79 protein-coding genes and 1 riboswitch (1 of these 80 cut by a window edge) are annotated in these 109,431 nt (G+C 71.3%); of the genes, 49 read left to right on the forward strand and 30 right to left on the reverse strand.

The genetic code is table 11. From position 1 onward, the window contains the following. The 20 genes from AB0I10_RS09050 to AB0I10_RS09145 form a co-directional block, all read left to right on the forward strand. Positions 1-581 carry the final stretch of a phage tail sheath C-terminal domain-containing protein gene (locus tag AB0I10_RS09050; protein WP_363151678.1) on the forward strand. 1,267 nt of this gene lie to the left of the window's left edge, so the window shows 581 of its 1,848 coding nt (coding positions 1,268-1,848); the start codon falls outside the window, past its left edge; it ends in the stop codon at positions 579-581. A gap of 83 nt (positions 582-664) precedes the next feature. Continuing rightward, positions 665-1,189, forward strand: a complete 525-nt coding sequence (locus tag AB0I10_RS09055; RefSeq protein WP_363151679.1) for a phage tail protein — start codon at positions 665-667, stop codon at positions 1,187-1,189. A gap of 53 nt (positions 1,190-1,242) precedes the next feature. Beyond that, positions 1,243-1,995, forward strand: coding sequence for a hypothetical protein (locus AB0I10_RS09060; RefSeq protein ID WP_363151680.1), 753 nt, complete (start codon positions 1,243-1,245; stop codon positions 1,993-1,995). Continuing rightward, positions 1,988-2,749 (forward strand): hypothetical protein, encoded by a 762-nt coding sequence (locus tag AB0I10_RS09065; RefSeq protein WP_363151681.1) that lies wholly within the window; start codon positions 1,988-1,990, stop codon positions 2,747-2,749. Before AB0I10_RS09060 ends, AB0I10_RS09065 begins: the two co-directional genes overlap by 8 nt. Before the next feature lie 61 nt (positions 2,750-2,810). Then, the gene (locus AB0I10_RS09070; RefSeq protein ID WP_363151682.1) at positions 2,811-3,959 is read left to right on the forward strand and encodes a DUF4255 domain-containing protein; all 1,149 of its coding nucleotides are present in this window, start codon (positions 2,811-2,813) and stop codon (positions 3,957-3,959) included. 5 nt (positions 3,960-3,964) lie between these two features. Further along, complete coding sequence (locus tag AB0I10_RS09075; RefSeq protein ID WP_363151683.1) at positions 3,965-5,938, forward strand: ATP-binding protein; 1,974 nt, start codon at positions 3,965-3,967, stop codon at positions 5,936-5,938. Then, positions 5,929-6,255: a hypothetical protein gene (locus AB0I10_RS09080; protein ID WP_363151684.1), complete on the forward strand. Its 327-nt coding sequence runs from the start codon at positions 5,929-5,931 to the stop codon at positions 6,253-6,255. Before AB0I10_RS09075 ends, AB0I10_RS09080 begins: the two co-directional genes overlap by 10 nt. Further along, positions 6,252-13,235: a DUF4157 domain-containing protein gene (locus AB0I10_RS09085; protein ID WP_363151685.1), complete on the forward strand. Its 6,984-nt coding sequence runs from the start codon at positions 6,252-6,254 to the stop codon at positions 13,233-13,235. Before AB0I10_RS09080 ends, AB0I10_RS09085 begins: the two co-directional genes overlap by 4 nt. 12 nt (positions 13,236-13,247) lie before the next feature. Continuing rightward, a complete protein-coding gene (locus AB0I10_RS09090; RefSeq protein WP_363151686.1) occupies positions 13,248-13,934 on the forward strand; it encodes a hypothetical protein in 687 nt (228 codons plus the stop codon). A gap of 61 nt (positions 13,935-13,995) precedes the next feature. Then, positions 13,996-14,664 carry a hypothetical protein gene (locus AB0I10_RS09095; RefSeq protein WP_363151687.1) on the forward strand — a complete coding sequence of 223 codons (669 nt, stop codon included), beginning with the start codon at positions 13,996-13,998 and terminating at the stop codon, positions 14,662-14,664. 101 nt (positions 14,665-14,765) lie between these two features. Continuing rightward, positions 14,766-15,047: a hypothetical protein gene (locus AB0I10_RS09100; RefSeq protein ID WP_363151688.1), complete on the forward strand. Its 282-nt coding sequence runs from the start codon at positions 14,766-14,768 to the stop codon at positions 15,045-15,047. Next, a complete protein-coding gene (locus AB0I10_RS09105; RefSeq protein WP_363151689.1) occupies positions 15,040-16,179 on the forward strand; it encodes a hypothetical protein in 1,140 nt (379 codons plus the stop codon). The genes AB0I10_RS09100 and AB0I10_RS09105 overlap by 8 nt, the downstream gene beginning before the upstream one ends. A 47-nt stretch (positions 16,180-16,226) precedes the next feature. Beyond that, on the forward strand, positions 16,227-16,751 hold the full coding sequence (locus tag AB0I10_RS09110) for a phage baseplate assembly protein V (protein WP_363151690.1): 525 nt from the start codon (positions 16,227-16,229) through the stop codon (positions 16,749-16,751). A gap of 14 nt (positions 16,752-16,765) precedes the next feature. Further along, complete coding sequence (locus tag AB0I10_RS09115) at positions 16,766-17,137, forward strand: hypothetical protein (protein WP_363151691.1); 372 nt, start codon at positions 16,766-16,768, stop codon at positions 17,135-17,137. Beyond that, positions 17,134-17,520 carry a GPW/gp25 family protein gene (locus AB0I10_RS09120; protein ID WP_363151692.1) on the forward strand — a complete coding sequence of 129 codons (387 nt, stop codon included), beginning with the start codon at positions 17,134-17,136 and terminating at the stop codon, positions 17,518-17,520. Before AB0I10_RS09115 ends, AB0I10_RS09120 begins: the two co-directional genes overlap by 4 nt. Next, positions 17,517-20,864: a putative baseplate assembly protein gene (locus AB0I10_RS09125; RefSeq protein ID WP_363151693.1), complete on the forward strand. Its 3,348-nt coding sequence runs from the start codon at positions 17,517-17,519 to the stop codon at positions 20,862-20,864. Before AB0I10_RS09120 ends, AB0I10_RS09125 begins: the two co-directional genes overlap by 4 nt. Continuing rightward, positions 20,861-24,763 (forward strand): putative baseplate assembly protein, encoded by a 3,903-nt coding sequence (locus tag AB0I10_RS09130; protein ID WP_363151694.1) that lies wholly within the window; start codon positions 20,861-20,863, stop codon positions 24,761-24,763. The genes AB0I10_RS09125 and AB0I10_RS09130 overlap by 4 nt, the downstream gene beginning before the upstream one ends. Continuing rightward, positions 24,760-26,994, forward strand: coding sequence for a hypothetical protein (locus tag AB0I10_RS09135; RefSeq protein ID WP_363151695.1), 2,235 nt, complete (start codon positions 24,760-24,762; stop codon positions 26,992-26,994). The genes AB0I10_RS09130 and AB0I10_RS09135 overlap by 4 nt, the downstream gene beginning before the upstream one ends. Before the next feature lie 201 nt (positions 26,995-27,195). Next, a complete protein-coding gene (locus AB0I10_RS09140) occupies positions 27,196-28,854 on the forward strand; it encodes a DUF6519 domain-containing protein (RefSeq protein ID WP_363151696.1) in 1,659 nt (552 codons plus the stop codon). Then, positions 28,854-29,822 (forward strand): peptidoglycan-binding protein, encoded by a 969-nt coding sequence (locus AB0I10_RS09145; protein ID WP_363151698.1) that lies wholly within the window; start codon positions 28,854-28,856, stop codon positions 29,820-29,822. Before AB0I10_RS09140 ends, AB0I10_RS09145 begins: the two co-directional genes overlap by 1 nt. 482 nt (positions 29,823-30,304) lie before the next feature. Here the strand turns inward: AB0I10_RS09145 and AB0I10_RS09150 are convergent, their stop codons facing one another. The 5 genes from AB0I10_RS09150 to AB0I10_RS09170 form a co-directional block, all read right to left on the reverse strand. Beyond that, a complete protein-coding gene (locus AB0I10_RS09150) occupies positions 30,305-31,615 on the reverse strand; it encodes a hypothetical protein (protein WP_363151699.1) in 1,311 nt (436 codons plus the stop codon). A gap of 94 nt (positions 31,616-31,709) precedes the next feature. Continuing rightward, positions 31,710-32,561, reverse strand: a complete 852-nt coding sequence (locus AB0I10_RS09155; protein ID WP_363151700.1) for a hypothetical protein — start codon at positions 32,559-32,561, stop codon at positions 31,710-31,712. Between the two features lie 152 nt (positions 32,562-32,713). Further along, positions 32,714-33,904, reverse strand: a complete 1,191-nt coding sequence (locus AB0I10_RS09160) for a VWA domain-containing protein (protein ID WP_363151701.1) — start codon at positions 33,902-33,904, stop codon at positions 32,714-32,716. Then, complete coding sequence (locus AB0I10_RS09165) at positions 33,901-36,615, reverse strand: DUF5682 family protein (protein ID WP_363151702.1); 2,715 nt, start codon at positions 36,613-36,615, stop codon at positions 33,901-33,903. The genes AB0I10_RS09160 and AB0I10_RS09165 overlap by 4 nt, the downstream gene beginning before the upstream one ends. After that, complete coding sequence (locus AB0I10_RS09170; RefSeq protein WP_363151703.1) at positions 36,612-37,745, reverse strand: AAA family ATPase; 1,134 nt, start codon at positions 37,743-37,745, stop codon at positions 36,612-36,614. Before AB0I10_RS09170 ends, AB0I10_RS09165 begins: the two co-directional genes overlap by 4 nt. A gap of 166 nt (positions 37,746-37,911) precedes the next feature. Between AB0I10_RS09170 and AB0I10_RS09175 the strand changes: the two genes are divergently transcribed. Then, on the forward strand, positions 37,912-39,276 hold the full coding sequence (locus tag AB0I10_RS09175) for an SWIM zinc finger family protein (RefSeq protein WP_363151704.1): 1,365 nt from the start codon (positions 37,912-37,914) through the stop codon (positions 39,274-39,276). Between the two features lie 94 nt (positions 39,277-39,370). Then, complete coding sequence (locus AB0I10_RS09180; protein ID WP_363151706.1) at positions 39,371-41,038, forward strand: DUF5691 domain-containing protein; 1,668 nt, start codon at positions 39,371-39,373, stop codon at positions 41,036-41,038. Between the two features lie 152 nt (positions 41,039-41,190). On the opposite strand, the gene AB0I10_RS09185 is transcribed toward AB0I10_RS09180, so the two are convergent. Continuing rightward, positions 41,191-41,649, reverse strand: coding sequence for a cobalamin B12-binding domain-containing protein (locus tag AB0I10_RS09185; RefSeq protein WP_363151707.1), 459 nt, complete (start codon positions 41,647-41,649; stop codon positions 41,191-41,193). Between the two features lie 550 nt (positions 41,650-42,199). Between AB0I10_RS09185 and AB0I10_RS09190 the strand changes: the two genes are divergently transcribed. Next, the gene (locus AB0I10_RS09190; RefSeq protein WP_363151767.1) at positions 42,200-43,018 is read left to right on the forward strand and encodes an alpha/beta fold hydrolase; all 819 of its coding nucleotides are present in this window, start codon (positions 42,200-42,202) and stop codon (positions 43,016-43,018) included. 226 nt (positions 43,019-43,244) lie between these two features. Further along, complete coding sequence (locus AB0I10_RS09195; protein WP_363151708.1) at positions 43,245-44,996, forward strand: peptidoglycan DD-metalloendopeptidase family protein; 1,752 nt, start codon at positions 43,245-43,247, stop codon at positions 44,994-44,996. A 197-nt stretch (positions 44,997-45,193) separates the two neighbouring features. On the opposite strand, the gene pcrA is transcribed toward AB0I10_RS09195, so the two are convergent. Beyond that, on the reverse strand, positions 45,194-47,662 hold the full coding sequence (gene pcrA, locus AB0I10_RS09200) for a DNA helicase PcrA (RefSeq protein WP_363151710.1): 2,469 nt from the start codon (positions 47,660-47,662) through the stop codon (positions 45,194-45,196). Between the two features lie 448 nt (positions 47,663-48,110). After that, positions 48,111-48,296, forward strand: a riboswitch (cyclic di-AMP (ydaO/yuaA leader). 7 nt (positions 48,297-48,303) lie between these two features. Between pcrA and AB0I10_RS09205 the strand changes: the two genes are divergently transcribed. Beyond that, the gene (locus AB0I10_RS09205; RefSeq protein WP_363151711.1) at positions 48,304-49,467 is read left to right on the forward strand and encodes an NlpC/P60 family protein; all 1,164 of its coding nucleotides are present in this window, start codon (positions 48,304-48,306) and stop codon (positions 49,465-49,467) included. 268 nt (positions 49,468-49,735) lie between these two features. Here the strand turns inward: AB0I10_RS09205 and AB0I10_RS09210 are convergent, their stop codons facing one another. Next, positions 49,736-50,089, reverse strand: a complete 354-nt coding sequence (locus AB0I10_RS09210; protein WP_363151712.1) for a hypothetical protein — start codon at positions 50,087-50,089, stop codon at positions 49,736-49,738. Between the two features lie 361 nt (positions 50,090-50,450). On the opposite strand from AB0I10_RS09210, the gene AB0I10_RS09215 reads away from it, so the two are divergent. Continuing rightward, positions 50,451-51,602, forward strand: a complete 1,152-nt coding sequence (locus AB0I10_RS09215; RefSeq protein WP_363151714.1) for an NlpC/P60 family protein — start codon at positions 50,451-50,453, stop codon at positions 51,600-51,602. On the opposite strand, the gene AB0I10_RS09220 is transcribed toward AB0I10_RS09215, so the two are convergent. The 4 genes from AB0I10_RS09220 to AB0I10_RS09235 form a co-directional block, all read right to left on the reverse strand. After that, on the reverse strand, positions 51,586-52,725 hold the full coding sequence (locus AB0I10_RS09220) for an alpha/beta hydrolase-fold protein (RefSeq protein WP_363151715.1): 1,140 nt from the start codon (positions 52,723-52,725) through the stop codon (positions 51,586-51,588). The two genes, AB0I10_RS09215 and AB0I10_RS09220, sit on opposite strands and share 17 nt — an antisense overlap. A 274-nt stretch (positions 52,726-52,999) precedes the next feature. Then, positions 53,000-53,743 (reverse strand): response regulator transcription factor, encoded by a 744-nt coding sequence (locus AB0I10_RS09225; RefSeq protein WP_363151716.1) that lies wholly within the window; start codon positions 53,741-53,743, stop codon positions 53,000-53,002. Positions 53,744-54,006: 263 nt separating this feature from the next. Continuing rightward, complete coding sequence (locus tag AB0I10_RS09230) at positions 54,007-55,311, reverse strand: PspC domain-containing protein (RefSeq protein ID WP_363151717.1); 1,305 nt, start codon at positions 55,309-55,311, stop codon at positions 54,007-54,009. A gap of 404 nt (positions 55,312-55,715) precedes the next feature. Beyond that, positions 55,716-57,392 (reverse strand): serine/threonine-protein kinase, encoded by a 1,677-nt coding sequence (locus AB0I10_RS09235; protein WP_363151718.1) that lies wholly within the window; start codon positions 57,390-57,392, stop codon positions 55,716-55,718. A 251-nt stretch (positions 57,393-57,643) separates the two neighbouring features. Here AB0I10_RS09235 and AB0I10_RS09240 point away from each other — a divergent pair, with 251 nt between their 5' ends. Continuing rightward, a complete protein-coding gene (locus AB0I10_RS09240) occupies positions 57,644-59,074 on the forward strand; it encodes a PspC domain-containing protein (protein WP_363151719.1) in 1,431 nt (476 codons plus the stop codon). Next, positions 59,071-59,277 (forward strand): hypothetical protein, encoded by a 207-nt coding sequence (locus tag AB0I10_RS09245; RefSeq protein ID WP_363151720.1) that lies wholly within the window; start codon positions 59,071-59,073, stop codon positions 59,275-59,277. Before AB0I10_RS09240 ends, AB0I10_RS09245 begins: the two co-directional genes overlap by 4 nt. Positions 59,278-59,334: 57 nt before the next feature. Here the strand turns inward: AB0I10_RS09245 and AB0I10_RS09250 are convergent, their stop codons facing one another. Continuing rightward, positions 59,335-59,874 carry a DoxX family membrane protein gene (locus tag AB0I10_RS09250; protein ID WP_363151721.1) on the reverse strand — a complete coding sequence of 180 codons (540 nt, stop codon included), beginning with the start codon at positions 59,872-59,874 and terminating at the stop codon, positions 59,335-59,337. A 213-nt stretch (positions 59,875-60,087) separates the two neighbouring features. Beyond that, the gene (locus AB0I10_RS09255; RefSeq protein WP_363151768.1) at positions 60,088-61,365 is read right to left on the reverse strand and encodes a hypothetical protein; all 1,278 of its coding nucleotides are present in this window, start codon (positions 61,363-61,365) and stop codon (positions 60,088-60,090) included. A gap of 749 nt (positions 61,366-62,114) precedes the next feature. Between AB0I10_RS09255 and AB0I10_RS09260 the strand changes: the two genes are divergently transcribed. Next, positions 62,115-62,468, forward strand: a complete 354-nt coding sequence (locus AB0I10_RS09260; protein ID WP_363151722.1) for a hypothetical protein — start codon at positions 62,115-62,117, stop codon at positions 62,466-62,468. Between the two features lie 30 nt (positions 62,469-62,498). Then, positions 62,499-63,257 carry a hypothetical protein gene (locus AB0I10_RS09265; RefSeq protein ID WP_363151723.1) on the forward strand — a complete coding sequence of 253 codons (759 nt, stop codon included), beginning with the start codon at positions 62,499-62,501 and terminating at the stop codon, positions 63,255-63,257. 484 nt (positions 63,258-63,741) lie between these two features. Here the strand turns inward: AB0I10_RS09265 and AB0I10_RS09270 are convergent, their stop codons facing one another. Continuing rightward, the gene (locus AB0I10_RS09270; protein ID WP_363151724.1) at positions 63,742-63,972 is read right to left on the reverse strand and encodes a hypothetical protein; all 231 of its coding nucleotides are present in this window, start codon (positions 63,970-63,972) and stop codon (positions 63,742-63,744) included. A gap of 539 nt (positions 63,973-64,511) precedes the next feature. On the opposite strand from AB0I10_RS09270, the gene AB0I10_RS09275 reads away from it, so the two are divergent. Then, on the forward strand, positions 64,512-64,859 hold the full coding sequence (locus tag AB0I10_RS09275) for a hypothetical protein (protein ID WP_363151725.1): 348 nt from the start codon (positions 64,512-64,514) through the stop codon (positions 64,857-64,859). A gap of 536 nt (positions 64,860-65,395) precedes the next feature. Beyond that, positions 65,396-65,860 (forward strand): SRPBCC family protein, encoded by a 465-nt coding sequence (locus tag AB0I10_RS09280; protein WP_363151726.1) that lies wholly within the window; start codon positions 65,396-65,398, stop codon positions 65,858-65,860. A gap of 19 nt (positions 65,861-65,879) precedes the next feature. On the opposite strand, the gene AB0I10_RS09285 is transcribed toward AB0I10_RS09280, so the two are convergent. Together AB0I10_RS09285 and guaA are read right to left on the reverse strand one after the other, a co-directional pair. Next, entirely contained in the window at positions 65,880-66,764 is an 885-nt protein-coding gene (locus tag AB0I10_RS09285; protein ID WP_363151727.1) for a 2-hydroxy-3-oxopropionate reductase, read from the reverse strand. A 248-nt stretch (positions 66,765-67,012) separates the two neighbouring features. Then, complete coding sequence (gene guaA / locus AB0I10_RS09290; RefSeq protein ID WP_363151728.1) at positions 67,013-68,599, reverse strand: glutamine-hydrolyzing GMP synthase; 1,587 nt, start codon at positions 68,597-68,599, stop codon at positions 67,013-67,015. A 253-nt stretch (positions 68,600-68,852) separates the two neighbouring features. Between guaA and AB0I10_RS09295 the strand changes: the two genes are divergently transcribed. Together AB0I10_RS09295 and AB0I10_RS09300 are read left to right on the forward strand one after the other, a co-directional pair. Next, complete coding sequence (locus tag AB0I10_RS09295; RefSeq protein WP_363151729.1) at positions 68,853-69,158, forward strand: chorismate mutase; 306 nt, start codon at positions 68,853-68,855, stop codon at positions 69,156-69,158. A 771-nt stretch (positions 69,159-69,929) separates the two neighbouring features. After that, positions 69,930-70,997: an LAETG motif-containing sortase-dependent surface protein gene (locus AB0I10_RS09300; protein WP_363151730.1), complete on the forward strand. Its 1,068-nt coding sequence runs from the start codon at positions 69,930-69,932 to the stop codon at positions 70,995-70,997. A gap of 60 nt (positions 70,998-71,057) precedes the next feature. Here AB0I10_RS09300 and AB0I10_RS09305 read toward each other — a convergent pair whose 3' ends face one another. The 3 genes from AB0I10_RS09305 to AB0I10_RS09315 all read right to left on the reverse strand — a co-directional run bounded on the left by AB0I10_RS09305 (position 71,058) and on the right by AB0I10_RS09315 (position 76,709). Then, positions 71,058-72,920, reverse strand: a complete 1,863-nt coding sequence (locus AB0I10_RS09305) for a GMC family oxidoreductase (protein WP_363151731.1) — start codon at positions 72,918-72,920, stop codon at positions 71,058-71,060. Between the two features lie 19 nt (positions 72,921-72,939). Beyond that, entirely contained in the window at positions 72,940-74,613 is a 1,674-nt protein-coding gene (locus AB0I10_RS09310; protein ID WP_363151732.1) for a succinic semialdehyde dehydrogenase, read from the reverse strand. A gap of 134 nt (positions 74,614-74,747) precedes the next feature. Further along, positions 74,748-76,709, reverse strand: a complete 1,962-nt coding sequence (locus AB0I10_RS09315) for a serine/threonine-protein kinase (RefSeq protein WP_363151733.1) — start codon at positions 76,707-76,709, stop codon at positions 74,748-74,750. Between the two features lie 152 nt (positions 76,710-76,861). Between AB0I10_RS09315 and AB0I10_RS09320 the strand changes: the two genes are divergently transcribed. The 4 genes from AB0I10_RS09320 to AB0I10_RS09335 all read left to right on the forward strand — a co-directional run bounded on the left by AB0I10_RS09320 (position 76,862) and on the right by AB0I10_RS09335 (position 80,958). Next, positions 76,862-77,332: a hypothetical protein gene (locus AB0I10_RS09320; protein ID WP_363151734.1), complete on the forward strand. Its 471-nt coding sequence runs from the start codon at positions 76,862-76,864 to the stop codon at positions 77,330-77,332. Between the two features lie 240 nt (positions 77,333-77,572). After that, positions 77,573-78,622, forward strand: coding sequence for a hypothetical protein (locus AB0I10_RS09325; RefSeq protein ID WP_363151735.1), 1,050 nt, complete (start codon positions 77,573-77,575; stop codon positions 78,620-78,622). A 462-nt stretch (positions 78,623-79,084) separates the two neighbouring features. Beyond that, on the forward strand, positions 79,085-79,747 hold the full coding sequence (locus AB0I10_RS09330) for a response regulator transcription factor (protein ID WP_363151736.1): 663 nt from the start codon (positions 79,085-79,087) through the stop codon (positions 79,745-79,747). 2 nt (positions 79,748-79,749) lie between these two features. Next, a complete protein-coding gene (locus AB0I10_RS09335) occupies positions 79,750-80,958 on the forward strand; it encodes a histidine kinase (RefSeq protein WP_363151737.1) in 1,209 nt (402 codons plus the stop codon). Between the two features lie 64 nt (positions 80,959-81,022). On the opposite strand, the gene AB0I10_RS09340 is transcribed toward AB0I10_RS09335, so the two are convergent. Further along, positions 81,023-81,397: an STAS domain-containing protein gene (locus tag AB0I10_RS09340; RefSeq protein WP_030067429.1), complete on the reverse strand. Its 375-nt coding sequence runs from the start codon at positions 81,395-81,397 to the stop codon at positions 81,023-81,025. 474 nt (positions 81,398-81,871) lie between these two features. Between AB0I10_RS09340 and AB0I10_RS09345 the strand changes: the two genes are divergently transcribed. After that, the gene (locus AB0I10_RS09345) at positions 81,872-82,462 is read left to right on the forward strand and encodes a sigma-70 family RNA polymerase sigma factor (RefSeq protein WP_363151738.1); all 591 of its coding nucleotides are present in this window, start codon (positions 81,872-81,874) and stop codon (positions 82,460-82,462) included. Further along, the gene (locus tag AB0I10_RS09350) at positions 82,459-83,841 is read left to right on the forward strand and encodes a zf-HC2 domain-containing protein (protein WP_363151739.1); all 1,383 of its coding nucleotides are present in this window, start codon (positions 82,459-82,461) and stop codon (positions 83,839-83,841) included. Before AB0I10_RS09345 ends, AB0I10_RS09350 begins: the two co-directional genes overlap by 4 nt. Positions 83,842-83,886: 45 nt before the next feature. Here AB0I10_RS09350 and purU read toward each other — a convergent pair whose 3' ends face one another. Together purU and AB0I10_RS09360 are read right to left on the reverse strand one after the other, a co-directional pair. Then, positions 83,887-84,816 carry a formyltetrahydrofolate deformylase gene (purU, locus tag AB0I10_RS09355; RefSeq protein ID WP_363151740.1) on the reverse strand — a complete coding sequence of 310 codons (930 nt, stop codon included), beginning with the start codon at positions 84,814-84,816 and terminating at the stop codon, positions 83,887-83,889. Positions 84,817-84,925: 109 nt separating this feature from the next. Next, entirely contained in the window at positions 84,926-85,384 is a 459-nt protein-coding gene (locus AB0I10_RS09360; protein ID WP_363151770.1) for a hypothetical protein, read from the reverse strand. A 171-nt stretch (positions 85,385-85,555) separates the two neighbouring features. Here AB0I10_RS09360 and AB0I10_RS09365 point away from each other — a divergent pair, with 171 nt between their 5' ends. Next, positions 85,556-86,908: an ABC transporter substrate-binding protein gene (locus AB0I10_RS09365; protein ID WP_363151741.1), complete on the forward strand. Its 1,353-nt coding sequence runs from the start codon at positions 85,556-85,558 to the stop codon at positions 86,906-86,908. Between the two features lie 107 nt (positions 86,909-87,015). On the opposite strand, the gene AB0I10_RS09370 is transcribed toward AB0I10_RS09365, so the two are convergent. Both AB0I10_RS09370 and AB0I10_RS09375 read right to left on the reverse strand, forming a co-directional pair. Continuing rightward, a complete protein-coding gene (locus AB0I10_RS09370) occupies positions 87,016-88,776 on the reverse strand; it encodes a hypothetical protein (RefSeq protein WP_363151742.1) in 1,761 nt (586 codons plus the stop codon). A 176-nt stretch (positions 88,777-88,952) separates the two neighbouring features. Further along, positions 88,953-90,347 carry a transcriptional regulator gene (locus tag AB0I10_RS09375; RefSeq protein ID WP_363151744.1) on the reverse strand — a complete coding sequence of 465 codons (1,395 nt, stop codon included), beginning with the start codon at positions 90,345-90,347 and terminating at the stop codon, positions 88,953-88,955. A 483-nt stretch (positions 90,348-90,830) separates the two neighbouring features. On the opposite strand from AB0I10_RS09375, the gene AB0I10_RS09380 reads away from it, so the two are divergent. The 6 genes from AB0I10_RS09380 (at position 90,831) to AB0I10_RS09405 (ending at position 99,239) form a co-directional block, all read left to right on the forward strand. Then, positions 90,831-91,502, forward strand: a complete 672-nt coding sequence (locus tag AB0I10_RS09380) for a bifunctional DNA primase/polymerase (RefSeq protein WP_363151745.1) — start codon at positions 90,831-90,833, stop codon at positions 91,500-91,502. A 114-nt stretch (positions 91,503-91,616) separates the two neighbouring features. Further along, on the forward strand, positions 91,617-92,444 hold the full coding sequence (locus tag AB0I10_RS09385) for an ABC transporter ATP-binding protein (RefSeq protein WP_363151746.1): 828 nt from the start codon (positions 91,617-91,619) through the stop codon (positions 92,442-92,444). Further along, the gene (locus AB0I10_RS09390; protein WP_363151747.1) at positions 92,441-94,072 is read left to right on the forward strand and encodes a transporter; all 1,632 of its coding nucleotides are present in this window, start codon (positions 92,441-92,443) and stop codon (positions 94,070-94,072) included. Before AB0I10_RS09385 ends, AB0I10_RS09390 begins: the two co-directional genes overlap by 4 nt. A 155-nt stretch (positions 94,073-94,227) precedes the next feature. Beyond that, positions 94,228-95,739 (forward strand): DHA2 family efflux MFS transporter permease subunit, encoded by a 1,512-nt coding sequence (locus AB0I10_RS09395; RefSeq protein ID WP_363151748.1) that lies wholly within the window; start codon positions 94,228-94,230, stop codon positions 95,737-95,739. Between the two features lie 151 nt (positions 95,740-95,890). Beyond that, the gene (locus tag AB0I10_RS09400; protein WP_363151749.1) at positions 95,891-97,948 is read left to right on the forward strand and encodes a hypothetical protein; all 2,058 of its coding nucleotides are present in this window, start codon (positions 95,891-95,893) and stop codon (positions 97,946-97,948) included. Beyond that, positions 97,938-99,239, forward strand: coding sequence for a hypothetical protein (locus tag AB0I10_RS09405; RefSeq protein WP_363151750.1), 1,302 nt, complete (start codon positions 97,938-97,940; stop codon positions 99,237-99,239). The genes AB0I10_RS09400 and AB0I10_RS09405 overlap by 11 nt, the downstream gene beginning before the upstream one ends. A gap of 16 nt (positions 99,240-99,255) precedes the next feature. Here AB0I10_RS09405 and AB0I10_RS09410 read toward each other — a convergent pair whose 3' ends face one another. The 3 genes from AB0I10_RS09410 to AB0I10_RS09420 all read right to left on the reverse strand — a co-directional run bounded on the left by AB0I10_RS09410 (position 99,256) and on the right by AB0I10_RS09420 (position 103,997). After that, the gene (locus AB0I10_RS09410; RefSeq protein ID WP_363151751.1) at positions 99,256-101,589 is read right to left on the reverse strand and encodes a serine/threonine-protein kinase; all 2,334 of its coding nucleotides are present in this window, start codon (positions 101,587-101,589) and stop codon (positions 99,256-99,258) included. A gap of 196 nt (positions 101,590-101,785) precedes the next feature. Next, a complete protein-coding gene (locus AB0I10_RS09415; protein WP_363151752.1) occupies positions 101,786-102,652 on the reverse strand; it encodes an alpha/beta hydrolase in 867 nt (288 codons plus the stop codon). A gap of 652 nt (positions 102,653-103,304) precedes the next feature. Beyond that, the gene (locus AB0I10_RS09420; RefSeq protein WP_363151753.1) at positions 103,305-103,997 is read right to left on the reverse strand and encodes a metal-dependent transcriptional regulator; all 693 of its coding nucleotides are present in this window, start codon (positions 103,995-103,997) and stop codon (positions 103,305-103,307) included. A gap of 308 nt (positions 103,998-104,305) precedes the next feature. Here AB0I10_RS09420 and AB0I10_RS09425 point away from each other — a divergent pair, with 308 nt between their 5' ends. After that, positions 104,306-105,100 carry an SIS domain-containing protein gene (locus AB0I10_RS09425; protein ID WP_363151754.1) on the forward strand — a complete coding sequence of 265 codons (795 nt, stop codon included), beginning with the start codon at positions 104,306-104,308 and terminating at the stop codon, positions 105,098-105,100. A gap of 54 nt (positions 105,101-105,154) precedes the next feature. Here the strand turns inward: AB0I10_RS09425 and AB0I10_RS09430 are convergent, their stop codons facing one another. Together AB0I10_RS09430 and pdxH are read right to left on the reverse strand one after the other, a co-directional pair. Then, positions 105,155-106,507: a PAS domain-containing protein gene (locus tag AB0I10_RS09430; protein WP_363151771.1), complete on the reverse strand. Its 1,353-nt coding sequence runs from the start codon at positions 106,505-106,507 to the stop codon at positions 105,155-105,157. A gap of 506 nt (positions 106,508-107,013) precedes the next feature. Next, on the reverse strand, positions 107,014-107,658 hold the full coding sequence (gene pdxH, locus AB0I10_RS09435) for a pyridoxamine 5'-phosphate oxidase (protein WP_363151755.1): 645 nt from the start codon (positions 107,656-107,658) through the stop codon (positions 107,014-107,016). 497 nt (positions 107,659-108,155) lie between these two features. On the opposite strand from pdxH, the gene AB0I10_RS09440 reads away from it, so the two are divergent. After that, positions 108,156-109,259, forward strand: coding sequence for a citrate synthase 2 (locus AB0I10_RS09440; RefSeq protein WP_363151756.1), 1,104 nt, complete (start codon positions 108,156-108,158; stop codon positions 109,257-109,259). The last annotated feature ends 172 nt before the right edge of the window (positions 109,260-109,431 follow it).

Raw genomic sequence — 109,431 nt, forward strand, 5'->3', positions numbered from 1 at the left:
CCTTCCCGCCGTCCGGTGCCGTCGCGGGGGTCATCGCCCGTACGGACAGCGAGCGCGGCGTGTGGAAGGCGCCGGCGGGCACCGAGGCGCGGCTGGCCGGGGTGCACTCCCTCACGGTCAAGCTCACCGACCGCGAGAACGGACTCCTCAACCCGCTGGGCATCAACTCCCTGCGCACCTTCCCGGTGGTCGGCCCGCTGGTCTGGGGCGCGCGCACCCTGGAGGGCGCGGACGCGCTCGACAGCGAGTGGAAGTACGTACCGGTGCGGCGGCTGGCACTCCATGTCGAGGAGAGCCTGCTGCGCGGGCTGCAGTGGGTCGTCTTCGAGCCCAACAACGAACAGCTCTGGCAGCAGATCCGTCTCAACGCCTCCGCCTATCTGCACTCCCTCTTCGAGAAGGGCGCCTTCAAGGGCGGCACGCCGCGCCAGGCGTACTTCGTCAAGTGCGACAAGGACACCACGACCGACGAGGACATCGAGCGCGGCATCGTCAACGTCGTGGTCGGCATCGCGCCGGTCAAGCCGGCGGAGTTCGTGATCGTCAAGATCCAGCAGATGGCCGGCCAGTTCGACGTCTAGGGACGCGAAGAAATTCAACGTCCAGGAGCGCGCAGGAAACGACGTGACCTCGGACGTGAACTCAGAGGACGTGAAGGAATCCGATGGCTGAGTTTCAGATAAATGCCCATCGCTTCGACCCGTACAAGAACTTCAAGTTCCTGGTCCTGTGGGACGGCCGTACGGTCGCGGGCGTCAGCAAGATCAGCCCGCTGAAGCGCACCACCGAGGTCGTCAAGCACCGGCACGGCGGCGACCCCAGCTCTCCCCGCAAGTCCCCGGGCCGCTCCGAGTTCGAGGGGATCACCCTGGAGCGCGGCGTCACCCACGACCCGGAGTTCGACCGCTGGGCCAACAAGGTCTGGCAGGTCGGCGCCGGCCTCGGCTCGGAGGTCTCGCTGGCCGACTTCCGCAAGGACCTCGTCATCCAGGTCCTCAACGAAGCCGGGCAGGTGGCCGTCTCCCACAAGATCTACCGGTCCTGGCCGAGCGAGTACCAGGTCCTGGGCGAGATGGACGCCAACGCCAACGCCGTCGCCATCCAGAGCCTGAAGCTGGAGTGCGAGGGCTGGGAGCGGGACTACGAGGTGCCCGAGCCGGAGGAGCCGTCGTTCACGCATCCGGCCTGAGCCGGCGTCGACGACGAGCCACCCCCGCACCGAAGCACCGGATGAGGTGAGGAATGGCGGTCACCGGGCCCGCTGAACTGCTGGCCACCTGGGAAGCAGGGCTGGCCCAGCAGGGCGGCGGCCGGGCCCTGTTGCTGCACCGGGCGGCCCGCCCCGGAGCCGGCACCGACGCACTGTTGTCGGTGCCGCTCGGGGAGCGGGCGGCCGATCTGTTCGCGCTGCGCCGGGCGCTGTTCGGCGACCGGATGCAGGTCAAGATCGACTGCGCGGACCCGGACTGCGGCGAGGCGATGGAGTTCGAGCTCGACGCGGCGGACATGGGCGCCCGGCCACGGCTGCCCGAGGGCGGTCTGCGGGTGGCGGAGGGCGACTGGGTGGTGCGGTTCCGGCTGCCCGGCCCCGCCGACCTCGCCGCGGTCGCATCCCGGGCCATCGACGCGGAGGACGCCCGGCGGCTGCTGGGCGCCCGCTGTGCGCTCTCGGCTCAGCGGGGCGGCCGGGCAGCGTCCGACGAGGAGCTCGCCCAGCTGCCCGAGCCGGTGCTCAAGCGCTTCGCCGAGGCGGCCGAGGAAGCCGATCCGGCCGCCGAGATGACGCTGAACATCGCCTGCCCGGAGTGCGGCGCGGCCACCCCGGCGGAGCTGGACATCGCCGCGTACCTGTGGACCGAACTCGACGCCTGGGCCCGCGATGTGCTCCTGGACGTCCATCTGCTCGCCTCGGCCTACGGCTGGAGCGAGCCCCAGATCCTGGCGCTGAGCCCGCTGCGGCGCCGCTACTACCTGGAGCTGTGCGCAGATGCCTGACGTGGCTGACTACTTCGACCGGCTGCTGGCGCGCCATGCGCCGGTGCCTGGGGGTGCCTTTCCCCACGCACCCGGCAGCGGCCGTACGGACGGGGCACGGCGCACACTCGTACAGCCCCGTCTGCCGGGCCCGTTCGAGCGCGTCGAAGCGCTGCGCGGCACGCCCGCGGAGGAGGACGCACCGGCGCCGCTGTATCCGCAGGCGCTCCGTACGTCTCCCTCGGAGGGCCAACAGGTCCGGTACGAGCGGGAGATCAGGACCACGGAACAGCAGACCGTCGTACGCACCGAGGCCCAACGGCTCGACTCCTCGCACCTCGTCGAACCGCCGGCCCAGCCCACGGCACCGCTGCTGCGGCCCGCGGCGGCGGTGGAACCCGGGCTGAGTCCCGCCGCGGCCGAAACCGTACGGCCGCAGCGGGTGCGGGCGTCCGGCGAGGACGGCTCGGCACGCCGGGCGGCAGCCGTACCGCCCCCGCCGGGCAGGAACGCCGCGTCCCTCGCTCCGGCCCCGGCGCTGCGGCCGCGTACCGACACGGTGCCGGCGGCCCGCAATGCCGCGCGGGTCACCGCCGCCGGGCGGCGCGGGCAGCGCAGTGTTGAGCGGGTGGTGCACGTGCAGATCGGACGTCTTGAGGTCAGCGCGGCCGGTGCGGGGCGGCCCGCGGCGGGGGCCCGTCCGGCGCGTACGGAGCGCCGGGCGCCGTCGCTGAGTCTCACGGACTATCTGGCGCGCGGGGAGAGGACGAGCTGACGGTGGCGCACAGGACGACGTGGCCGGCGCAGATTTCAGGGACTTCAGGGGGACGGACTTCATGAGCAACGCACTCGCCGTCGCGACGGTCACCCAGGCCCTTGCGCTGCTGATCGAGCACAATCTGCACCCCGAGATCGATATGGCCGTCTCGGTGGAGACCCGTAAGCCGCCGGCCGATCCGCCGACCGACCCGACCATCACGGTCTTCCTCTACCAGGTCACCCACAACCCCTCGATGCGCAACAACGACCTGGTCACCCGTGCCTCCGACGGCACGCTGCTCAAGCGGCCGGCCGCGGCGATCGATCTGCACTACGTGATCAGCGCATACGGCGAGGAGACGGAGCTGGTCGGGCAGCGGCTGATCGGGAGCGTCGTCCGTACGCTGCACGAAATCCCGGTGCTCCCCAAGGAGTTGATCGAGGAGGCCGCGCAACGTCCGTACCTGGAGGGCAGCGATCTCGCCGAGTCGCTCCAGAAGGTCCGCTTCACGCCGACCCAGATGGACGTCGACGAGACCTCCAAGCTCTGGGGCATGCTCCACAACACCCCGTACTCGCTCTCGGTCGTCTACCAGGCGTCGCTCGTACTGCTCGACGGCCACCAGAAGCCGGTCCCGGCGAAGCCGGTGCGCAAGCCGGAGGTCACGGTGCTGCCGTTCGGGGCACCGGGGGCGCCGGTGCCGGCGGGGGGTGCGGGGGCGCCTGGGGCCGCGGAGGTGCCGCCGATACCCGCGGTGCCGCCACGGCCGGTGGGGGTGCCCGAGGCCGGGCGGACTTCTGGGGCGGTTGAGGCATCGCAGTCGGCGGAACCGGCAGGTGCTGGTGCGGACGTTGCGGGGAAGGCGGGGGGCCGGAAGCCGGAAGGCGGGACGGCGGCCGCGGGCGCCAGGACGGAGGGCGCCAAGGGGGACGGGGCCAAGGGTGACAGGGCCAAGAGCGAAGGCGCCGACGCCGCAGGGAGCGAGACCGGGAGCGGGGCACGGTCCGGGCGTACGCGCGGAGCGTCGACGCGGGCGGCGCGCAAGGCCGCGGCCGGTGTCGGGGGCGGCCGGGCCGCCAAGAAGGCGGCGGCCAAACGGGAGACGCCGGTCAAGCGGGAGCCATCCGCCAGGCGGGAATCGCCCTCCACGAACACGGACTCCGGACCCGATGCTGCCTCCGGCCCATCCGCCGGCTCCGACTCCGTTGCCGGCAAGGAGGACTGAGCCGGGTGAACGCCTTCACGGGGGACGAGCGGACGGCGGACGGCCAGGCACTGACGGCCGCGCTGGCGGCCGTCCTCACACGCCTCGACGCCCACGCCGCCCGGGCAACCCGTACGCCTGACCAGACCACCGACGAGTCAGCTGACCAGTCAGCTGACCAGCCCGCCGCCGACGGCTCGCCCCCCACCCTCGAAACCCTCATCTCCTGCTTCGGCCTGAGTGACTTCGAGCGGGACATCGTGCTGCTCACCGCCGCGGCCGAGCTGGACCCCACCACCGCGTCCCGGTGTGCCGCCGCGAGTGGCGACCCGGAGCGGGCGTACCCCAGCTTCTCCCTCGCGCTGGCCGCCCTCGGCGACCCGCACTGGAGCGCGCTCACCCCCGTCGCCCCGCTGCGCCGCTGGCGGCTGATCGACCTGGACGACGAGACCCGCCTCACCACCACCCGTCTCTGGCTGGACGAACGGATCCTGCACTTCCTGGTCGGCTCGCCGTACCTGGACGCCAAGCTGCACGGGCTGCTGCGCCGCACCACCGCCCCCGGCACGCTTCCCCCGGCCTACGACCTGGCCGCCGACCGGGTCGCCGCCGGCTGGGCGGGCTCCGGACCGGACGCGCCGCTCCGCGTCGAGCTGGTCGGCGGCGACCTGCGCAGCCGCGCCGACATCGCCGCCACCGCCGCCCGCCGCTCGGGCCTGGGCCTGTACTCGATGGCCGCCGACGACATACCGACCGACGCCGCCGAGCGGGACCGGCTGGCCCGCCTGTGGCAGCGCGAGGCGATCCTGCTCCCCGCCGCGCTCCTCGTCGAGGTCGGCGAGATGGACCGCGACCAGCGCGCCGCGGCGGACGCCTTCATCACGGGCGCCGCCGTGCCCCTCGTCGTCTCCAGCCCGGACGCGAGGCAGACCGCCCAGCCGCGCGGCGAGCGGGTCACCGTACCGAAACTCTCCGACGAGGAGCAGCTCGGCCTGTGGACGGACGCGTTCGCCGACGTACCCGAGGTGACTGCCCCCCAGCTCCAGTCCCTGGTGGCCCAGTTCCAACTCCCGCCCCACGTCGTACGGGCAGCGGCCGCCACCGTACGCCGCGACCTTCCCACCTCCTCCCCAACCCTGGACGCCGCCGAACTGGCCTGGCAGGCCGGCCTGACCGAGGCCCGGATGGGCCTGGACGAGCTGGGCCGCCGGATCGAACCGCGGGCCGGCTGGCGGGACCTCGTCCTCGCCGACCGGCAGCTGCGCATCCTCCAGGAGATCGTCGCCCACGTACGGCAGCGCAGCACCGTCTACCAGGACTGGGGCTTCGCGAAGGCGCTCCGCAGCGGCCTGGGCGTCACCGCCCTCTTCGCGGGCGGCTCCGGCACCGGCAAAACCCTGGCCGCCGAAGTCATGGCCGAGGAACTGGGCCTCGACCTCTTCATCATCGATCTCTCCCAGGTCGTCAGCAAATACATCGGCGAGACCGAGAAGAACCTGAGCAGGGTCTTCGACGCGGCGGAGCGGGGCGGGGCGCTGCTCCTCTTCGACGAGGCGGACGCGCTCTTCGGCAAGCGCAGCGAGGTCAAGGACAGCCACGACCGCTACGCCAACCTGGAGGTCAGCTACCTCCTGATGCGGATGGAGGCGTACCGGGGCCTGGCCGTCCTGACCACCAACATGAAGAAGGCCCTGGACTCGGCCTTCATGCGCCGTATCCGCTTCGTCGTCGACTTCCCGTTCCCGGGAGAGAAGGAGCGCGCGGAAATCTGGAGCCGCGTCCTCCCCTCCCAGGCTCCCATGAAGGGCATCGATCCGGCCCTTCTCGCCCAACTCACCGTCGCCGGCGGATCGATCCGCAACATCGCCCTCTCCGGGGCCTTCCTCGCCGCCGAGGAGGGCGACCATCTCCAGATGCGCCACATGCTGGCGGCGGCTCGTACCGAATACCTGAAACTGGAACGCTCCTTGACGCCGTCGGAGGTCCAAGGATGGGTCTGAGCGAGAGCAACGGACAGCCGGCCGGGGCCGCGCCCTCGTCTCCTACGGGGTTCCGTATCGACATCGGTGAACTGGTCCTGGACGGTTTCGACGCCCGGGTCGATCCGGACCGCGTATCGGCCGCGTTCCAGACCGAGTTGACCAGGCTCGTCCGCGAGCGCGGGGTACCGCTGGCGGCGGACGGTACGACGGATGTGGCGCTGGACGGGCTGTCCGGCCTCCCGCCCCTCCCCTCCACCACCCACCCCGTACGGCTGGGCGAAGCACTGGCCCGTGCCGTACACGCGGGACTCGCGGGACGGGGTGATGCTCGATGAGTACGGCACAGTCCTCGACGCAGGACACCCAGTCGGCCGCCAAGGACAAGCGCCGCAAGCGCAAGGAACGTTCCGCCAAGTCCCGCGCCCCGGAACCGAAGGACATCGTCAGCGGCGCGGGCCAGCCGCTCGACCTCAGCGTCCGGCGCGAACTCGAAGAACAACTCGGCCACGACTTCAGCCAGGTCCGCCTGCACACCGACCGCGACTCCGGGCAGCTGGCGGAGATGATGGGCGCGGACGCCTTCGCCGTCGGCCAGGACATCTTCTTCCGCGAGGGCACCTACCGGCCGGGGACCGCTGACGGCCAGCGGCTGCTGGCCCACGAGCTGCTCCACACCGTCCAGAACCCGCACGGCCTGGGCGCCCTGCGGGCGGGCCGCGACCTGGGCTCGGTGAGCCTGCCGCAGGAGTCGGCCGAGCGGGAGGCGGAGTCGGCGGCGCAGGCTTCGGTGCTGGGCGCGCTGCGGGATTCCGTACGGGAGGAGCTCGCGGCGGAGGTCGAGCCGGGCCAGGCCACGCCGGGCTGGCTGCGGTACGCCACGGTCCACGCCGACCGCGCCCGTATGGAGAAGGTGGACCCCGCGACGCTGGTGGACCGCCTCGCCAATGGCGTACTCCGCTCGCTGCGCGGCGACCCGCAGGACCTTTCGGGCCGTGTGCGGCTGCAACTGGCGGGGATGGCGCCGCAGGTGCAGGAGAGCGTGCTGGACCGGCTGACGGTGCGGCTGCTCTCGCCCGAGGTCGACCGGCTGCTGGAGTTGGTCGAGGAGGTGGAGGCGGGCCCGCTGCCGCTGTCGGCGGCCACGGCGCCTGAGCCGGTCCCCGACGCGGTCGAGGTCATCGGGCAGGAGCGGACGCAGGAGGCGGCTGCCGCGCGCGACAAGCGCGAGAAGGACGAGAAGGAGCGCGACGGCCGACGGAAGCGGGCGCAGCAGCGCAAGGACGCGGACCCGGCGGGCGACGGCGGCGAGGAGCTGGGCGGTCGGCCGGCGGCCGGGGGCGGCGCGAAGGCCCCTGCGGCGGCCGCGCCGTCGGGCTCCGGGCAGTCGGCCGCGCAGGACGAGGCGGCGGCCGGCGCCCGGCAGAAGGAGCAGGCGGAGGCCAAGGAGCAGGACAAGGGCGCCGCCGGACAGGCCGAACAGAAGGACAAGGAGAGCGCGGCCGACGGCAAGGGGGAGGACTCCCCGGAGCAGTCGGAGGACCAGGCCGCTGAGCAGGAGGGGCAGGGCGCCGACGGGGAGCGTGCGGAGGAAGCCGCCGAGGAGGGCGCCACCGAGCCCGCAGCCGTGGACAAGAGCGCGGCGGAACCCGGCGAGAAGGACCGTAAGGGCGACGACCGGGACGAGCAGCGCCGCGCCGGGGATCCCGAGAACGAAGAGGACGCCGACGACGAGCCGTTGGGACTCGAAGAGGAGTCGGCGGACCTCGACGAGGACGACGAGGAGGGCGCCGACGAGGACGATCTGGACACGGAGGCCGCAGGAGACGACGAGGACGACTCGGATGACGAGGGCGGCCCGTCCGGGGACGACCTCGACAACTCCACCCCGTCGGCCGCGAAGCAGAAGAACGCCAAGGACGGGGGCCGGCAGCACGAGAGCAGCGACGGCGCTCCCGGTGTGATCGACTCCCCCGCCACCGAAGACTCGGCGGCCACGGCGCTGCGGGATGCGGAGGGCGGCACTGGCGGGGGCGCGCGCTCCCCCGAGGAGGAGAACGCGTCGGCGGACCGGCTCGGCCAGGACCTCCAGACCGACAAGTCGATCGAGCAGGAGATCGGCCCCGAGCCGGATGAGAAGGCCGAGGAGACGACCGGCGAGGAGCCCGGCGAGCGGGGCTCCGGCCCGGCGGACCCCGATGACGCCGAAGCGGAACGGGAGCAGGCCGAGGAGCGCAAGGAGGACGCCGCGGCGAAAGGGCGGGACGACGCGGCTCGTACTGCCACCGAGGGCACGGGCGGGCCGGGGTCCGCGGCCGGCGATTCGGCCGCGCCCGGGAAGCTGTCGAAGGCGGATGAGGACGCGCGGAAGCAGTCGACCGGTTCGGCTTCGCAGGCGTCGTCCTCGTCTTCGTCCTCGTCTTCGTCCTCGGAGCCGGGTTCGGATGCGGCCTCGGGTTCCAGGGACGGGAAGAGCACGGAGGGCTCCGGGGACAAGGACACGAAGTCCTCCGGCGGGAGCGGCGAGAAGTCCTCCAGTACGGACGGCGGAAGCGGTACGGGTAACGGAAGCGGTACGGGTAACGGCACCGGATCCGGTGCGGGCACCGGCGCGGCCTCCGGCACGGACAAGGCAGCCGACGGCACCTCCGCCTCGGGCGGGAGCAAGCAGGCCAAGGACGACACCGCGGCCAAGGAGAGCACCGACGCGAAGAGCGGCGCCGACGGCAAGGACGCCGACGCGGCACCGGCCGCCGGTGAGCCCCAGGGCGACGCCCGGAGCAAGGAGGTCACCGAAGGGAAGGGGCCGGCGACCACGCCGGGCTCGGGGACCGACCCGGATGCGGCGTCCGCGCCCGGTCCCGCGGCCGCGCCCAGGCTCTCTTCTGGCAGCGGAACGGCCCCCCACGCGGCCGCCGCGGCGGTCAAGGACAGCGGCGACCGGCCCGAGGCGTCCGCGAAGCCCGCGCCGGGCAAGCCCCCCGCGCGGCCGAAGGCCGGGGCCACGCCCAAGCAGCGGCAGGCGGCCAGGCAGGCGGCACAGCACGTCCGGCGCGGCTCGGGCGGCGGCGGTGGCGGACGTACGGCTCCCGCGCCCGCACGGGGCGGTCGCGGCGGTGGTGGCGGTGCCGCGTCCGCTCCGGCGAAGCCCAAGAAGGAAGCCCCGCCGCCCGACGTCTCCAAGAGCACGCCCGAAGCGGGGCTCGCGACGGTTTCCAGGCTCAAGCCGTACCAGATGCTGGAGACGTTCAAGGGCGTCAACGGGGCCGTGGACAACTCGGTCGGCAAGGAGCGGGCGGCGCTGCGCAAGGCGCCGCCGAAGATGGAGCGCCCGATCGGCTCGCCCCGTACGGTGCCGGGCGGGCCGAAGGCCGCCGCGGCGGGGACGTACACCAAGGCCAAGGTCTCCCGTACCGACGCGCCCAAGGGCAAGACGGAGGAGATCACCGGCGAGCAGCGGCCGGAGGGCGAGACGCCGGGCGCCGATGTGCCGGAGCCGAGCTGGTGGGACATCCTGCTGACCCTCAGCGCGGCGATTCTCAAGAAGATCTTCCCGTTCGACGACCTGATCGACTCGATCATGGGTCTGAAGACCACGGACGAGGGCCTGAAGGGCAACCGGGTGGGCAACGCCCCCGGCCTGCCGCTCCAGGACGACTCCGATCCGCAGCGCACGGAAGAGCAGTCGCAGAAGCTCGACGAGCGGAAGGACGAGCTGCACCGGTCCGGTCGCGAGGACGCGGCCAAGCCCATGGGCGAGGACCAGATCTATCCGGACGCCCCCCACGAGACCCTGACCGCCAAGGTTCCCGGCGGGAAGAAGGGCGGCGCCGGGAAGAAGGGCGGCGGAGGGTCCAAGGGCGGCAAGGGCGGTGTGCCCGTCGAGTCCGCGTCCGCCGTGGCCGAGCACGACCGTGGCCCGCAGATCCAGGCGGGCTTCTCCAAGGGCCGGCAGCAGATGACGAAGGAGCGCCGGGCCAAGGACGACAAGGCGAAGTCCGACAAGCAGAGGCACGACAGGGACCTGAAGCGCGAGGTCGACGCCAGCACGAACAAGCAGGCACGCGAGCGCAAGACGGGCCAGGACGAGGTCGCCGAGTCCCGCGACAAATGGCGCAAGGAGCAGGACGACAAGGTCGCGGAGATCGACGGCAAGAAGAGCAAGAAGCACACAAAGGTCCGCCAGGACATCGACAAGGCGCAGAAGGAGACCGACGACAAGGCGGACAGGCGGACCGAAGAAGACAACAACAAGATCGACAACGAGCACACCAACGCGCACAGCGGCGCGGAGAAGAAGAAGGAGGAGAAGAAGAAGGAGGCCGAGAAGGGGGACGGCGGGTTCCTCGACCAGCTCAAGCAGTGGTGGGAGGGCCTCAAGAAAGACATCAAGAGGCTCTTCGACTTGGCACGCGAGGCCGTCACCAAGCTCATCGACAAGTTCAAAGAAGAAGTCTTCAAGCTCATCGACAAGGCGCGCAACTGGGTCGTCGACCAGATCAACGACTTCGCCGACGCGCTGATCGAGATCGGCGACGACCTGCTCGCCGGATACCCGGCGATGCAGGACAAGTGGCGCAACACCATCAACGCCGGCCGCGACTACGCGGTGAAGAAGGTCAACGAGGCCGCGGACGCGCTCAAGGAGGTCGCGGGCAAGCTCATCGACGGACTGGGCGGAGCGCTCCTCGCCGGCTTGGACGCGATGGAGAGCGGGCTGAACGCGGCGGTCGAAGTCGCGGAGAACGTCACGGTCGCGGCAGTGGAGTTCGGTAAGGGCGTGGTCGAGGGGCTCGGCGAATGGGCCGCCATCTTCAACGACATCGTCTCCGACCCCGGTGGGTGGCTCAGCAAGGCCGGCTCCGCGGCGCGTACCGGCGCCAAGGAGTACCTCTTCGAAGAGGTCACCTCAGCCGTCAAGAAGTGGTTCAACAACAAGGTCCAGGAAATCACCGGGCTTTCGCCGGAGGATTTCCAGGCGCTCATCGACGGCAACGTCACCGCCGAAGAGATGGGCAAGATGGCCTGGGACGCCGCCCTCCCCCAACTTCCGCTCATCATCGGTGAACTGGTCATCGAGAAGGTCGTCGCCAAGCTGATCCCCGGGGCCGGCTGGGTCATGGCGATCATCGACGCCCTCAAGACCGCCTGGGACACGCTCAGCGAGATCCTGGCCGCCTTCGGCCTCTTCATGGACTTCCTGAAGGCGGTCAAGAGCGGAAACGCAGCGCGGCCCTTCGCCAAGGCGGTCGCGGCCGGCGTGGTGGCCCTCCTGGAACTGATCTACCAGGCCCTCATCGACGGCGTCCAGAAATTCATGGGCAAGGTGACCAGCAAGCTCGGCGAGATGCTCAAGAACATCCGCGGCAAGCGGCGGCCGGGCGGGGACGGTGGCCCCGACGAGCCCGGCGCGCCCCGCAAGCCCGGCCACCACGACAAGCCGGGCCAGGCCGACCGCCCCGCGAACGCCAACCGACCCGGCCCGACGGCCGACAAGCCCGGCCCCACCGACAAGCCCAACCAACGACCGGTCCCGCGCAAGCCCTCCCCGGACAAGACCTCCCGCCCGGACGACGGCCCCCGCCCCACCAAACGCCCCTCCCCCGAAAAGAAGCCCCGCCCGGAACACCACTCCAAGCCCAAGTCCAAGAAGAAGCCCGACGAACACGAACGCCGCGAGGACGGCCGCGAGGTCAACGCGGCCCGCCGCCGGGCCCGCGACGCACAGCGCAAACAACACGACGACGACAAGCCCAACCTCACCAAGCGCCGCGGCCCGGCCCGCGACACCCTCCGCAAGAAGGACCGCGCCGACAAGAAGCGCGACGAGGACAAGACCAAGTCCCCGCTCCGCAAGAACAAGAAGCAGGACACCAAGGGCCACAACAAGGACCGCGACCGGGACAAGGACGGCAAGAAGAAGGTCAGCACCAAGAAGCCGCGCCGCAAGCCCGAGTCCCGCACCCGCCGCAAACTCCGCCGCGCCCGCCAAACCATCAAGTCGGCTATGTCCAGGGCCCGCCGCGCCGCCCGCCGCCTCTCCGGCAAAGGCCGCAAGCTGCGCCGCAAACTCAACAACCGCACCCATCGCCTGAGGAACCAGTGGAGGCGGCAGCGGGATCGGATGCGGCGCAATCACCAACGAAAGCGTGACCGCCAGCGGGAGAGAGACCGACAGCAAGAGCCCACTCGCCAGTACGACATGCCAGATGCTCAGTTCCGCACCGAGAGCGGAGAGCCACACAGGCTCATGTACCGCGGGCGCGGAAGGAGCGCTGACCTTGAGGTGCACAGCACGCCCCAAGGCATAAAAGGCTACCTCGACGCTTGGAATGACGAGATTGGCCCGATCCGGAATACCCCGGAGGGAGAAGATCAAGCCGCAGCACACCAAGAGGCAGAAGCCGCACAGGATCGAGTTGAGGACCTGCAGAAAAGGCTACCGCCGCAGGGAACAAGGTACGCGGCACGAAGCGCCAAGAAGGCCTACAACGCCCTCGATGCCCAGCTCGATCTGCTGGCCAGGAAGCTCGCGCTACGGGATGTCGGAGACGATGAGAATACCGCACCGCTGCTACCGATGATCATTCCTGACTTCGTGGACGGAAAGCGCGCAAGTGGGTTCCTGGCCACAGGGATCAATGAAACCGTACCGAAAGGACAAAAGGCCCCGCGGGCGGCGGACGGAAATCCGCTCGGCTGGGAGAAAGATCCAGCGAAAACGCGATGGCCACGCCCTAAAACAAACTCCCCATGGGTACGCATGCACCTCCTCACGGAGGACATGGCCGGCCCTGCCAGGGGGACAAACCTTGTGCCTGCACCAGGGGACGTAAACACCAGATTCTATTATCGAATAGAGAAGGATGCCGCCGACGCGGTAAAGGTGAGCAAATCTGAGCGCATGATCTGGTACAGGGTCGACGTAAACTTCCACTCTGACGACATGACGCACCCACATTACCCCTATCCCAAGTCCATTGGCATGAAATGGGGCGGCTACAAGCTAAGAAATAGGACATGGACCAAGAAGCCGCCGCGCCCAAGCCAGATGTACGAGCGTGACAACATCGAGGTACTGGGGAGCAACCCAACCAAGTTTAACATCAATAGCCGAAGTGCGGAGAAAATCCAGAGCGAATTTCGCGTTGGAAAGAAATTCGCAGAAACCGTCGTTTCGGAGTCGCCGTTCCGCGACTTCAATTCCTTCAAGCTGAGAATGACGGACTACAACTCTCGCAACCCTGGAGCAATTCCCAACTTTGTCCAGGAGCTCCAGAAGGTGGAAGTCGACAAGAACAAGCTTCGCTACAACTAGCAAGGGGGATCCATGGCCAAGCTGAGCGCGTACGAATTGCGCTATCTCGCCATGCTCGATGAGCTCAAGAAGGCACCAGAGGTCACAGTCTACGAGGAAGAGAGGGGCCCACTCGAGACTCTTGTAGGGGACGCCTCGACCGCGTTCAAGAAGATCGCTGAATGGGAAGGGATCTCTCTTGATCCGGCACTCCAGCGCTGCTTCATTCGCTTCGAGGGACTTTCTAGCCACTGGGGCATTGAACTCGCTGGCATGCATTTGAGGGGGGAGTTCTCGATCCGTCATATCGCTGCCGCAATGCTTAGCGTCGGCGTGGACCTTGCCACGGAAGATACCCCGGAGGAGGACCGCCTGGCCTTCTCGGAGCTGCGCGTTTTCGACGAGCATCTGCAAGGGGGCGGCGGCAGTCTGGCAGGCCTGAGAATTCAGCCTGGCATGACGTCACCCGAGGTGTGGTATTACGAGGGGACTCACTCCATCTTCAAGTTGGATTTGGATTACGCCGAGTACCTTGACACACTTCTCGTCACCAAGGGCACCTACGGCTGGCAGTATCTCTTCGCCGCAGACTCCACGCAGGACAACGATTTCCAGGATGCTGCAGAAAACATGCAGAATATGCTGAGCGTATTCCCGAACATCTTCCCCGAGCACGACTATGAGCCTCTTCAAGAGCGACTTACGCAACGGCTCCGATAGGTAGCAGAGATGTCCGCATGGACAATTTGCTCCGAGACGAACCAGGAAGGCGATGGCCCCTGTGACCCGCTACGCCGACATACCCAAGCCCATCCGCTCCGGCATCGTCATCGTCGATCCCGATCTGGGGACGCCTCAGCGCATTATCGTGCTGCAGTTCAACCCTGACACGTTGGAGCGGTCCGTGGCGCCCCAAGCCGCCGGAGGTGAGGGAGACGGCGGCGGAGGTGGGAGTGGTGGCGACAGGAACGAGGCGCTGAGACTCAAAGGGCCGGCCCAGGAGACGTGGAAGTTCACTGCGGAGATCGACGCGACCGACCAGCTCGACGTAGCCGCGCCCGACGGGATTCATCCGCAACTGGCCGTGCTGGAAATGCTGGTGCAGCCGACGACCGCGCAGCTCAGGGCCGCTTCTCACCTCAGCAAAAAGGGCACCATCGAGATCAGCCCCATCGAAATGCCGCTCACGCTCTTTACCTGGGGAAGCAAGCGCGTCATGCCCGTCCGGCTCACCGAGTTGTCAATCAATGAGTCGGCCTTCGATGTCAATCTCAACCCGATCAGAGCCTCGCTCAGTATCGGGATGAAGATTTTGACGGTGAGTGACCTGCCGGCGGGGCATCGGGGGGCGGAGTTGTATCTGGCTCACCTGGCGCAGAAGGAGCAGTTGGCGCGGGCCGCGCGGGGTGGGAGTTTTGCGGCGCTTGGGCTTGGTGGGAGGGGGATCTGAGGGTGATCGAGCCGTATGAGCGGGCTTTGGATGACGTGCCCGGAGCGCATCCGTATTCCAGGAGTAGTCGGTACGCCGAGGTGGAGATCGGTGTGCATCGCATGCCCGATGGTGCCGAGGTGAAGTACGCCAAGCGGCGGTTGCTGCCGCGGCTGGAGGATGCGGCCGAGGAGGCCGTGCCGCACACCGTCAGCAGTGGCGAGCGGGCCGATCAGCTCGGGCAGCGGTACTTCGGGGATTCGGGGCAGTGGTGGCAGATTGCTGATGCCAATCCCACGCTCGATCCGCGGGAGTTGACGGATGAGCCGGGGGAGCAGATCGCCGTGCCGCTTCCGGGTGGGTTCCCGGGTGGGTTGGGCGGGCCGGGTGTGAGGAATGGCTGATGAGCCGGTCGGGCGGGGCCCGATTCATGTGTCGCTGTACATGGGGCCGAAGTCGGCGCGGCCGGTGCCGTCCGAGGTGACCGAGGCGCTGCTGTCGGCTCAGATCACGAGTACGGCGGGTGAGCGGAGCGGGTTTCAGATTGCGTTCGATCTGACCAAGAAGGGCGCGATCATCCAGCGGTTGTTGCCTGAGGGGTTCTTTGATCCCAAGACGCGGGTGATTCTGGCGGTGAGCATCAAAGGGACGCCGTTTGTGCTGCTGGATGGGTTGATTGTGCGGCAGGAGGTGGGGGCCAGTAATCAGCCCGGGCAGACGACGTTGACGGTGACTGGTGAGGACCTGACGCTGTTGATGGATCTGGAGGAGCGGGCCGATCGGTACCCCAACCTCGCGCCCTCACAGCGGATTGAGCGGATTCTTGGGAAGTACGCGGATTACGGGATCGATGCCCGGATCATCCGGGAGCAGATTCCGCAGCCGCCCAGGGAGCAGCTCCGGGTTGATTACCAGGTCGGGACCGATCTGCAGTATGTGAATGAGCTGGCCAGGGCCAATGGGTACACGTTTTACCTGGATCCGGGGCCGGTGCCGGGGAAGTCGACGGCGTTCTGGGGCCCGGAGCAGCGGCTCGGCCAGCGGCAGCACGCCTTGAACGTGAATATGGACGTCAACTCGACTGTGGATCAATTGACTTTCGCCTACGACGGGACCGCGCGGGAGGAACCTCAGGCGCGGGTGCAGGATCCGGTGACGCGGCGGGCGCCGTTGCTCGCGCAGCCGGACATCAGTCCCCTCAGGCCGCCGCTCGGGCGGCGGGCCTCGCCGGCCCTGAAGCGCAAGACGCTGAGCGGGACCGCGAAGCGGGATGAGGCGATTGCGAAGGCGGAGGCTTTGGGTAAGGCGGCGACCTCTGCCGATGCCATTTCGGGGTCGGGTTCGTTGGACGTCAATCGGCACGGATATGTGCTGCGGCCACGGGAGTTGGTCGGCGTGCGGGGTGCTGGGGTGACGTATGACGGCGACTATTACGTGAAGAGCGTGACGACCAATCTTCGGCCGGGCTCGTATCAACAGAACTTCACGCTGTCGAGGGAAGGGCTGATTGCCCGAAGCGGCACCGTACGTCCCTAGAGCAGCAGTCGAGCCGCGGCTCGTATCGGATCCAGGAGACAAGAGAAATGGCTGGCGCACCTAACAACCGCTTTCTCGGCAAGTTCCGTGGCCGAGTGGTGGACAACAACGACCCGATGGGGCGGGGGCGGCTGATCGTCCAGGTTCCGGACGTGCTGGGGGATGAGCCGTCCACATGGGCCCTGCCGTGTTTTCCGTTCACCGGTCCCGAGGCGGGGCAGGTGGTCGTGCCGTCGGTCGGGGCGGGTGTGTGGGTGGAGTTCGAGCAGGGCGAGCCCAGTTATCCGATTTGGGTGGGGTGTTGGTACGGGAGCCGGGAGGAGTTGCCGGAGGATGCGCGGGTGCAGCCGCCGGAGTCCCGGCCCGTCGTTATCCAGACCCCCAAGAAGCACAAGATTGTGATGTCGGATGTGCCCACCAACGGGATTTTGCTGGAAGCGCCGGGCGGCGCATACGTGAAGATCGATGCGACGGGGGTCCATATCAACAATGGGCACGGGGCGTCGATTTCGCTGGTCGGGGATCAAGTCGACATCAATGAGGGCCGGTTGACCGTGCCCAAGAAGCGATAGCGAAAACGGGGGGAGTGAGTGACGTGTTGACCGGGAATCTCGTCCACGGCGGTGCCGTGATCAGCTGCCCGCACGGAGGGCGCGCGTTATCCACCGCGGCCACGAGTAACGGTGTACGGATCGACGGCGCGCCCGTGGCCACCGCCGTGGACGTTTTCACGGTCAGCGGATGTCCGCACGCCGTCGACCACCTGCCGCAGCCGTGCACGAGTATCCGTTGGGCTCCGCATACCGATAACGACGCCGTACGCATCGATGGTGTGCCGGTGCTGCTGGACACGACGGCGGCGATGTGTTTCAGCGCCGGGCTGGTGCCGCAGGGCCCGCCGGTCGTGGCGTACGTCCACCAGGGCCAGCAGGGCCATCAGGGGGTGTCCAGCCGATGAGGGCTGCGAAGAAGGTACGTACCGAGGTCGCGTTTCCGTTCCGGATCGACCGACGGGGGCGGACCGCGCACGCGGATCACGACGACCATGTGCGGGATCTGATCGAGCAGTTGCTGTTCACGAGTCCCGGTGAGCGGGTGATGCGTCCCGAATTCGGGTGCGGGCTGTTGGATCTGGTGTTCACTCCGAACAGTCCGGAGCTGGCGTCCGCCGTGGAGCTTTCGGTGCAGGCGTCGCTGCAGCGCTGGCTGGGGGATCTGATCGAGGTCGAATCGCTGGACGTGGTGAGCGAGGAGAACGTCGTACGCGTGTATCTGCGCTATGTGGTGCGCTCCACCGCGAGCCGGCGCGATGAAGTGTTTGAGGGGCGGGGCGGAATATGAGCGAACGGCACGACACCACAGTTGAGTTGGTATGTCGTACGGATGACCGGCGCGGGCGGATCAGAGCGGCGCAGCTCAATGGGATCGATGCGGTGGAGGTCGCGGATGACGGGGTGACACTGACCGTCACCTTCCTCGGTAAAGCCCCGCACGGCCTCTGCCCGGAGAATGTCCGTATCGACGGCGGGCGACGTATCACGAATATCGAAGCCCTGGAGATATCCGTCGAGCGGGAGGAGGATCCCGAGCTCGACGACCGGTTGCATGTCGTCCTGGACCGCTCCGGAGACACCTCCCGCTATCGGCTCTCCCTCGTCGAGACGGATCCCTACGGGCGGCCCGGCACCCAGCCGTACGAGGGCTTTGACCAGCGTTACTTCAGCCGGGAATTCTCCTTTCGGGCCGATTGCCCGAGCGTCTTCGACTGCGCGGACGAGAACGGGCCAGGCGACACCAACGCGCGGGGCGGCGACTGCCCGGACACCTTCAAGCCCGCCCCCGTCATCGACTACACGGCCCGCGATTACGACACCCTGCGGCAGCTCGTCCTCGACCGGCTGCGGTTGACCACCCCCGACTGGGTCGAACGCAACCCCGCCGATCTGGGCATGACACTGGTCGAGCTGCTCGCGTACACGGCCGACCAGATCAGTTATCAGCAGGATGCGGTCGCGACCGAGGCATATCTCGACACGGCCCGCCGGAGGGTTTCCGTACGGCGGCACGTCCGGCTTATCGACTACCAGATGCATGACGGGTGCAGCGCGCGGGCGTTCGTGTCCCTGGAGACGGTCGAGGAATTCACCCTGCTCCCCGGCGAGTTCCGTTTCGCCGCCATCGATACGAGGACCTACGGCCCGCGCGACCGGCCCGAGATCGGGACCGTCATCGACGACCGGGATCTGGCCCTGCTGGACGAGCGCGGCTCGGTCGAGGTCTTCGAGCCGGTCGCCGACACGCCGCTCACCCTGCGCCCCGAGCACAACGCCATCCGGCTGTGGACCTGGGGCGGGGAGGTCTGCGCCCTGCCGAAGGGGGCGACGAGTGCGACGTTGCGCGACGAGTGGACGGACGAGGCAGGCGAAAGCCGGGCGCTCCAGCTCACCCCCGGCGATCTGCTGCTCTTCGAGGAGGTCAAGGGGCCGCGTACCGGAACCCCCGGCGACCAGGACCCGGCGCACCGCCAGACGGTCCGGCTCGCCTCCGTCACCCCGGCCGTGGACCAGCTCGACGGCCAGCCGGTGCTGGAAATCACCTGGGCGCCGGAGGACGCCCTGTCCTTCCCGCTCTGCCTGTCGACCCGCGGCGGTACGGACTGCGCTCCGGTCGAGGAGGTGAGTGTGGCGCGCGGCAACGTCGTATTGGTGGATCACGGGCGGTCGCTCGCCTTCGGAGCCGCAGCAGAAGGCGTTCCGGAGACGGTCACCGTCCCGGCCGTGCCTGCCGATGGGGGTACCTCCCGCTCGAGCGGAGCCGAGAGTGGGGGAGGCTCCTGTGAGCCGCCGGCCTTCGGCTGTGCCGACCACAAGGACGGCGGGAACGCGACGGCTCGGACCATCAACGCCCTGCTGGAGAAGACCGGTTGCCACACGGCGCTGACCGCCGACGACATCCGTGAGCTGTTCACCGTCGTCGGCGAGGAGGCGACCGTACGGGCCGGGCTCGGTCTTGAGCTGGCCGGGCAGCGACGCGAGAGGGTGGTGCCCGGGACGGTGTACGCGCAGGCGGAGGCGCTGCGCACGCTGCTCGCGCAGTCCGTCTACCCGGGTATCGGGCCCCGTTTCCGCCCGGTGCTGCACCGCTCCCCCGTCGCCCAGACCGTGCCCTTCCCGCAGCCCGCGCAGGTGGCGGCCGGGCAGGCGACGCGGCTGGCCGGCATCCGGGAGCGGGTACGGGCGCGGCTGGTCGAGCTGTGGCGCAGCGCCCGCGACCACGACGGGTTGTCGGAGGACGAGATCGCCGAACTGACGGTGGTCTTCGGGCTCAAGGTCCTAGAGCGGCTGGAGCTGCGCCGCCGCCACGATCATGGCCCGGCACTGCGCGAGCTGCTGCACCGCGGCGACCGGCTGCTGGACGCCAAGCTACGCCGCCTGGAGGTGCTGACCGCACGGGCCCGCGCGGGCGTGGTGCTGGGCGGGCACATCGCCTGGGAGATCGCGCACAGTTGGGGACCGGCGTACGCGGCGGGGCTGCATCCGGACGAGCCGGTGCTGCACGGGCCGGCCGCCACCCTGCTGCCCGATCCGCGCGCCGCGCTCCCCGCCGTACGCCTCATGGACGACGACGGCGAGCAGGTGTGGACCCCGCGTCGTGATCTCCTCGACAGCGGCCCCCGGGACCGGCACTTCGTCGGTGAGCTGGAAGACGACGGACGGATCGCGTTGCGCTTCGGCGACGGACGGTACGGCGCCCGGCCGACGCCCGGTAGCCGGCTCACCCTCCGGTACCGCCTCGGCGGTGGCACGGCGGGCAACGTCGGCGCCGAGGCCATCAACCACCTGGTGCTGAGCCGGGACCCGGAAGTGTCGGAGGCCGGCGACCCGATGCCGGTGGCGGGCGTACGCAACCCGCTGCCCGCGACCGGGGGCGCCGAGCCCGAGCCGATCGAGCAGGTCAGGCAGCTGGCGCCGCTGGACCTCAAGCGGACCCGGCTGCGCGCGGTGACCGCCGCGGACTACGCGGAGCTGGCGTCCGCGCTGCCGGGTGTGCAGCGGGCCGCGGCGGAGATCCGCTGGACCGGCAGCGTCCAGGAGGCGCATGTGGCGATCGACGCGGCGCGGACCGGTGAGCCTCAGCCGCAGCTGCTGGACTCCGTCGCGTACGCGCTGGAGAGCTACCGCCGGATCGGGCACGACCTGGTCGTCGAGGCGGCCCGCACGGTGCCGCTGGACATCATGGTCGAGGTCTGCGCGGCGCCGGGCCATCAACACGGGCAGATCCTGGCCGAGTTGACCCGGGTGCTGGGCAGTCGTCGGCTGTCCGGCGGACGCCTCGGCTTCTTCCATCCTGACGCGCTGACGTTCGGGGAGCCGGTCCGCCTGAGCCGCCTCACCGCGGTGGCCGCGGCCGTTCCGGGCGTGCAGAGCGTACGGGTGACGCGGCTGCAACGGCTGTTCCATCAGGAACACATAGACCACACAGACCACACAGATCGAAGGAATCGCACAGATCGCACAGACAGCACAGACCGCATAGACCGCATAGACCGCATGGACAACAGAGCACTGGAGGACGGTGTGCTGCGGCTCGGCCCGCTGGAGATCGCCGTGTGCGACAACGATCCGGAACGGCCCGAGAACGGCCGGCTGGTCATCGAACTCGGAGCGCTCGGGGGTACACGATGAGCACCTGCGGATGCGGATGCGGCGGCAGCGACGAGCGCCGCACCCCCGACGCCCTCTACAACCCGCCGGGCCGTACCGCCCTCGACTACCGCGTCGGCGCATACGGCACCTTCCTCGCCGGGATGCTCGACCGGCTCGCCTCGCCCGCCTACCCGGCGCTGCGCGGCCTGACCGTACGTACCCCCGACGACCCGGCGATCGGGCTGTTGGACGCCTGGGCCGTGCTGGGTGATGTGCTGACCTTCCACAGCGAGCGGATCGCCGACGAGGGGTATCTGCGGACGGCGAACGAGCACCGTTCGCTCGCCCTGCTCGGGCGGCTGGTCGGGCACCGGCCGCGGCCCGGCGTCGCCGCCGACACCCATCTCGCGTACACCGTGGACCGCGATCCGCGGGTCGAGGACCTGCCGGTGGTGATTCCGCGCGGGGCGCGCAGCCACAGCGTTCCCGCCGCGACCGGCGAGGAGTCGCAGACCTTCGAGACGGACGAGGACCTGACCGCCCGCTGGGCGTGGAACGAGCTGGCGGTACGGCGCCGCCGGCCGGCCCTGCTCACCGAGGACGATCTGAAGAAGCGCCCCGAACTGCTGGTCGCGGGCACCAATACGGCGCTGGCCGTCGGCGACCGGCTGCTCTTCGACTTCGGGGCGAAGCGGGTGCTGCTGCCGGTCGCGAAGGTGCGGCTGGACCGGAATGAGGACGTCACCGGCCTCGGACTGCCGAAGTCGGCGCCGCCGTCGCTGAAGGAGCTGGTGGCGGAGCTGCGTGAGTGGATCACGGAGCCGGAGGAACCCGGCGACCCGGATGATCCGGACTATCCCGGGGACGCCACCCCCCAAACCCCGAACCCCCGCCCCATCAGCAAGTTCATCGCCGATTTCGATGTGCAGGTGCTGGCGCCGCTGCGCAAGGACCTGGGCGGCGTCGCGACGCCGGAGCAGTTTGTGCGGCGGCTGGCGGGGCCGCATGAGCGGCTCGCCGAGGCGCAGGCGCTGGCGGCCCCGTACGAGGAGGTCGCCGCCTGGTTCGAGCAGCTGGAGGCGGTGGTCGGCGAGCTGGCGGAGCGGGCCGGCGAGCTGTCGGGGGAAGAGCCGGCCGCGCGTCCCGGTACACCACAGGCGCCCCCGGCCGCGCCGGGCGAGCCAACCCCTGGGGGGACCCCTGAGGCAACCGGTCCCACCGCCCGAACCCCCGCCGCCCTCCGCGCCTTGGGCGCTCTGCTCCCCGCCCTCCGCACCCGCGTCATCCGTCCCCCGTCCGGCTCCCGCGCCCTCTCCCACGACCCGGGCCGGCTCTTCGGTACCGGCTCGGACCTCGGTGCGCAGCTGCTGACGGCGCTGGACCCGCGGCTGTCCGACGGCCTCTACCCGGCCTGGCGGAAGGCCGCACCGGCACCCACCGCACCCTCCGAAGCGCCCGGCCCGGCCGTCGTCCGCGCCGTCCTGGCCATGCGCGTCACCGCCGCCCCCTTCGGCGCGACCGCGCCTCTCAAGCCCGTGCAGGACGACCGCGGCCGGGTGATCAGGACGGCCGACTGGCCGCTCACCGGCGCCGCGCTGACCAGCATGCGGATCGTGTTCGACACGGCGGGCAAGGTGCCGGTGCGGGCCGAGTTCCAGCACATCGAGACCGGGGGTTCGGACCAGCGCAGCGAGAACCTGCCCGCCGACCTGCCCTTCGACCTCGGCCCCGGCCGGGTCGAACTGCACACCCGTACCGGCCAGGACCACGACCTGAGCTGGCTGGGCCGTCGCCCGGCCGACTCCCAGGAGCCGGGGGTCACCGCCCGGCTCCTGCCCGGCCTGCCGGAGCGCACGCTGTTCGTGTCCCGGCCGGGCGAGGACGGCAAGTTCCATATCGCGGTGGACAACGGCACTCCGCTGTCCTGGGACCTGGGGCCGGGGCAGCACAAGCAGGTCACTCACGGCGAGTACGAGATCACCGTCAAGGTCGCGTCCGGCGGCGAGCCGCCGAGCGTGGAGATCGGCATCGCGACCGTGCCGAAGCCCGCCGACCGGCTGTCCCTGCCACTGGACGGGGTGTACGACGGGATCACGGTCGGCAGCTGGGTCGCCATCGAGCGGCCCCGCAAGGGCAAGGCCCCGGAGAAGGGGAGCGCCCCAGAGAAGGGCAGCGCCCCGGAGAAGGACACGGACCCCGACGGCATCCCCGGCGACCCCAAGCTCGCCTTCGTCACCACCCGCGTCACCGCCGTACGCACCGCCGTCCACACCCACTACGGCATCACCGGCCGCGGCACGGTACTCACCCTCGCCGACCCCTGGCTGGACGAGCACGACGTGGTGCTGTCGGCGATCCGGGACACCACGGTGCACGCCGCGGGCGAGGTGCTGCGGCCGGCGGACGATCCGGTCGGCGAGGACGTGCACGGCAATGAGATCGAACTCGGCGAGCTGTACGACGGGTTGCGGCCGGGCCGGTATCTGGTCGTGTCCGGGGAGCGCACCGATATCCCCGGGTCGGCCGGGGTGCGCGGCACCGAGCTGGCGGTGATCGCGGGCGTCGACCAGGTCCTGGACCCCGACCTGCCGGGCGACCGCGTCCACACCAGGCTCACCCTCACCACCGACCTGACCCATCGCTATCTGCGCGACACGGTCCGCATCCACGGCAACGTCGTGCCCGCCTCGCACGGCGAGAGCCGGGACGAGGCGATCGGCAGCGGCGATGCCGGGCGCGTCAACCAGACGTTCGCGCTCTGGCAGTCGCCGCTGACCTGGCTGCCGGACGACAACCCTCTGGGGGCGACGCCCGAGTTGCAGATACGCGTCGACGGGCTGCTGTGGCACGCGGTCGACAGTCTGGCCGGGCGTGGGCCGGGCGAGCGCGTGTATGTGACCGGCACGGCGGGCGACAACGGCCGTACGACGGTGACCTTCGGCGACGGGGTGCACGGCGCCCGGCTGCCGACCGGGCACGACAACGTACGGGCCCGGTACCGCTTCGGCACCGGCCGGGCCGCGAATGTCGCGGCGAACCGCATCACCCAGGCGATCACCCGGCCGTTGGGCGTCACCGGTGTCAGCAATCCGCAGCCCGCGACCGGCGGCGCGGACGCCGACGGCCCAGGGCTGACCCGGCGCACCGTCCCGCTGTCCGTCTCCGCGCTGGACCGGCTGGTGTCCCTCCCTGACTACGAGGACTTCGCCCGCTCCCGGGCCGGCATCGGCCGGGCCTCGGCCCGCGAACTCTTCGACGGGCGGCGGAAGGTGCTGCATGTGACCGTCGCGGGCGTGGACGACATCCCGATCGCGCCGGACGCGGAGGTGCTGCGGGCACTGCGCTCCTCGCTCGCCGAGTACGGCGACGCCCGGCTGCCGGTGCGGGTGGACGTCCGCGAGCCGGTGCTGCTGCTGTGCGCGGCGAAGGTGAAGGTGGCGCCCGACTATTCGTGGCCGCTGGTCGAGCCGCGGGTGCGGCGGGCGCTGCTGGCCGCACTCGGCTATGACGGGCGGGAGTTGGGGCAGCCGGCGCAGCTGTCGGAGGTGCTGGCCGCCGCGCAGGCGGTGCCCGGCGTCGACTACGTGGACGTGGACGCCTTCACCGGCATCCCGGCGTCCGTCACCCCGGACGAACTCGCCCGACTCGCCGACCGGTTCGCGCTGGCACCCCGCCCGTCGGTGCCGTCCCGGCTCGCCACGTACGACGAGCGGGTCCATGAGGTGACGGCGGCCGGCGGCGAGACCTTGTCCGCCATCGCCGGCCACTACGGCATCCCGCTCGCCGAACTCCTGCGTCTGAACCCGGACATCACCGACACCCGCCCGCTGGCGAGGGGCCGCGCGGTCTGCGTCTTCCGCGGTATCCGGCCGGCCCAGCTCGCCCTGTTCTCACCGCAGGTCGCGGACACGCTGATCCTCACGGAGGTAACCCGATGACGACGACCAGGGAGCCGGACGGGCTCGCGGAGCTGCTGCCGCAGTGGCTCCGGCTGCGGGACTCCGAGGATCCCGCGGGCGGTGAGCCCCTGCGCGCGCTGCTCGCCGTGATCGCCGAGCAGGTCGATCTCGTACGCGACGGGGTGGCGCAGCAGTACGACGACTGGTTCGTGGAGAGTGCCGCCGAGTGGGTGCTGCCGTACATCGGCGATCTGGTCGGCTACCGGCCGCTGCCCGGCTATGAGCGGGTGCTGGCCACCGGGCTGCGGGACGGCGGGCTGCCGGACTCGTCCCGCAGGCGGCTCGCCGAGGCGCTGGCGCCGCGCCGCGATGTGGCGGCCACCGTAGCCAACCGGCGGCGCAAGGGCACCCTCGCGCTCCTGGAGGAGCTGTCGGAGGGGGTGGCGGGCTGGCCGGCGCGGGCGGTGGAGTTCTCCCGGCTGGTCGCGCACCAGCAGCCGGTGAAGCTGTACGGGTCGGGCACGGAGGCCGTCAACGCGCGGCGGGCCGGGCGCGGACGGCTCGTCGACGTCCGGGACGGCGCGGCGCTGGACCTGGCCGGCGGGCCGTTCGGGACGGTGGCCCGGTCGGTGGACGTCCGCCGCCTCAACTCCCGCCACACGCAAGGGGGTTATTCACCGGCCGGGGTCGGACTGTTCGTCTGGCGACTGAAGCCGTACTCGGTGACGCACGCGCCCGCGTACTGCATCGACCGGGCCCGCAACCTCTACACCTTCTCGATCCTGGGCAACGACACGGCGCTGGTGACCCGCCCGGAGCCGGAACCGTCCGCGACGCATATCGCGACCATCGACAATGTGCCGGCCGCCATCCGGCGGCGGCAGCTGCACGACCGGCTCGCCGACTACTACGGGCCCGGCAAGAGCTTCACCATCCGGCGGGACGGCCATGACACCCCGATCCCGCTGTCCGACATCGTCGTCGCCGATCTGAGCGACTGGCGCTACCGGCCCAAGCGCGGGCAGGTCGCCGTCGACCCGGAGCTGGGCCGGATGGCCTTCGGCTCGCGCTCCGCGCCGCGGCAGGGCGTATGGGTGGACTACCACTACGGGTTCGGGGACGACCTGGGCGGCGGTGAATACCTGCGGGAGGACCGCCGGGACCGCGAGAACCATGAGAACCGGTCGGACGCCGCCGTCTACCGGGTCGGCCCCGGCCAGACCTTCCAGCGGATCATGGACGCCTACGGGGAGTGGCGGCACGACCGGCGGGCCGGACGCTGCGGCCCCGACGGCATCATCGAGATCACCCACAGCGGCGCCTACCAGGAGCAGCTGGACTTCGACCTGGACCCCGGCGACCGGCTGGAGCTGCGCGCCGCCGAGGGCACCCGGCCCGTCATCCGGCTGCTGGACTGGTACAGCAACCGGCCCGACGCACTCAACATCCGTGCCAGGGAGGAGGATTGCGCCCCCGGCGAGCGGCCGCGGATCGTACTGGACGGCCTGCTGGTCACCGGGCGCGGCCTGAACGTCACCGGGCCCATGGGCGCGGTGACGCTGCGGCACTGCACGCTGGTACCGGGCTGGTCCCTGGAGCCGGAGTGCGATCCGGCCTCTCCCGAGGAGCCGAGCCTGGTCCTGGACCGGACCACCGCCTGCGTCGAGATCGACCGCTGCATCCTGGGCACCATCGAGGTCATCGGCGACGAAGTGGGCACCGATCCGCTGCCGATCCACCTCCGTGACAGCATCCTGGACGCCACCGGGCACGACCGGGAGGCGCTGTCGGCGCCGGACTGCCGGCATGCGCATGCGGTGCTGCACGCGCACCGCACCACCGTCATCGGCGAGGTGCACACCCACGCCGTGCAGATCGCCGAGAACAGCATCTTCACCGGGCGGCTGCACGTCGCCCGGCGGGGTGTGGGCTGCCTGCGGTTCAGTTACGTCCCGCCCGGCTCGCGCACCCCCCGCCGCTACCGCTGCCAGCCGGACCTGGCGGGCCCCGAGGACACCGCGCGGGTGCGGCCGCTGCTCCGCGGCGAGCGCTACGGGACGCCCTGGTACGGGCAGTTGGCGGCGGGCTGCGGCGGGGGTGCCCCCGGCCCGTCCGGGGCTGGGGAAGAGATCAGGCGCGGCGCGGAGGACGGCGCCGAGATGGGCGCGTACCACGATCTCTACCAGCCGCAGCGCGAGGACAGCCTGCGGGCCCGGCTCGCCGAGTACACCCCGGCGGGCACTGACGCGGGGATCGTGTTCGTCACATGAACTCCCTACCTGTTCGCGGGGTGAACTGCCGGCCCGTTCGTGAAGTGAACCGCGGGCCCGTTCGTGACGTGAACCACCCGCCCGTTCGCAGAGTGAACTGTCCACCCGTTCGCAGAGTGAACTGCCCACCCGCTACCGCCTCTTGCCGCCACCTTCCGACTTCCGACCTTCTGAGCAACCCGTACGAGGGGGACCCCTTCCATGCACGCTGATCTCTCGCGCCTCACCTACCGGCCGGAGCGTCACTACTCTGCGGTGGTCGCCCAGCAGGGCCGCGTCCAACTGGACGCCGACGCCAATGAGCAGACCGCGATCCAGCTGTTCCAGGCCCGTACGCTCACCGCCGACCTGATCGGGCAGCACGGCGGGCCGAGCGGCGCCACCGGCTTCAAGATCGATCTGCGGGGCGGCAGCCGCGAGCTGGACGACCTCGTCATCGGCGGCGGCCGCTACTACGTGGACGGCATCCTGTGCGAGGCGACCCGCCCGCAGCCGGGTGTGCCGGTGCCGGCGGACGGCCACGACGACGCCGATGACGCGGGCGGCACCGGAGACGCCGGCGAACCGGCCAAGCCGCCCGCCACCTGGACGTACTGGGACCAGCCCGACGGCTTCCGCGACCCGGAGCGGCCCGGCGACCGGCTGCCCAGCCAGTTCCCGTACCTGGCGTATCTGAAGGTGTGGGAGCGGATCGTCACCGCGGCCGAGGACCCGGCGCTGCGCGAGGTCGCGCTGGGCTCGGCGCTGCCGGACACCGCGGCCCGCGCCAAGGTGGTGTGGCAGGTGCTGCCGCTGCCCGGCACCGCACTGGGACTGGAGGGCGACAACCCGCCGGTCGACGAGATCCGGAAGGCGTTCGCGGACTGGGCCCGCAAGCAGCGCACCCCCGCCTCCCGTCTCGCGGCACGCAGCGAACGCCCGGACCACGCGGACGACGAGCCGTGCCTGGTCGCCCCGGACGCCCGCTACCGGGGGCCGGAGAACCAGCTCTACCGGGTCGAGGTGCACGACGCCGGCACCGCGAAGGACGCCACGTTCAAATGGTCCAGGGAGAACGGATCCGTCACCTTCCCGGTCGATGAACTCGACGGCACCTGGGTCGAGTTGGCGAACCTCGGCAACGACGACAAGCTGGATCTGAACATCGGCGACTGGGTCGAGTTCGTGGACACCGCCTACGCGAGCCGGGGCGAGGCCGAACCGCTGTTGCGGGTGGAGGAACTCGACCTGCCCGGACGGCGGGTCCGGCTCTCGGACGAACCGGCGCCGCGCGTCGGACGGCGGCCCGAGCTGCATCCGTTCCTGCGCCGCTGGGACCACCACGAGAACAGCGCCCGGCAGTCCCCCAAGCGCGGCGCCAAGGCGGGCCGGCCGCACCACGGTGCGGTACGGGTCGAGGAGGGCGGCTGGCTGCCGCTGGAGGACGGCGTCGAGGTGTACTTCGCGGCCGGCGGCACCTACCGGACCGGCGACTTCTGGCTGATCCCGGCCCGGACGGCCACCGGTGGCGTGGAGTGGCCGACGGACGCGGCACGCCGTCCGCTGCTGCAGTCCCCGGCCGGGATCGAGGCGCACTACGCGCCGCTGGCGTGGGTGCACGGCGAGCATGCCGTACCCGACCTGCGGCTGGCGTTCCGGCCGCTGTCGGCGGGCATCCCGGCGGCGGACGATGCGGCGCTGGCCGCGGAGGCGCAGGCACGGGCGGAGGAGGCGGGCGACGGAGGGGCGGCTGCGGGTGCGGCTGCCGGCACGGCCGAGTCTTCGTCCGCGCCGTCTGCGCCGCTGAGCAGGTCCCAGACGAGCGCCGCGGCCGAGGCGGCGGTCAATGAGGCCGCGGGAGACGAAGGGGGCGTGGGCTGATGGCCACACCACTGACCGCCTCACAGCTGCTCAAAGCGTTACGCGATGAGGGCGTGGTCGTCCACGAGGTCCGCAACTGGCGTAAGCACAACCGCAATTCCAAGGGCCCGTGGGGGCCGGTGAACGGAGTGATGATCCATCACACCGTCACCCAGGGCACCGACAACTCCGTGGACCTGTGCTACGACGGGCACGCCGATCTGCCGGGCCCGCTCTGCCACGGCGTGATCGACAAGAAGGGTGAGGTCCACCTCGTCGGCAACGGCCGCGCCAACCACGCGGGGCTCGGCGACCGCGACGTCCTGCGGGCGGTGGTCAACGAGTCGGAACTGCCGCCCGACAACGCCGCCGACACCGACGGCAACCGGCACTTCTACGGCTTCGAGTGCATCAACCTCGGCAACGGCGGGGACCCGTGGCCGGAGGAGCAGAAGGCCGCGATCGAGAAGGTCTCGGCGGCGATCTGCCGGGCGCACGGCTGGAGCGAGCGCTCGGTCATCGGCCACAAGGAGTGGCAGCCGGGGAAGGTCGATCCGCGGGGCTTCACGATGGGTTCCCTGCGGGACCGGATCAAGCAGCGGCTGGCGAAACCGGCGGAGGGCGCCACGGAGCCGGGCACGGATTCCGGTACGGGCACGGATACGGATACGGGCACGGGCACGGATACGGGCAGTGACACCCGGCCTCCGGTGCCGCCGAAGCCGCAGCACCCGCCGTACGAGCCGTTCCCCGGCGGCGGGTTCTTCCGCCCGGGGGCCCGCAGCGAGGTGATCACGGCAATGGGCAAACGGCTGGTGGCCGAGGGCTGCGGCCACTACAAGGAAGGCCCCAGTCCGGAGTGGACCGAGGCTGATCGCAAGTCGTACGCGGCCTGGCAGCACAAGCTCGGCTTCAAGGGCAAGGACGCGGACGGAATGCCGGGGAAGGTGAGCTGGGAACGGCTGCGGGTACCCAACACGCGGGATTGATGGGCCCGGCAGCGTCATGCCGATCCCGTGCAGCGTCATGTCGATCCGTGCAGCGTCTCGCCGATCCGTGCAGCGTCGTGTCGAACCCGTGCAGCGTCTCGCCGATCCGTGCAGCGTCATGCCGATCCGTGCAGCACCTCGCCGATCCCGTGGCGAACCACGGGAATACCGTCCAGAACCACCGCGTTGTGGCCTCGCAGGGGGCGCTTGCACCCCCTACGGGATGTGTTCGCCCACCCCTAGTTGGGGCCATGCCCTAAGACCGTGAGCCTTGGGACCTTGGGACCTTGGGCGTTTGTGGCGTTCTGGCCCCGGATACGCCAAGGCCGGGCGGCCCTCCCCCACAGAGGACCGCCCGGCTGTTCATGGGGTTTCCGGCGCTGTCCGGCCTGAGCCGGCGTGAACCGGGTTTCCCGGCTCCGGTGTTATCCGATGCCGTCTGCCGCCGCAGACGACGAGCCGGTGGTGTCGGCCGTAGAGCCTCAGACGGCCTGGACCGGGAGGACCGGCAGCGCCGGGATGTTGGCGGCGTTGGTCAGGTCGGCCAGGTCGGCGGGGACGGCCGGGACGGCGACGGCGTCGGTCGGGTTCGCCGGGACGGCGGGGACGGCCGGGGTGGCAGGCACGGCCGGAACAGCGACGGCGTCGGTCGGGTTCGCCGGGACGGCAGGCACGGCCGGGGTGGCAGGCACGGCCGGGACGGCGACGGCGTCGGTCGGGTTCGCCGGGACGGCAGGCACGGCCGGGGTGGCCGGGACGGCGACAACGTCGGTCAGGTCGGCCGGCACCTGCGCCGGCGTCAGGCCCTGCACACCGGCGACAGCGGTGGTGGCGATGCCCTGCGCGTCGGTCGCGACGACGGTGACCAGGCCCTGCGCGAACGGGGTGGCGTCGGTGGTCACGCCCTGCGCAAGCACGGAGGCGTCGGAGGACACACCCTGCACGAACGGGGTGGCCTTGCCGGACACGCTGGTCACGAACACCTGCGCGTGGCCGCCGACCGCGGTCACGAACGGGGTCGCCTGGCCCTTGGCGTCACCGGCGAGCTCGCCGGCACCGCCGACGGTGGTCTGGGCGACCGGCACGATCCTGACGACGATACGGCGGGCGACGGGCGGCAGCACGTCATCGGCGACCTGCTCGACGGTCGGGCGGACGGTGGCCAGCCCGCCCTGCGCGGCGTTGGTCAGCTGCTCGGGACGGACGCCCGCACCGGCGAGCGCGGCGAGCAGGTTGTCGGCCGAGCCGGGGGCCTTGGGCAGCGCGGGGGCCTTCGGCAGCTCCGGAGTCCCGGGCAGGCTCGGGACGCCGGGCAGGTCGGCGGACGGGACGCCCGGGGTGGCGGGCAGCGACGGGGCGGCGGGCAGCTTGCCCTGGGCGAGCTTGCCGGCCTTCTTCGCGGCCTTCTTGGCGGCCTTCTCGGCCTTCTTCGCGTCGGCGGCCTTCGCGGCGTCCGTGACCTTCGTCAGGTCGGCGGACGGGACACCCGGCTTCTGCACACCGTCGAGGGCGCCGGTCACATCGCCCAGCGCGGGCAGCTCACCGGCGGGCAGTTCGGGGGCCGATACGTCGCCGAGACCGGTCGCCTTGTCGGCGGTGTCGCTCACGGTCTTCTTGACGGTGTCGGTCGCGCCACCGGTGGGCAGCTGCTGCGCGGCGTCGGTCACCGAGCCGGTGGCCGGCAGGTCCGGGGTGACGGGCAGCTCGGCGGCACTGGCGGCGACGGAGCCCAGGGCCCACAGACCGGTGGCAGCGGCGGCAACGACGATGGAACGGCGAATGTTCGAGCGCATGGTGGTGAAAGTCCTTCGAATTTGGAGGGTTTGACGGGCAGACCTGTCCCGCCCCCGCGCGGCAGGTCCAGTTACAGACGCGGAGCGGTCTGCCCTAGCCCGGGAATTCGAGGATTTCTTCGGCACGCCGACGCGTCGGAGCGCCATCGGCCGTGCGGACGCCACCGGGCAGCAGCCGGAAGCGTGTGGGGTCCGCCGGAGAGGCGGCGAACTGGTCCCCGCCACGGGGGCCGTGGCCATCACCCGCGGAGTGCGAGGCGGGCGCCACGGGGCCCTGCGGGAACTGGCCGGGAAGGCCGTCGTGCCCCTGGTCCCGCTGCTCGTGCGCGACGGGACGGAACTGCTCGGCCGGCTTCCCCAGACCGTCGGTGAGGCGGGACGACGGGGCGGCGGTGCAGTCGGCCATCGCGGCGGTCCGCGCACCGGCCTGCTGCGCACCGTTCGGCGCGCCACCGTGCTCGGACGTACCGCCGTTGCCGGGCCGTCCCGCGTGCTCGCCGGACGGGAGGCCCACGGGCAGCGTGGCACCGGCCACGTCCCGGATGTCCCGTACGACCCCGGTCACCGGCTCGGTGAGGGGGTCGGTGACCGGCTCAATGCGCTCGGCGGCGGGCCGCAGAGCACCGGAGACCGCGGTGGGCGCGGTCTTCTCCCGCTCGGTGATCTCCGTACGGGCCGCCTCGCGCTGCTGCGCGAACTCGGCCCCGGAGCCGGACAGTCGGTCTGCGGCCCCGTCCCGGGTGGCGGCCCGGGTCGGGGTGGGCGCCTCGGCCGGGTCCGTGTCCGGGGCCGAAGCCCCGGTCACGGCCGTCGCGCCGGTGCGGTCCTCGGCGTGGGCGCCGGTACCGAAGGCGAAGCCGAGGGCGACGAAGCCCACCAGGAAGAGCCCCGCCAGCAGCGCACGCCGCGCGGCCACCGTGCGCGGCAGGCGCACGGCAGCAGGCATGGCGGACACAGCAGACAAGGAGGGGACCTTCCCATACGGACGGGGACACGCGGGCACAGGGCCGCGGTGTCACGCGCGTCACGGGCGATCGAGCGATGCGCTGATCCTTGCACGACAAGCCAGGTGCCGCGCAAGTCCTCCCGGCACTCCTGTCACTGTTGCTCCGCCATGTCCGGTATGGGCAACGACCGTTTCTCGATCGCGGCGGCCATCACGTCCGGGAAGAGGTCCGGAGTGCACGCGAACGCCGGTGCGCCCAGGGCCGCGAGCGCCGCGGCATGGTCGCGGTCGTATGCCGGCGCCCCCTCGTCGGACAGTGCGAGCAACGTCACGAACTGCACCCCGGACGCCTTCATCGCGGCGACCCGCTTGAGCATCTCGTCCCGGATGCCGCCCTCGTACAGATCGCTGATGAGGACGACGACGGTCTCGGCGGGACGGGTGATCTTGGACTGGCAGTAGGCGAGAGCGCGGTTGATGTCCGTGCCGCCGCCGAGCTGAGTGCCGAAGAGGACATCGACCGGGTCGTCGATCTGATCCGTCAGATCGACGACCGAGGTGTCGAAGACGACCAGCCGGGTGTTGATGGCCCGCATCGACGCCAACACCGCGCCGAACACCGAGGCATAGACGACCGAGGCGGCCATCGAACCGGACTGGTCGATGCAGAGCACCACATCCTTCTTCACCGACTGCGCGGCCCGGCCGTAGCCGATCAGCCGCTCGGGGACGACCGTGCGGTACTCCGGCAGGTAGTTCTTGAGGTTCGCCCGGATCGTGCGGTCCCAGTCGATATCTCGGTGGCGCGGCCGGCTGATCCGCGCGGAGCGGTCCAGCGCACCGGTGAGGGTGGCGCGGGTGCGGGTCGCCAGCTTCTTCTCCAGCTGCTCGACGACCTTGCGGACGACGGCCCGCGCGGTCTCCTTGGTCGTCTCCGGCATGACCTTGTTGAGCGAGAGCAGCGTGCCCACCAGATGCACATCCGCCTCGACGGCCTCCAGCATCTCCGGCTCGACCAGCAGCGAGGACAGCCCGAGCCGGTCGATGGCGTCCCGCTGCATCACCTGCACCACGGAGGACGGGAAGTACGTACGGATATCGCCGAGCCAGCGCGCCACCGCGGGCGCCGACGCCCCGAGCCCCGCAGACCGCTTCCCGCCGTCGGCCCCCTTGCCGGCCTTGCTCTGGCCGTAGAGCGAGGTGAGCGCCCCGTCCATCGCGGCATCCTGCCCCCGCAGCTCCTGCCCCGTGCCGTCCGCGCCGCCCCCACCGAGCACCAGCCGCCAGCGCCGCAGCCGCTCGGCCTGCGCGGGGTCGACCGATTCGGCCATCCAGTTGCTCATCTTGCCGCCCCCGTCAGGTTGTTGTGCTGGGTGTGGTCGGTGTGTTGGGCGTGCTGGGTGTGTTGGGCGTATTGGGTGTGCTGGGCGCTCCGGGTGCTGGTGTCGCTCCGGGTCTCCCGTCCGGTGCCGCTCCGGGGCTCGCTTTCGCTGCCTATCCGGCTTTCGCTTCCCCTCTCGCTGCCGCTGCCGCTACCGAAGGGATCATGGCCGGTGCCCAACAGCAGCCGCAGGGTGGGAAGTACGGCTGCGGCGCGGTCACGATCCAGGCCGGGCCCGAAGCCGGGCGCCGCCGCGTCCTCGCCGTCGCCGACCGGGTGGCGGGATGCCACCGCAGGCCCGCGCCGGACCAGCTCGCCGAGCGTGCGCCGCACCCCCGCTTCGTACTCCGAGAAGGCCCGGCGCAGCAGCGGCAGTACGTCCGTGAACGCGGTGGCCGGCACCCTCGTCAGCCAGCCGTCCACCAGCGCCAGCAGCCGTTCGTCGTGGACCAGCAGCATCCCGCCGCCGTCCCCGCCGCCCACGAACCCCTCGATCCAGCCGGCGGCGTCCCCGGGCGGAGTGCCCGGCGAAAGGGCGAGCCCCATCAGCTGCTCCGCTCCCCCATCGCCCAACTGCCCGTCGTCCAGCAGCAGTCGGGCCGCCCGTCCCCGAATCAGCCCCGGTACCGTGTCCCGCCCGGTCACCGACCTCAGCACCCCGGCCCAGCGCGCCCGCAGACCCGCCGCTTCCGACTCGGCGCCGTTCTCGGCGCCCTTCTCGGTGCCGTTCTCGGCGCCCTTCCCGGTGCCGTTCTCGGTCCCGGGCCCGTCCCCGGCCGCGAGCTGGCCCAGGAGGCCGACGGCCTGGTGGGTGGCGTCGAGATGGCCGCGCATCTCCGTGGCGCCGTCGTCGTCCAGGCCGGTGCAGGCCGGCGGTAGTCCGACGAAGACCCGCTCGGCCAGGCCCGTAGCCACCTCGCGGAGCGCCGCGCCGTCCGTGCCGCGCACATCGCCGTACCGCACGGACCGCACAAGGGCGGGCAGCGCCTGCGCGAGATGACCCACATCCGCGTCCAGAGCCGCGCGGTCGGACAGGACGCGCATGACCACCGGCAGGGCATCGGGCAGCTCGGCGAGCAGACAGCGCTCGGCGAGCGCCGTCACCTCCGCGAGCGCCCCCGCACCCGCGGCGTCGGACGCCGCCTTGGCGGTGGCGGCGGAGAGCACCGTCGTACCCCAGATACCGGCCTCCGCGACCCGCACCGACAGCTCGGGCTCCCAGCGCAGGCCCCAGGTCTCCCGGAACGTGCCGGTGCTGCCGCGGGAGCGGGTGGGCTCGCCCCAGGGAATGCCGAGCAGCCGCAGCCGGTGCAGCAGCCGACTGCGCCCGGCGTCCGTCTCCTTGCGCAGATCCAGCTCCACCTCCCGCTCCAGCGCTTCCGGCTTGAGCCGCAGCGCCCGCTGGCTGCGGGCGATATCGCGCTGCAACGGCACCGCGGGGGCATCCTCCGGCACCTCGCCCAGCACCTCCCCGACCACCAGCCGGTCGCGAATCAGCGAGGACGGCGCCTCGGAGCCGTCCCCCATGACGGCCCGGATCGCGTCGTCGGTCTCCGCCAGCCCTGCCAGCGGGCGGCCGCGCGCCGTGGCCAACCCCTCGGCGAGCCGCACGGCTTCGATGACATGCGCCGACGAGACGGCGTAGTCCTCCTCCCGGAGCAGCCCGGCGACCTTGGTCATCCAGCGCTCGATGGGGCGGTCGGGGGCGCTGAAGAGATGGCCGTACCAGCCGGGCGAGGAAACACCAGCTCCGTATCCGCTGCGGCGGGCGAGCCGCCGGTGCGTCCACGGCACCCAGGTCACCGCCGCCTTCACCTTCGGCAGGCCCTTGAGCAGCTGACGGTCGGCGGTCACGGTGCTACGGCGGGCCAGCGCGGGCACATGCCACGCCCCGCACACCACGGCGATACCGTCCCCGAACTCCCGCCGCGCGTCCCGGATACGGAGCCGCATATGGGCCTCGCGCACCGGGTCGCGGTCATGTCCGCCGTCGCCGTACGCCTCGCGCAGCGCACCCATCGCCTCGGCCAGCGCGGCGAACGGCGCCAGCGCGTCGGCACCGGGCCCTCCCTCACGCTCGGCTCCCCTGGAACGGGAGGTACCCCCGTCCCCGCGGAGCTCGACCACGTCCTCCCACCAGCGTTCGGCGTCGTCATAACCGGCGGTCGCGGCCAGCACCCCGATCGGATCGACGCGGACATCGGCCCGGTCACCGCCCGGCCCATCCGCCCCGCCCGGGGCGTCCGCGTCCCCCGCCGTACCGGCTGCTCCCTCCCCTTCCTCTTCCCCTTCCCCCTGGGCCTCCTCCGCCGCTGTCATCGCCAGGGAATGCGCCGCCGGCAGATCGATGAAACGGACCGGGACACCGCGCTCCTGAGCCCAGCGGAGCGCCACCCACTCCGGGGAGAACTCGGCCAGCGGCCAGAACGCCGCGCGTCCCGGATCGTCCAGCACATGGGCGAGCAGGGCGACCGGCGGCCGCATGCTCTCCCGCCCGGCCAGCGGCACCAGCTCATCGGCCTCCGGCGGGCCCTCGATCAGGACCGCACTGGGCGCGCACTGCTCCAGCGCGGCCCGCACCGCCCGCGCCGACCCCGGGCCGTGATGCCGCACCCCGAGCAGCACCGGCTCACCGGCCGGCGACGGGCCCGCCCCCGCAACCGCCCCGCTCATGCGCTCACCTCACGGCAGGCGCGGTAGAAGTCCTTCCAGCCGTCGCGCTCACGCACGACCGTCTCCAGGTACTCCTGCCAAACGACACGGTCCGCGGCCGGATCGCGGACGACCGCGCCCAGGATGCCCGCGGCCACGTCCCCGGAGCGCAGCACACCGTCCCCGAAGTGGGTGGCCAGCGCCAGCCCGTTCGTGACCACCGAGATGGCCTCGGCCGTGGAGAGCGTGCCGGACGGCGACTTGAGCTTGGTCCGGCCGTCGGCCGTCATGCCGCCCCGCAGCTCACGGAAGACCGTGACCACCCGGCGGATCTCGTCCATACCCTCGGGGGCGGCCGGCAGGTCCAGCGAGCGGCCCATCTGCTCGACCCGGCGCGAGACGATGTCGATCTCTTCGTCCGGCGTCGCGGGCAGCGGCAGCACGACGGTGTTGAAGCGGCGGCGCAGCGCGCTGGAGAGTTCGTTGACCCCGCGGTCGCGGTCGTTGGCCGTGGCGATCAGGTTGAATCCGCGGACCGCCTGCACCTCCTGCCCCAACTCCGGGATGGGCAGGGTCTTTTCCGACAGGACGGTGATGAGGGTGTCCTGGACGTCGGCCGGGATACGGGTCAGCTCCTCGACCCGCGCGGTCATGCCCTGCGCCATCGCACGCATCACCGGGCTGGGCACCAGCGCCTCCCGGCTGGGGCCGTTCGCGAGCAGCTGGGCGTAGTTCCAGCCGTAGCGGATCGCCTCTTCGGGCGTGCCCGCGGTGCCCTGCACAAGCAGCGTGGAGTCGCCGCTGACCGCCGCCGCGAGATGCTCGGACACCCATGTCTTGGCGGTGCCGGGCACGCCGAGCAGCAGCAGCGCGCGGTCCGTCGCAAGGGTCGTCACGGCGACCTCGACGATCCGCCGCGGGCCGACGTATTTGGGTGTGATGACGGTGCCGTCCGCGAGCGTGCCGCCGAGCAGATACGTCGCCACCGCCCACGGCGAGAGGCGCCAGCGCTCCGGCCGCGGTCGGTCGTCCGCCGCGGCGAGGGCCTTCAGCTCGTCCGCGAAGGTGTCCTCCGCATGCGGCCGCAGCGCCTCGCCGGCCTCGCCCTCCCGCGCCTCGCCGTCCGTCGTCTTGATGCTGTTCTCCGACATGACTCCCCCTCGTCGCAAGGTGTGCGGCCGGCACTCGCGATCCCGCCGGCCGCTTGCGGAATCAAGCCTGCACCACCCCACTGACAATCGCCGGAAAAGTGCCTGTGACCTGCTGTTTCATCGCGACATTCGGGCGTTGTCAGTGGCAGGTCGTAGCGTCGTTGACATGAATCCGCAGGGGGAACGCTGGACGACGGATCAGGTGCTCGCGCTGGCACCTGACGAGGCATCACGCAAGGCGGGCGACAAGCTCGCGGCGCCCGGACCATGGTCGGAGACGGGCGCGGACGACGGCGCGGTGTGGGGGCAGTGCAAGGGCAGCGGCAAGAAGCCGTATCAAGCGGTCATCGACATCAAAGGACCTGCCTTCAAATGCAGTTGTCCCAGCCGCAAGTTCCCGTGCAAGCACGCGTTGGGACTGCTGCTGCTCTGGGCCGGTGACGCGGGGGCGGTAGCGGCCGGGGAGCCGCCGCAGTGGGCGGGCGAGTGGCTGGCCGGCCGCCGCGAGCGCGCGGGGCGGTCCGCGCGTACGCCTTCGGGAAGCGGAGCTCCGTCGCGTACGCCGGCCGACCCGGAAGCCGCCAGACGACGGGCGGAGCGGCGAATGCAGAGAATCGCCTCCGGCGCCACGGAGCTGGAGCAGCGTCTTGAGGACCTGCTGCACTCCGGCCTGGCATCGGCCGACAGCGCCGGCGGGGGCTCCTGGGACGAAACCGCCGCGCGAATGGTCGACGCGCAGGCCCCCGGACTCGCCTCACGGGTACGGGAGTTGGGCACGGTCGTGGCCTCCGGACCGGACTGGCCCGCCCGACTGCTGGAGGAATGCGCGCTGCTCCATCTCCTCGACCAGGGCTTCCTCGGGCTCGATCGGCTCCCCGCCCCGCTCGCGGCGACGGTCCGCTCCCGCATCGGACTGACAACTGAGGCCGCGGAACTGTTGACCGGCCCCAATGCGGCGACGGTCCGGGACCGCTGGCTGGTGCTCGCCCAACAGGACAGCGACGACGGCAAGTTGACCACCCGCAGAATCTTCCTGCGCGGCGAGCGGACCGGCCGGATGGCGCTGCATCTCTCCTTCGGCGGCTCCCCTGTCCGCCCTCTGGACCTGGCCCTGCCACCCGGCCTGATCCTCGACGCGGACCTCGCCTACTACCCGGGCGCCCGCCCGCTGCGCGCGACCCTGGGCGAACGGCACGCACCCGCCGCTCCGGGCCCGGTCCCACCGGGCATCGGCATCGACGCGGCCCTGGCCGCCTACGGCGACGCGCTCCGCGACGATCCCTGGCTGGATTCCTGGCCGGTGGTGCTCGCCGACGTCACACCGATACCGGGCCGCGACGGCGAGGGCTGGCAACTGGCCGACGCCGACGGGGAATCGGCGCTCCCGCTCGATCCGCGTTCCCTCGGCCGTACGGGCCTGTGGCAGCTGGCCGCCATATCCGGCGGCGCCCCGATCACCGTCTTCGGAGAATGCGGCCACCGCGGCTTCCTCCCCCTGACCGCCTGGGACCCCACCCCGGTCTCCCTGTGACCCCACCTGGAGAAGCGACATGACCAACCCCACGACAACCACAACCACAACTACGGGCACGGGTACCGGCACGGGCACAACCACGGGCACGGCAATGACACCCACACCCCCCGCGACCGCCACCTGGTCCGACCTGGTCAGCGCCGCACTGCTCGGGACGGCGCGGCGCACCCCGCCGGTGACGGTGCGGGCCGGGCAGAGCGGTGCGGCCGCCCTGCTGGACGCGGCCGCGGTGAGCACGGTGCGCCGCCGCGCCGCGCTGCGCCCCGCGTTGGCCGGCGAGCGGCCGGCCCCGGCCCCCGCCGACCCACGACCACCACTGCCGCCCGCCGCGCGGCACCGACTGTCGCTGCTGCTCGCCGACCGCGGCGGCACCGGCGGCGGAAGCCGCCGCGGCACGGCCCCCGACCTCACCGAACTGCTGCCCCAGTGGCTCGCCGCAGCGGGCGACCGCGGCTATCGCGCTCCCGAGGCGCTGCTGCCCGCGCTGCTCGACGCCGCCCGCGCCCGCACGGACCTGCGGCCCGCCGCGCTCGCCCTGGCAGGCCCCCGCGCCCTGTGGCTGGCCCGGCTCAACAACGACTGGAAGTTCGCGCTCCGCGGCATCGGCAGCCCGACCGCGGTGCCCGGTGCCGACGACCCCGAGAACATCCGGCGCCTCTGGGAGGAGGGCCTCTTCGCGGAGCGCGTCGTGCTGCTGACGACACTCCGCCGCCGCGACCCGCACACCGGCCTCGAACTGCTCCACAGCACCTGGGCCACCGAACGGGCCGAGGACCGCCTGATGTTCCTCGACTCGCTCCGCGAGGGCCTCTCGGCCACCGACGAGCCGTTCCTGGAACAGGCACTGTCCGACCGCAGCCGCAATGTCCGCGCCACGGCCGCCGAACTGCTCTCCGCACTGCCCCGCTCCGCGCTCTCCGGCCGGATGGCCAAGCGCGCCCGCAGCTGCGTCAGCCTGGACCACACACCCGGGTCAGGCGGTCCCGCGATCGACGTCGAGGCGCCGCACGAGTGCGATGCGGGGATGCAGCGGGACGGCGTGGCACCCAAGCCACCGTCCGGACGGGGCGAACGATCCTGGTGGCTCGGCCAGTTGGTGGAGGCGGCACCGCTGGACGGCTGGATCGAAAGATTCGGGGGCCGCGCCCCGGCGGCCATCATCGCCCTGCCGGTGGCCGACGGCTGGCGTACGGAGCTGCACGACGCCTGGTGCCGCGCCGCCGTGCGCCAGCGGGACGCCGACTGGGCCCGCGCCCTGCTGGGCGCGCCCGCCGCGCCGTCACAGTCCGCCGAGGTCGCGCCGACCGGCTCGTCACGGGACCTGGCGAAGCTGCTGACCGTCCTCCCGGAAGGCGAACGGGCGCTGTGGGTGGCGGAGTTCATCGCCGCACACGGCCTCTCGGACGCCTTCCGGATGCTCGGCGTCTGCGCGGTCCCCTGGGCCGAGCCGCTGGGCCGGTCGGTCGTCGACGCACTGGACATCGCACGGGACGCAGGCAGCTACCCCTGGAGCTTCAGCGGGGTGATGGGCCTGGCCGAACGCTGCCTGGACCCGGCCGCGGCAGACCGTCTCGACATGCTCACCACGATCACCGACGAGCCGGAGGGCGCCTCACCGGGCTCCGGCGGCTACTGGTCCGAGGCATTCCAGCGCCTGGTCGGCACCCTCCGCCTCCGCGCCACCATGCACGCCGAGCTCACCCAGCCCGAAGACCCCGCAAGCAACACCGAAGCCCGCACCGACCGGACCACCCCATGACCGGCCTCGCGATCACCCTCACGGCCGTCCTGGCGATCGTCCTCACGGCCGCCCGGGCGATCACCCTCACCGGCACGCGGGCAACGCCCTCCCCCGTGCCCCGAGGCCCACACCCCCGTGCGGGCCCGCCGTCCTACCCGCCGTCCGCCGGCTCAGACCGCCAGCTGGCGCACATTCGCATTGACCCACTCCACGATCGAGGCCGTCGTCGCACCGGGCGTGAAGATCTCAGCGACGCCCTGCGCCTTGAGCGGCGCGATATCCGCCTCGGGGATGATGCCGCCGCCGAAGACCTTGATGTCCGCCGCGTCGCGCTCCTCCAGCAGCGCGATCACCTTCGCGAAGAGGGTGTTGTGGGCGCCGGAGAGAATGGACAGCCCGATGGCATCCGCGTCCTCCTGGATGGCGGTGTCGACGATCTGCTCCGGCGTCTGGTGCAGCCCGGTGTAGATCACCTCCATACCGGCGTCGCGCAGCGCCCGCGCGATGACCTTGGCGCCCCGGTCATGACCGTCGAGACCGGGCTTGGCCACCACGACACGGATCGGCCCCGACCTGCCCGCCGCGCCCTGGCTCTCCGCTTGCGCTCCGTCATGCCGAGCCACACCCATCACTGCCTCCAAGCCATGCACGGCACCCGCAGGGCGGTGCCGCCGAGCCGACAATTGATCGCGCGACCGCGCCCCGGCGGCCACAAGCGTGAACGAACGTTATCTCCAGCATCCCGTACCCAGCCGTTTCGTGACATGCAGGGAGGGGGAAATCACACATGGGACACGTTCGCTACGCGCCGCGTTCCGCGTGTCGCGCCGCCTCGGACGGGCGGCCGGGTGCTCGCGGGCCGGGCGCGCGGGGAGCCGCAGCCGGGCCACCGCGCCGACCTGGCGCGCATCAGGGCGAGCACGCAGCACGCTCGCCGTCGCTGCTCAGGGCTTCCCCTGAGGGCATACGGGGGTCGGAGCCGCCTCCCGCATGCCGTTCGGGAGGTCGGCCATGCAGGCCACGCCTTTTCTCGCCATGCCCTTCATCTCCACCCCGCTGCTCTCGGCACCCTTGGTGTTCACGCGGATCCTCTCGGCGCCGCGGATCCTCTCGACGCCGCTGCAGCGCACGCGCACGCTCTCCACGCGCGTCTCCGCCCTCTTCCTCCGCAGCACCGTCATGGACCTGGCGATCCTGGCCGGCCATCTGCTCCTCTACCCGACCGGCATCTCCCAGGAACAACCCGGCCACCGGCCGGCACGACACCCCACGCCGGAGCCCACCCCCGGCGCGGGACCAGCTCACACCCCCGCCCCGGACCACGCCCCCGACCCCCTTCCCCTCCTCCCCACGGAGGGCCGCGCCCACCCGCCCGTCCTCCTGCTCCACGGCTTCATCGACAACCGCTCCGTCTTCGTTCTGCTGCGCCGCTCGCTGCACCGCTACGGCTGGCCCCATGTCGAGGCGCTCAACTACTCCCCGCTGACCTGCGACCTCCGCAAGGCCGCCGAGCTCCTGGGCCGACATGTGGAAGAGGTGTGCACACGGACCGGCCACCGCCGGTTGGACATCGTGGGCCACAGCCTCGGCGGACTCATCGCCCGCTACTACGTACAGCGTCTCGGCGGCGACGCCCGCGTCCGCACGGTGATCACGCTCGGCACACCGCACTCCGGCACCCGCGCCGTACCCCTGATGTCCGCGCACCCCATCGTCCGGCAGATGCGCCCCGATTCCGACGTGATCGCGGAATTGGCGCTCCCGGCGCCCCATTGCCGTACGCGTTTCGTCGCGTTCTGGAGCGACGAGGACCAGGTCATGGTGCCGGCCGAAACAGCCCGGATCGATCACCCGGATCTGGCCGCCCACAACGTGCATGTCTCCGGTGTCGGACATCTCGCGCTACCGGTCAACGGCACCGTCGCGGCCGGCATACGCGAGGCGCTCACCTCAGCGGACCCGACGGGAGGAGCCGGGAGCATCATTTCGGTGGCGTGAACGAACCCGGCACAACGCCTGAAACGACCTCCGCCCTCGCGACCTGATCCCGACGCAACATCGAACAAATTTCGAACGAGGCGCCAAGAACTCGCATGCGCACTACCGAAAGGCGGCCAAATGCCCGTTCTCGCCTAGCCGGAAACCTGTTGAAGATTGTCGACGTCGCATACCGCCGGGTACAGTCGCCGCTAATTCTCCTGCTGCCGAGGCGAAAGAGAAGTTGGTGAACGACCGTCACCCATCGGGGGCTCAGCCTCTGACCGACCCCGCTCCCGACGCCTCGTATGCGCACTATCCGCCCTACGACTCCTACGGGCAGCAGCAGTCCCCGTCCAGCTACACCGAGTACGGCGACGGCGACCCCCTCTTCGGATCACTCCCCGGCTCGTACGAAACAGGCCAGTACGACACCGGCACCTACGCCACCGGCGTATACGGCGCGGGCCCATACGACACAGGCACGTATAGCACCGGCACGTATGACACCGGCTCGTACGACACAGGCACCTACGACACGGGGACCTACACGGCGGACGCGACCGGCTACGCGACGGGCGGCTATGCCACCGGCGCCTACGACACCGGCAGTTACCCCACCGGCGACGTCTACGCCACGGGCCAGTACGACACGGGCGCCTACGACACCGGCACCTACGCCACCACCGGCACGCAGCAGGCCGATGCGCCCTACGACCCGTACTCCCACACCGCGTACGAGACTTCCACGTACGAGACTCCCGCGCACCAAGAGACCGCGTACCAGGAGACTTCGTACGAAACCGGCAGCTACGACGCCCTCGGGCTCCTCGGCCACAGCACCGACAGCGGCCAATCCGGCAGCGGCTACACCGACATCCGCTACTCGGGCGACGCGTACGACACCGGGAGCTATGCCACCGACACGTACGACACCGGCAGTTACCCCACCGGCACGCAGGAAGCCACCGGCACCTACGAAGCCGTCGGCACGACCGGCACAGCCGCCACCCATGAAGCCGTCGCCACGCACCAGGAGACCGGCAGCTTCGAAGCCACCGCCGTGTGGCCCACCGTCGACCAGGGGCTGATGGCAAGCATCCCGGCCCAGGCCGGACCGCCGCCCATCGACAACGAACCCGCCGCCGATGACGCGCCTTCCGACGACGCCACTTCGGTAGCGGACGCGATGACCCAGGCCATGCCGGTCACCACGGTCGGCACGCGGGTCTCCGGTCCCGCCGCCGGAAAGGCCGTCCGCGGCCGCGGCCGCCGCCGTCCGGCCAAACGGTCGGCGCTGCTGACCGTCGCGGTTCCCTCGGTCGCCGCCATGGGCGTGTGCGCCGTGGCCGCCGCCTCCGTCTCCGGGTTCACGGGGGACGACAAGGACGAGCCGACCACACAAGCCGCCACAGACCCCACAGCGGTCAAACCGGCGGTGGCCAACAGCAAGCTCGACACCCAGCTCGTCGGGCTCACCAGGGGCGCCGACGACTTCCGCGACCGGGCCAGCCGCACCCAGGAGCGGATCGACCTCAAGGAGCGGCAGGCGCTGGAGCGGCAGCGCAAGGCGGAGGAGGCGGCCCGCAAGGAGGCCCTGCGCCCCAAGTTCATGCTGCCGGTCAAGGACCACGGGCTGAGCGCGCTCTTCGGCCAGGCCGGCGTCAACTGGATGTCCGTGCACACCGGGATCGACTTCCCGGTCAGCTATGGCACGCCCGTCATGGCCGCCACCGACGGCACCGTACGCACCCAGTGGAACTCCGCCTACGGCAATATGGCAATCGTGACGGCGTCCGACGGCACCGAGACGTGGTACTGCCACCTCAGCAGCACCAAGATTCGCTCCGGCTCGGTCAAGGCCGGTGACACGATTGCCTATTCGGGCAACTCGGGCAACTCCACCGGGCCGCATCTGCACTTCGAGGTGCGCCCCGGCGGCGAATCGGCCATCGACCCGCTGTCGTGGCTGCGCAGCCACGACCTCGACCCGAACTGACACTCAGCCCGAACTGGCACCCAGACCGCCAGCCAGGGCGATGGGATCGCTGGCCTGGCATTGCTGGCCAGCCCGCCCCCAGGGGCGGCGGGATGGGATTCCCGCGCTGCCCCTCCGCGCCGCCTCCTCCTCATACTCCGGCAACGATTACAGAGCGTAATTAGTTCCCTTGTTGTTACGCTCCGTAGCGGGGGGGGTTACAGCTTCTCCACCGGCGCATATCGCAGCAGCAGTCGCTTCGGCTTCTCGCCGCCGAAGTCGATCGTCGCCTCGGCGTTGTCGCCGCTGCCCTTGACGCCCACGACCGTGCCGAGCCCGAAGCTGTCGTGTGTGACGCGGTCGCCGATGCCCAGCGAGACCACCGGACGGTCCGTGGCACGGCGGGTCGCGAAGCCGCTCGGCCCCTTCGCCCGGGCCGACGACAGCGTGGACCCGATGCCCCCACCGAGGCCGCCACCGCCACCGCCACGCGATGACAGCCCGCCCATCGAGGCGGACGGCGTCGCGGGCCCCGTGCGCTTCCACTCCACGTGGTCGTCCGGGATCTCCTCCAGGAACCGGGAGGCCGGGTTGTACGACGGCTGACCCCAGGCGCTGCGCATCGTCGAGCGGGTGAGGTAGAGCCGCTCACGGGCGCGGGTGATGCCGACATACGCCAGCCGGCGCTCCTCCTCCAGCTCCTTGGTCTGGCCGAGCGCGCGCATGTGCGGGAAGACGCCGTCCTCCATGCCCGTGAGGAAGACGACCGGGAATTCCAGGCCCTTGGCGGTGTGCAGCGTCATCAGGGTGATGACGCCGGTGCCTTCCGCATCCTCGTCCGGGATCTGGTCGGAGTCGGCGACCAGCGCCACCTGCTCCAGGAATTCGGCGAGGGTGCCCGGGTTCTCCTCGCCGCGCTCCTGCTCGAACTCCAGGGCCACGGCGGCGAGTTCCTGCAGGTTCTCGATGCGGGTCTCGTCCTGCGGGTCGGTGGACGACTGCAGCTCGGCGAGATAGCCGGTGCGCTCCAGGACGGCTTCGAGGACCGTCGCCGGGCCGGCCCCGGACTCCACGATCGTCCGCAGCTCCTCCATCAGGACGTTGAACCGCTTGACGGCGTTGGCCGACCGCGCCGCCATCCCGTACGCCTCGTCGACCCGGCGCAGCGCCTGCGGGAAGGTGATCTTCTCGCGCGCCGACAGGGCGTCGATCATCGCCTCGGCGCGGTCGCCGATGCCGCGCTTGGGGACGTTGAGGATCCGGCGCAGCGGGACGGTGTCCTCGGGGTTGGCGAGTACCCGCAGATACGCGAGGACGTCGCGGACCTCCTTGCGCTCGTAGAAGCGCACACCGCCGACGACCTTGTAGGGCAGCCCGACCCGGATGAAGATCTCTTCGAAGACGCGGGACTGGGCGTTGGTGCGGTAGAAGACGGCGACATCGCCGGCCTTGGCGTCGCCGGCGTCCGTCAGCCGGTCGATCTCGTCGGCGACGAACTGCGCCTCGTCGTGCTCGGTGTCGGCGACATAGCCGGTGATCTTGGGGCCGGCGCCGGCGTCCGTCCAGAGGTTCTTGGGGCGGCGGTTCTCGTTGCGTTCGATGACGGCGTTGGCGGCGGACAGGATCGTCTGCGAGGAGCGGTAATTCTGCTCCAGCAGGATCGTGGTCGCGTCCGGGTAGTCCTCCTCGAACTGGAGGATGTTGCGGATCGTGGCGCCGCGGAAGGCGTAGATCGACTGGTCGGCGTCGCCGACGACGCAGAGCTCGGCGGCGGTCTCGGGCGGGCCGACGAGCTCGCGTACGAGGGTGTACTGGGCGTGGTTGGTGTCCTGGTACTCGTCGACGAGGACGTGGCGGAAGCGGCGGCGGTAGTGGTCGGCGACATCCGGGAAGGCCTGCAGCAGATTGACCGTCGTCATGATGATGTCGTCGAAGTCCAGGGCGTTGGCCTCGCGGAGCCGTGCCTGGTACATCGCGTACGCCTCGGCGAGGGACTTCTCGAAGCCGTCGGCGGCCTGGTCGGCGAAGGTCTCCTCGTCGATGAGCTCGTTCTTGAGGTTGGAGATCTTCGCGCTGAAGGACTTGGGCGGGAAGCGCTTGGGGTCGAGATCGAGATCGCGGCAGACCAGGGCCATCAGGCGCTTGGAGTCCGCGGCGTCGTAGATCGAGAAGGAGGATGTGAAGCCCAGCTTCTTGCTTTCCCGGCGCAGGATGCGGACGCAGGCGCTGTGGAAGGTGGAGACCCACATGGCGTTGGCGCGCGGGCCGACCAGCTCCTCGACGCGCTCCTTCATCTCGCCGGCGGCCTTGTTGGTGAAGGTGATCGCGAGGATCTGGCCGGGGTGGGCGTGCCGCTCGGCGAGCAGATGCGCGATGCGGTGGGTGAGCACCCGGGTCTTGCCGGAGCCGGCGCCGGCGACGATCAGCAGCGGGCCGCCGGTGTGCACGACGGCGGCCTTCTGCTCGTCGTTGAGTCCCTCCAGCAGCGTCGCCGGGTCGACGGCCGGGCGGGCGGCGCCGTCGCGGTAGTACGCCTCGCGGGGCGCGGGCGCGTCGAATTTCCCGTCGAAGAGATCGGCGGGGATCTCCTCCGGGACCGGGCCGTGCTCGTCCTCGGGTGGTGGCGGGGGCTCGTCGCCCTTGGGGCCGAGGTCCGCCAGGAAGCTGTCGTCAAAGAGGCTGCTCATCGCCCACCGAGTCTAGGCCGCCCCACTGACAGCTCGCTGCGGAGTCGGCGATGTCGGGCTGGAGGGGCGTGCGGCCGGGGGGTGGAACGGCTGGTGGCGGGGCTGGAGCAAGGGGGAGTCGCCGTCCCGTGCCGGGCCAAGTCGTGGCCCGTATGAGCCGGGTGCCGGCCCGTGCGGGCCGCGTCATGTCTCGTACGAGCCCGGTCGCGGTCCGTACGAGCCGGGCCCTCCGCCGTATTTGCGGTCCCGTATCAGCCAGGGTGTCGGTTCTCGTCTCCCCGGGAACCGCCCGCCCCGAAGCCGGCAACTGCCACCAGAATCCCCGAAACACATTCAGGTCACGAAAAGGTTTCGGGCATATCGAACATCAGCCTTCACAGGAGCCACACGAGTTGGCTACCGTGCACGATCGGGCAGCCCGCATTCCCGCGGACGACAGCGTCAGCACGGGCCGCCTCCGTCGAGTCCGGCCCTGCCACGAAGGCACCCGGAGCCGGGGACCCACCAGCACCACCGGGGTGAATCGATCGGTACGGCCGCCACTCGCGGACGTACGGACCGTAGGGCAAGCCTTCCGTCAGCGACACCGCCCGAACCCGACAGCTAACCCGGTAGGCGGTCCACGGAAGGAGTCGCCGGCCTTGGCGTCGCATCGCAAGCCGCGCACCCGCGTTCTCACCTCGCCCGGAGGCCGCCGTACGGCAGCCGGGCTCACCACTGCTGCCCTCGCCTCGGTCACGCTGCTCTCGCAGACCGCTGACGCGGCCCCCAGGGCGCCCAAGCCCAGCATCGAAGAGGTCAAGCAGAAGGTCGACGACCTCTACCACCAGGCGGAGGCGTCGACCGAGAAGTACAACGCCGCCAAGGAGAAGGCCACCGAGCAGCGCGAGAGAGTGGACGGCCTGCTCGACGCCGCCGCCAAGCGCGCGGAGAAGATGAACGAGTCCCGGCGCCAGCTGGGCACGTTCGCCTCGGCGCAGTACCGCACCGGCGGAATGAATCCGACGGCGCAGCTGATGCTCGCCAAGGACCCGCAGCAGTTCTTCGACCGCAGCCACCTCATGGAGCGGTTGACCGGCCGCGAGAAGCAGGCCGTCACCGACTACCAGGAGCAGGCGGCGGCAGCGGCCCGGCAGCGCGCCGAGGCGACCCGCAGCCTGGACCAGCTCCAGGATTCCCAGGCCTCGCTGAAGGAGTCCAAGCAGTCCGTCCAGAGCAAGCTGGCCGAGGCCCGGCAACTGCTGTCCCGGCTGACCGCCGAGGAGAAGGCGCGGCTGGCGGCGCTGGAGCGCGAGCGGGAGGCGGAGGCCAAGCGCAAGGCCGAGGAGCTGGCCCGCAAGCAGGCCGAGGCCGAGAAGGAGCGTCAGCGGCGCGAGGAGCAGAACCAGAACGACGGCTCGGACGGCTCGACCGGCGGCCAGACCGGCGGCGGCTCCACCGATGACGGCTCATACGCCGCCAAGGCCGAGAAGGCGCTCGCCTTCGCCCGCGCGCAGATAGGCAAGCCGTACGTCTGGGGCGCAACCGGGCCCTCCTCGTACGACTGCTCCGGGCTGACGCAGGGGGCGTGGAAGGCGGCCGGGGTCGATCTGCCGCGTACGACCTGGGATCAGGTGAAGGTCGGCGAGCGGGTGGCCACCAAGGATCTCCAGCCCGGCGACCTGGTGTTCTTCTACGACGACATCAGCCATGTCGGGATGTACATAGGCGGCGGCAAGATGATCCACGCACCGAAGCCGGGCGCGTACGTCCGCGAGGAGTCGATCTACTACATGCCGATTTACGGGAGCGTCCGCCCGGCCTGAGGCCCGGCCCTCCCCTGAGGCCACCCCCCACGGCCACCCCCCACACGCCACCGCGCGGTCATCGCCTCCGGAGCCCGGAGCGGGATGACCGCGCGGTGAGTCGTCTGTGCGCCAGGTCCGGTCAGGACCGGGGCAGGTCAGGACCGGGGCAGGTCAGGACCGGGGCAGGTCAGGACCGGGGCAGGTCCGGGGCAGGACTGGTCGAGGCCAGGAGTCAGCCCCGTTCAGGACCACCTGGGCCCCGTCTCGGACCCAGCTGAGCCCCGTCTCAGGTCCAGAGCACCGCGATGAAGATGTTGGCGATCGTGAGCAGGCCGACGGCGCCGAAGACCGGCTTGGCGACCTTCTCCTCGTCCCGCTTGACGTAGACCAGCGCCAGGATCACCACCAGCACGGCCATCTTGATGCCGAGCTTGATGTTGTTGAGGCTGTGGCCCTCGGCCTGGTTGAGGCCGACCAGCACGATGCCGGTGACCAGCATCGTCAGCGCGCCGTGCAGCATGGCCGGCACAAAGCGGGCCCCGTCCCCGCTCATTGCCTTCATCTGGGTCAGAAAGCCGCCCAGCAGGGAGGCGATACCGATGATGTGCAGGCCGACGAAGATATTGGTTACTACGTCCATAGTGCGGGATCGTATCCGCCGCATAACACGCGCCCTCGGGCAGGGCGCCCGCAATCGCGCCTTCGGTCACGGCAGGCCGATCCCGGCCCCCGGATGACGGCGGCACGGTCAACGGCGTACGGCCCGCGGTCGAAAGCGAGCAATGCCGGGCAACCCAACTCGCCCCCGTGACGCCCAGGTTTAGCGTCCTCCTCCAGGCGGCCGACTCCCCGCTGCCGCCCGGTCTCCGTCCCGGCGGCTCGTCGGCCGTCCCCGCCGAGAGGTCCGGCGGCGGCCGTTCCCCCTTATGGGCCGCTGCCGGACCCGACGGCCCACGGAAGCACCCGGACCAACCGGGCCGCGTACGGCCCGAGGGAAGGAAGTGACGACCCCAGTGGCGTCGCACCGCAAGACCAGGCAGAACCCGCTCGCCGTGTTTGTCCTCCCCGGCGGCAGCACCCGCACCGCACGCACCGCCCGTCAGGCCGCCACCCTGGCCCTCGCGGGTGCCGCCACCGCCACCGCCTTCGACGGCACCGGCCAGGCCGCACCCGGCCTCACCCCCACCCAGGTCAAGAACCGGGTCGACGCGCTGTACCAGGAGGCAGAGGTGGCCACGCAGAAGTACGACGGCGCCAAGGAAAAAGCCGACACCGCACGCGAGGAGCTGAGCACACTGCAGGACGAAGCCGCCCGCCGCACCGAGAAGCTGAACGCCGCACGGGCCGAGCTGGGCACCATCGCCGGCACCGAGTACCGCTCCGGCGGCGTGGACCCGACCGTCCGGCTGCTGATGTCCGCGGACCCCCAGCGCTATCTGGACGGCGCCGCGGTCCTGGAACGCGCGGGCAGTCATCAGGCGACGGCGGTGGCCGGTTACGCGCGGCGGCTCGGCAGCGTACGGCAGGTCCGTGAGCAGGCCGAGGCCACCATGGAGCGGCTGGAGCACACCGAAACCGCGCTGAAGAAGCACCGGGTCACGATCGTGCGGAAGCTGAAATCCGCCGAGCAGCTGCTGGACCGGCTGACCGACGAGCAGCGGCGGCGGATGGCGCGTGAGGACGGTGCGGCGGGCCGCGCCGACCGGGCAGGCGGCCGTTCCGTCTTCCCGGCATCCGAGGTACCAGGGGTGTCAGACGTATCAGGGGCGTCAGACGCATCAGGGGCATCAACGCATGCCCCCAACTCCCGTGCCGCGCAAGCCGTTTCGTTCGCCTACGGCGCGCTCGGCAAACCGTATGCATGGGGCGCGACGGGCCCCTCCGCGTACGACTGCTCGGGGCTGACCCAGGCCGCGTGGAGGTCCAGCGGCATCTCGCTGCCCCGTACGACCTACACCCAGATCAACTCGGGACCGCGCATCGACAGGTCCCAACTCGCCCCCGGCGACCTGGTGTTCTTCCACTCCGGCATCAGCCATGTGGGGCTCTACATCGGCGACGGCAAGATGATCCACGCCCCGCATCCGGGAGCGCCGGTACGGATCGCGCCGATCGACCAGATGCCGTTCGCGGGGGCTACCCGACCTGCGTAGGCGGTGCCGTCAGCTGACGCCCCAGCCACCGGAAGACCTCCGGCACCTGGTTCTTCCACACCGCCGTCGTGTGACCGCCGACCCCCGTGAGCATCTGGACGGTGACCGTCGTCGGCCGCTGCGCGAGCTGCCGGAGCCCGATGCCCGCCTGGTAGCCGTCGCCCGCCGAGCCCGAGATGTACAGCGCCGTACGCGGCGGCTTCCCGGCCGCGTTGGCGGACTTCAGGATGTGCAGCGGGTTGGACTCGATCCGCAGCTTCGGGTCCTTGCCGGCGAGCGAATCGGGCTCGATCGCCGGGTCGTTGTAGCCGGACATCGCTACCGCGGCCCGGTAGCGGTCCGGGTGGGCGAGGGCGAGCTTCGCGGCGCAGTGGGCGCCTGCCGAGTAGCCGGCCAGTCCCCAGGAGTCCGGCTTGTCGTCGGCCCGGAAGTTGTCGATGACCATCTTGCGCACGTCGACGGTCAGCCAGCTGTCGGCGTTGACCTTCCCCGGGATGTTGACGCACCCGGTGTCGGCGCCGCTGATGATGTTGGTCCGGGGCGCCACCAGGATGAACGGCTTGATCTGGCCGCTCTGCATCAGCGGCCGGAGCTGCTCGCCGGCCTTCAGCGACCCCAGCCAGGACTTCGACGAGCCGGGGTAGCCGGGCAGCAGCTCGACCACCGGGAACTTCTTGTCCTTGTACGCGGGGTCGTTGTACTGCGGCGGCAGCCACACATAGACCTCACCGCTGACGCCGGAGATCCTCCCCTTGAGGTCGGTCATCTGGACGCCGGAACCCACCACGGGGTCGTCCGCCGGCCGGAACGCCTGGAGCTGCTTGGGCTGGTCCTTGATCTGCTTGCCGCCCATCCCGTCGGGACCGAGGTCCCGGGCGGCCTCGACGTGGTTTCCGGTGCCGAGCAGATCGTCCCAGGTGTCGTAGAGGCTGTTCGCGTTGTTGACCAGGACGAAGACCAGCGTGATGGCCGTGACCTGCGCGAACAGCAACATCGCGAGCCGGGCGAGGCCGCGCACCAGGCGCGGCCCGGCTATCCGGCTCCAGAGCGCGAGCGGCAGCACAACGGCGACGATCAACAGCGCGATCGAGGTGAGGAAGAAGGGCGTACCCGTCAGGCTCATCGGGATCTCGTTTCCAGGACACATACGCGGACGACGTGGGCGTGGTTCCGGCCCCACCGCCGGCAGCGGGCCTTTTCCGCGTCGTTAGATGACGATCCGCCTGGATCTGGTTGCCCGACTTCGGCCCTTCTTTGCAGGGCCTTTCGTCCTTTTAGCCCTTACACCCCTTCAGTCCTTACACCCTTCAGTCCTTCGGCCCTTCGGTCCTGACATCCCTTTGCTCCGTCGGACCGTAGGCTCACTCAGCCCTTGCACTCCTTGGTCGGTTCCGGTGTCAGACCAGCCGACGGGCCGCCGCCCAGCGCGTCAGCTCATGGCGGTTGGAGAGCTGGAGCTTGCGCAGCACCGCCGAGACATGCGATTCGACCGTCTTCACGGAGATGAACAGCTGCTTGGCGATCTCCTTGTACGCGTAACCGCGCGCGATCAGCCGAAGGACCTCGCGCTCGCGCTGGGTGAGCCGGTCCATGTCCTCGTCCACGGGCGGGGCGTCCGTGGAGGCGAAGGCGTCCAGGACGAAGCCGGCCAGCCGCGGGGAGAACACCGCGTCGCCGTCGGCGACCCGGAAGATGGCATTGACCAGGTCCGTGCCGGTGATGGTCTTGGTGACATAGCCGCGGGCGCCGCCGCGGATGACCCCGATGACGTCCTCGGCGGCGTCCGAGACGGAGAGCGCGAGGAAGCGGACCGGGCGCCCGGCGTCGGCCATCATGGTGGCGCTGCGGCGCAGGACCTCGACGCCGCCGCCCCCGGGGAGGTGGACGTCCAGGAGGACGACCTCGGGGCGGGTGGCGGTGATGACCGTGATCGCCTGGTCGACGTCGGCGGCCTCGCCGACCACCTCTACGCGGGTGCGCTCGGTCTCGCCGATCTCGGCCTGGACGCCCGCCCGGAACATCCGGTGGTCGTCGACCAGCACGACCCGTACGGTCCGGTCTTCGGCCGCCTCGGTGCCGGCCTCGCCCTGCTGTGCGCCGTCCTGCCGTGCGCCGTCCTGCTGTGCGCCGTCGCTGCTCATCTCGTCCGCCCGTCCCTCGGTGTCTGCCCCGTCATCATCCCGCTCCCCGGCGCGCCATGCCGCCTCCGGTCGCCATCGCGCAACCAGCCACGCAACCAGTCAGGCAAGGAGTCGCGTGGCCAGTCGCACAGCCTTCGCTGCACTCATCCGTTGCGTTCATCCGTTGCGTTCATCGGTTGTACCCACCCGTTGCGCTCATCCGTTGCACCCACCCGTTGCGCTCATCCGTTGCACCCATCCGTTGTGCTCGTCCACGGCGTCATTCATTGCGGTCGTCCACTGCGCTCTTCGCCGCGCTCCATTTCCAGCTCCACGACCGTGCCGCCGTCGGGGGCCGAGCGGAGCCGGGCCGTGCCACCGTTGCGTTCCATCCGGCCGATGATGGATTCGCGTACGCCCATCCGGTCCTCGGGGACCGCGTCCAGGTCGAACCCGGGGCCGTGGTCGCGCACCGAGACGAAGACCGTACGGCCCTCCACCTCGGCGAATACCTGCACCGCGCCGCCCTCGCCACCGTATTTGGCGGCATTGACCATGGCCTCGCGTGCGGCCTGTATCTGGGCGCCCAGTGCCTCGTCCAGCGGGCAGTCGCCGACGATCACGACCTCGATCGGGACGCCGTGGTGGTCCTCCACCTCCGCGGCGGCCGTGCGCACCGCCTCCGCCAGGGTTTCCGGTTCGTCGTCCTCGTCCTTGCCTCGGCCCTCGGGTTTGTAGAGCCAGGCGCGCAGTTCGCGCTCTTGGGCACGGGCCAGCCGCGCGACCTCCCGGGGGTCGTCGGCGCTGCGCTGGATCAGGGTGAGGGTGTGCAGGACGGAGTCGTGGACATGGGCGGCGACCTCGGCGCGCTCCTGGGCGCGGATGCGCATCAGCCGCTCTTCGGAGAGGTCCTGCATCATGCGCACGAGGTAGGGGCCCGCGAGGAGCGCTATTCCGACCACGACGGCGAGCGCGGCCTGCAGGACCGAGCCGAGGTGCTGCACCGAGCCCTGCAGTACGACGATGCCGGTCACGCCGATGCCGACGAGCGCCACTCCGGCCGCGCCCCGCAGCATCGGCAGCAGGCCCTTGCGGCGGCCGAGCTCCAGCCACTGCGCACGGCGCGCGTTGTCCGCCTGGCGCCACACGAGGGCGACGCCGGCGGCGATCAGCAGCACCGGCCAGAGATAGCCGTTGGCCTGGCCCAGCTGGAATCTGGACGCGACGATCGAGGCGCCGATCAGCAGCGCGATCAGTGCGAAGACCTGGCCTTTGTCAGGCTTGCGGTGCAGCAGCCGCCGCTTGTCATCGGTCGGCGCACGGCGCCGGGCTTCCACACCGCCGACTCCCAGCGGCACGAAGAACCAGAACGCGGCATAGAGCAGCGCGCCCATGCCCTCGGCCATGAAGAGCGCCACGAACACGATCCGCACCCAGGAGACCGGCAGCCCGAGATGCCCCGCGAGGCCGCGCGCGACACCGCCGAGCAGCCGCCCGTCGGCGCTGCGGTAGAGCTTCCGCACGGGCGGTTCGTCGGGGTCCGGCGTCGGGGTGTAGCTCGTCCCGGCGCGGGGCGGCGCGGTGGTCATGTGTCCGATCGTCACACGCCGCGTGCGTGCTGGGCATCAGGGTTGACCCTGATCAGACCCGGAGTTCGGCGGTGCGGTGACGGGGTTGCAATTCGCACGCAGCTCAACGTTCAACCGAGGTGAGTCGCGTGAGTTGATTCCGGCGCAATTCCGCGCGGGCTGATCACCCGCCTCGCGCGGTCGACACAACGAAGCGCCAGTCATCTCAGCATGGAGCGCGTAGGACGACCTTCAGGAGTGGGGCGAGCGCTGCTACCGCGCTGAAGATACGAGGCGCCCCCTCGCAGCTGGATGGGCCAAGCCATCCTCAGAGGCAATAATCAGAGACGATACTCAGAGGCGATAAGGGGAATGCCGCCCAGAGCACTACGGAGTGCCGCGGATTCCGCATCACCGGCCACATGCTAATCATGACTGAACCCGTCACGGACCGCTGCGAATACGGATTCGTACTGCTGCCACTGAGCGTCAGGTGCGGAAAGGTAAATCGCGTACTCCTTGCCGCCTTCTCGGCCGAAGCCCAGGTCGGCCGCCCGGAATTCGCGGGCACGCCCCTTGAATCTGAACTCCCAGATAGCCGCCGGGTCGTCCCGGAATGTCGTGCCCTGGAGCCGCATTCGTTCGTACCCGGACACCTGCGCCTTGGTCTGCTGCTCTACCTGCTCGAAATGCTGGACGTGATTCGGACTCGCGAAGTTCAGCACGCTGACCTTCAGGTTGACCAGCCCAGAGGGATCAATGTAGTTGATCTCTTTCAGCTGCGGATTGAATTCGCGAGTCCATCCGTCAGGAACAGGAAAAGAGACTCCGAACTCCTTCTCCTCCACCTGGTGATACCCCGCTGGGACGGGCGGGAGTTTGCTCGGGGACGGGCTGGGCTTCGGCTTTCCGGTGGTGCTGTGCTGCGTGGGTGTCGTGTTCCCTGATGCCTGGTCCGTGGACGGGTTCAAGTAGCCCGTCGCGTAGAGGACTCCGCCCGTGATGGCCACGGCGGCGAGGGCGCTCGTGACGCCCCATGCGATGGCGCGGCGGCGTCCCGTGCCGCCCTTGAGAACGGTCTCCGTGCGGGAGTCCGGCGCGGGCTCCGGCTCGGCGCCCGAGGCGGACGCGGGGGTCCATGGCACCGGACGGGTGGACGCGCGCTCCCCGTCGCCCGATGTCGCTTCCCCGCTGCCGCTCCCGCTTCCGGCTCCGTCGCCCGGCCACAGCGCGCCGCGGCCCAGCAGGGCCGTATCCGCGTCCGCCTCCGCCGCCCGGAGCGCCCGTTCGACGATCTCGGCCGTCGGGCGGTCCTCCGGTTCCTTGGCGAGCAGTGCCTCGATCAGGGAGGTCAGCTGGCCGGCGTTGCGCGGCGGCTCCAGCGGGTCCATGGCGATCGCGTACGCCGTCTCGATGGCGGTGTGCTTGCGGAACGGGGGGCGACCCTCGACCGCCTGATAGAGCGTCGCGCCCAGCGCCCACAGGTCGGAGGCGGGTCCGGGGGTGCCGCCCTTGACCCGTTCGGGTGCCAAGTAGTCGATGGAGCCCACCAGCTCGCCGGTCTTGGTGAGCGTGGAGGTACCGGAGGCGACGGCGATGCCGAAGTCGGTGAGGACGACCCGGCCGTCCTCGCCGAGGAGTACGTTGCCCGGCTTGACGTCGCGGTGCAGCACGCCGGCCGAGTGGGCGGCACGGAGCGCCGCGATCATGCCGCGCCCGATGCGCGCGACCTCCCTCGGCGGCAGCGAACGGTCCTCCCGGGCGGCCTCCTTGATGGCGTCGCCGAGCGTTGAGGACGGGACGTACTCCATGACGATGCACGGCAGGCCGGCGTCGTCCACGACATCGTGCACGCCCACCACATTCGGGTGGTTGATGCGGGCCGCGGCCTGCGCCTCGCGGGTGGTGCGCTCGTGGCGGGTGGCGAGTTCGTCCGGTTCCAGCTGGACCGAGACATGCAGTCGTTTGACCGCGACCTGGCGGCCGAGGACTTCGTCCCGCGCCCGCCAGACGGTGCCCATACCGCCCTGGCCTATCCGTTCGACCAGGCGGTACCGCCCGGCGACCAGTCGCCCCTCGTCCACCGACGCCGCCTCCGTCACCGCACGCCCCTCCGGAAACCCGTACGTATCCGGGGCGCCAGGATAGTCTCCGGCGTCGGCGGAGCGGCCTCCGGCCACCGCGTGGCTCCGGCCCGGTTTCCGCCCGCGGGCAGGGATGAGGGCGATCCGGGCAAGGGGCGGGTCGATATGCGAACCCGCGAGGGATATCAGGGTTCTCCGCGGCGAATCTCAGGGATCTGCCAGGGTTTCCACGGATGCCGGGATTCCGTCGCGCTTGTCACCATGGCTTCATGAACGATGCAGCCCCTGCCGAGGAGTCGGCACCCTCCGGCGCCGGCGCCGGCCCGCCGCAGACCACGCTGCGCCGCAGCCGGCGACACAAGGTGGTCGCCGGGGTGTGCGGCGGGCTGGGCCGGCAGTGGGATCTCGACCCGGTCATCTTCCGGATCGTGCTGGCCGTCCTCGCCGTCTCCGGCGGCCTCGGCCTGATCGTCTACGGCTTCGCGTGGCTCATCATTCCTCTGGAGGGCGAGGAGGAGAACGAAGGCCGCAGGCTGCTCTCCGGACGCGTCGAGGGCTCCGCGCTGTCGGCCCTGCTCTTCGCGCTGGTCGGCTGTGCGCTGTTTCTGACGACGCTCGGCAAGGGCAGCGTGATGTCCTTCGCCATCATGCTGTCGCTGGCCGTGGCCGGCTCCGCCTACTGGTCTCGGCAGCGCCGCAGGGCGGAGTCCGAGGGCCTGGAGTCGATGGGCGCCGCCACCGCCCAGGCCGTCGCCGACGCCCCGCCGGAGACCAAGGCGCCCCCGGCGCCGAACAGTCCGTCGTGGTGGCGCGACCCACGCTCCAGGGAGGCGATGGCCGGCCAGGGCTATCTGTGGGGGCCCGAGGACGGTTCCCTCGATGTCACCTACGAGTTCGAGCACGGTGCGGGCGGGTCCGCCGGTCGCGGGCCGCGCGGCTCCTGGTCCGGAGGCCGCCCGCGGCCGGCCGTGCCGCCGCACGCCGCGCGTGTCCCGCGCCGGCCGGCCCGGGCCGGCCGCCCGATCGGCGGCTGGACGTTCCTGCTGGCCCTGCTCGCCGGCACCGGTACCGCCCTAGGCGTCTCCCGGCACGACGCGCTTGCGCCGTCCCTGCAGGCGGGGCTGGCCTGCGCGCTGGTCGTCTTCGGCCTGGGCCTGGTGCTCAGCGCCTGGCTGGGCCGCACGGGCGGCGGCACGGTCTTCATGGTCGCGCTGACCGCCGTCTTGCTGGCGGGCGCGACGGCGCTGCCCGACAACATCACCACCAACTGGCAGCACCGCACCTGGGCGCCGAGCAGCCTCGCCGCCGTCCAGCCGTCCTACGAACTCGGGGCCGGGGAAGGCAGCCTGGACCTCAGCGGGCTGCCCCTCAAGGACGGCCGTGCGGTCCGTACCCGCGCGGAGGTGGGCGCCGGACGGCTCCAGGTGACGTTGCCCCAGGGTGTCACCGTCCATCTCCGTATCTCCCTCGGCGTCGGTGATGTCCAGCTGCCCGGCGATGCGGCCGACGATGTGGACCTGTCCGCCGGTGGTCAGGAGCGGACGGTCACGCTGCCCGCCGAGGGCCTCAAGAAGGGTGAGAAACCACGCGGCGCCCTGGACCTTGACCTCAGAGTGGGCGCCGGCCAGGTCGACGTGCGCAACGCCGTGCCCACGCCCGTGCCGTCGACGCCCCCGACCCCTCAGGGAGCCCCCTCATGAAGCGCCACCCCTTCGAACCGGCCCGCCTGATCTCGGGCGTTACGGCCATCACCGTCGGCGCCGGCTACGGCCTGGACGCCCTCGGCGTCTGGCACGCGCCCGGCCTCTGGCTCTTCTTCGCCGTCCCCGCCGGCCTGGTCCTCTCCGGTATCACCGCCGCCATCTGGGCCACGACCCGCCGCCACCTCTCGCACCAGTCGTGAAGCGGCACCCACATCATGAAGCGGCATTCACGCCACCGGCCGGAACGGCGTCCGCGGTCAGCCGAACAACTGGGCCCCGTGCCGGCTACGGCGGGTCGTCATCGCCTTGTCGAGGGAGAGCATCGGCGCACCGGCGAATATGAGCGGGACCCAGGCCATCAGATAGGCGAGGTCGCTGCCGTAGTAGTACGGCTCGATCGACCAGCTCACGGTGAGCCACAGCATCAGCGAGATCAGCGCTCCGCCGAATGCCGCCAGCCGACCCAGCAGTCCGATGAGCGTCCCGACGCCCACCGCCAGTTCGCCGATGGCGATGGCGTAACCGAAGCCCACCGGGCTCTGCTGGGCCAGCTCCACCAGCTGTGGCAGCGCCGCCGCGTCATGCACCTGACGCAGCGTCTCGGCCAGCGAGCCTGTGCCACTGGCTGCCAGAAAGCCGGGATCCGTCAGCTTGTCGAGCCCCGCGTAGATGAAGGTGCCGCCCAGGAAGAGGCGCAGCGGCAGCAGCGCATACCGCGCCAGCTGTCCCCGCATCCCGGAGCCGCCGACACCGGTCCCTCCCAAATCGGCACCGATCGTACGATCCGCATGAACCATGACGTCCGCCTCTCCGTTGCCACCGGGAGCACTCGATTGTGCCCGCGACCGCGCCTCATGGGGAGAGATACGTACGCATGTGCGCGGCACGTTCAACCACCCGACGCACGTCAGAGGGCTGCCGCACACGAAAGAGAAACATTGCGGAGGCGCCCCGGGTCCTGCGCCCCTCAGCCCTGCGCTGCCAGGCGCCGCCCCTCGGCCCGGTGTGTCTCAGTCCTGCACATCGATCGGATAGCCGCGCGTCTCCACGCCTGCCGCCGTGACCACGCTGACCTTCACCCGGCCCGGTTCCACGTCGACCGGCACCGGCACGGTCAGGACCCCGTCCGTCGGGTTGGCGAAGCCGCCCGCGACCGGGACCAGGGGGACCGGGACATGCACCGCGCCGATCCGTACGACGGTGTGGGCGAGCCGGTGCGGAGTGCCGGCGCCCGGCGGGACGAAGCCAGTGCCGCGGATCTCGATGTCGTCGCCGGTGCGGATCGGCGCGGCGAGATCGCCCAGCTCCCGGGACCGCACGACCGACAGAATGACCGGACGGCCGCCCTCCATCACCTTCCCGCAGAGATACGTCGCCCCGGAGAGAGCCGCCAGAGCCACCAATCCCCAGGGTAGGTCGGGGAGTTGACCGGGCCGGCCGGCCAGCCGCACCAGCACCAGGCCCACCATGGCCGCGTTCACCAGCGCGTACTGCGCATCCGTGAAGCTGCCGCGCCCCGCGTCGTCCGCCAGCAGGTCGACGGCCCTGGGCCGTTCGGCCGGGACCTTCTGCAGCCGTCCCGTCCGGATCCGCGCAGCAACCAGGCCGTACGCCAGCACCGCGACTGCGTACCCGATCGCCAGCGCCGCCAACAGGGCGACGGAGTGGGAGAGTCCGAGTCCGCTGAGGAGGCGGCGCCGCTCGTCCGGGCCGGGTGCCGCCGCCAGCTGGACGGCCGCCAGCAGCACCGCGTACAGCACCGCGGCCACCCAGCCGACGGCGACCGCGCGCGAGGTGGACAGCCGCCCGTCCTCGCCGATCAGCGGCGCCAGCACGCCGCCCTGTGTACGGTGCCGCCAAGCCACCGCCGTCAGCATGAGGGCCATCACGACGGCCGCGATCAGTCCCGCCGTGCGGGCCATGGTCCAGCCCGATCCGATGGCGGTCAGCGCCTGCCCGAGCAGCAGTGCCACGACGGCGGCCCACACGACGAGCAGGGTGCGCCACCGTACGGCCGCCAGCCAGGCGACCTTTTCGGCGGTGCCACGTTCGGCCAGCACCCGTGCGGACAGTGCGAGTTCGTCGGAGACCCACTGCCGGGCGGCCCCGGCGGAGTGTGCGAGCCCGGCCGGCACGCCGCGCCCCACCGCGAAGTCCTCGCGCAGCGCGACAAACGCGGCGACCGCCTGCCGGTGCCCCTCGCGGGCGCCGTGCGGGCACCGTCCGCACAGACACGCGCCGCCGTCGCCGCCCTCCGTGCCACCCCCTGACTCGCCCGTTCCGGCCACCCTGCCCGCCGCTTCCACCGACACGTCCGCTACCGCCCCGCCGCCACTCGCGATCAACTTCTTTTCTTTGCAAGGGAATTGTGCCGTACGCACCCACCCCGGCGACCAAAAGTCCAGCTGACGAAGGGTGACTGTGATTTCTGCGGGTTGACATGCGACTTCACGGCCGGCGATACGCACAGCCATGCGGCAGACAGCCCCGCGAACGCGCCGCTTCCCACGTTCGGGGGAACCGGCGGACCGTGAAGGCTGAGCGGCACCCGCGCTGCGCAAGCTCCCGGCGTGTGGAAAATACACCGAACACACGCAACACCCAGTGCACACGGAACATCCAGTGCACACGGAACACTCAGTACGCACAGAGCACAAGGAACACCCGGACCACCGGGAACACCCGGACCGCCCGGACCACCGGGAACACCCAGAACGCGTGGAACGCACGCAACGCACGCAACGCACGCAACGCACAGAACCCACGCCTCACACGCTTCTCACAGTTCATTCGGTTCAACCAGCGCTCTGGGCCCTCACACATCACATCGGGTGGGGCCCAGGCATCGGGTGGGTCCGGGCCTCACCGCCGCCGCATTCATCCTGCTGACCGGAGTCACGGTGGCGTTGGGCGGCCCGACACCGTCCGCGGCAGCCCACGGCCGTGGCATCACCGGGGACAACTGCGCCTACGCCGGGACGAGTCCGCCCGTTGACGTACCGACCGGATTCCCGATGCCGGACGGCTGGCACTTTCCGTGTACGTCGCCCACTCCGGCCCCCCATCGTCCACCGGCGCCCCGTCCGCCCGCACCGCCACCAGCCGCCCCCAAGCACCGGGCAACACCACCACCACCACCGCCGGCACCGGCACCACCACCGCCGCCCGCACACAGCACCCGTCCCGCACCGCCGCCGCCCCCGCCCCCGCCGTCACACCGGCCCACCCCTCGCCCGCCGAAGCCCTCGCCCACCCTCCCCCGCAGCTACGCGCCGGTGGCCCAGAAACCGCGCGACGGGCGCTCCATGGTGACCAGAACCCTGCTGATCACCGCCCCGGCCGTGCTGGCCGGTGCCGCTCTCCGTCCCCGTTCGAGCTCCTCGTCCGGTAACTCCGGGCGCCGTTCCTCGTAGGAGGCCTCATGTCGCAATGGTTTGTGCTGGCTCTCGCCATGGCCGCTTCCTGCGGTGTCGTCCTGACCATCACGGTCCTCAAGCAGCGCCGGATCGGTGAGGACGACGACCCGTCCGAAACACCCGATGTCATCGAGTACATGACGATGATGGTGGGGGTGGTGTACGCGATCGTCCTGGGGCTGGCCATCGCCGGCGTCTGGGAGGCCCGGACCGCCGCCGAGGACACCGTGCAGGCCGAGGCGCAGGCCCTGCACGAGGTCAGCGCGCGGGCTCGGGCGTACCCGGCCCCCGTGCGGGAACGCATCCGCACGGACGTCAACGCCTACGTCAGCCATGTGGTGAAGAAGGAATGGAAGGTGATGGCCGACAAGGGAGAACTCACCCCGCGCGGCACAGACCTGCTGGCGAAGGTCCGCGCCGATGTCACCGACTACCACCCGCGCAACGACTTCGAAGGGCAGTCCTACCAGCCCCTCATCGATCAGGTCGCGGTGGCCGACGGGGCCCGCTACGCCCGTAACGGCGCCGCCGGTTCGACGCTGCCGTCCATGGTCTGGTTCGGACTGGTCGCCGGCGGCGCCATCACCATCGGCGTCATCTTCACGCTGCAAATCCGGCGCTCGGGACGCGAGTTGCTGATGGCCGGCCTCTTCAGCGCGCTGATCGCCTTCCTGCTTTTCCTGGTCTGGGACTTCGACTCGCCCTTCCGCCACGGCATCACCGCCAGCTCCGGGCCGTTCATCGACCTGTTCCCGCACGTGTGAGCACGACCTTGCGGGCCGGCGGAGCGTCCGGCCCGCAGGGCGCCGACTCCCCTGTGTTCCCCCGCCGAATGTAGCCCCCAGTCGAAGATGCCCGGACCGTCCGAACTCCGCGACGGCGACCGGCAATTGCACACGGAATGCACCCCCCGCAACACCCTCGTCCCCCACCGGACAAAGGTCACCCACCGGACAGAGGTCACCCACCGAACAGAGAGCGCGGACTGGGCGTGGGCGTCAGGCGGAGCGGGATGGCTCGACCCGGCACTATGGGTGATCCGGCTCGCCTCTCGCGTCCGCACCCGGCCGGAGCCGAACTGCACGCGTCGCGCCTACCCGCCCGGACAACCGCGGCACCCGAGGCTCCGGCCCGCATTGCCGGGCTCAGCTTCTCTCAGGGCCCGGATGGAGGCCGGAAAAGGCCGCAAAATGGGCCCCTGCGCCGGGCCTGTGGCTCGGACACCGGGGCCCATTTGGTTGCGACGCCCTACCAACCGCAGGACGACCCCAGGTGGGTGATCTGCGCACCCGGGTTACCCTCGCCGTTGATCGCGTTGCCCAGCAGTCCGTTGAGGATTCCGACCTCGCCTAGGATATCGATGTTCATGTCGTGCGACTTGCAGCCACCATGCCCATGGGCGGAGGCGGTGCCGGCGCCGAGGAAGCTGACGCTGCCGAGGACGGCGACCACGACGGCAGCCTTGCGAAGCTTGCGCATTTGCTCCTCCATTCATTGAACGGATGCGATCTGTAACAGATCCACTTCGTACAGTGATTGGGACACTAATATGAAAAGTCCCGCACCGCTCATCGGCGCCGGCATCCGGGTCCTCGGCGGCTGGCCGGCCCATGGCACAACACTCCGAACCGCCCTTCAATGAGCCGAGATCGACAGGATGTGGCGCCGGAAGCCGGGGAGTTGATCAACTTTGGCAACAGGCCTTGATCAACTCACCGACCGATCCTTGATCAACTCGCACACCGGGCGTTGATCAACTCACGGACCGGGCGTTGATCAACTCGCAGACCAAGCGTTGATCAACTTGCACGCCGGGCGTTGATCAACTTGGTGGACAAGAAGGGATGATTCACGCCGACCGGTCGAAGATGAGCACACGAACTCCTCGCGGCGCGACGGGAACGATGCTTCGCCACCGATCGTGCGGTCCGGTGCCTTCTCGATGGATCACGATCGTGTCAGGGTGACCTGCGCTGCCATCGGGTAGCGCTCGTTCCCTGCTTGTGGAGGTGGGCAAGGTGGCGCAGGACTGGACGCCGATCTACCTGGCGCACAGAGAGACTTACGCGGCATTCCTTACCGCGACCGACGCCGAGGCCCGGGTTGATTGGCATCGGTGGCGTGGGGACTACGCCGGCAGTCGGGAAGCACTCACCGCGACCGACAAGGCGTACACCGCGACGCAGGCCGCCTTCAACATGATCGATCTTGAGGGCGTGGGGCCTGTCGCAGAGGCCGAGACGCTCCTTGCCTGCATCCGGTTCATGCACGAGCAGGAGGCCGAACCGGACGGGATCTGGGAGACGTTCAAGGCCTACCGTGCGGCCTTCGTCGAGGCGGCACGCAAGCATCTCGGGTCTCACTAGGAGCGCGCGAGAGGCCCTGCCTTGGCGTGGTGAGGGCCTCTCGGGGTGCTCCGTGGCCGGTCGGCCATGTCGGTGCCCGGGTTGCGGGCGGCTCACAAAGCTGCTCTCCGGGATGCGGGGCGCATGCGGCCTGCTCGGCAATCCACTGGGCCAACGTCTCGTCCACGCCGGGCGCGATTCGCTGCCGCAGGCTTCTGACCTGCGCGAACCTGCGTTACGCGCAGCACATGGGCAGGGACTCGCAGCAGGCGCGGACGCCCTGGGTGATCAGGTCCAGCAACTCCCCCAGGACGGGATCGCTCACCGACCGTGATGTGCTCGAAGGACATCCCGAAGGGACTGGCCGCCCAGAGGCGGGGGGGTGAACTCCGGGTCGCGCGCGGCGATTTGGTCCGCGACGCCCTCCTCTCGGCCGAATCGCCCGAACAGCGCTCGGGACGGAAGCTACCCTTCGGTACCACAGGAGCCAGGGCTGTGACGGGCGCGCATGGCGATCGGCGCGCACACCCGGAGCTGTGCACCAGAGAGGACACACCATGAGGTCCATATCGGTCAGCAAGGACATCGGCGGCATGCCGCAGCAGATCTTCGCCGTCCTGCGGGATCCCGTCCGGCACGCCGAGCTGGACGGTTCGGGCATGCTGCGCGGCCGTCCCGGCGGCCCGTCCCTGCTGGGCCCCGGTGACCGGTTCAGCATGGCGATGGCTCAGGGGCGCATCCCGTACCGGTCGGTGAATGTCGTTGTCGAATACGAGCGTGACCGGCTGATCGCTTGGGAGACCTGGGGCGAGTTCCGCGGCCGGCGGTTCGTCGGCGGCCAGCGCTGGCGCTATGAGCTGGCCGCCGCTGACGACGCGGGCACCACGCGGGTCACGCACACCTACGACTGGTCGCGCGCCCGCCTCCCGCGCCTCGTCATCGAACTCCCCGGCTACCCGAAGCGGATGGGTCCGGCGATGGCCACCACACTGGAGCGCCTGGAGACGGCCGTACGGGGCTGAACGGGGCCGAGCCGACCGCTCACCCCTGCCCGTACCCGCTCAGCGCCTCCACGCCCCGCAGGAGCGCCGAGTGGTCGAGGGCGCCGTCGCCGCGGGCCACGGCGGAGGCGATGAGCTGGGCCGCGGCGGCGCCGGCCGGGAGGTTGGCGCCGACGGTGCGCGCGGCGTCGGTGACGATGCCCATGTCCTTGTGGTGCAGTTCCAGTGTGAAGCCGGGCCGGTAGTCGCGATTCTTGAAGTTGTCCGTCTTGCGGGTCAGGACGGTGGAGCCGGCCAGTCCGCCGCCCAGGACGTCGAGGGCGGCGGCGAGGTCGACGCCGGACTTCTCCAGGAAGACGACGGCTTCGGCGCAGGCCTGGATGTTGACGGCGACGATGAGCTGGTTGGCGGCCTTGACGGTCTGGCCGGAGCCGTGCGGCCCGCAGTGCACCACGGTCGTGCCGACCGCGTCGAGCACCGGCCGCGCGGCGTCGAAGTCGGCCCGGTCCCCACCGACCATGATCGACAGCACGCCCTCGACGGCGCCCGCCTCACCGCCGGAGACGGGGGCGTCCAGCACCCGGACGCCCTTGCCGGCGGCCGCCTCGGCCAGGTCGATGGAGGTCTGCGGGGTGATCGAGGAGTGGTCGATGAGGAGGGTGCCGGGCCGGGCGTTCTCCAGGATGCCGTCGGGGCCGTACGCGACGGCCTCGACCTGCGGGGACGCCGGGACCATGGTGATCACGACGGCCGCGTCGCGCACCGCTTCGGCGATCGACGCCGCCTCCGTGCCGCCCGCTGCGACCAGCGCGTCCGCGCGGCCGGGGCTGCGGTTCCAGCCGCGCACGGTGTGGCCGGCTTTCGCGAGGTTCACGGCCATGGGGCTGCCCATGATGCCGAGGCCGATGAAGCCGATCGTGCTCATTGCGCCACACCCACTTACTTCCGCTTACCGGAATCTCAATATCGCTATTCGAAATCCATGATGTGCGGCGCGGGAGGCGGCGTCAACCGTTTGCCAGAGCTCGTCGATGGCGGTCGGATCGATGTCAGCGGTCATCAGCCCTCCCATGGACGGGATTGCGGGCCGTGTCGGCAGCGTGCCGAGTGCAAACGACAACGCCGCCGCCCAAACGAATGGGCGGCGGCGCAGCCATTGATCTCAGGGGGAGGTCACTCCCACTCGATCGTCCCCGGCGGCTTGCTGGTGACGTCCAGCACCACGCGGTTCACATCGGCGACCTCGTTCGTGATGCGGGTGGAGATGCGTGCCAGGACCTCGTACGGCATCCGGGTCCAGTCCGCGGTCATCGCGTCCTCGGAGGACACCGGGCGCAGCACGATCGGGTGGCCGTAGGTGCGGCCGTCGCCCTGGACGCCGACCGAGCGGACGTCGGCCAGGAGCACGACCGGGCACTGCCAGATCTCGCGGTCCAGGCCGGCGGCGGTCAGCTCTTCGCGGGCGATGGCATCGGCCTCGCGGAGCAGGTCGAGGCGGTCCTTGGTGACCTCGCCGACGATTCGGATGCCCAGGCCGGGGCCGGGGAACGGCTGGCGGTGGACGATCTCGTCCGGCAGGCCGAGCTCCGAGCCGACCATCCGGACCTCGTCCTTGAACAGCTGCCGCAGCGGCTCGACGAGCTCGAACTCGATGTCGTCGGGCAGTCCGCCCACGTTGTGGTGCGACTTGATGTTGGCGGTGCCGGTGCCGCCGCCGGACTCGACGATGTCCGGGTAGAGCGTGCCCTGGACGAGGAACGCCACTTCCTCGCCCTCGACGCCGGCCTCCGCGACCAGCTCGGCCTGGGCCTGCTCGAAGACCCGGATGAACTCGCGGCCGATGATCTTCCGCTTCTGCTCGGGTTCGCTGACCCCGGCCAGTGCGTTGAGGAAGCGCTCCTCGGCCTCGACGACCTTCAGCTGGACGCCGGTGGCCGCCACGAAGTCCTTCTCGACCTGCTCGGACTCGCCCTTGCGCATCAGGCCGTGGTCCACATACACGCAGGTCAGCTGGGAGCCGATGGCCTTCTGGACGAGGGCTGCGGCGACCGCGGAGTCCACTCCGCCGGAGAGGCCGCAGATCGCGCGCTTGGTGCCGACCTGCTCGCGGATCGCGGCGACCTGCTCCTCGATGATGTTCCCCATCGTCCAGCTGGGCTCGATGCCCGCGCCGCGGTAGAGGAAGTGCTCCAGGACCTGCTGGCCGTGCGTGGAGTGCAGGACCTCGGGGTGGTACTGGACGCCGTAGAGCTTCTTCTCGTCGTTCTCGAAGGCGGCAACCGGGACCACGTCCGTGGAGGCGGTGACGGTGAAGCCCTCGGGGGCGGCAGAGCAGGCGTCGCCGTGCGACATCCAGACGGGCTGTTCGGCCGGGGTGCCTTCGAAGAGCGTCGAGCCGGGCTTGGAGACGGTCAGCGGGGTGCGGCCGTACTCCCGCGCGCCCGTGTTGTCGACGGTGCCGCCGAGGGTGGTGGCCATGAGCTGGAAGCCGTAGCACATGCCGAAGACGGGGACGCCGGCCTCGAACAACGCACGGTCGAGACGGGGCGCGTGGTCGGCGTAGACCGACGAGGGACCGCCAGAAAGGATGATCGCCTTCGGGTTCTTGGCGAGCATCTCGGCCACCGGCATGGTGGACGGCACGATCTCGCTGTAGACCCGGGCCTCACGGACGCGGCGGGCGATGAGCTGGGCGTACTGAGCGCCGAAGTCGACTACGAGGACGACGTCCGGGGCGGCGGCAGGGGGTCCTGATGGCACTTCGGCGGCCTTCCGGCGGTGTGGAGCAGGGGTTGGACTTTCGATTCTACCGGCCTCATACTGGGCCCCATGTCCAAGCAGCTGACCTTCGTCTTTACCTATGGCACCGGCCCATCCGGCTGCCATGGTCGTGCTGCTTGATCCACTGACAAGCGACTTCCCAGGCGCCCCGGGCCGACAAGGTCCGGGGCGCCTGTCGTTCGTCCGGGACCGATCATCGGCTCCGGGGTCACTCACCCCAGGAGACACGGATATGAGCACCCAGACCACGACCGCCGCCCCCAGCACCCCCGACACCGGCGCACGCTCCCCGGAGGCGGCCGACGTGATCGCCGACGCGCGGAGCCGGATCGACGATCTCGACGGCCGGATCATCGGCCTCGTCCAGGAGCGGATGGCCGTCTCGGCCGTCATCCAGCGCGAGCGGGTCGGCTCCGGCGGCCGGCGGGTGAACCTCTCCCGCGAGATGGAGATCCTGGCCCACTACAGGGACCAGCTGGGCAAGCCCGGCACCGCGCTCGCGATGACCCTGCTGGAGCTGTCCCGGGGCCGGATCTGAGTTCGGTTGCCGTCTCACCCGTACGGCGCGTGACCGGCCGCCGAGAGGCTTCGTTGATCCCGGTGCCACGCCAGCCAGGCGCGGCCTGCAGGACTACGCGTAGACGCCGCCCCACGGGCGGACAGCCGGAGCGATGAGACGCCGGCCGCTTGCCGCGGTCCGCGTCGTGGGACCTCGTTCCGGTGCACGTGGCCGGTCAGCAGGGGACAGCAGCCCGGTCACATCCGATGGGGTGGTCGGTCCTGGGGACGCCCGGGACCGACCGCATCCCGTCGAAACGGTTGCGCCGGATGAGGCGCATCCAGGACGATGCTTGACGAACCACTTGCCGCGCACGGCATGGACCCCGCACTGCCATTGGTCCGACCACCGTGCGCTCCGCACCATCGAGCACCACCCCCTGAACCAGCGGCGCTACCCCCCCCCCCAGCGCCGCCCCTCGGTGCCGGCGCTGCCCTGACGCCGACACCGGAAGCCAAGGGCCCCGTGGCCGTCCGCAACCCCCCTCCGTGGACGGTCCGGGGCCCTTCGCTGTGCGTGGGCTGAGTGCCGGCTCAGGGCAGGCTGTGCGCGGGCTGTGAGATCCCTGTGCGCCAGCTGTGAAAGGTGTGACGGGCGTCACCAGATCTTTTTCGGTTCGGGTGGGCAACCCTTTTCGGCCATGGCCGGTCTTGTACCTGCAATCGCACGGCCATACCGCGCCCCCCAACGCGACGGCCCGCTACCAACTTGTGCCGCCCTGCGGCATTTTGGACCCCAAGGGGTTTCTCGATGAAGCTTCGCCGTGCCCTGACTGCCGTCGCCACGACGGCCGTCATAGCCCCCGCCGCCCTCATGGCGGCCCCCGCCGCGTATGCGACCGATCCGCAGACCGAATCCAGCGTGAGCGCCGAGCCGACGCCCGGCACCCCCGACTCGGACCAGACGGACGACACCGCCACGCAGCCGGAAACCCCGGCCGACGGCGAGACCACACCGGCCGAGGACACCGAGCCGGACGACGGCACCGAGCCCGGTGAGGAGACCGGGAGCGGTGACGAGGCCGAGCCGTCCGCCCCGGCGACCCCGGGCGGCGACACCGAGCCCAGCGACTCCCCCGAGCCGTCCACCTCGGCCAAGCCCACCGCCAAGCCGACCGAGGAGCCGGGCGACGACCCGACCTGCGCCTCTCAGTCGGACGAGATGGCGATCAGCACCGAACTGCGCGGCCTGCCCAGCAAGATCGTGGCCGGCTCCGGCTGGAAGAACTTCACCTTCCGCGCCACCAACACCTCCGACAAGGCCATGAAGTCGGTCGACGCGTATGTCGCGCTGGCCGGTATCAGCACCGGCAACTTCGACGACGTCTCGAAGCTCCTGACGGTGCAGTGGTACGACGAGGACACCCGCTCCTGGGAGACCATCACCGACGAGGACGGCTACTTCGCGTCCATTGACGGCCTGGAGACCGATGAGTACGCCGACGCCAAGCTGCGCCTGAAGGTCGACTCCAAGACCCCGGGCAGCTACGGCTTCGCGTTCACCATCGGCGCGTACCACAACCAGGACGACGTCTGCGGCTTCTCGGATGTCTCGCAGTACGACTTCGACATCCTGGTCGCGGGCACCAACCCGGGCAGCGTGCCGCCGGCCAAGAGCAAGCCGGGCAAGAGCAAGGGCAACAAGCCCGCCCCGCAGGGTGAACTGAAGGAGATCCCGGTCACCGGCAAGCTCGCCGAGACCGGTTCCTCCTCGGCGCTGCCGACCGTCGCCCTCGTGGGCGGGGTCGCCATGGTCGTGGGCGCGGGCGCGATCTTCGTCGTCCGTCGCCGCAAGACGGCCGGCGCCGCCGCCGCGTAACCCGTAACAAGCGAGGGGCCGCACCGTTCCCAGGTGCGGCCCCTCGTCGCGTACGCCGCGCTACGCGAGGGACTTCTTCGGCGGTACCTGCGGGACTTCCAGGAACGGCAGCTTCAGCGCGCCGAACGCCTTCTGGGGGACGGCGGGGCTGACCGGCTCCACCGGCGCCAACCGCCGGTATGCCGCGCCCTGCGCGGGGCGCGGGTCCGGCTCGCCGTTGTTCGGCCACAGCGACATCGCTCGCTCCGCCTGCGCGGTGATCGTCAGGGACGGGTTGACGCCGAGGTTGGCGGAGACCGCGGCGCCGTCGACGACCGAGATGCCCGGGTGGCCGTAGAGCCGGTGGTACGGGTCGATGACGCCGGAGTCCGCCGAGTCGCCGATCGGGCAGCCACCGAGGAAGTGCGCGGTGAGCGGGGTGCCCATCAGCTCGCCGACGTTGGAGCCCGCGAAGCCGTTGATCTCCTGGGCGAGGAGGGTGGCGGCCTCGGTCGCCTCCGGAATCTGCTCGGGGTTGGGCGCGCCATGACCCTGGCGCGCGGAGAGCAGGCCCTTGCCGAGGCCGTTCGGCTTCCGGTACGTCGTCAGGGAGTTGTCGAGAGACTGCATGACCAGGCCGATGATGGTCCGCTCCGACCAGCGGCGGTTGGAGAGGGAGCGGAGGCCGAGCCACGGGTGGCGGACCAGGTTGCCCAGCCAGCCCGCGACGCGGCCGGACGGACGGTAGGGCACCTGGAGGATGGTCAGCCCGCCCATCGAGTTGGAGCCCTTGCCGTACCGGACCGGCTCGATGTGGGTGTTCTCGTTGGGGTGGATCGACGAGGTGATCGCCACGCCCTTGGTGAAGTCGGCCTTCGCCGCGCCGTGCCGCTTCCGGTAGCGGCGGTTGTCGGTCTGCGCACCCACCAGCGCCTCGGAGTTGGTGCGGGTCAGCGTGCCCAGACGGCCGGAGACGTACGGGAGCAGGCCGCTGTCCTTCATGCGGTGGAGCAGGGTCTGCGTACCGTAGGTGCCGGCCGCGACGACGACCCGGCGCGCCGTGAACGTCCGGCCCTCGCCCTTCTTCTTGTTGTCCGTCGGCAGCGTCCGGACGGCGAAGCCGCCCCGTGAGTCCTCGGTGAGCGCGACGACCGATGTCATCGGGTGGATGACGGCCCCGGCCTTCTCGGCGAGGTGCAGATAGTTCTCGTTGAGGGTGTTCTTCGCGCCGTGGCGGCAGCCCGTCATGCATTCACCGCACTCGGTGCACGCCTTGCGGGAGGGGCCCGCGCCGCCGAAGTACGGGTCTGCGACCTCTCCGCCGGGAGACGTCTTCGCCGTCCCGCCGGCTTCCTCCCCGCTGACAGCGTCCTCCCCGCTGACAGCATCGTGGCCGTCCCCGAAGAACACCCCGACCGGCGCCATGTGGAAGGAGTCGCCGACGCCCATGGCCTGCGCGGTCGCCTTCAGATGCACGTCGGACGGCGTCATCGTCGGGTTGAGCCGCACTCCCAGCATCCGCTGGGCCTGGTCGTAGTACGGCTTCAACTCCTCCTGCCAGTCGGTGATGTGCTTCCACTGCGGGTCGTCGAAGAACGGCTTCGGCGGCACGTAGAGAGTGTTGGCGTAGTTCAGCGAACCGCCGCCGACTCCGGCTCCCGCCAGGACCATCACCTTGCCGAGGAGGTGGATGCGCTGGATGCCGTAGCAGCCGAGCGCCGGAGCCCACAGATAGTTGCGGAGGTCCCAGGAGTTCTTGGGGAGCGTCTCGCGGGTGAAGCGCCGGCCGGCTTCCAGGACGCCGACGCGGTAACCTTTCTCGCTCAGGCGGAGGGCGGAGACGGAGCCGCCGAAGCCGGAGCCGATGACCAGCACGTCGTAGTCGTATGCGTCGCTTTCGGTGCCGTCCGGGTCCTGATTCCGGGCAGAGTTCTCCTGGGGCACTGGCTCTCCTGGGGGTTTGTTACCGAAGTCGGAACGCCTTCATCGCGCGCAGGCTGCGGGTCATGAACTGTGCGTACTTCTCGTCCGTCATCCCGAAGGACGGCGCCAGCGGCATCAGCCGCTGATGGGCGACGGTCTGTGCCTCGGTGTACTTGAGGATGCCCTCGGAGCCGTGCCGGCGGCCCAGGCCCGAGTCGCCCATGCCGCCCATCGGCGACTGCACACTGCCGTAGCCGGCGGCGTAGGACTCGTTGACGTTCACGGTGCCGGTGCGCAGCCGGGCGGCGATGGCGCGGCCGCGCCGGCCGTCCTTGGTCCAGACGCTGGAATTCAGGCCGTAGGGCGTGGCGTTGGCGAGCGCCACCGCCTCGTCCTCGTCGCTGAAGCGGTAGATGGAGACGACCGGGCCGAAGGTCTCCTCGCCGCAGACGGCCATCGGTGCCTCGACGCCGTCGAGGATGGTGGGCTCGTAGAAGAGGGGGCCGATGTCGGGACGGGGGCGGCCGCCGGCGACGAGCCTGGCGCCCTTGGCCACGGCATCCTCGACGTGCGCGGTGACGGTCTCCAGCTGGCGCTCGCCGACCAGGGAGCCCATGTCGGCGCCGTAGGCGAGGGCGTTGCCGAGCCGCATCGCCTTCGTACGGGCGGCGAACCGCTGGATGAAGTCGTCGGCGATGGACTCGTGGACGTACAGCCGCTCGATGGAGATGCACAGCTGGCCCGCGGAGGAGAAGCAGCCGCGGACCGCGCCGGCGGCGGCCTTCTCCACATCGGCGTCGTGCAGCACCAACATGGCGTTCTTGCCGCCGAGTTCGAGGGAGACGCCGACCAGGCGGGCGGCGGCGCCCTGGGCGACCTCGCGGCCGGTACGGGTCGAGCCGGTGAAGGAGACATAGTCGGCGTGCTCGACGACGGCCGGGCCGACGACCGGGCCCTCGCCGAGGACGACCTGCCAGACGTCCTCCGGCAGACCGGCCTCGATGAGCTGCTCACGGGCCCACAGCGCGGTCAGCGCGGTCTCCGTGTCGGGCTTCATGACGACGGCGTTGCCCGCGACGAAGGCCGGCAGGGCGTCACCGACGGACAGCTCGAAGGGGTAGTTCCAGGGGGCTATCTGCCCGACGACGCCACGGGGTTGGCGGAGTTCGGTGACCTTGGTGAGGGTCGGCACGACGCCGGTGTGGCCCTTGGGCTTGAGGTAGGCGGCGGCCTTGCGGCCGTAGTGGCGGGCGGCGACGGCGACCGCCTGCACCTCCTCATGGGCGTGCAGCCGCGCCTTGCCGGTCTCCAGCTGGATCAGGTCGAGCACCTCGGCCTGGCGGCGCAGCACCAGGTCGTGGAAGCGGAGCAGGACGGCGGCGCGCCGCTTGACCGGGACCCTGGCCCAGCGTTCCTGGGCGGCGCGGGCCCGCTCGAAGGCGGTGGCGACGTCCTCGGGGGTGGACTCCGGCAGGTCGGCCAGCTTCTCCCCGGTGAACGGGGTGTGGTTGGCGGTGCGGCCGCTGCCGAGCACTCCGCGGGTGAGCCGGGCGGCCACCTCGGGGGTGACCACATCCGCCGCGGTACGGCTGCCCGCCGCGGCGAGCGCGACCGGGTTGCCGTCGGTGGGAGCCTCGGCGGGCGCTGTCGCTCCGGGGGCCTCGGCGGGGGCGGCGGCGGTGGCGGCTGTTCCGGTGTCCTGCGAGTCCGTCATGCGGGCGAGCGTATTCCTCCCCACGCACTTTGTGTACCCGGCAGTAACGGGTTTTCACGCGGTACGCACAATCGCGCCAGTGATTACTGGCCGCAAGGGCCCCGATCAGTGACGTATCGGCTCGGTGCGCATCCTCAGGGGCTCAGCAGCTGGAAGGCGTCCACCGCGGTGTCCAGGTGCCGCTTGGCCTCGTCGCGCGAGCCGACCGGGGCCGAGATCCATACGTCCATCATCTTGCCGCCCTCGTTCCAGCTGAGGTCGTAGGTGTACCGCGATCCGCCGTCCTGCGGGCTGCCGTCCCAGATGAATTCCCAGAGCCCGGCCTGGTGCCCGTTGTGCGTGGTCTCGGTGACCTGCCCCTGGCGGTAGCCGCGGTAGTTGACGGGGCCCTTGGCGTGGGCGGTGCGCATCGCCCCGATCGGGCCCTGCGGCACCGGCTTCTGGAGCTGAACGCCGATCCGGAACCGCTTGCCCTCGGAGTAGTAGTAGACGCGCGGCTCCTCGTACGAGCGCGTGAACCCCTCCGGTACGGCCATCGCGAAGCCGACCGGGTCACGGACGATGCTGTAGCCGGTCGGGGCCTCGGCGGTGATGCCGACGCTGGGGCGGGGGGTTCCGGCGATGCCGGGGGTGCCAGCCGACGCGCCGGAGCCCGGTGTCGGATGGGTGTCCGACGCCTGCTGGGACCGGCCGGGGCGGCCGTTCCTGCCGTTGGGCTCGTCCTGGTTCAGCAGCAGGGCCGCGACGCCCGCGCCCGCGCCGCCGATGACGACCACCGCCAGCGCGACCAGCAGGGCGATACGCGTACGGCCGGTGTGCGGGCGGGCCGCGACGGCCAGCGCCCGGTCGTCGAGCGCGGCGGGGATCGGGACGCCTGGGGCGCGGCCGCCCGTACGGCCACCGGGACGGCCGCCGCCGTGCCCGGCGGGCGCGGGGCTGTGGACGGGGTGGGGGTCGGGCGGGGTGGAGGCGAGCGGGGTACTGCCGGGGAGCGGGCGGGCGTGGGCCGGGTCCTCGCTCGGCGGGTGCTCGCTGGGCCGGCCGCCGTCGGGGCCGTCGTGGAGGGGGGCGTGGGAGCCGGGGCCCGACCGGCCGGGGCCGACGGGGCCGCCGGGGAGGGGACCGCCGGGGCCGCCCGGTGCGCCCGCCACGGCCGCCGCGCCCGCGGCTCCGTGACCGGCCCCATGGCCGGATCCGGCGGGCCCCCAGAGGCCGCCGTGTCCGCCCGGCCCGCCCGGTGCGCCCGGCCCGCGCTCGGGGGCGCGTCCGGAATGCAGATAGCCGCGCAGCAACCGCTCGGTCTCGGCGATGTCCAGCCGTCGCACCGGCTGGCGCTCCAGCAGGCCCTGGACGACGGCGAGCAACGGGCGGGCCGCCTCGGGGATCTCGATCTCGTCGTACACGACGGCATGCAGCACACCGCCCAGGGAGTCCCGGCGGAACGGCGATTCGCCGCTGAGCGTGGCGCACAGCAGCACCCCGAGCGACCACAGGTCCGCCTCGGGGCCGGTGCCGCGGCCCTCCATCCGCTCCGGCGCGGTGTATTCGGGCGAGCCGACGAATCCGCCGGTCTCGGTCAGTGTCGCGACGCCGGGGACCTTCGCGATACCGAAGTCGGTGAGCACGACCCGGCCGGTGCCCGCCTCCATCAGGACGTTGGCGGGCTTGAGGTCACGGTGCAGCACCCCGCGGGTGTGCGCCGCCCGCAGCGCGCCCAGCAGCGCGATACCGATCCGGGCCGCCTCGCGGGGCGCGACGGGACCGCCGCTGTAGAGCCGGTCGGCCAGCGACGCGCCCTCCACCAGCTCCATCACGATCCACGGCTGGCCGTCCTCCACGACCACGTCATGCACCACGATCACATTCGGATGCTTGATCTGGGCGACCGTCCGCGCCTCGCGGATCGCCCGATCGCGCTGCTGCCGCGCCTCGGGCTCGGCCGTCCCCTCGTCCAAGTGCAGTTCTTTCACCGCGACTTGGCGGCCCAGAAGTTCATCGGTGGCCTGCCAGACGGTACCCATACCGCCACGGCCCAGCCGTATGCCCAGGCGATACCGCCCACCGATCAGTCGGCCCTCGCCCCCGAAGATGCCCATGGGGCCATCTTGCCCCACGGCCACCGCGCCGGAGGGGGCGGCTCCCCATGCGCCGGCCCTCCGCTCCGGGCCGTGCCGCTGACCTGGGGTCCTTGAAGGAGTAGGGGCGATTTCGCCGCGCGACCGGGCGGCGGGATGATCCACTGGCCGTTATGGAGGCAGTAGTTGCGAGCGTCGTGGCCGTCATCGGCACCCTGCTGGGTTCCGGCATCACCCATGTCTTCCAGCGGCGGGCGAGCGACCGCGGCGAGCGGTTCGCCCGCGCGGAACGGCTGCGCCAGGAGCGCATCGACGCGTACTGCGCGTACGCGGGGGCGCTGCTGGACTACCGGCGGGTCCTCATCCAACGCTGGTTGGCGCTGAACGACGACGAGCGCCGCGACGAGGACTCCCCGGAGCTGCGCGAGGAGGTGCACAAGACCCGCTATGCGGCCCAAGAGGCCATGTTCCGGACGCAGATGGTGAGCGACGACCCGGAGGTACTCGACCGCTCCGAGCGGGTGATGTCGGAGGTGACCGAACTGCACTGGGTCCGGGACCGGGACGCGCTGACCGCGCTGCGGAGCACCACCCGCCAGGAGATCCGAGATTTCGTCGCGGCCACCGCCCATGTCGTGCGCTGACCGCACTGGCCGACCGCACAGAACGCGAAGAGCCCGAAGAACCAGAGGAATCCGAAGAATCCGAGGAATCCGAGGAACCCGAGGAACCCGAGGAACCCGAGGAACCCGAAGAACACAGCGAAAACCCCACGACACACGGAGTGGAACCTCCACCGCCTCTTACGCCGTCCTTGACACAGTGAGGCTGCTGTACGGGAACGGCCGGTGCGGCGGCTGGTGCGGGCGGAACGGGGGTCGGCCATGGTGATGCAGGACGGCGGAGCGGTGGATGTCCGTCCGGGCCCCGACCCGGGCCGGGCCGCCCCGGAGCACAGCGGCGCGTATCTCGCGACCGGCCTGTGCCTGGCGCTCTACGCCGCCGCGCTGCTCGGCTGGACCGTCTTCGGGATCGTCGACAGCGGCGGCTCCGCCTGGGACTTCATCGAGGGCCTGTTCAACCCCGGTGCGTCCCCCGCGGCGCAGCTGCTCGGCCCGTACGAATGGGCGTTCACGGTCGCGTTCCTGGTCATCGCGGTGCTGGCGCTGGCGCAGCGGCGGGTGGCGCGCACCGCCGCGCTGCTGTCCGGCTTTCTGCTGCTCGCCGTCTCGGCCCGCGAGGGCGTGGGTCTGCTGGACGCCGCCTACCGCGATCAGTACAGCAACGACCCTCTGGGCGGCTGGGCGCTCGCCACCCGGGGGCTCGGGCTGCTGACGGCGCTGGTCGTGCTGACCCTGATGTTCCCGGCGCGCGAGCGGCGCGGCGGCGAGGCGGGGGCCGGCGGCGAGCGGGGCGCCGGCCCCGATGCCCAGTGGCGGCGCCCGGCGCGGATCAGCGGGGTGCTGTTCCTCATCAACGGCCTGGCCCAGCTGGCGTGGGCGGTACAGGACGTGACCGCCCCCGGGATGGACGCCCGCCGCTATCTGCGTGACGCGGTCGACGCCTCCGTGCTCGGCGACCTCCATGTGGCCGCCACCCTTGCGTTCACCACCGTGGGGTCGGTGGTCGTGCTGCTGGTCCTCGGTGTGCTCGCGGTCCGCGGGCGGCACGACGTCCGGGGCGCGCTGCTGGTGTTCGCGGCGGTGCAGCTGTATCTCACTGTGCGGACGGTGGTGTGGCTGGCCGTGACGGACTTCTTCAACCAGTCCTTCGAGACGACCGAGGGCACGCTGTCGATGGTGACGACGGCGTACTCCCTGGCGGCGATGACGTCGGTGGTGGTGCTGGCCACCGGTCGCGGCTTCGGCGCGTACGGCGGGGCGCGTGCGGAAACGTTCCGTACGGCGCTGGACGGGCGCTACAGCGGGCGATAAGCGGAGCCGCCGGGCGGGGAGCCGCAGCGGCGGGTCGGAAGCGCCGGCAGCGGGCGATGGACGGACCGGCCGGGCGATAAGCGGAGCGGCGGCCGTCTTTGGGGTGCGGCGGGCGATTCCCCTCCGAACCGCCCGTCGCACGCCAAAGACGGCCGCCGCGTGTGGGGGTCGCGGCGGCCGCCAGTGTGAACTGCAACGCGTATGGGGCTTGTGGCCTCTTCAGTGGTGCAGCATGTGAACAACTCTGCCCGTTGGTGCCTCCCCACGGCATCCTCCACAGGTCGCGGGCTCACCCCCGCCGGTCGGCGGGGGTGCGGGGGCGCCTTTGGGCGGGCCTCTGGGAGGCTGTCAGCGCGCAGCGCTGTCTTCTGGGTGGAGGTCGGGCGACGGGCGGGCGGAGCAGCGCGGGACAGGGCGGTCGCGCGCGCATCGGATGGGTGCGACGGAGGAAAGGGGCGGCCGGTGATCCGTGTCGCTGTGGTGGACGATGAACGGCTCGTCAGATCCGGACTGCGAATGATCCTGGGCACCGCCCCGGACATCGAGATGGTCGCGGACTGCAGCGGTGCCGAGGCGGTGGACACCGTGCTGCGCAGCGCGGCCGAGGTCGTACTGCTGGACATCCGGATGCCGGACGTGGACGGCCTGACCGTGCTGCGCCGGCTGCGCGCCACCGCCGAACCGCCGGCCGTGGCGATGCTGACCACCTTCGACGCCCAGGAGTATCTGACCGCGGCGCTGCGCGAGGGCGCGGCCGGCTTTCTGCTCAAGGACTCCGACCCGGAGCAGCTGGTACGGGCCGTACGGACGCTGGCGGCGGGCGGCAGTGTGCTGGACCCCGGCGTCACCCGCGCGGTGATCGGCGGCTATCTCACGGCCGAGGACCAGGCCGCCGCGGCGCGCGCCGTCAGCGGGCTGACCCCGCGGGAGTCGGAGGTGCTGGCCCTGCTCGGCGAGGGGCTGGGCAACGCCCAGATCGCCGACCGGATGGGGCTGGCCCCGAGCACCGTCAAGGACCATGTCCGCGCCCTGCTGGGCAAATTGGGCGGTATCAATCGCATCCAGGCGGCCATCGTCGCCGACCGGGCGGGCCTGGTCTCGGGCGCCCGCCGAGGGGCGTGGTGAGCATGACCGACGGCCTCAAGAAACGGATACGGGCGCTCGCCGACGGGCCACTGGGGCAGCGGCTGCGGCGGATGGCGCCGATCGTGGTCCCGGTCCTCCTCGGCAGCGCCGACGCGGTGCTCGTCAACGGCTTCGAATGGGCCCTGGAACTGTGGGTGTCGCTGGTCGCCGCGGTGGCCCTGCTGATGCGCCGCCGCTTCCCCCTCCTCGTCTTCCTCTTCACCCTCCCGGGCCTCTACATCGGCTACATCTGGTTCGCGCCGATGATCGGGCTCTACACACTCGCCGTGCTCCGCCCCAACCGGGCCCGGTTCGGCGTCTGCGCGGTGCTGCTGATCGCCGCGCACTTCTTCCCGTATCCGATCTCCGACCTCGAACCCACCGCGTATCGCGAGAACATCCTGGTGCTGATCGACGCCAGCGTCACCGCCGCCGCGCCGATCGCCCTGGGCCTCCTGGTGCGCACCCGCCGGGAACTCGCCGTCCGCGTCGAGGACCTGACCCGCAGCCTGCGCCGCGAGGACCGGCTGATCGCGGACCGGGTCAAGACCACCGAACGCGCCCGGCTCGCCCGTGAGATGCACGACGTGGTGGCCCACCAGGTGAGCCTGATCAGCCTCCAGGCGGGGGCGGTGCAGGTCAGCACGGCGGACGAGGCGGCCCGCGCCGGCGCCACGACGATCCGCGAACTGTCCGTCCGGACGCTGGAGGAGCTGCGGCACATGGTCGGCGTCCTGCGGGCGGACGGCGGCGACGCACGGCAGGACCGTGCTCTCGCGCCGCAGCCCGATCTGGACGAGCTGCCACGGCTGATCGAGCTGAGCGCGCTGGACGTGACGTACGAGAGCGGCGTGGTGGCCGGTGCGAGCGGCGCCAAGACAGTGGAGCGGGCGGCGTTCCGAACGGTCCAGGAGGCGCTCACCAACGTCCGCAAGCACGCACCGGGGGCGCGGGTCCGGGTCCGCGTCAACCCGGTGGACGCGGTCCGCGCGGACGAGACGGACGGGGGCCGTACGGGCGAGGGGCTGCGGGTGGAGATCCGCAACGGGCCGCCGGACGCGACGGCGACGGCCCCCGCGCTTCCCGGGGGCGGCCATGGCCTGGTGGGGCTGCGAGAGCGCGCCCAGAGCCTCGGCGGGACGCTGGAAGCGCGTCACACGTCCGACGGCGGCTTCGTCGTACGGGCCGAATTCCCGTACGGGGCGGGGTGAAGCGGGCGGAGTGAAGCGGGCGGGGCGGGCGGCGCGTGGCGTTGCGCCCCCGGCCGGTCCGGGGTCAGGCGGAGAGCGGTGCGGCCGCCTCGTCGACGGCGGTGTGCAGGTCCGGGTACACCTCGAAGAGCCGGCGGACGCCGAGCGCCGCCAGCACGCGGTTGACATGCGATCCGTCAACGGCCCCCTGGGCGGGGAGGATCAGCCGCAGCCGGCCCTGACAGGAGCGCATCAGCCGGCGCGCGGCGATCAGTACCCCGACGCCGCTGGAGTCGCAGAACCGGACCTCGGAGAGATCGAGTACCAGGCTTCGCCGGCCGTCCGCCACCGCGTCGTGCACATGCTGGCGCACCGCGGGCGACGTGACCAGGTCCATTTCACCGGAAACCTGCAGTACGGCCCAACGGCCCTGTTCGCCCTCTGCCACCTTCAACGACACGCGCTCGAAGCCTTTCGCTCGCTTTCGGACGGAATATGCCCCGGTTGCATCCGGAACGCATCCTTCCCCCGGTCGACTGCCCGGCCTCGGCCCCCTGAAACTCTTCCGGATCCTTGGCACAACAGGGCGTTCCCGTCCAAGGCTATGCCCAGCACAGCACCGCTTTCCCCTCGGCGTCCGGTCACACACGGATAACACATCGGCCGATACAGGCACGAACGATCCGCATTGATCCACTTCGATCGGGCATTACCACCACAAAGTGATGACACCCTTACCATCCGCATCCCCCTCAGGGTTCGGTTTGCCGCAAAGGAGCGTGCGATGTCCGACCCGCGCATTACATTCGATGGGACGGAGGATTCTGTGATCGCGGGCAGCGGTCCGGGCACAGGAGGAGAAGGCGGGGCAGCAGGGAATTCGGTGATCGGCAGAGGTGTGAGCTCGGCGGCGACGGACAGGGATAGGGGTCCGATGGGAAACGACGCACCACCGCGCTGGGACAGGCGGATGCAGCAGCGGCTGGCCCGCGGCGAAGCAGCCGCGCTCGGCGAGCTCTACGACCGTTTCGCCTCGCTCGTGCACAGCCTCGCGCACCGCGTCCTGGCCGATGAGGACGCCGCCGACCGCACCACCCGCGAGGTGTTCGCCTACATCTGGGAGCACCCGGACTCCTACGACCCCAAGCAGGGCTCGCTGCGCTCCTGGGTCGCCGCCGTCACCCGCCATCAGGCCGTCCGGCGGCTGCGCCAGACCGAGGCCGCCTCGGCGCGCGACAGCGGACCGGACGCCCCCGAGCCCGACGAGATAGAGCAGAAGATCCACGAAGCCTCCACCGCCGCCCGCGCCGACTACATCGTCACGTCCATGCCCGCACCGCTGCGCGACGCCCTGGAGCTGGCCTACTTCCAGCGGCGCGACTACCGCCAGACCGCCGCCGAGCTCGGCGTCACGGAGGACGAGGCCCGGCGCCGGCTCCGCCTGGGCCTGCAGCTTCTGTCCACCGCCCACAACCACCCGGCGCTGCCGCCGTCCGCGCCCACGGTCCATGGACGGTCGCGGTGAGGGGCCCGGACGAGTGGGACGGCCGCGGAGCGCCCGGCGGGCCCGGTGAACGGCCGCGCATACCGTCACCGCGCTCCGCCGCCGAGGACCACGGCCCGCTGCCGGACCCTCCCCCAGCTACCGCTGGGAGGCACCCCCAGCACGCGAGCGAACCGGAGGAGACCGGCCCCGGGTCCGCGTCCGAGGCCGCCGCCGAGCCCGCGTCCCGGCCGGCCGCCGCACCGGCCGCCCGCCCGGTCCCGGCGTCCCCGGCCGCTCCTGCCTCGCCTCCCCCGCCTCACAAGGTCCTCAAGTCGCTGCTCGGCGCCTGGGCGCTGGCCGCCTGCTCCACCGAGGAGACGGCCGCCGTCGAGGCGCATCTGACGGACTGCGCCTCCTGCGCGGACGAGGCGCTGCGGCTGCGCGATGCCGTCGGCCTGCTGCATCCCGCCGACAGCCTCGACCTCGATCCGCTGCTGCGCTCCCGCGTCCTGGAAGGCTGCCTCGGCCGCCGGCCGGCCCGTATCCCCGTCCCGGATTGGGCGACGCCGTACGACGCGGAGGCCGCCAAACTCGACGCGCTGCTGCGGGACATGGGCGAGTCGGAGTGGCGTGCCCCGGTGCGGCTGCGCTGGTTCCGGGGCGAGCGCCCGGTCGAGCGGGAGACCACCGTGGCAGGGGTCATCGGCCATCTGATGACGGTGGACGGCCTGGTCGCGTCGGCACTGGGGCTCCCCGACCCGCTCGGTTGCGCCGCCCCGCCGGGCACCCCGGGCCCCACCGCGCGGACGGAATCGTACTGGCAGGCGGCGGGCGAGGCCCCCAGCCCGCTCGCCACCCACGGCCCGTGGCGCGACCAGAGCCACGCCCTGATAAGAACGGTCTCGTTCGCCGGCGGCAGCGTCGGCGAACTCTCCGTCCCGTACGGCGAGTTCAGGCTTCCGCTGTGCGACTCGTTCCTGGACCGCGCCTTTGAATGCTGGGTGCACGCCGGCGATATCGCGGACGCGGTGGACTACCCGTACGAGCCGCCCGCCGCCGGGCATCTGCACCAGCTCGTCGACCTCGCCGCCCGGTTGCTGCCGGTCGCGCTGGCCGACCGGCGGCGGGCCGGGCTCGCGACACCGCCGCAGCGTCTGGTGGAGGCGGGCGCCCCGGGCCGCACGCTCCATCTGGAGGTCGAGGGCAGCGGCGGCGGCCACTGGTACATAGCCCTGGACTCCCCGGCCGCACTCGGCTCGCCGGACCGCACGGTCGCCCATATCGCCCTGGACAGCGCAGAGTTCTGCCAGCTGGCGGCCGGGCATGTCTCGCCGGAGGAGGCGGCCGCGGGCCAGCACGGCGAACGTGACGCGATCCGCGACGTCCTCTTCGCGACCGCGTCGCTGTCCCGGCTCTGAACGGCAGCGCAGGGCACGCCCCAGGGCGTGCCCTCAGGGCACGTCTTACGCGAAGACGACGGTCCGGCTGCCGTTCAGCAGCACCCGGCGCTCGCTGTGCCACTTCACGGCCCGCGCCAGGGCCTGGCACTCCACATCGCGGCCGATCGCCACGAGCTGGTCGGGCGTGACCTCGTGGCCGACGCGCTCGACCTCCTGCTCGATGATCGGGCCCTCGTCGAGGTCCGCCGTCACATAGTGCGCGGTGGCACCGATGAGCTTCACACCGCGGGCGTGCGCCTGGTGGTACGGCCTGGCGCCCTTGAAGCTCGGGAGGAAGGAGTGGTGGATGTTGATGATCCGGCCGGACAGGGCCTTGCACAGATCGTCGGAGAGCACCTGCATGTAGCGGGCCAGCACCACCAGCTCGACGTTCTCCGCGCGCACCAGCTCCAGCAGCTGCGCCTCGGCCTGTGCCTTCGTGTCGCGGGTGACCGGAATGTGGTGGAAGGGGATGTCGTACGAGCCGACGAGCTCGGCGAAGTCCGTGTGGTTGGAGACCACGGCCGCGATCTCGACCGGCAGCGCGCCGATCCGCGAGCGGAAGAGCAGGTCGTTGAGGCAGTGCCCGAACTTGGACACCATCAGGACGACGCGCATCTTGTCGTCGGCCCGGTGGATCTGCCAGTCCATGTGGAAGGAGTCGCCCACCGCCGCGAAGCTGGCCCGCAGCTTCTCGACGCTCACCGAGGCATCCGCGCTGAAGTGGACCCGCATGAAGAACAGCCCGGTGTCGTGGTCGCCGAACTGCTGGCTGTCCTCGATGTTGCAGCCGGTGATGAAGAGATAGCTGGAGACGGCGTGCACGATCCCCTGCTTGTCCGGGCAGGACAGCGTCAGGACGTACTGATCGTTCTGGCCTTCGCGACGGGTCCGCTCGTTCTGAACGTTCCGGTCGTTCCGGCCGGGCTTGGTGGGCTGCTGCGACTCGCTCATGCCGAAACCTCGCCTCGCTCGGTCTCGCATTCGCTCGACGCGCACCCTTCGATGACTCGCTCGCTTCGCTCGCTCATGACCTCATAGGGTCGCACACCTGCGGGGATGGTCAGGCCGGGGCGTCCGGGCCGCCGGTCATGATCGCCAGCACCTCCAGGGAGCGTGGCGGGACATCCGGGTCCTCGCCGTCCGCCGCCGCCAGCAGCACATGCGCCTCGCGGGCCGCCTGCACGGCCTCCGGCCAGCCCTGGTGCTCCATGTACGCGGTGACCGGGGCGTCCGCACCGACCTGGTGCATGATCCGCAGCACCCGCAGCACGGCGGCATCGACCAGGGCCGCCTCCTGGGCGTCCCGGAAGATCGTGCCGATGTACTTGTCGGCGGACCAGTTGTCCAGCCAGGTGTCCTCGACCAGCCGGTAGACGGCGTCGGTGACGTCGCCGTACCCGGGCCGGCCGGTCAGCCAGGTCTCCTGCTGGAAGACGGGGTCGGAGAGCATGTGCAGCGCGGAGCGCACATTGCTGCGCCAGCGCCACCATGGCATGTCGTTGAGTGGCATGCCGCCCATGGTGGTCGAGCGGCGGCCGCGACGGGAAGACTTCTCCGAACCTTGCACAGTATTCGATCGTACGTTCCTCGCCGACGATCTCTCACGGCCCCCCGGAGTTCACCTCTACGTCACCATCCGTTGCTCTGACGTCACTCACACGTTCCGGGCGGGACGGAAGGCTTCAGGACCATGACCGGACGGCGACGCTCCTCCCCCCGCCCCTCCTCCCATGCTCCCTCGGTCGCGATCGCTTCGGCGGTGGCATGTACGGCGGTCATCGCGTCGTTACTCGCGGGCTGCGGCACCCTCTCCGGCATGTCGGCGGACTCCGGGGAGAAGGCGCCGATCACGGTGATGACCTGGGCGCCCCAGGACACCAACGCGACCAATATGCCGGGTATGCCGGCCATGGCGGAGGCGTACGCCCGCTGGGTCAACTCCCGGGGCGGCCTCAACGGCCACCGTCTGCGGGTCCTCACCTGCAACGAGCGCAATGACTCGGTGGCCGCCGCGCAGTGCGCCCAGCGCGCGGCGGACAAGGGGGCGGTCGCCGTCGTCGGCTCGTACAGCCAGTTCGGCCGCTCGTTCATGTCGCCCCTTGAGGTCGAGGGCATACCCTTCATCGGCGGTTACGGCGCCTCGGACGAAGAGTTCGCCAGCCCGCTCTCATACCCCGTCAACGGCGGCCAGGCGTCCCTCCTCGCGGGCAACGGGCGCCAGTTGGCGCGCAGTTGCGAGCGCGTCGCGCTGGTGCGGCCGGACACCATCCAGGGCGACCAGATGCCCGAGCTCCTCAACTCCGGTCTGGAGAGCGGCAGCCGGAAGCCGGCGCAGGACATCAAGGCCCCCGAGGACGGCACCGACTACTCGGTCGAGGTGACCCGCGCCCTGGACGGCGTGGGCGCGGATCCGACCGTCTACGGCACGGCGGCGAACGGCGGGAAGTCCGCCGGCTCCTGTGTGACCGCCTCGCTCGGCGACGCCACGGGCGCGTTCTTCGACTCCTTCCGGCGCCTCCAGGAGGACCACGCGAAGGTGCATATCGCGTCCATCCTCGGCAGCGTCAGCCAGTCGCTGGCCGACCGTACGGGCGGCGGTTCAGGGCCGCTGGAGGGCGCGTATCTCACCGGCTGGTACCCGGTGGCGAGCGATGCCCGCTGGGAGCCGATGCGCAAGGTCATCAACGATCACGCCTTCGCCGACAACCGCATCGACCCGGCCGACCAGGGCGTCCAGACGACCTGGATCGCCTACACCGTGCTGCGGGCGCTGATCCAGCAGCTGGACGACGAGGGCGTCGAGGACATCACCCCGCACGCCCTCCAGCAGGCGCTGGACCACGGCGACCGCGCCATCGACACCGGCGGCCTGACCCCGAAGCTGCGCTGGCGCGAGGACGACATGCTCGCCGTCCAGGACTTTCCGCGCATCGTCAACGGAATGGTGACGTACCAGGCCGTACGGGACGGGCAGTTGGTCGCCGTCAAGGACGGCTTCGTGAACGTCACCAAGACGCTGGAGCGGCGCCGTACGGAGGACTGAGGGGCGGGTGGGGCCACCGGGGCGGCCCGACGCCATCCGTCACCGCTCTCCGGCGCCCCGCGCAGTGCCTCATGACCGCGCGCGGGGCCTCAGTGCGGCTCGGGGCCTCAGAGCTGCTCGGGGCGGCGCTCCGTCAGGCCGTACTTCTGGGCGATCGGGTTCCAGATGTGCGCCGCCTGCTGCTTGGCCTTGGTGGCCACACCGCTGGCCGCATTGCCCTGGGCGGTCTGCTTGGTGAGACGGGCCTTGCCCTTGGGGCAGCCCTTCTTGCCGCCGACCTGGCCGGCCCACGCCGCGTAGTGGTTGTCCGCTGAGGCGGACGACTGCCAGGCCCTGGTCAGCGCCGCGGTCAGCTGGGCGTTGTTCGGGATCTCGTCGACCTGGAGCTGCTTCAGCCGCGTCACCAGCTCGTTGCGCTGCGCGGCCGCGTCCCGCAGGTCCTTGGCCGCGCCGCCCAGGTTGTCGCAGGTCTTGATGCTGTTGACGGCGCTGATCACCGAGGCGCGGCTGTTGTTGCTGTCGCCGAGCAGCGCGTCGAGTTCCTTGGCCTGGGCCTCGGCCGGGTCGGCGGACGGCTTCGGCTGCGGCTTCTCCTTCGCCGCCTTCTCCGTGCTGGTGCCGGGGTTCTCCTTCTTCGCGGAGTCGTCGCCGCCGCCGCTCAGCGCCCAGCCGACGCCGAGGCCGGCGCCCGCCAGCACGACGACGATGATGCCGATGATCGCGGCCGGAGCCAGCCCCCGGCGGCGCCCGCCACGGTCGTCGTCGTCATAGGGCATCTGCTGGTCGTAGCCGCCGCCCTGGGGCGGGAACTGCTGGCCGTACGGGGACCGGCCCGGGTCCTCGAAGCGCGGCAGCTGCGCGGTGGAGTCCGGCGCGGCGGCCGCTCCCGGCGCGCCCGGCCCGTCGCGGAACAGGCCCTCGAACTCGGCGGGGGTCGGACGGTCCGCGGGCGCGCCGGGCCGTATTCCGTACGGCGCGCCGGGCGGGGTCGGCGCACCGGCGCCGACCGGGGGAATCAGCTGGGTGGCCTCCGAGTCCGCACCGGCGGCGGGCATCGGCTGGGCCTGGGGCATCGGCCGGCCCTGGCCCGGCGCCCCGCCCTGCGCCGGCTTCACCCGGCGCAGCAGCTGGGTGGATTCACCGGCCGTCTCGGGGGGCAGCGGCGCGGCACCGGGGACGCCCTGCCGCGCACTCATGGGGGACAGCAGCGCGGTCTGCTCCGCGTCGCCCGCGGCGGGCGGCAGCGGCGCACCGACCTGCGGCGTCGCCGGGACCAGCTGCCCGGACGGGGGCTGGGGCTGCTGGGCATGCGGCTGCTGCTGGGGGTATTGCCCATACGGCTGCGGCTGCGCCTGCTGGTCGTATGCCTGCGGCTGCGCCTGCACCTGCTGGTCGTATCGCTGCTGGCCGCCGTACGACGGGCCCTCGGGCGGCAGTGCGCCGGACGGAACCGCGGCGGCCGGCGGCGGCTCCGGGGACGCCTGCTGCTGCGGCATCGCGGGCGGCGCGGACGGCGGCATGGGCGGCATCGGCGGCTGCCCCTGGGGCGGGAGCTGCTGCGCCATCGGGTCCGGGGCCTGCGGGAGTGCGGCCTGCTGGGCCGGGGCCTGGGCGTAGCCCTGGCCGTACGCCTGCGGCTGGGCCGGCGACTGCGCCTGCACGGGCGGCTGTCCCTGGACGGGCGCCTGGCCGTACGGCTGGGCGTCCTGCTGGCCGGGTCCCCAGGGCTGGCCCCACGGCTGGCCGGCCGGTGGCGCGGCCTGCTGGTCGGGCACCCACGGCTCGCCGTTGGCGGGCAGCACAATGCCCTCTCTGGCGGGGCCGGCCGCAGAATTCTGCGGGTCGTGGCCCTGTCCGCTCTGCGTCACCGGGACTCCTACCATCGTGCAGACCTACGGAATCGTCGGCTGCACGCTACCGGTTCGCAGCGACGTTCGACCACGTCCCCTGGTCACCACCCCCGCCCGCCCCCGCAACGCACCGGGGCGGACCGGTGCCTCCGGCCCGCCCCGACGGACGCTGTCGTCCCCCCTTACGCCGCCCCTTATGCGGCCACCGCACGCAACTCCAGCCGTGCACTGAATTCCCTTACCACCGGTTCGTCCCGATATGGCTCAAGTCGCAGCTGGAAGTCCTCCAGATACTCCGCGCCACGGTCAGAGCGCAGCCCGCTGAGCAACTCCACCGCCTGCGTGCCCGTGTGGCAGGCCTGCTCGATCTCACGCTGCTGCACCTGGGCGCCGGCCAGCAGCACGAGCCCGATGGCACGCCGCCGCGCCCGGCTGGCCGGGTGCCCGTCCAGCGCCTCCTGCGCACACTGCCCGGCCGGCCCGGCCTGCCCCAAGTCGCGGTGGCAGTGGGCGAGTTCATCGGCCAGATACGCCTGGTCGAAGTGGCCGATCCAGGCCGGGTCGTCGCCCGAGTCGGTGACGGACTCGGCGCGCTCCATGGCGGCGACCGCCTTGCCCGCCACCTCCTGGAAGGCGCGGGCATCGCCCATCAGGGCGTGACCGCGGGCTTCCGCCGCACAGAACATCGCCTCCGCCCGTGGGGTGACATGCCCCCGGGCGCCTTCCTGTGCGGCGCGGGCGAGCTGGGCGATCTCCCGTGGATTGCCGAGCGACGCGGCGAGATGGCTCATGCTCGCCGCCAGCACGTAGCCGCCGTAGCCGCGGTCACCCGCCGCCTGGGCCAGCCGCAACGCCTGGATGTAGTAGCGCTGCGCGAGACCGGGCTGCCCGGTGTCGACGGCCATGTAGCCGCCCAGTTCCGTCAACCGCGCGACGGTCGCGAAGAGTTCACGCCCGACGGACTCCCGGTACGAGCCAGCGAGCAGCCCCGAGACGACGCTGTTGAGGTAGTGCACGACGACCGGACGGACATGCCCGGCGCCGAAGCGGTGGTCGAGCTCGCTGAGCGCCGTCGTCATGGCGCGTACCGCCTCGACGTCCGACGTGCCCACTCTGGCCCCGGCGTTCCTGGCGACCTGTGTGTCCGCGCCGGTGATCAGCCAGTCGCGGCTCGGCTCCACCAGCGCCGAGGCCGCCACCGAGGAGCCGCTGAGGAAGTCGCGGCGCCCGACATCGCTGCGCCACAGCTCACAGACCTGCTCGATCGCCCCGAGGACGGTCGGTGAGAATTGCAGCCCCACCCCGGACGCAAGGTTTTTCCCGTCGGCCATCCCGATCTCGTCGATGGTGACGGTGCGCCCCAGCTTTCGGCCCAGTGCCTCCGCGATGACGGCCGGGGCACGGCCGCGCGGCTGCTGCCCCCGCAGCCAGCGGGCCACGGAGGTCTTGTCGTAGCGCAGATCGAGACCGTGTTCCGCCCCGCACATGTTGACGCGGCGGGCCAGCCCCGCGTTGGAGCAGGCGGCTTCTTGGATGAGCGCTTGCAGCCGTTCATTGGGCTGCCGCGCGACGAGTGGCCTGGCGGCCATGCTTTGTACCCCCTGTTACTGCTGCGCGTTCACCACGAACGCCGTTCCCCGCGATCAATTCCCCAGAGATATCCGGGATATCCGAGACATCCGGGATACGAGCGGTACGAGCGATTGGCGCTTTGTCAGGGGATGCACAGCATCCGGGCGGTATGGGCGCTGCCCGTTGCGTCCCCGTGCAAAACGTTGCCCGGAGCCAGGGCCGGGTTACCGGCCTCGGGAGTTCGACCTGCGAGAAAGCTTGGCGCGCGGTGCCCGCGTACACATAGCGGCGCCGCCGTGCTCGGGTCCCCCCTGGTGCGCACCGCGGACTGCCGCCGGGCGGCCTCTCCGCCCGTCATGCAGGTGGCTACCCGCTTCCACGACCGCCGCCGCACACGCGCCCCCACTCATGCTTCCATGCGCCCCACGTGCAAGAACGATGCGCCGGGGCGGGCCTCGGGTCGGCCGTAACCCTTGGTGATAAGTGAAGTTGTCATCTCTGTGGATGAGACCATCGGAGTCACAGGAGCCTCGCAGATCCCCAAGCAGCGCGGCGAGACGCTGCTAGACACTGCGGTGCGTTACGCGGAAGAGCGCCATTGGGACGTGTTCCCCGGCGCATGGCTGGAGCACGACGGCGAGTTGCCGCGCTGCTCGTGCCGCGCAGGCGACTGCGCCGCGCCCGGCGCGCACCCCACCGCACCGGGCTGGGCCGGGCTGGCCAGCGGCAGCGCGACGGCGGTCCGCCGGATGTGGGGCAAGCAGCCGCGCGCCTCGATCCTGCTGCCGACGGGCCGGACGTTCGAGGCGCTCGATGTGCCCGAGACGGCCGGCTGCCTGGCGCTGGCCCGTATGGAGCGGATGGAGCTGCCACTCGGGCCCGTGACCCGCACCCCGGGCCGCCGGATGCTCTTCCTCGTCCTCCCCGGCGCCTCCGTCAAGGTTCCCAAACTCGTGCGGGAGATCGGCTGGGCGCCGGCCGCGCTCGACCTGGTGTGCCGCGGTGAGGGTGAGTACATCGCCGCACCGCCGACCCGGGTGGGCGCCCACGGCTCGGTGCAGTGGGTGCGCCGCCCCACCGCCACCAACCGCTGGCTGCCGGACGCGGAGGAGCTGATCAGCCCGCTGGCGTACGCCTGCGCCCGCGATGCGGCGGCGGCCCGGGGCCACTGACCCCCGGCCGCCGCCCCCTGCGTCCCCGGCCCGGCGATTGTCCGTACCCGCCCGTATCGTGGAATTCGGACGGGGGCACGACCGCCCCTGCGGGGACGTCGAAGGGCAGGACCGGTGGCGAACGAGCCGGAACAGACACAAGAGCGGGCCGAGTCGGCATTGGCGGTCGGCCCGCCCGCCGTACGCATACAGGGTCTGTGGAAGAAGTTCGGCGAGCAGGTCGCCGTCTCCGGTATCGATCTGACACTGCCCGCGGGCCGCTTCATCGGGCTGGTCGGCCCCAACGGCGCCGGCAAGACCACCACGCTCTCCATGGTGACGGGGCTGCTGCGGCCGGACGCCGGGCTGGTCGAGATCGGCGGTCACGACGTCTGGCGGGACCCGGTGGCGGTGAAGTCCCGGATCGGCGTACTGCCCGAGGGGCTGCGTCTCTTCGAGCGGCTCTCAGGCCGCGAACTCCTCGGCTATACGGGGCGGTTGCGCGGTCTGCCCGGTGACGAGGTCGACAAGCGGGCCGACCAGCTGCTGGACGTGCTCGACCTGTCCGGCGCCCAGAACAAGCTCGTCGTGGACTACTCCACCGGTATGCGCAAGAAGATCGGGCTGGCCGCGGCGCTGCTGCACAACCCCGAGATCCTCTTTCTCGACGAGCCCTTCGAGGGAGTCGACCCGGTGTCGGCGCAGACCATCCGCGGCGTACTGGAGCGCTACACCTCCTCCGGGGCGACGGTGATCTTCTCCAGTCATGTGATGGAGCTGGTCGAGTCGCTGTGCGACTGGGTCGCGGTGATCGCCGCCGGGCGGATCCGGGCGGACGGCCCGCTCGCGGAGGTGCGCGGCGCGTCCCCGTCCCTCCAGGACGCGTTCCTCGAACTGGTCGGCGCGAACGACCGCGGCGCGGGGCAGAACCTGGACTGGCTGGGCGGTGGCGGCACCCGATGAGCACCGGATCCGCGACCGTCCACCCGGCCGCCGCCCCCTCCCTGACCTCCGTCTTCGTACGGCTGAAGCTGTCCCTGCTGCGCAACGGCCTGCGCCAGTCGACGGGCCGCACCCTGGCCTATGTCGCGTCGGTCCTGGTCGGCCTGCTCTTCGCCGCCGGAGCCGTGCTCGGGCTGATCGCGCTGCGCGGCAACGCCCATGTGGGCGCACTGGTCGTGCTGCTGACCGGGATCCTCACCCTGGGCTGGGCGGTGATGCCGCTGTTCTTCCCCGCCGGTGACGAGACCCTCGATCCGACCCGGCTGGTCATGCTGCCGCTGCGGCCGCGCCCGCTGATCGTCTCGCTGCTGGTGACATCGCTGGTCGGGATCGGTCCGGTCGTGACCTTCGCGCTGGTGACCGGCTCGGTGATCGCGGTCGCGGACGGGCCGGTGGCCACCGTCGTCGGCGTACTGGCCGTCGTCCTGGTGGTGTTGGTGTGCGTGTCCCTGGCGCGCGCCGTCGCCACCGCGTCGGTGCGGTTGCTGACCAGCCGCCGCGGCCGCGATCTCGCCGTGCTGAGCGGCCTGTTCATCGCGATCGGCGCACAGGGCGTCAACATCGCCCTCCAGAAGCTGGGCCGCCCGGACGGGCTGTCCGTGTTGGAGCCGCTGGGCGATGTCCTGCGCTGGGTGCCGCCGGCTTCCGCGATAAGCGCCGTGGACGACGCCGGTCATGGGGCGTACGGGCGTGCGGCCGTGGGCCTGTTGCTGACGGCGGTGGTGCTGGCCCTGCTGCTGTGGTGGTGGCAGCGGACCCTGACCACCCTGATGACGTCCCCGGATTCGTCCACCCTCCAGGCCGTCGAGAAGGACAGCGGACGGAAGTCCGGTTCCGGCGATCGCGGGCTGGAGCGGCTGCTGCCGGGCGGGCGTACGGGCACGGTCATGCTGCGGACGCTGCGCTACGCATGGCGCGACCCGAAGTCGAAGATGTCCTGGGCGACGGCGATCGGCGTCGGCCTGCTGGTGCCGATCGTCTCGTCCGTACAGGGCAACGGCAGCATCTACACCGCGTTCTCGGCGTCCGCGCTGCTCGGCATGCAGATGTACAACCAGTTCGGGCAGGACACCTCGGCGTTCTGGATGGTGGCCTCGACGATCTCCACCCCCCGGGACGCCTATCAGGAGCTGCGGGCCCGCGCTCTGACGCTGGCACTGGTGGCCGTTCCGTACGTCACGCTGGTCGTCGGCGGCACCGCGGCCCTCATCGGCCCGTGGTCGTCCTTCCTGGAGGTGTACGGGCTTTCGCTGGCCCTGCTGGGCGCGCTGCTGGCCACCGGCGCACTGTCCTCCGCGCTCTTCCCGTACTCGATCCCTTCCGAGGGCAACAAGAACGTCGCGGCGGGGCAGGGAGCCATCGCCTGGTTCAGCCTCTTCGGCGGCCTGCTGATCGGCGGCGTGCTCAGCTTGCCGCTGCTGGGGCTGACGATCTGGCTGCATGTCGCGGGCCTGCACAGCCTGTTGTGGGTGCTGCTGCCGGTCGGCGTGGTCTACGGGGCGGGCGTCGCGGAGCTGGGGCTGCGGGTGGCCGCGCCCCGGGTGGCACGGCGACTGCCGGAGATCCTGGTGGCGGTCAGCAAGGCCTGACCACACCGGGCAGCGGTACCAGCGACCTCCTGCGCGACTTCGCACCCCTCCAGCTTGACATCAAGTTCAGTTGAGGTCTGAGGGTTTGGGGTGTCGGCACCGGACTTACCCGTCCAGGGAACGGCCGGCACCCCATCCGTCTCAGGAGTACCGCCATGCCCGCTGCCCCCACCCTCGGCGATACCGCCGCCACCGGGTCCGCCCCGCCCGCCGACCGCCCCACGCGTGACCGCGGCGTCGCCGCCCTGGCGTCCGTCGTCGTCCTCGGCTCACTGATGACCATCCTGGACACCACGGTCGTCAATGTCGCGCTCAACCGCCTCTCCCAGGACTTCCACGCCCCGCTGGCCGCCATCCAGTGGGTGGCCACCGGCTACACCCTCGCGCTGGCGGCCGTCATCCCGCTCACCGCATGGGCCATCGGCCGCTTCGGCACAAAACGCCTGTACCTGTTGGCGATCGGCGGGTTCGCGCTGGGCTCGGCGCTCGCCGGACTCGCCTGGAACACCGAGTCGCTGATCGCCTTCCGGGTGCTCCAGGGGCTGGCGGGCGGCGTCGTCCAGCCGGTCGGCATGACCATCCTCATCCGGGCCTCCGACCCCGCACACCAGGGCCGGATGATGAGCATCCTCGGCCTCCCGGTGCTCGTCGGCCCGCTGATCGGCCCGGTCCTCGGCGGCTACCTGGTGGACGAGGTCTCCTGGCGCTGGCTGTTCCTCATCAACATCCCCATCGGCGTGATCACCCTCGCCCTCGGCGCCCGCTTCTTCCGGCGGGACACCCCGCAGCCCGCCCGCCGGCTCGACCTGCCGGGCCTGCTGACCCTCTCCCCCGGTCTGGCCCTGCTGATATTCGGGCTGAGCACGGGCGCCGAGCGGCATTCCTTCACCACCACCGGCGTTCTGCTGCCCACCCTGCTCGGCGCCGCCCTCGTCATCGCCTTCGTGATCCGCGCGCTGACCGCCCGGGACCCGCTGATCGACCTGCGGCTGCTGCGGCACGGCTCGTTCGGCTCGGCGGCGGCGACCCTGGCGCTGTTCGTCTGCGGGTACTTCGGCTCGATGCTGCTGCTGCCGCTCTACTACCAGGTCGTCCGCGGACAGAGCGCGACCGGCGCCGGGCTGCTGGGCATTCCGCAGGTCGTGACCACCGGCATCACCATGCAGTTCGCCGGCCGGCTGGTCGACAAGATGGCGCCGCGCAGGCTGGTGCTGTCCGGAGTGGCCCTGGCCGCCACCGGGTTCCTCGCCTTCACCACCCAGGTCGCCGCCGACACCCCGTACGCGGTGCTGCTCGCCGCGCTCGCCGTCATGGGCATCGGGGTCGGCATGACGATGATGCCGACCATGGCCGCAGCCACCCGCAACATCGACAACGACCGCATCCCGGCCGCCTCCACGACGCTGAGCATCATCCCGCAGGTCGCGTCGTCCATCGGCGGCGCGCTGATGTCCGTACTACTGGCGGGGGCGATGGCCGACCGGCTCCCGCGCTCGATGGCCGGCGGCCTGGAAGCCGTCCACGCGCTGTCCGACGAGGCGGTACGCGCCGTCGCACCGCAACTGGCCGAAGCCTTCCGGCACACCTACGTCTGGGCCGTGGCGCTGGTGGCACTGGCTCTGCTGCCTGCGCTGTTCCTGCCTCGGGGCAAGCAAGAGGCGAGGTGAGGGGAAGGGGAGGGCGGGCGTGGCCGGGGCGGCCTGTGGACGGCGGACCGTGCGGACGGGTGTTGCCGGGACGTTATCCACAGGCCGAACCGGCCGAGGCGGGAGGCCGGTAGCGTCGTGACAGCGACCGGAACGAAGGGTGGTGGGGGCGGTGCTGCGCGCCGGAATGGTGCTGGTGGTGGGCTGGTTCGCGGTGCTGCTGACCGCCGGTGCGGTGCAGGCCGCGCCCACGGGTCCCGATGACCCGGATGACCCGACGCAGAGCGCGTATATCGCCGAGCGCCTCCGGGAGAATCCGGTCTACATCAGCGATCAGCTCCCGCGTGAGGTCCCTCGCTCCACCGCTCCCGAATTCGCCGGAGAGGCCCGGCGGCTGAGCGTTCCGGTGTACGTGATCGTCCTGCCGCACAGTGCCCTCGGCCATGACGGGGCCGGTCTGCTCGCCGGCGTCCATGACCGGCTGGGGCGCAGGGGCCTGTACATCGCCGTGAGCGAAACGGGCCTGACCGGCGTGCAGTCATACGGCGTGAGCGTGCCCGGAGCCAAGGACGCGAGCTCGGCGACGCTGTACGAGCTGCCGTACGACGCCACGGCCCGCGAGACGTTCCGGCACTTCGTCGACGTCCTCGTCTCGGGGAAGGCGCACCAGCGCGCCGAGGCGGCCCGCGCCGCATACGGCGGCGCGACCCCGTCGGACGAGCCCGCGGAACTGCACACCAGCCCGACCGACCGCGAGAACCAGAGCTTCGTGACCGGCCTCGCGGTCACCGGAATCCCGCTCACCGCCCTGCTGGTCACGGTCTATACGGGTCAGCGGCACCGGGTCCGCCGCGCCCTCGCCACAGCCGGCCGCGTCCCCGCGCCGCGCGGCGGTCCGACGCGCGGCGGTCCACAGGGCGGCGACCCGGGCCCGTTCCCCGGCGCACGTCTGATTCCCCTCGGGGCGGCCGCGCTCGCCCTCTCGGGGGTGCTCGCCTTCACCGCCTCGCAGCTCTTCGACGACACCACCAGCGGCGACGGCTCCTTCCCGACGGCCGCCGATATGCGGGCCCGTATCGACCGGGTGTCCGACGGCCTGCGCCGCGACCCGCTCTACGTCGATCCCGAGAGCCCGTCCGAGCTGGACGCCGCCGAGCGCGCCCACCTCCGCGAGCAGCTCCGCTCGCTGGACATCCCGGTCCTGGTCGTGGCCGTCCCCACGAGCCTGGACGACGAATCCAAGGGCAACACCGAGCTGCTGGCCAAGTCGCTGCACGACCGGCTGCACCGCGACGCCCTCTTCGTGATCGCCGACCCGACATCCGGCATGATCAACCTCGCCAACCACGGTGCGCGGATCGACGACACGTACCTCATCGAGCTCCCGCGCGACCTCAAATACAGCAGCTCCGCAGACCCCCGGCTCGGCCCCCGCCTGGAGCGGCTGCTCAGCTTCGTCGCCAAGGCCCCGCCGGCCGCACCGGGCCATGTTCCGTACGTCCCGCCGCGCCCGGAGGACCCGGTCAAGGCCAAGGCGCTGCACGGCATCTTCGCCGGGGACTTCGACGCCGGGCTGCTGACCGGCACCTTTCTCGCCAGCCTGATCTTCGGCCTGGTGGCAGCGGGGTGCGCCGTCGGCCGCGCCGTCCGCCACCACGTCCGCCCCGCCCCGAGCGGACCGGCCAGGGCCCCCGAAGCCCCGGACAAGCCCTCCCTCTCCTGGCTGCGGCGCACCGCCCGCGAGGAGGTCGACGCCCTCACCACCGCTCTGGAGTCCTCGGCCTCGCTGTCCGAGGAGCCACGGCGCCGGGCTTGGGAGTGCCTGGACGCCGCCGCGCTGCTGATCGACGGCGAAAGCGACGGCCGTATCGACGCCGATGCCACGCCCGCCGACCTCGCCTGTGCGATCGTGCTGGCCCGCGCCGGACGGACCGCGATCCGGGAACCGGCCGCCTCGGGCCATGTCTGCCATCGCAATCCGCTGCACGGCACGGCCCGCAGACACCGTCAGACCCGGCCCGCCGGGGGCGGCCGGGCCGGGTCGTCCCCGGTGTGCGGGCCCTGCCGGGTGGTGCCCGGTGCGGTGCTGGAGCTGCGCTCCTCGGAAGGCGCCGGGGCCGGGTCGTACGTCCCGTACCCCACCCTTCCCGGACCGCTGGCCGCGCTGGGCGACGGCGCCGGAATCGATCAACTCACCCGCGACGTACGGGAGTACTTCGGTGTCCACTGACCCCCGCCGCCGTCCCGGCCGCCCGCTGCGGATCGCCCTCGCGGCCACCGCATCGTCCATCGCGCTGCTGCTCTGCACCACATCACCCGCCATGGCGGCCGAGAGCCCGGGACAGAAGATCGCCCATGCGCTGGGCAGATCACCCGTCTACGTCGACCCGTCCCTCGCCTCGGCCGTCGGCGAAGACCAGCAGCGCAAGCTGGTCAGCCGGATCCGGCACACCGGCCTGCCGATCCGCGTCGCACTGGTGCCGCTGGTGGAGGGCGACAGCTGGGGCGGCGAGCCCGAACAGCTCGCCGAGGTGGTCCACGACCGGATGGGCGGCGGCCCGTCCATCCTGATCACGCTCGGGGACTACCACGACGACATCGCCGCCCGCGAATGGCCGTCGGACGCCCACCAGGCGCGGGATGCCGCCAACGCGGTCTTCCACCAGGACGACATGAAGGACGCGGGGCTGTCACAGCGCGTCGCCCGCGCGATCGACATCATCGATGCGGGCAACGGCAAGGAGGAGTACGAAAAGGCCACCGCCGACCTCAACTCCCCATCTGCGACAGCGGGTTCGGAGGGTGCGCCGCCCTCGTCACCGCCGTCTTCCTCCTCGTCTTCTTCCTCGTCGTCATCCCCGCTCGTCCGAATCCTGAGCCTCGTCATCGGCCCGATGCTGCTGCTCGCGGCGACCGGTCTCCTCCTGCGCCGCCGGGCGCGGCTGCGCGACCTCTCGACGCCTTTCGCACTGCCGCGCTCCGTCTTCGCCGCCGCGCGCACGGCCGACGAGGCCGGGCTCCGCGACCGCGCCGCCGAAGAGGTCATCCGGCTGGGCGAGGAGGCGCACGCAGCCCAGGGCGACCCGACGTCCACCGAGCGCGCCCTCGACGCCTACACCTCGGCCGGCACGGTCCTGGACCAGGCACGCGGAATCCCGGACCTGGCAGGCGTGTTCGCGCTGATCGCCGAGGGCCGCGCGGCCCTGTCCAAGGTCCCGGCCGCCCTCCCCCTGTGCTTCTTCCACCCGCTGCACGGCACCGCCGCCCGCCGCATACCCTGGCGCCCCCTGGGCCGACGCGAGCAGCTGCGCGTGGCCGCCTGCGACACCTGCATACGCGCCGTACGGTCCCGCCGCGCCCCCGAGGTCCTCACCGACCGACGGGACGGCCGCCCGGTCCCGTACTTCGAGGTGCCCGCCGACGACAGCCTTTGGGCGGCCACCGGCTACGGCTCACTCCTGACCGAGGACACGCTCACCGCGCGAGTCCGGCGCGGAGACTTCACCCGGACCCTGGGGTGACGGGACGCGCGGCCGCTCACACCGCCGGCAGGCCGTAGATCTCATCACCGTGGGTGGCCAGCAGCCGCTTCCCGGCGGCGGCGACATGCCACGGCTCTATGATTCCGGAATTGTCGTTGTAGTTCCAACGGGCCTTGCCGGTCTTCGGGTTCAGCGCGAAGATCCCGCCTTCATCCTCGTACGACGCGCCGTAGAGGGTGTCGCCGACCTGTACGAACTCCGACGGCGCCCGGCGCGCGCCGGTGTCCTCGCACAGCCAGATCTTCTTGCCGCGCACCGGATCCACCGCCCACACCCCGGCGCTGTGGTCGGCCGCGTAGAGCACGCCCCCCACCACCATGGGCTGGTAGAAGCTGCGGCGTCCCTCGGAGGACATGGACCAGTCGGGCTTGCCGTTGTCGACATGCACCGACCGCAGCCGGTCGCCGCCGAGGAAGACGCGCTTGGCGTGCACGGCGGGGCGCCAGGCGATGTCGTCGCCGATCTTCTGCGTCCACAGCTGTGCGCCGTTCTCCGTGTTGCGCACGGTGACATTGCGCCGGGCGTCGGTGTAGACGAGCCGGCCGCCCACTGCGACGCCTTCGAGGTCGTAGTCCGTGGTGCCCTTGTCGCGCGGCTTCTGCCAGTCGACCTTGCGGGTACGGATGTTGATGGCCGCGATGGCGGTGAGATGGACCCTGGTGTCCTCCGTGCGCACGGAGGCGATGACATAGATCCGCTGCTCGTCCGCGGCGAGGATGCGCTCCACCGTCAGCGCACCGTTGAGCCTGCTGCGCCACGCCTCCTTGCCGGTGTCCGGGTCGAGCCCGATGACATCGCCGTCGTACTCCGTGCTGACGAAGAAGAGCTTGCCGGCTGCGAAGATCAGCGGAGCACCGGCGGGCGCGACCTCCTTGCGCGTCCATTTCGTCCTGCCGCCGGCGACGTACCGGGCGACCAGGGGATCGCCGCTGATGATCAGCAGCCCGTTGTGCGCCAGCAGCGGCTGTTCGCCGTTGAGCGTGTCCGTCTGAGCGGTGCGGTGCCACAAGGCCTGCGGAGCGGTCCCGGGCGGCGGCGTGGTGAACTTCTCCGCCCCGGCGTCCCCCGGCTCCGGGCCGTTCGGGCCCTTCCCCTCGCCCTCGCCCTCGCCCTCGCCCTCGCTCCCGCCCTTGCCCCCGAGCGCCCAGATCCCGACCCCGCCCACGGCCACCGCACCGACCGCGGCCCCCGCCGCGAGCCCGAAGAACCGACGCCGGGAGGGCACGGCAGGCGCGGCGGCCGTAGCGCCGGCGGGTGTGTCGGCGACCGTGGGCGCGCCACCGGAGGCCGTCGGCGCACCGGGATTCGACGCCCCACCGAGGACATACGTCGGCGCGGAACCGAACCCGGCCGGAGCCCCGCCGGGCGGCGTGGGCGTCCCCTGCTGCCCGCCGGGCGCGCCGGAGTTCACCGAGTCCGGCGCCGGCGTGCCGTGCTCCGGGGTTTCCAGATCGAGGATGCGTGCGGCGTGCGTGGCGATGGTCGAGGAGACCGCGCCCGGGAGCCAGTTGGTGAAGACCTCGCCCGTCCCCTTCGGCGCCAGCGTCTCCAACACCTGGGCAGGGGTGGGGCGTTGGCCCGGATCGCGATCGAGACAGGCGGTGACCAGGCCGAGCAGATGCTCCGGCACGCCGGTGAGGTCCGGTTCGCCGTGCACGACCTGGTAGAGGACGGCGGCCGGCGTGGTGTCGGCGTACGCGGTGCGGCCGGTGGAGGCGTAGGCGAGCACGGCGCCGAGCGCGAACACATCGCCGGCCGTGCCGACCGGCTGCCCGAGCGCCTGCTCCGGCGGGATGTAGCCCGGCGAGCCGACGACCACGCCGGTCTGGGTCATCCGGTCGCCGTCGACGGCCCGCGCGATGCCGAAGTCGATCACCCGCGGGCCGTCGGCCGCCAACAGCACGTTGGACGGCTTGAGATCGCGGTGCACCAGACCGACGGAGTGGATCTCGGTGAGGGCGGCCGCCAACCCGGCCCCCAGGGCACGCACGCTGTGTTCGGGCAGCGCCCCGTGCTCGTCGACCACCTCGGTCAGCGACGGCCCGAGGACGAACGCGGTGGCGAGCCAGGGCAACGCGGCGTCCGTGTCGGCGTCGACAACAGGTGCCGTATAGCGGCCGGATACCGCCCGCGCTATCTCGACCTCCTGCCGGAACCGCCCGCGGAACGCGGTGTCCTGCGCCAGATCCGGCCGGACGACCTTGACCGCGACCGTGCGCCCGCCCGCCGACCGCGCCAGATACACCCGCCCCATGCCGCCGGCGCCGATCCGGCCCAGCAGGCGATACGACCCAAGGGATTGCGGATCGTCCTGAAGCAACGGGTCCATCTCGGGCCTTCCCCATAGACCGGGCGTGCCGCGAAGCACCACCCTCACAAGTCGCGCGATCACCGCGCCACGGCAGTGCATCGTAACGAAGCCGGTTTTCCACAACCTCCATGGCATACCGGTCCGATGAGCCGCACGATGCGGAGGCCCGCCGTCCTGATGGATGGGTCACCGGGCCCAGGTCCGGTGACCCGCCTCAGAACATCGCCCCCAAGAATCCCTCAACCACCCGTCGCCACTCCTCCGGCCGCTCCCAAGGCAGCAAGTGCCCCGCATCGGCTATCTCCGCATACGCCCCCTGCGGCAGCACCCGGACCATTTCCTGCGCCTCCGCACGCCCCAACTCGGCGTCCAGCCCCCGGACGACGAGCGCCGGACACCGCACCTGGCCGAGCTCCTCCCAGTGCGCGTCATGCACCCAGGTCTCCCGGGCCGTGAGCATCTGCCGGCGCGAGAAGGCCGGCCGCCAGCCGTCCGCCCGCTCGGCCATCACCTCGGCGAAGAACGCGCCACGGGCCGGCCGGGGCCGCTCCAGCGTCGGATCGTCCTCTCCGAACCACCTGCGGACATCCGCCAACGTCGCGAACGGCACCGGCCACGACCTGAACCATTCGGTCCACTCGCGCTGCGACGCCGCCCCGAGCGCCGATGCCCGCATATCGCAGATGACCAGCGAACTGACCAGATCCGGTCGGCGGGCCGCTAACTGCCACGCCGTCAGGGCGCCCATGGCATGGCCGATGAGGGCGACGGGGGCCAGGCCGAGCTGCTCGATGGCGGCGATCGCGTCGTCGACGTATGCCGCGCGGTCGTACGGGCCGTCGCCCGGCTTCTCGCTGCGGCCATGACCGCGCTGGTCCAGGCCGACCGGGCGATATCGCGCGCTCAGCCACCGCGCGGTGTCCGCCCAGTGCGCCGCGCGCCCCATCAGGCCGTGGAGCAGCAGCACGCCCGAGCCCCGCTCGGTCTCCTCCAGTCCGCCACCGATCTTGGGCGGGTCGGTGAACTCCCAGGCAGCAAGCCGAATGCCGCCGGCCCCTGTCACATCGATGCGCCGCACCATATGCCCTGGCACCCCCAATCGTCCCTTGAGCAGCCCCACACTATCGAACCTCTATTCGAACGCACCGTTAGCGCGCCCAACACCCCTCGTTCGAGTGACGGCGCTCAAGGATTGGCCGTGCTCCCCACGGGGAGACATCTGCCGGGAGGCGGGCCCTACCGGGAAGGGGGCCCGTGGGGAAAGACCCTGGGAGCTCGGGGCTCCGGGTCTTGGCGGGGGGACATGGGGAGGCAGGGCCCCGGCTGCTCGCAGCGCCGGGGCCCTGACGTCCCGGGCCAGCCATGGACGCATTCGAAGCCCCCTCCCCACCCCGGAGAGCCGACGGCGGGCGCCCCCACCTCGTGCCGACATATGCCAATGCGTCAGCGCAAGCGTGGCACGAGACCGGCCGCATCGCACCGATTCGCACAAGACCGTTCAACACGCACGCAGTTGCGAAGCCCGCTGAACGGCGCATCGGCGCAGCTCAACGGGCTCACGAAGGCAGACGTAAAGAAAGGAGGAAAGAGAAGCGAACGGACGGCCTCGCGCCCCGGACAACCGCCGCCGGACCGGCCCCCGCGCCGGAAACGCGACCGGCGCGGTACCGGCATCGGCACCCGGCCGCTACGGCACCGGCTCCTGCTCCGGCGCGTGCGGCAACCGCCCCTTGCTACCGCTTGGCCACGAACACGTGCGAAGCGATCTCCGCGTCCAGTTCGGCGGCCTCACCGCTGCTGCCGACCAGCACCCCGGCCGGCGACTCCGTCACGCTCACCACCGCGCCCGGCTGCACCCCGGCCCGCCGCAGCGTGTACATCAGCTGCGCGTCGGCCTGGATCGGCTCGCCGATGCGACGCACCACGACCGTCTTGCCGTCGGCCCCGGCGTCCAGATCCATCAGGCTCACCATGCCGGTGTCCAGGAACGGGTCGGCCTCGGACGACTCGCCGAGCTCCTCCAGCCCCGGGATCGGGTTGCCGTACGGCGACTCCGTCGGATGCCGCAGCAGCTCCACGACGCGGCGCTCGACCGCCTCGCTCATCACATGCTCCCAGCGGCACGCCTCGGCGTGCACCTGCTCCCACTCCAGCCCGATGACGTCGACGAGCAGGCACTCGGCGAGGCGGTGCTTGCGCATCACGCGTGTCGCCAGTCGGCGGCCCTCTTCCGTCAGCTCCAGATGCCGGTCACCCGCGACCGTCAGCAGGCCGTCTCGCTCCATACGCGCCACGGTCTGGCTGACCGTCGGGCCGCTCTGTTCGAGCCGCTCCGCGATGCGGGCGCGCATGGGCACCACACCCTCCTCTTCCAATTCGAGGACGGTGCGGAGATACATCTCCGTGGTGTCGATCAGTCCGGACATGCGTGCCCCTCGATGTGTCGTGCGGTGGCCCTGGACTCAATTCTGACGCATCCCGCTGACAACGGTGGCTACTCGTCCGCTCACCGGACGTCGCGCCTGTATTGACACGGCACTGGTCCAGACCGCAACGTGATCCGCGCCACGACCGCCCGCCCGGCGGATTCCGCCTGGGTGAGCGGCGCGCGGACACCGCAACGATGCCGATGAGACGTCGATGGATCCGACGGGCGCCGACGGGATTCCCCGCGATTTCACGGGATTTCGCGACGGCCGACGACACTCGACAAGACGAGAGGGGCCCCACACCCATGGTTGACAGCGACGGGAGCCACGCGAGCGACCGGAGCAACCCGAGCGACCGCCTGGCCGGGCAGTACTTCGACGCCGCGATCGACCTGCTCCGGCAGGTGCGCGACCAAGAGGGCGGCCGGATCACCGAGGCGGGACGCCTGATCGCCGACACCGTCGAGGCGGGCGGCCGGGTCTTCTCCTTCGGCGCCGGCCACTCCTCGCTCCCCGCGCAGGACACCGTCTACCGCGCCGGCGGCCTGGCGATCATGAACCTGCTGTCCGTGCCCGGGGTCGTGGGCGTGGACGTACGGCCCGCGACCCTCGGCAGCGCGCTGGAGCGGGTGGACGGGCTGGCCGGGGCCGTGCTGGACACCAGTCCGCTGGAGCCGGGCGATGTGCTGGTGATCATCTCGCTCTCCGGGCGCAATGCGCTGCCCGTCGAGATGGCGATGAACGCACGGGCGCTCGGCATCAAGGTCATCGGCCTGACGTCGGTGGCCTACGCCGACGCGACCAAGTCCCGGCACGCCTCGGGGACGTACCTCAAGGACCACTGCGACATCGTCCTGGACAGCCGGATCCCGGTCGGCGACGCGGAGCTGACACTGCCCGGCATCGACGCGCCGTTCGCCCCCGCCTCCACGGTCGTCACCAGCGCGATCATGCAGGCCGTGGTGGCGACGGCGGCGGGCGCGCTGGCCGAGCGGGGGATCGACCCGCCGCTGCTGCGCTCCGGGAACGTGGACGGCGGGCACGACTGGAACGGCCGGGTGATGCGCGAGTACGCGGACCGGATCTTCTACCGGCAGTAGGGGTCGGCAGGGGGAGGAGCGGGGCGGCCCCCGGGGCCGCATCTCCCCCGGCGCTCAGCCCGCCCCCGCTCCCGCGAGGTCCAGCGCCGCGGCGATCCGACCCGCGACGTCCTCCGCGTACGCCGCGTCCGCTCGGTCGAAGGGGCGCCGCGAGGGCGCCCGCAGAAACGTCGCGACCCCGAGTGTCCGGCCGCGGCTGCGCAGCACCACGCACAGCCCGTGCACCGTGCCGTCCGGCCACTTACGGGCCGCCGCCCACCCCTCGGCCAATACGGGCCCCGCGCTCGTCCGCACCGACCCGCGGCGCTCATACGCCTGCGCCGCCGGATGCCCCGGCGCGTACGCCACCGGGAGGCCGGTCGCCGGAACCGCCTCCGACGGGCCGGGCGAACCGGCGGGCGAGGCCAACGCCCGCACCAGCCGCGGCGCCCCGGCACCCGCGTCCGCGTCCCAGGCCGCCTCGGCCTCCCCCTCCCGCACCGCCCCGTACGGCGCCGCCGCGGGCGTCGCGACCAGGTCGACCAGACCGTGATCGGCGAACCCCGCCAGGGCGAAATCGAGGTGCACGGCCGCGGCCTCGGCCGGGTCCTGGCACTCCGCGGCCGCGCGCCCCGCGCGGTGCAACTGGTGGGAGCGGAACCGCAGCAGGGAGTTCTCCTGCTCGGCCCGCTTGGCATCCGTCACGTCCTGGAACAGCCAGGCGACGCCCAACGGCACCGGCTCCTCCGCCAGCGGCGAGGCCAGCCGGACGAAGCCGCTGCGCCAGCACCGGCGGGGCAGTTCACCGTCCTCGGACCGCAGCGCCACCCACATCTCGGCGACGGCCGGCGGCGCGCCCTCGCCGAGGACATGCTGCAGCGCGGCCTCCACCTCCTCCGCGCCCTGCGCCAGGAGGTCGCCCAGCGGGCGCCCCAGCAGGGCGGTACGCCCGACGCCGAGGGTGCGGGCGGCGTACGCGTTGACGACCGCGGGCCGCAGATCCGCGTCGACCAGCAACACGCCCCACGACGCGTCCTCGAAGAGCGCCTCGCTCAGGGCGATGGACCGCTCCAGATCGATCTGCGCATGCGCCTCGCTGAAGGCGCAGTACACGCCGGCGACCCGGCCGTCGGGGCAGCGGACCGCGGAGGACTGGGTACGGACGAGGACCCGGCGGCCGTCCTTGGTCAGCAGCGCGAATTCATGCACCTGACGGCCCGGGGAGCGCATCGCGGCCGTGAGCACCGCCTCGATGTCGTCGGCGTCCGCCGTGCGGGCCGCCCAGCCGGCCAGGCCCGTACGGCCGACGGCTTCTTCGGCCGTCCAGCCCAGGACGCGTGCGGCCTCGTGGTTCCAGTGGGTGACCGCGCCGTCCGCCCCGAAGGCGACCAGGGCGGCATCCATGCCGTCCAGGAGCGCCGCGAGCAGACCGGAGTCGTCGCTGTCCGGTGGCCGGTCCGGGTCACCTTCCGGGCCGGCGGGCGAAAGCGCCGAGGCTGATGAGGCAGAAGACGCTGACGAAGCAGTCACTGGCACCCCTTACGAACACGGCCGCACGTGCCGCACCCCGGATATTCAACTGGAACGTGACCCACCACACAGCCGATTCCCGGAAATCGTTGCTCCCGGGAAAATCGGTTGTGCGGGTCCGGACGCATTCCTAATGTGTGGGGCACACGAGAAGGGAGGTGGTTCGGCCAATGATTTCGCACCGGACGCGTGAGGTGGCTGCGGGCTAGCGGCCCGTCGCTTCACCGAGTTGCAGCGCCGGACCAGCGCATACTGCAGATGCGCAGCCGGCCAATCCCAAGCAGTCACCCGACCCGCGGGCTGCCGGTTCGTCCGACCGGCCCTTCGCGCCACCGAGCGCGGGGGAGCAGCCCGCGGGTCGTCTGCGTGTGTACGCATCGCCGGGGCCGCGCCGTCCACCCGCCTCAGGGCGCCAGCCGCTCCACCCGCCAGCCGCCGGCCGGACGGCCGCCGCGCCCCTCCTCGCGTACGTACCGCAGCCGGTCGTGCAGCCGGTTGTGGCGCCCCTGCCAGAACTCCAGCGCCTCGGGGGTGACCCGGTAGCCGCCCCAGTGCGGCGGCGCCGGAACCTGCTCGCCCTCCGGGTAGCGGTCCGCCAATTGCTCGTAGGCGCGCTCCAGTTCCGCGCGCGAGGCGACCGTCGAGGACTGGTCACTGGCCCAGGCGCCCAATTGGGAGCCGTGCGGGCGGGTGCGGAAGTAGGCCGCGGTCTCGTCCCGGCCGATACGTTCCGCGGTGCCGGTCACGATGACCTGGCGGGCGAGTGGGTGCCACGGGAACAGCAACGAGACATAGGGATTTTCGGCCAATTCGCGGCCTTTGCGGCTGGTGTAGTTGGTGAAGAAGACGAAGCCGCGGGTGTCGAACGCCTTGAGGAGCACAGTCCTTGAGCTGGGCCGGCCGGCGGCGTCCGCGGTCGAGACGACCATCGCGTTGGGTTCGTGCAGACCGGCCACGGCCGCTTCCTTGAACCAGAGCGCGAACTGGTCGTACGGGCTCACCGGCAGATCGGACTCGGCGAGCCCCTCGGCGCGATAGTGCGCACGCATGGAGGAAGGGTCGGGAGCGTCGTGGGCATCGGGAGAGGGCGCGTCGGCGGGGTGCACGGCCTCATCTTGCAGCATCGGGCCCGCCGGAGGCAGCCGGGAAGGCTGGAAGTCTGCCCCCCGTCGACCGGCCGTAACCCTCTCGTCAACGAATCGCCCCGTGTGCCGGATCTCACCCTTCCTCGCAGCTGACGAACCCGCCAAAATCATGGACACACCCACTGTGACCTCCGGACATCGGGGGCTATCGTGTCCGGCCTGAAGGGACTCACGACTTCAGGGACGCACCACTTCGCACAGTGCCCGCCCCGCGGCCCGACCCACTGCGGGAGGAACTGTCGCGTGACCCATGCCCTGGCGGGGCATCACCCGGGGTGACCGGTACGGACCGCGAGCTGCCCGGCGCAGCCGCGTAACCGCACCGACGCCGCACACCAGACTCGACCGCACGGCATTCCGGTCACCGGCCGTATGCCGTCCCCAGCATGAGGAGCCGAATGATGTCCGACTTCGTACCCGGACTCGAGGGAATCGTCGCGTTCGAGACGGAGATCGCCGAACCGGACAAGGAAGGCGGCGCGCTCCGCTACCGCGGGGTCGACATCGAAGATCTCGTCGGCCAGGTGTCCTTCGGGAACGTCTGGGGCCTGCTGGTCGACGGGGCGTTCAACCCCGGCCTGCCGCCCGCCGAGCCGTTCCCCATCCCGGTGCACTCCGGTGACATCCGGGTCGACGTCCAGTCCGCGCTCGCCATGCTCGCGCCCGTATGGGGCCTGAAACCGCTGCTGGACATCGACGAGCAGACGGCCCGCGACAACCTCGCCCGCGCCGCCGTCATGGCGCTGTCGTACGTCGCGCAGTCGGCCCGCGGGCAGGGCCTGCCGATGGTCCCGCAGAGGGAGATCGACAAGGCGGAGACCGTGGTGGAGCGCTTCATGAAGCGCTGGCGCGGAGAGCCCGACCCCAAGCACGTCAAGGCCGTCGACGCCTACTGGACCTCGGCCGCCGAGCACGGCATGAACGCCTCCACGTTCACGGCGCGCGTCATCGCCTCCACCGGCGCCGATGTGGCGGCCGCGCTGTCCGGCGCGGTCGGCGCGATGTCGGGCCCGCTGCACGGCGGCGCGCCCTCCCGCGTCCTCGGCATGATCGAGGAGATCGAGCGGACCGGCGACGCGTCCGCCTATGTCCGGCAGGCGCTGGACAAGGGCGAGCGGCTGATGGGCTTCGGCCACCGCGTCTACCGCGCCGAGGACCCGCGGGCGCGGGTGCTGCGACGGACCGCGAAGGAACTGGGCGCCCCGCGTTTCGAGGTCGCCGAGGCGCTGGAGAAGGCCGCGCTGGACGAGCTGCACAGCCGCCGCCCGGACCGGGTGCTGGCCACCAACGTCGAGTTCTGGGCGGCCATCGTCCTGGACTTCGCGGAGGTCCCGGCGCACATGTTCACGTCGATGTTCACCTGTGCCCGTACGGCCGGCTGGAGCGCGCACATCCTGGAGCAGAAGCGGACGGGCCGACTGGTCCGGCCGTCGGCCCGGTACGTGGGGCCTGCGGCGCGCAACCCGCAGGAGATCGTCGGCTACGAGGACATTGCTCGGCGCTAGTCGCTGCGCTTTGCCTGGGCCGCGTTTTCGGCTTTCCCGCCGTGGGGGTGTCTCGCCGTTGCGGGTCCGCTGCGCTTTGCCCAGGCCGTTTCTGGCTGTCCCGCCGTTGGGGTTTGTCGCCGTTGCGCCTGCGGCGGGCGTGGTTTTGTCGGGTGCGGTGACAGCCCTCCGG

The organism is Streptomyces sp. NPDC050636, from assembly GCF_040654775.1.
Lineage (GTDB): Bacteria > Actinomycetota > Actinomycetes > Streptomycetales > Streptomycetaceae > Streptomyces.

Excerpts from the sequence above, each read along its gene's own strand:
- AB0I10_RS09055 (WP_363151679.1), top strand. The coding sequence starts at position 665 with ATGGCTGAGTTTCAGATAAATGCCCATCGCTTCGACCCGTACAAGAAC.
- AB0I10_RS09060 (WP_363151680.1), top strand. The coding sequence starts at position 1,243 with ATGGCGGTCACCGGGCCCGCTGAACTGCTGGCCACCTGGGAAGCAGGG.
- AB0I10_RS09065 (WP_363151681.1), top strand. The coding sequence starts at position 1,988 with ATGCCTGACGTGGCTGACTACTTCGACCGGCTGCTGGCGCGCCATGCG.
- AB0I10_RS09070 (WP_363151682.1), top strand. The coding sequence starts at position 2,811 with ATGAGCAACGCACTCGCCGTCGCGACGGTCACCCAGGCCCTTGCGCTG.
- AB0I10_RS09080 (WP_363151684.1), top strand. The coding sequence starts at position 5,929 with ATGGGTCTGAGCGAGAGCAACGGACAGCCGGCCGGGGCCGCGCCCTCG.
- AB0I10_RS09085 (WP_363151685.1), top strand. The coding sequence starts at position 6,252 with ATGAGTACGGCACAGTCCTCGACGCAGGACACCCAGTCGGCCGCCAAG.
- AB0I10_RS09090 (WP_363151686.1), top strand. The coding sequence starts at position 13,248 with ATGGCCAAGCTGAGCGCGTACGAATTGCGCTATCTCGCCATGCTCGAT.
- AB0I10_RS09100 (WP_363151688.1), top strand. The coding sequence starts at position 14,766 with ATGCCCGATGGTGCCGAGGTGAAGTACGCCAAGCGGCGGTTGCTGCCG.
- AB0I10_RS09105 (WP_363151689.1), top strand. The coding sequence starts at position 15,040 with ATGGCTGATGAGCCGGTCGGGCGGGGCCCGATTCATGTGTCGCTGTAC.
- AB0I10_RS09110 (WP_363151690.1), top strand. The coding sequence starts at position 16,227 with ATGGCTGGCGCACCTAACAACCGCTTTCTCGGCAAGTTCCGTGGCCGA.
- AB0I10_RS09120 (WP_363151692.1), top strand. The coding sequence starts at position 17,134 with ATGAGGGCTGCGAAGAAGGTACGTACCGAGGTCGCGTTTCCGTTCCGG.
- AB0I10_RS09125 (WP_363151693.1), top strand. The coding sequence starts at position 17,517 with ATGAGCGAACGGCACGACACCACAGTTGAGTTGGTATGTCGTACGGAT.
- AB0I10_RS09130 (WP_363151694.1), top strand. The coding sequence starts at position 20,861 with ATGAGCACCTGCGGATGCGGATGCGGCGGCAGCGACGAGCGCCGCACC.
- AB0I10_RS09135 (WP_363151695.1), top strand. The coding sequence starts at position 24,760 with ATGACGACGACCAGGGAGCCGGACGGGCTCGCGGAGCTGCTGCCGCAG.
- AB0I10_RS09140 (WP_363151696.1), top strand. The coding sequence starts at position 27,196 with ATGCACGCTGATCTCTCGCGCCTCACCTACCGGCCGGAGCGTCACTAC.
- AB0I10_RS09145 (WP_363151698.1), top strand. The coding sequence starts at position 28,854 with ATGGCCACACCACTGACCGCCTCACAGCTGCTCAAAGCGTTACGCGAT.
- AB0I10_RS09150 (WP_363151699.1), bottom strand. The coding sequence starts at position 31,615 with ATGCGCTCGAACATTCGCCGTTCCATCGTCGTTGCCGCCGCTGCCACC.
- AB0I10_RS09155 (WP_363151700.1), bottom strand. The coding sequence starts at position 32,561 with ATGCCTGCTGCCGTGCGCCTGCCGCGCACGGTGGCCGCGCGGCGTGCG.
- AB0I10_RS09160 (WP_363151701.1), bottom strand. The coding sequence starts at position 33,904 with ATGAGCAACTGGATGGCCGAATCGGTCGACCCCGCGCAGGCCGAGCGG.
- AB0I10_RS09165 (WP_363151702.1), bottom strand. The coding sequence starts at position 36,615 with ATGAGCGGGGCGGTTGCGGGGGCGGGCCCGTCGCCGGCCGGTGAGCCG.
- AB0I10_RS09170 (WP_363151703.1), bottom strand. The coding sequence starts at position 37,745 with ATGTCGGAGAACAGCATCAAGACGACGGACGGCGAGGCGCGGGAGGGC.
- AB0I10_RS09175 (WP_363151704.1), top strand. The coding sequence starts at position 37,912 with ATGAATCCGCAGGGGGAACGCTGGACGACGGATCAGGTGCTCGCGCTG.
- AB0I10_RS09180 (WP_363151706.1), top strand. The coding sequence starts at position 39,371 with ATGACACCCACACCCCCCGCGACCGCCACCTGGTCCGACCTGGTCAGC.
- AB0I10_RS09185 (WP_363151707.1), bottom strand. The coding sequence starts at position 41,649 with ATGGGTGTGGCTCGGCATGACGGAGCGCAAGCGGAGAGCCAGGGCGCG.
- AB0I10_RS09190 (WP_363151767.1), top strand. The coding sequence starts at position 42,200 with ATGGACCTGGCGATCCTGGCCGGCCATCTGCTCCTCTACCCGACCGGC.
- pcrA (WP_363151710.1), bottom strand. The coding sequence starts at position 47,662 with ATGAGCAGCCTCTTTGACGACAGCTTCCTGGCGGACCTCGGCCCCAAG.
- AB0I10_RS09210 (WP_363151712.1), bottom strand. The coding sequence starts at position 50,089 with ATGGACGTAGTAACCAATATCTTCGTCGGCCTGCACATCATCGGTATC.
- AB0I10_RS09220 (WP_363151715.1), bottom strand. The coding sequence starts at position 52,725 with ATGAGCCTGACGGGTACGCCCTTCTTCCTCACCTCGATCGCGCTGTTG.
- AB0I10_RS09225 (WP_363151716.1), bottom strand. The coding sequence starts at position 53,743 with ATGAGCAGCGACGGCGCACAGCAGGACGGCGCACGGCAGGACGGCGCA.
- AB0I10_RS09230 (WP_363151717.1), bottom strand. The coding sequence starts at position 55,311 with ATGACCACCGCGCCGCCCCGCGCCGGGACGAGCTACACCCCGACGCCG.
- AB0I10_RS09240 (WP_363151719.1), top strand. The coding sequence starts at position 57,644 with ATGAACGATGCAGCCCCTGCCGAGGAGTCGGCACCCTCCGGCGCCGGC.
- AB0I10_RS09245 (WP_363151720.1), top strand. The coding sequence starts at position 59,071 with ATGAAGCGCCACCCCTTCGAACCGGCCCGCCTGATCTCGGGCGTTACG.
- AB0I10_RS09250 (WP_363151721.1), bottom strand. The coding sequence starts at position 59,874 with ATGGTTCATGCGGATCGTACGATCGGTGCCGATTTGGGAGGGACCGGT.
- AB0I10_RS09265 (WP_363151723.1), top strand. The coding sequence starts at position 62,499 with ATGTCGCAATGGTTTGTGCTGGCTCTCGCCATGGCCGCTTCCTGCGGT.
- AB0I10_RS09270 (WP_363151724.1), bottom strand. The coding sequence starts at position 63,972 with ATGCGCAAGCTTCGCAAGGCTGCCGTCGTGGTCGCCGTCCTCGGCAGC.
- AB0I10_RS09280 (WP_363151726.1), top strand. The coding sequence starts at position 65,396 with ATGAGGTCCATATCGGTCAGCAAGGACATCGGCGGCATGCCGCAGCAG.
- AB0I10_RS09285 (WP_363151727.1), bottom strand. The coding sequence starts at position 66,764 with ATGAGCACGATCGGCTTCATCGGCCTCGGCATCATGGGCAGCCCCATG.
- AB0I10_RS09295 (WP_363151729.1), top strand. The coding sequence starts at position 68,853 with ATGAGCACCCAGACCACGACCGCCGCCCCCAGCACCCCCGACACCGGC.
- AB0I10_RS09300 (WP_363151730.1), top strand. The coding sequence starts at position 69,930 with ATGAAGCTTCGCCGTGCCCTGACTGCCGTCGCCACGACGGCCGTCATA.
- AB0I10_RS09310 (WP_363151732.1), bottom strand. The coding sequence starts at position 74,613 with ATGACGGACTCGCAGGACACCGGAACAGCCGCCACCGCCGCCGCCCCC.
- AB0I10_RS09315 (WP_363151733.1), bottom strand. The coding sequence starts at position 76,709 with ATGGGCATCTTCGGGGGCGAGGGCCGACTGATCGGTGGGCGGTATCGC.
- AB0I10_RS09320 (WP_363151734.1), top strand. The coding sequence starts at position 76,862 with ATGGAGGCAGTAGTTGCGAGCGTCGTGGCCGTCATCGGCACCCTGCTG.
- AB0I10_RS09325 (WP_363151735.1), top strand. The coding sequence starts at position 77,573 with ATGGTGATGCAGGACGGCGGAGCGGTGGATGTCCGTCCGGGCCCCGAC.
- AB0I10_RS09335 (WP_363151737.1), top strand. The coding sequence starts at position 79,750 with ATGACCGACGGCCTCAAGAAACGGATACGGGCGCTCGCCGACGGGCCA.
- AB0I10_RS09345 (WP_363151738.1), top strand. The coding sequence starts at position 81,872 with ATGGGAAACGACGCACCACCGCGCTGGGACAGGCGGATGCAGCAGCGG.
- purU (WP_363151740.1), bottom strand. The coding sequence starts at position 84,816 with ATGAGCGAGTCGCAGCAGCCCACCAAGCCCGGCCGGAACGACCGGAAC.
- AB0I10_RS09360 (WP_363151770.1), bottom strand. The coding sequence starts at position 85,384 with ATGGGCGGCATGCCACTCAACGACATGCCATGGTGGCGCTGGCGCAGC.
- AB0I10_RS09365 (WP_363151741.1), top strand. The coding sequence starts at position 85,556 with ATGACCGGACGGCGACGCTCCTCCCCCCGCCCCTCCTCCCATGCTCCC.
- AB0I10_RS09375 (WP_363151744.1), bottom strand. The coding sequence starts at position 90,347 with ATGGCCGCCAGGCCACTCGTCGCGCGGCAGCCCAATGAACGGCTGCAA.
- AB0I10_RS09390 (WP_363151747.1), top strand. The coding sequence starts at position 92,441 with ATGAGCACCGGATCCGCGACCGTCCACCCGGCCGCCGCCCCCTCCCTG.
- AB0I10_RS09395 (WP_363151748.1), top strand. The coding sequence starts at position 94,228 with ATGCCCGCTGCCCCCACCCTCGGCGATACCGCCGCCACCGGGTCCGCC.
- AB0I10_RS09410 (WP_363151751.1), bottom strand. The coding sequence starts at position 101,589 with ATGGACCCGTTGCTTCAGGACGATCCGCAATCCCTTGGGTCGTATCGC.
- AB0I10_RS09415 (WP_363151752.1), bottom strand. The coding sequence starts at position 102,652 with ATGGTGCGGCGCATCGATGTGACAGGGGCCGGCGGCATTCGGCTTGCT.
- AB0I10_RS09420 (WP_363151753.1), bottom strand. The coding sequence starts at position 103,997 with ATGTCCGGACTGATCGACACCACGGAGATGTATCTCCGCACCGTCCTC.
- AB0I10_RS09425 (WP_363151754.1), top strand. The coding sequence starts at position 104,306 with ATGGTTGACAGCGACGGGAGCCACGCGAGCGACCGGAGCAACCCGAGC.
- pdxH (WP_363151755.1), bottom strand. The coding sequence starts at position 107,658 with ATGCGTGCGCACTATCGCGCCGAGGGGCTCGCCGAGTCCGATCTGCCG.
- AB0I10_RS09440 (WP_363151756.1), top strand. The coding sequence starts at position 108,156 with ATGTCCGACTTCGTACCCGGACTCGAGGGAATCGTCGCGTTCGAGACG.